80 protein-coding genes, 4 tRNA genes and 10 pseudogenes (1 of these 94 running past the window's edge) are annotated in these 115343 nt (G+C 66.5%); 43 read left to right on the plus strand and 51 right to left on the minus strand.

What is annotated here, in order from left to right:
- Positions 1-1971 (minus strand): annotated as a pseudogene (locus M5E06_RS30705) (DUF4347 domain-containing protein); the annotation flags it as partial.
- Positions 1972-2138: 167 nt separating this feature from the next.
- Positions 2139-2522: a hypothetical protein gene (locus tag M5E06_RS30710; protein ID WP_252141490.1), complete on the minus strand. Its 384-nt coding sequence runs from the start codon at positions 2520-2522 to the stop codon at positions 2139-2141.
- A 746-nt stretch (positions 2523-3268) separates the two neighbouring features.
- Here M5E06_RS30710 and M5E06_RS30715 point away from each other — a divergent pair.
- The 3 genes from M5E06_RS30715 to M5E06_RS30725 are packed head-to-tail and all read left to right on the plus strand — an operon-like array spanning position 3269 to position 7828.
- The gene (locus M5E06_RS30715) at positions 3269-4963 is read left to right on the plus strand and encodes a tetratricopeptide repeat protein (protein ID WP_252141491.1); all 1695 of its coding nucleotides are present in this window, start codon (positions 3269-3271) and stop codon (positions 4961-4963) included.
- Positions 4964-4970: 7 nt separating this feature from the next.
- Positions 4971-5939: a GDP-mannose 4,6-dehydratase gene (locus M5E06_RS30720; protein ID WP_252141492.1), complete on the plus strand. Its 969-nt coding sequence runs from the start codon at positions 4971-4973 to the stop codon at positions 5937-5939.
- A complete protein-coding gene (locus M5E06_RS30725; protein ID WP_252141493.1) occupies positions 5936-7828 on the plus strand; it encodes a tetratricopeptide repeat protein in 1893 nt (630 codons plus the stop codon). Before M5E06_RS30720 ends, M5E06_RS30725 begins: the two co-directional genes overlap by 4 nt.
- Here the strand turns inward: M5E06_RS30725 and M5E06_RS30730 are convergent.
- The 3 genes from M5E06_RS30730 to M5E06_RS30740 are packed head-to-tail and all read right to left on the minus strand — an operon-like array spanning position 7812 to position 13539.
- On the minus strand, positions 7812-9626 hold the full coding sequence (locus tag M5E06_RS30730; protein WP_252141494.1) for a tetratricopeptide repeat protein: 1815 nt from the start codon (positions 9624-9626) through the stop codon (positions 7812-7814). The genes M5E06_RS30725 and M5E06_RS30730 overlap by 17 nt on opposite strands.
- The gene (locus M5E06_RS30735) at positions 9623-12370 is read right to left on the minus strand and encodes a glycosyltransferase (RefSeq protein WP_252141495.1); all 2748 of its coding nucleotides are present in this window, start codon (positions 12368-12370) and stop codon (positions 9623-9625) included. Before M5E06_RS30735 ends, M5E06_RS30730 begins: the two co-directional genes overlap by 4 nt.
- Positions 12371-12375: 5 nt before the next feature.
- Positions 12376-13539 carry a glycosyltransferase family 4 protein gene (locus M5E06_RS30740; protein ID WP_252141496.1) on the minus strand — a complete coding sequence of 388 codons (1164 nt, stop codon included), beginning with the start codon at positions 13537-13539 and terminating at the stop codon, positions 12376-12378.
- 121 nt (positions 13540-13660) lie between these two features.
- Between M5E06_RS30740 and M5E06_RS30745 the strand changes: the two genes are divergently transcribed.
- Positions 13661-17503, plus strand: a complete 3843-nt coding sequence (locus M5E06_RS30745; RefSeq protein WP_252141497.1) for a tetratricopeptide repeat protein — start codon at positions 13661-13663, stop codon at positions 17501-17503.
- On the opposite strand, the gene M5E06_RS30750 is transcribed toward M5E06_RS30745, so the two are convergent.
- Positions 17472-20255 (minus strand): O-linked N-acetylglucosamine transferase family protein, encoded by a 2784-nt coding sequence (locus tag M5E06_RS30750; RefSeq protein WP_252141498.1) that lies wholly within the window; start codon positions 20253-20255, stop codon positions 17472-17474. The genes M5E06_RS30745 and M5E06_RS30750 overlap by 32 nt on opposite strands.
- An 80-nt stretch (positions 20256-20335) precedes the next feature.
- Between M5E06_RS30750 and M5E06_RS30755 the strand changes: the two genes are divergently transcribed.
- Positions 20336-21655: a class I SAM-dependent methyltransferase gene (locus M5E06_RS30755; protein ID WP_252141499.1), complete on the plus strand. Its 1320-nt coding sequence runs from the start codon at positions 20336-20338 to the stop codon at positions 21653-21655.
- 2 nt (positions 21656-21657) lie between these two features.
- Here the strand turns inward: M5E06_RS30755 and M5E06_RS30760 are convergent, their stop codons facing one another.
- Entirely contained in the window at positions 21658-23529 is a 1872-nt protein-coding gene (locus M5E06_RS30760; protein ID WP_252141500.1) for a glycosyltransferase 61 family protein, read from the minus strand.
- Between the two features lie 110 nt (positions 23530-23639).
- On the opposite strand from M5E06_RS30760, the gene M5E06_RS30765 reads away from it, so the two are divergent.
- From M5E06_RS30765 to M5E06_RS30775, 3 genes are read left to right on the plus strand one after another with little or no spacing between them, the layout of a single operon-like run.
- Entirely contained in the window at positions 23640-25157 is a 1518-nt protein-coding gene (locus tag M5E06_RS30765; RefSeq protein WP_252141501.1) for a tetratricopeptide repeat-containing glycosyltransferase family protein, read from the plus strand.
- Complete coding sequence (locus tag M5E06_RS30770) at positions 25147-26958, plus strand: tetratricopeptide repeat protein (protein WP_252141502.1); 1812 nt, start codon at positions 25147-25149, stop codon at positions 26956-26958. Before M5E06_RS30765 ends, M5E06_RS30770 begins: the two co-directional genes overlap by 11 nt.
- Positions 26955-28859, plus strand: a complete 1905-nt coding sequence (locus tag M5E06_RS30775; RefSeq protein ID WP_252141503.1) for an O-linked N-acetylglucosamine transferase, SPINDLY family protein — start codon at positions 26955-26957, stop codon at positions 28857-28859. The genes M5E06_RS30770 and M5E06_RS30775 overlap by 4 nt, the downstream gene beginning before the upstream one ends.
- Before the next feature lie 37 nt (positions 28860-28896).
- On the opposite strand, the gene M5E06_RS30780 is transcribed toward M5E06_RS30775, so the two are convergent.
- A complete protein-coding gene (locus M5E06_RS30780; protein ID WP_252141504.1) occupies positions 28897-30165 on the minus strand; it encodes a glycosyltransferase family 9 protein in 1269 nt (422 codons plus the stop codon).
- A gap of 437 nt (positions 30166-30602) precedes the next feature.
- Between M5E06_RS30780 and M5E06_RS30785 the strand changes: the two genes are divergently transcribed.
- Positions 30603-44186, plus strand: a complete 13584-nt coding sequence (locus tag M5E06_RS30785) for an Ig-like domain-containing protein (RefSeq protein ID WP_252141505.1) — start codon at positions 30603-30605, stop codon at positions 44184-44186.
- A gap of 102 nt (positions 44187-44288) precedes the next feature.
- Here the strand turns inward: M5E06_RS30785 and M5E06_RS30790 are convergent, their stop codons facing one another.
- Positions 44289-44597 carry a hypothetical protein gene (locus M5E06_RS30790; RefSeq protein ID WP_252141506.1) on the minus strand — a complete coding sequence of 103 codons (309 nt, stop codon included), beginning with the start codon at positions 44595-44597 and terminating at the stop codon, positions 44289-44291.
- Positions 44598-44774: 177 nt separating this feature from the next.
- Between M5E06_RS30790 and M5E06_RS30795 the strand changes: the two genes are divergently transcribed.
- Both M5E06_RS30795 and M5E06_RS30800 read left to right on the plus strand, forming a co-directional pair.
- Positions 44775-45704 (plus strand): hypothetical protein, encoded by a 930-nt coding sequence (locus tag M5E06_RS30795; RefSeq protein WP_252141507.1) that lies wholly within the window; start codon positions 44775-44777, stop codon positions 45702-45704.
- 146 nt (positions 45705-45850) lie between these two features.
- The gene (locus tag M5E06_RS30800; RefSeq protein WP_252141508.1) at positions 45851-46300 is read left to right on the plus strand and encodes a Ros/MucR family transcriptional regulator; all 450 of its coding nucleotides are present in this window, start codon (positions 45851-45853) and stop codon (positions 46298-46300) included.
- Between the two features lie 86 nt (positions 46301-46386).
- Here M5E06_RS30800 and M5E06_RS30805 read toward each other — a convergent pair whose 3' ends face one another.
- Together M5E06_RS30805 and M5E06_RS30810 are read right to left on the minus strand one after the other, a co-directional pair.
- Positions 46387-46698, minus strand: coding sequence for a hypothetical protein (locus M5E06_RS30805; RefSeq protein ID WP_252141509.1), 312 nt, complete (start codon positions 46696-46698; stop codon positions 46387-46389).
- Between the two features lie 18 nt (positions 46699-46716).
- Complete coding sequence (locus M5E06_RS30810) at positions 46717-47604, minus strand: RNA-guided endonuclease InsQ/TnpB family protein (RefSeq protein WP_353654376.1); 888 nt, start codon at positions 47602-47604, stop codon at positions 46717-46719.
- Between M5E06_RS30810 and tnpA (M5E06_RS30815) the strand changes: the two are divergent.
- The 3 genes and pseudogenes from tnpA (M5E06_RS30815) to M5E06_RS30820 form a co-directional block, all read left to right on the plus strand.
- A pseudogene (gene tnpA / locus M5E06_RS30815) lies at positions 47507-47851 on the plus strand (IS200/IS605 family transposase); the annotation flags it as partial. The gene M5E06_RS30810 and the pseudogene tnpA (M5E06_RS30815) sit on opposite strands and share 98 nt — an antisense overlap.
- Positions 47852-48125: 274 nt before the next feature.
- A complete protein-coding gene (locus tag M5E06_RS35935) occupies positions 48126-48233 on the plus strand; it encodes a transposase (protein WP_353654377.1) in 108 nt (35 codons plus the stop codon).
- 626 nt (positions 48234-48859) lie between these two features.
- On the plus strand, positions 48860-49789 hold the full coding sequence (locus M5E06_RS30820; RefSeq protein ID WP_252141511.1) for a replication protein RepA: 930 nt from the start codon (positions 48860-48862) through the stop codon (positions 49787-49789).
- 361 nt (positions 49790-50150) lie between these two features.
- Here the strand turns inward: M5E06_RS30820 and M5E06_RS30825 are convergent, their stop codons facing one another.
- Positions 50151-51713 (minus strand): zinc ribbon domain-containing protein, encoded by a 1563-nt coding sequence (locus M5E06_RS30825; protein ID WP_252141512.1) that lies wholly within the window; start codon positions 51711-51713, stop codon positions 50151-50153.
- Complete coding sequence (locus M5E06_RS30830; protein ID WP_252141513.1) at positions 51713-52675, minus strand: IS1595 family transposase; 963 nt, start codon at positions 52673-52675, stop codon at positions 51713-51715. Before M5E06_RS30830 ends, M5E06_RS30825 begins: the two co-directional genes overlap by 1 nt.
- A gap of 90 nt (positions 52676-52765) precedes the next feature.
- Here M5E06_RS30830 and M5E06_RS30835 point away from each other — a divergent pair, with 90 nt between their 5' ends.
- From M5E06_RS30835 to M5E06_RS30850, 5 genes and pseudogenes are all read left to right on the plus strand, one after another.
- On the plus strand, positions 52766-52990 hold the full coding sequence (locus M5E06_RS30835; RefSeq protein WP_252141514.1) for a calcium-binding protein: 225 nt from the start codon (positions 52766-52768) through the stop codon (positions 52988-52990).
- Between the two features lie 12 nt (positions 52991-53002).
- Positions 53003-53182, plus strand: a pseudogene (locus M5E06_RS35940) (hypothetical protein); the annotation flags it as partial.
- A 48-nt stretch (positions 53183-53230) separates the two neighbouring features.
- A complete protein-coding gene (locus M5E06_RS30840) occupies positions 53231-54301 on the plus strand; it encodes an IS630 family transposase (RefSeq protein ID WP_252141515.1) in 1071 nt (356 codons plus the stop codon).
- Positions 54302-54384: 83 nt separating this feature from the next.
- The gene (locus tag M5E06_RS30845) at positions 54385-54654 is read left to right on the plus strand and encodes a YlcI/YnfO family protein (protein WP_252141516.1); all 270 of its coding nucleotides are present in this window, start codon (positions 54385-54387) and stop codon (positions 54652-54654) included.
- Between the two features lie 231 nt (positions 54655-54885).
- Positions 54886-55107, plus strand: coding sequence for a hypothetical protein (locus tag M5E06_RS30850; RefSeq protein WP_252141517.1), 222 nt, complete (start codon positions 54886-54888; stop codon positions 55105-55107).
- Positions 55108-55110: 3 nt separating this feature from the next.
- Here M5E06_RS30850 and M5E06_RS30855 read toward each other — a convergent pair whose 3' ends face one another.
- On the minus strand, positions 55111-55275 hold the full coding sequence (locus M5E06_RS30855) for a hypothetical protein (RefSeq protein ID WP_502802019.1): 165 nt from the start codon (positions 55273-55275) through the stop codon (positions 55111-55113).
- Positions 55276-55353: 78 nt separating this feature from the next.
- On the opposite strand from M5E06_RS30855, the pseudogene M5E06_RS30860 reads away from it, so the two are divergent.
- A pseudogene (locus tag M5E06_RS30860) lies at positions 55354-55797 on the plus strand (IS3-like element ISAzo10 family transposase); the annotation flags it as partial.
- A gap of 899 nt (positions 55798-56696) precedes the next feature.
- Here M5E06_RS30860 and M5E06_RS30865 read toward each other — a convergent pair.
- A complete protein-coding gene (locus tag M5E06_RS30865; RefSeq protein ID WP_252141518.1) occupies positions 56697-56993 on the minus strand; it encodes a hypothetical protein in 297 nt (98 codons plus the stop codon).
- A 3-nt stretch (positions 56994-56996) separates the two neighbouring features.
- Between M5E06_RS30865 and M5E06_RS30870 the strand changes: the two genes are divergently transcribed.
- Positions 56997-58622: a chloride channel protein gene (locus M5E06_RS30870; RefSeq protein WP_252141519.1), complete on the plus strand. Its 1626-nt coding sequence runs from the start codon at positions 56997-56999 to the stop codon at positions 58620-58622.
- 566 nt (positions 58623-59188) lie between these two features.
- Here M5E06_RS30870 and M5E06_RS35945 read toward each other — a convergent pair.
- The 7 genes from M5E06_RS35945 to M5E06_RS30905 form a co-directional block, all read right to left on the minus strand.
- Positions 59189-60721 (minus strand): carbohydrate-binding domain-containing protein, encoded by a 1533-nt coding sequence (locus M5E06_RS35945; protein WP_353654378.1) that lies wholly within the window; start codon positions 60719-60721, stop codon positions 59189-59191.
- A 117-nt stretch (positions 60722-60838) separates the two neighbouring features.
- On the minus strand, positions 60839-61015 hold the full coding sequence (locus tag M5E06_RS30880) for a hypothetical protein (RefSeq protein ID WP_252141520.1): 177 nt from the start codon (positions 61013-61015) through the stop codon (positions 60839-60841).
- Positions 61016-61134: 119 nt separating this feature from the next.
- The gene (locus M5E06_RS30885) at positions 61135-62298 is read right to left on the minus strand and encodes a GNAT family N-acetyltransferase (protein WP_252141521.1); all 1164 of its coding nucleotides are present in this window, start codon (positions 62296-62298) and stop codon (positions 61135-61137) included.
- Positions 62299-62390: 92 nt separating this feature from the next.
- On the minus strand, positions 62391-65195 hold the full coding sequence (prsT, locus tag M5E06_RS30890) for an XrtA/PEP-CTERM system TPR-repeat protein PrsT (RefSeq protein ID WP_252141522.1): 2805 nt from the start codon (positions 65193-65195) through the stop codon (positions 62391-62393).
- Positions 65192-66613, minus strand: a complete 1422-nt coding sequence (prsR, locus tag M5E06_RS30895; RefSeq protein WP_252141523.1) for a PEP-CTERM-box response regulator transcription factor — start codon at positions 66611-66613, stop codon at positions 65192-65194. Before prsR ends, prsT begins: the two co-directional genes overlap by 4 nt.
- Positions 66555-68774 carry an XrtA/PEP-CTERM system histidine kinase PrsK gene (prsK, locus tag M5E06_RS30900; RefSeq protein ID WP_252141524.1) on the minus strand — a complete coding sequence of 740 codons (2220 nt, stop codon included), beginning with the start codon at positions 68772-68774 and terminating at the stop codon, positions 66555-66557. Before prsK ends, prsR begins: the two co-directional genes overlap by 59 nt.
- A 10-nt stretch (positions 68775-68784) precedes the next feature.
- Positions 68785-70086, minus strand: a complete 1302-nt coding sequence (locus M5E06_RS30905; RefSeq protein WP_252141525.1) for a glycosyltransferase family 4 protein — start codon at positions 70084-70086, stop codon at positions 68785-68787.
- A gap of 334 nt (positions 70087-70420) precedes the next feature.
- On the opposite strand from M5E06_RS30905, the gene M5E06_RS30910 reads away from it, so the two are divergent.
- The 4 genes from M5E06_RS30910 (at position 70421) to istB (M5E06_RS30925) (ending at position 75026) form a co-directional block, all read left to right on the plus strand.
- Positions 70421-71545: a glycosyltransferase gene (locus M5E06_RS30910; RefSeq protein ID WP_252141526.1), complete on the plus strand. Its 1125-nt coding sequence runs from the start codon at positions 70421-70423 to the stop codon at positions 71543-71545.
- Positions 71526-72305, plus strand: a complete 780-nt coding sequence (locus M5E06_RS30915; protein ID WP_252141527.1) for a YdcF family protein — start codon at positions 71526-71528, stop codon at positions 72303-72305. Before M5E06_RS30910 ends, M5E06_RS30915 begins: the two co-directional genes overlap by 20 nt.
- Positions 72306-72684: 379 nt before the next feature.
- Complete coding sequence (gene istA / locus M5E06_RS30920) at positions 72685-74196, plus strand: IS21 family transposase (protein ID WP_502802020.1); 1512 nt, start codon at positions 72685-72687, stop codon at positions 74194-74196.
- Positions 74193-75026, plus strand: coding sequence for an IS21-like element helper ATPase IstB (gene istB, locus M5E06_RS30925; RefSeq protein WP_252138191.1), 834 nt, complete (start codon positions 74193-74195; stop codon positions 75024-75026). Before istA (M5E06_RS30920) ends, istB (M5E06_RS30925) begins: the two co-directional genes overlap by 4 nt.
- Here istB (M5E06_RS30925) and M5E06_RS30930 read toward each other — a convergent pair.
- Complete coding sequence (locus tag M5E06_RS30930) at positions 74921-75664, minus strand: RNA-guided endonuclease InsQ/TnpB family protein (protein WP_502802021.1); 744 nt, start codon at positions 75662-75664, stop codon at positions 74921-74923. The two genes, istB (M5E06_RS30925) and M5E06_RS30930, sit on opposite strands and share 106 nt — an antisense overlap.
- Between M5E06_RS30930 and tnpA (M5E06_RS30935) the strand changes: the two are divergent.
- Positions 75567-75910: pseudogene (gene tnpA / locus M5E06_RS30935) on the plus strand (IS200/IS605 family transposase); the annotation flags it as partial. The gene M5E06_RS30930 and the pseudogene tnpA (M5E06_RS30935) overlap by 98 nt on opposite strands.
- A gap of 76 nt (positions 75911-75986) precedes the next feature.
- Here the strand turns inward: tnpA (M5E06_RS30935) and M5E06_RS30940 are convergent.
- Both M5E06_RS30940 and M5E06_RS30945 read right to left on the minus strand, forming a co-directional pair.
- Complete coding sequence (locus M5E06_RS30940; RefSeq protein WP_252141529.1) at positions 75987-77012, minus strand: phytanoyl-CoA dioxygenase family protein; 1026 nt, start codon at positions 77010-77012, stop codon at positions 75987-75989.
- 132 nt (positions 77013-77144) lie between these two features.
- Positions 77145-77654: a hypothetical protein gene (locus M5E06_RS30945; protein ID WP_252141530.1), complete on the minus strand. Its 510-nt coding sequence runs from the start codon at positions 77652-77654 to the stop codon at positions 77145-77147.
- Positions 77655-78071: 417 nt separating this feature from the next.
- Here M5E06_RS30945 and M5E06_RS30950 point away from each other — a divergent pair, with 417 nt between their 5' ends.
- The gene (locus M5E06_RS30950) at positions 78072-78587 is read left to right on the plus strand and encodes an acyltransferase (RefSeq protein ID WP_252141531.1); all 516 of its coding nucleotides are present in this window, start codon (positions 78072-78074) and stop codon (positions 78585-78587) included.
- A gap of 31 nt (positions 78588-78618) precedes the next feature.
- Here the strand turns inward: M5E06_RS30950 and M5E06_RS36120 are convergent, their stop codons facing one another.
- Together M5E06_RS36120 and M5E06_RS30960 are read right to left on the minus strand one after the other, a co-directional pair.
- Entirely contained in the window at positions 78619-78912 is a 294-nt protein-coding gene (locus tag M5E06_RS36120; RefSeq protein WP_502802030.1) for an IS4 family transposase, read from the minus strand.
- Positions 78913-79157: 245 nt separating this feature from the next.
- Positions 79158-79787, minus strand: coding sequence for a sensor histidine kinase (locus M5E06_RS30960; RefSeq protein WP_252141532.1), 630 nt, complete (start codon positions 79785-79787; stop codon positions 79158-79160).
- A gap of 260 nt (positions 79788-80047) precedes the next feature.
- Here M5E06_RS30960 and istA (M5E06_RS30965) point away from each other — a divergent pair, with 260 nt between their 5' ends.
- Entirely contained in the window at positions 80048-81574 is a 1527-nt protein-coding gene (gene istA / locus M5E06_RS30965) for an IS21 family transposase (RefSeq protein ID WP_252141533.1), read from the plus strand.
- Positions 81575-81583: 9 nt separating this feature from the next.
- Complete coding sequence (gene istB / locus M5E06_RS30970; RefSeq protein WP_252141534.1) at positions 81584-82336, plus strand: IS21-like element helper ATPase IstB; 753 nt, start codon at positions 81584-81586, stop codon at positions 82334-82336.
- A 285-nt stretch (positions 82337-82621) separates the two neighbouring features.
- Here the strand turns inward: istB (M5E06_RS30970) and M5E06_RS30975 are convergent, their stop codons facing one another.
- Both M5E06_RS30975 and M5E06_RS30980 read right to left on the minus strand, forming a co-directional pair.
- Positions 82622-83755, minus strand: a complete 1134-nt coding sequence (locus tag M5E06_RS30975) for a cache domain-containing protein (RefSeq protein WP_252141535.1) — start codon at positions 83753-83755, stop codon at positions 82622-82624.
- A gap of 132 nt (positions 83756-83887) precedes the next feature.
- Positions 83888-84562, minus strand: coding sequence for an RNA-guided endonuclease InsQ/TnpB family protein (locus M5E06_RS30980; protein ID WP_252141536.1), 675 nt, complete (start codon positions 84560-84562; stop codon positions 83888-83890).
- A gap of 62 nt (positions 84563-84624) precedes the next feature.
- Between M5E06_RS30980 and M5E06_RS30985 the strand changes: the two genes are divergently transcribed.
- The gene (locus M5E06_RS30985) at positions 84625-84837 is read left to right on the plus strand and encodes a hypothetical protein (protein ID WP_252141537.1); all 213 of its coding nucleotides are present in this window, start codon (positions 84625-84627) and stop codon (positions 84835-84837) included.
- Positions 84838-85789: 952 nt separating this feature from the next.
- Entirely contained in the window at positions 85790-86728 is a 939-nt protein-coding gene (locus M5E06_RS30990; RefSeq protein WP_252141538.1) for a radical SAM/SPASM domain-containing protein, read from the plus strand.
- Positions 86729-86850: 122 nt separating this feature from the next.
- On the opposite strand, the pseudogene M5E06_RS30995 reads toward M5E06_RS30990, so the two are convergent.
- Both M5E06_RS30995 and M5E06_RS31000 read right to left on the minus strand, forming a co-directional pair.
- Positions 86851-87066: pseudogene (locus M5E06_RS30995) on the minus strand (IS256 family transposase); the annotation flags it as partial.
- A 17-nt stretch (positions 87067-87083) separates the two neighbouring features.
- Positions 87084-87758 carry an RNA-guided endonuclease InsQ/TnpB family protein gene (locus tag M5E06_RS31000; protein ID WP_252141539.1) on the minus strand — a complete coding sequence of 225 codons (675 nt, stop codon included), beginning with the start codon at positions 87756-87758 and terminating at the stop codon, positions 87084-87086.
- Between the two features lie 62 nt (positions 87759-87820).
- Here M5E06_RS31000 and M5E06_RS31005 point away from each other — a divergent pair, with 62 nt between their 5' ends.
- Positions 87821-88033: a hypothetical protein gene (locus M5E06_RS31005; protein WP_252141537.1), complete on the plus strand. Its 213-nt coding sequence runs from the start codon at positions 87821-87823 to the stop codon at positions 88031-88033.
- Positions 88034-88361: 328 nt separating this feature from the next.
- Here the strand turns inward: M5E06_RS31005 and M5E06_RS31010 are convergent.
- Positions 88362-88787, minus strand: a pseudogene (locus tag M5E06_RS31010) (IS256 family transposase); the annotation flags it as partial.
- Positions 88788-89085: 298 nt separating this feature from the next.
- Here M5E06_RS31010 and M5E06_RS31015 point away from each other — a divergent pair.
- From M5E06_RS31015 to M5E06_RS31025, 3 genes are all read left to right on the plus strand, one after another.
- Complete coding sequence (locus tag M5E06_RS31015) at positions 89086-89328, plus strand: type II toxin-antitoxin system Phd/YefM family antitoxin (RefSeq protein ID WP_252141540.1); 243 nt, start codon at positions 89086-89088, stop codon at positions 89326-89328.
- The gene (locus M5E06_RS31020) at positions 89325-89702 is read left to right on the plus strand and encodes a type II toxin-antitoxin system VapC family toxin (RefSeq protein ID WP_252141541.1); all 378 of its coding nucleotides are present in this window, start codon (positions 89325-89327) and stop codon (positions 89700-89702) included. The genes M5E06_RS31015 and M5E06_RS31020 overlap by 4 nt, the downstream gene beginning before the upstream one ends.
- Before the next feature lie 1854 nt (positions 89703-91556).
- Positions 91557-93662 (plus strand): methyl-accepting chemotaxis protein, encoded by a 2106-nt coding sequence (locus tag M5E06_RS31025; protein WP_252141542.1) that lies wholly within the window; start codon positions 91557-91559, stop codon positions 93660-93662.
- Between the two features lie 100 nt (positions 93663-93762).
- Here M5E06_RS31025 and M5E06_RS31030 read toward each other — a convergent pair whose 3' ends face one another.
- The 6 genes and pseudogenes from M5E06_RS31030 to M5E06_RS31055 form a co-directional block, all read right to left on the minus strand.
- Entirely contained in the window at positions 93763-93942 is a 180-nt protein-coding gene (locus M5E06_RS31030; RefSeq protein WP_252141543.1) for a hypothetical protein, read from the minus strand.
- Between the two features lie 18 nt (positions 93943-93960).
- Positions 93961-94131, minus strand: a complete 171-nt coding sequence (locus M5E06_RS31035; protein ID WP_252141544.1) for a hypothetical protein — start codon at positions 94129-94131, stop codon at positions 93961-93963.
- A 27-nt stretch (positions 94132-94158) separates the two neighbouring features.
- The gene (locus M5E06_RS31040; protein WP_353654379.1) at positions 94159-95496 is read right to left on the minus strand and encodes a recombinase family protein; all 1338 of its coding nucleotides are present in this window, start codon (positions 95494-95496) and stop codon (positions 94159-94161) included.
- Positions 95497-95842: 346 nt separating this feature from the next.
- Positions 95843-96946 (minus strand): annotated as a pseudogene (locus M5E06_RS31045) (recombinase family protein); the annotation flags it as partial.
- 16 nt (positions 96947-96962) lie between these two features.
- The gene (locus tag M5E06_RS31050) at positions 96963-97925 is read right to left on the minus strand and encodes a recombinase family protein (RefSeq protein ID WP_252141545.1); all 963 of its coding nucleotides are present in this window, start codon (positions 97923-97925) and stop codon (positions 96963-96965) included.
- Positions 97922-98500 (minus strand): DUF5372 family protein, encoded by a 579-nt coding sequence (locus tag M5E06_RS31055; protein WP_252141546.1) that lies wholly within the window; start codon positions 98498-98500, stop codon positions 97922-97924. The genes M5E06_RS31050 and M5E06_RS31055 overlap by 4 nt, the downstream gene beginning before the upstream one ends.
- Positions 98501-98663: 163 nt before the next feature.
- On the opposite strand from M5E06_RS31055, the pseudogene M5E06_RS31060 reads away from it, so the two are divergent.
- From M5E06_RS31060 to M5E06_RS31075, 4 genes and pseudogenes are all read left to right on the plus strand, one after another.
- Positions 98664-100018, plus strand: a pseudogene (locus tag M5E06_RS31060) (IS1380 family transposase).
- A gap of 438 nt (positions 100019-100456) precedes the next feature.
- Positions 100457-101197 carry an aquaporin Z gene (gene aqpZ, locus M5E06_RS31065; RefSeq protein ID WP_252141547.1) on the plus strand — a complete coding sequence of 247 codons (741 nt, stop codon included), beginning with the start codon at positions 100457-100459 and terminating at the stop codon, positions 101195-101197.
- A gap of 96 nt (positions 101198-101293) precedes the next feature.
- Complete coding sequence (locus M5E06_RS31070) at positions 101294-101662, plus strand: helix-turn-helix domain-containing protein (protein ID WP_252141548.1); 369 nt, start codon at positions 101294-101296, stop codon at positions 101660-101662.
- Positions 101663-102039: 377 nt separating this feature from the next.
- Positions 102040-102387, plus strand: a pseudogene (locus M5E06_RS31075) (ATP-binding protein); the annotation flags it as partial.
- A gap of 214 nt (positions 102388-102601) precedes the next feature.
- Here the strand turns inward: M5E06_RS31075 and M5E06_RS31080 are convergent.
- Positions 102602-103990 carry an IS701 family transposase gene (locus tag M5E06_RS31080; RefSeq protein WP_252141549.1) on the minus strand — a complete coding sequence of 463 codons (1389 nt, stop codon included), beginning with the start codon at positions 103988-103990 and terminating at the stop codon, positions 102602-102604.
- A gap of 62 nt (positions 103991-104052) precedes the next feature.
- Between M5E06_RS31080 and M5E06_RS31085 the strand changes: the two genes are divergently transcribed.
- Positions 104053-104331 (plus strand): hypothetical protein, encoded by a 279-nt coding sequence (locus tag M5E06_RS31085; protein WP_252141550.1) that lies wholly within the window; start codon positions 104053-104055, stop codon positions 104329-104331.
- A gap of 720 nt (positions 104332-105051) precedes the next feature.
- Here M5E06_RS31085 and M5E06_RS31090 read toward each other — a convergent pair.
- The 6 genes from M5E06_RS31090 to M5E06_RS31115 form a co-directional block, all read right to left on the minus strand.
- Positions 105052-106587: a methyl-accepting chemotaxis protein gene (locus M5E06_RS31090; protein ID WP_252141551.1), complete on the minus strand. Its 1536-nt coding sequence runs from the start codon at positions 106585-106587 to the stop codon at positions 105052-105054.
- A 216-nt stretch (positions 106588-106803) separates the two neighbouring features.
- Positions 106804-107244: a cache domain-containing protein gene (locus M5E06_RS31095; protein ID WP_252141552.1), complete on the minus strand. Its 441-nt coding sequence runs from the start codon at positions 107242-107244 to the stop codon at positions 106804-106806.
- Positions 107245-107447: 203 nt separating this feature from the next.
- The gene (locus M5E06_RS31100) at positions 107448-107894 is read right to left on the minus strand and encodes a replication initiation protein (protein WP_252141553.1); all 447 of its coding nucleotides are present in this window, start codon (positions 107892-107894) and stop codon (positions 107448-107450) included.
- 208 nt (positions 107895-108102) lie between these two features.
- A complete protein-coding gene (locus M5E06_RS31105; protein ID WP_252141554.1) occupies positions 108103-108672 on the minus strand; it encodes a HipA N-terminal domain-containing protein in 570 nt (189 codons plus the stop codon).
- A complete protein-coding gene (locus M5E06_RS31110; RefSeq protein ID WP_252141555.1) occupies positions 108669-108935 on the minus strand; it encodes a helix-turn-helix domain-containing protein in 267 nt (88 codons plus the stop codon). The genes M5E06_RS31105 and M5E06_RS31110 overlap by 4 nt, the downstream gene beginning before the upstream one ends.
- Before the next feature lie 234 nt (positions 108936-109169).
- Positions 109170-110126, minus strand: a complete 957-nt coding sequence (locus M5E06_RS31115; protein ID WP_252141556.1) for a tyrosine-type recombinase/integrase — start codon at positions 110124-110126, stop codon at positions 109170-109172.
- Positions 110127-110470: 344 nt separating this feature from the next.
- Between M5E06_RS31115 and M5E06_RS31120 the strand changes: the two genes are divergently transcribed.
- From M5E06_RS31120 to M5E06_RS31130, 3 genes are all read left to right on the plus strand, one after another.
- Positions 110471-110896: a GAF domain-containing protein gene (locus M5E06_RS31120; protein ID WP_252141557.1), complete on the plus strand. Its 426-nt coding sequence runs from the start codon at positions 110471-110473 to the stop codon at positions 110894-110896.
- 3 nt (positions 110897-110899) lie between these two features.
- On the plus strand, positions 110900-112189 hold the full coding sequence (locus M5E06_RS31125) for a GAF domain-containing sensor histidine kinase (RefSeq protein ID WP_252141558.1): 1290 nt from the start codon (positions 110900-110902) through the stop codon (positions 112187-112189).
- 792 nt (positions 112190-112981) lie between these two features.
- Positions 112982-113326: a response regulator gene (locus M5E06_RS31130; RefSeq protein WP_252141559.1), complete on the plus strand. Its 345-nt coding sequence runs from the start codon at positions 112982-112984 to the stop codon at positions 113324-113326.
- Between the two features lie 189 nt (positions 113327-113515).
- On the opposite strand, the gene M5E06_RS31135 is transcribed toward M5E06_RS31130, so the two are convergent.
- From M5E06_RS31135 to M5E06_RS31160, 6 genes are all read right to left on the minus strand, one after another.
- On the minus strand, positions 113516-113746 hold the full coding sequence (locus tag M5E06_RS31135) for a hypothetical protein (protein WP_252141560.1): 231 nt from the start codon (positions 113744-113746) through the stop codon (positions 113516-113518).
- Between the two features lie 533 nt (positions 113747-114279).
- A complete protein-coding gene (locus tag M5E06_RS31140) occupies positions 114280-114816 on the minus strand; it encodes a hypothetical protein (protein WP_252141561.1) in 537 nt (178 codons plus the stop codon).
- A 209-nt stretch (positions 114817-115025) separates the two neighbouring features.
- A tRNA-Leu gene (locus M5E06_RS31145) sits at positions 115026-115110 on the minus strand.
- 2 nt (positions 115111-115112) lie between these two features.
- Positions 115113-115189 (minus strand) — tRNA-Pro (locus M5E06_RS31150).
- Positions 115190-115197: 8 nt separating this feature from the next.
- Positions 115198-115270, minus strand: a tRNA-Val gene (locus M5E06_RS31155).
- Between the two features lie 2 nt (positions 115271-115272).
- Positions 115273-115343: transfer RNA gene (locus tag M5E06_RS31160), tRNA-OTHER, on the minus strand; it runs 13 nt beyond the window's last position.

The following is a 115343-nucleotide window of genomic DNA, read 5'->3' on the forward strand; positions in this document are numbered from 1 at the left end:
GCTGGTGCTGGTCGGCGTATCGATGCCGTAGGTCTTATCGTCACCGTCAGCATCCAAGGCCTGCAGTGTGCCGGTCTGGGTGGCGACGCTGTCCGTTACCGCGGTGTCGGTTAAGGTGATGGGGGCCGGGATTATGAGCAGTGGAGCGCTGTTGCTGACCGCGGTATAGCCGGAGACCGCGGTCTGCGTGCCACCACGCCCATCATTGGCGGTGACCACCATGCGCAGATACTTGTGAGCGTCCGAGCTGCTCAGCGTGTAGCTGGCGCTGGTTGCCCCAAGGATCAACGCGGCGTTGGTGCCGTTGGTGTCGTCCGCTCGGTACCACTGGTAGCTGTAGGTGCGGCTGTCGCCGTCGGCATCGCTCCAGGTGCCGTTGGTCGCGCTCAGCGCGTTGCCCACCGTTGCGGTGCCCGACACGCTCGGCACCGCGCTGTTGACCGGCAAGCTGTTGGTGATGGCGGTGTAACTGGAGGTCGCGGTCTGGGTGCCGCCCCGCCCATCATTGGCGGTGACCACCATGCGCAGATACTTGTGAGCGTCCGAGCTGCTCAGCGTGTAGCTGGCGCTGGTTGCCCCAAGGATCAACGCGGCGTTGGTGCCGTTGGTGTCGTCCGCTCGGTACCACTGGTAGCTGTAGGTGCGGCTGTCGCCGTCGGCATCGCTCCAGGTGCCGTTGGTCGCGCTCAGCGCGTTGCCCACCGTTGCGGTGCCCGACACGCTCGGCACCGCGCTGTTGACCGGCAAGCTGTTGGTGATGGCGGTGTAACTGGAGGTCGCGGTCTGGGTGCCGCCCCGCCCATCATTGGCGGTGACCACCATGCGCAGATACTTGTGAGCGTCCGAGCTGCTCAGCGTGTAGCTGGCGCTGGTTGCCCCAAGGATCAACGCGGCGTTGGTGCCGTTGGTGTCGTCCGCTCGGTACCACTGGTAGCTGTAGGTGCGGCTGTCGCCGTCGGCATCGCTCCAGGTGCCGTTGGTCGCGCTCAGCGCGTTGCCCACCGTTGCGGTGCCCGACACGCTCGGCACCGCGCTGTTGACCGGCAAGCTGTTGGTGATGGCGGTGTAACTGGAGGTCGCGGTCTGGGTGCCGCCCCGCCCATCATTGGCGGTGACCACCATGCGCAGATACTTGTGAGCGTCCGAGCTGCTCAGCGTGTAGCTGGCGCTGGTTGCCCCAAGGATCAACGCGGCGTTGGTGCCGTTGGTGTCGTCCGCTCGGTACCACTGGTAGCTGTAGGTGCGGCTGTCGCCGTCGGCATCGCTCCAGGTGCCGTTGGTCGCGCTCAGCGCGTTGCCCACCGTTGCGGTGCCCGACACGCTCGGCACCGCGCTGTTGACCGGCAAGCTGTTGGTGATGGCGGTGTAACTGGAGGTCGCGGTCTGGGTGCCGCCCCGCCCATCATTGGCGGTGACCACCATGCGCAGATACTTGTGAGCGTCCGAGCTGCTCAGCGTGTAGCTGGCGCTGGTCGCCCCAAGGATCAACGCGGCGTTGGTGCCGTTGGTGTCGTCCGCTCGGTACCACTGGTAGCTGTAGGTGCGGCTGTCGCCGTCGGCATCGCTCCAGGTGCCGTTGGTCGCGCTCAGCGCGTTGCCCACCGTTGCGGTGCCCGACACGCTCGGCACCGCGCTGTTGACCGGCAAGCTGTTGGTGATGGCGGTGTAAGTCGAGTAGGCCGTTGTGGTGTTGGAGTTGCCGTCGTTGGCGGTGACCGAAAGCCGCAGATACTTGTGGGCATCCGCCGTGGTCAGCGTGTAGCTGCCGCTGGTCGCCCCAGGGATCACTGTGGCGTTGGTGCCGTTGGTGTCGTCCGCCCGGGACCACTGATAGCTGTAGCTCAGCGAATCGCCATCCGGATCAGTCCAGCTGCCAATCGCTCCAGACAGGGCGTTGCCCACCGTCGCCGTGCCCGACACACTCGGCACCGCGGTGTTCGTCGGTGCACCGTAGGAAGGATTAATCGTCATCGGGACATTGACCTCGTCGAAACCTTGACCTTGACCAGCGTAAGCATGAGAGCTCTCCTGCGCTTCCTTCGTCACAGCATAGAGGTCGCAAGCGATGACAGCGGCTAGGTTGGTGATCGATCCGCTGCCATAGAACAGAGGCGAAGACGCGCCCAAGCGGCCGGCCACTAAAGCCGCGCCGCACCACAGTCTGAGCGGCAGCCGCCTTGCCGGCTTGAGCGTCCGGTTGAACCATGTCTTACGGGATCGGCCGCTGTCGCCACGTCGGTCGTATAGAACCTGAAGCGCGACTCCAGCATCAGGGCGAACATGGAAGAAAACAGTGTGCGCATCTTGCGCGGCGCCATCGGTGCCGCCAACGTCCTTCGCTCCCTTGTTTGCGCGCCATAGCCCTTCTCTCCACCCCTTTCCGCACTTCCCAGATCCAAACCGAAAAAACCAATCAATAGAATGATTTTGACAATATAGTGCCACTTTATGTACAAATGCACAACCACATAATGCCTTGAGGTTGAACATTTGTAGTGACTATTTGCATGAAACGTGTCCATGCATTGTCGGCATCACGTCTAATTCCGTGACAATTCGGGAAAATTCGTTTCTTCGGTTTAATGTTCGTCACGCTCCACGCCGCCTTGCCGTCCTGTTTTGCGGTCGCTCCCGGCTTCGCCATCAAGGATGCTGCTGGCGATTGCGGCCAGCCGCGCTGATGACAGCGGGAATGGCTCTCAGCCAGTCCACCTCGGCCCGCAACTGTATGACCTCGCTGCATTGGTTTGCGGCGCTAGAAATTTTGATCAAATACCCTCTTGGTTTGATTCCCACCTGCCGGATTGAACTGCTGGTGGGGTGCAGCACGGTTCGATGAGACACCCGGCTGCGGTAGATTGAACCGCAGGTAACGTCCAGAGGCGTGGTGGAAAAGCGCCTCTGGACGTTACCGGATCGGTCTCCGCCTGGGTTTGGCATTGATGATTTCTCTGGCAAAAAATACAAAGTACCCTTTTCAAAAACAGCATATGCGCTCAAAAGTCCCTGCGACGAGGAAAGGGAAGTTATGGCTCAGGCCCAGCAATGGTGGGACCACGGGGACTCGGCTTCGGTTGCCAGTTCAGATGCTTCCGGTTTGCTCTCCGTCGCCATTGCTCGTCACCGCGCCGGAGATGCAAACGTTGGCTCTCTCTATCGTCGCATCCTTGCGCTGCACCCAGCACAGTCAGACGCCCTCCATCTTCACGGATTGGTTGCGCTGCAAAGAGGACTGACAGACCCTGCGCGGGTGTGGATTGAGCGCGCCTTGAGGATCGACGCCGCTCAGGCGATGTACCGGAACAGCCTGGGCGAGGCGTACCGCGCGTCCAACCAGCCGGACAAGGCGCTCCACGAATACCGCCGGGCTCTGGCGCTCAACCCGAGCTATTGGGAGGCTCTGGCGAACCTGTTGAAGCAGGCGCCGGCCCCCCACGCGCAGGCACAATCGCTCTTGCAGAGATGGCTGTGGCGGCTGCGGCTCCCCACCGTGTCGGACCTGATCACGATGGCCGATGCCCGCCTGCTCAACGGCAAACTGATCGAGGCGCGTCTGGCCTACCGGGCGGCGATCGCACTCGATCCGGCCGCGGTGCAGGCTTACGTCAACATCGGCGCGGTCGCCTCCCGGTCGAAGACCTATCCGGACGCGGCGACGGCCTACCGTCGGGCGCTCAGGCTGTCGCACGAGCATGCCGGAGCCTGGAACAACCTCGCCAGCGTCGTTTGGGAGATGAACGACGGCCCGGCCGCAACCCAGCTGTGCCGCCGTTCGATCGTGCTGAAGCCCGACCACCCCGACCCTTATGCCAATCTCGGCTATGTGGTGAGGTCGCAGGCCCAGGACCAAGTGGATTTCGCAACCGCCGAGACGCAGTGCCTGCGGGCGCTGCGGATCGCCCCGTCGCACGTCTCGGCGACCAACAATCTCGGGATCATCCACCTCGATCTGGGCAATCTCACTCAGGCTGAGGACCTGTTCCGCCGCACGCTGGCGGCCGAACCCAAGCATCCGGATGCCCGCTTCAACCTCTCCCTCGCGCTGTTGAAAGCAGGACAGTTGAAGGAGGCGTGGGAGCATTATGAAGCCCGTTGGGAAACCGGCCAGCTTCCGCAGGTCGCTCCCGTCGGCCGTCCCTGGCGGGGCGAGCCGCTGCACGGAGCCACCATCGTGCTGCATGCCGAGCAGGGGCATGGCGACACCCTGCACTTCGTGCGGTACGCTCCCCTCGTCGCCGACCGCGGCGGGCGCGTCGTGCTGGTGGTGCAGCCGGCCCTGAAGCGGTTGGTGGCGGAGATGCCGAAGGTGGCGGCGGTCTATGGCCTGCACGAGCCGTTCCCGGCCCCTGATTACCTGTGCTCGCTGATGTCACTGCCCCGCCTTTTCGGCACCGAGCTGGGCAACATCCCGGGCGCGGTTCCCTATCTCTTTCCGCCGGTGGCGAGCATCGGCAAATGGCTCAGCAAACCGCTTCCCGGCGGCAGCCTGCGGATCGGGCTGGTGTGGTCGGGGGACCCCCGCCCCGGCCTGCTGCGCGCCAACCTGACCGATCGCCGCCGCAGCATGACGCTGCGCGATTTCGAGCCGCTCACCCGCATCCCGACCGTGACCCTGGTCAATCTCCAGATGGGCGCCCCGGCAGCCCAGCTCGACGCCCCTCCTCCCGGGATGAGGCTTTGGAACGGGATGGGCGAGGTTGAGGATTTCGCCGATACGGCAGCGCTCATCCTGCGCCTGGACTTGGTGATCACCGTGGACACCTCGGTCGCGCATCTGGCCGGGGCGCTGGGCAAGCCGGTGTGGGTGCTGTCGCGCTATGATGGTTGCTGGCGCTGGCTGCAGAACCGCACGGACACCCCTTGGTATCCGACGATGCGCCTGTTCCAGCAAACCGAATCCGGCAACTGGGGCGCGGTCGTCGAGCGTGTCGCCACCGAACTGTCGAGGCTGGTGGCGGCATGAGGCGGGGATGAGCAAAGCCCTGATCACCGGAATTGCGGGCCAGGACGCCGCCTACCTGTCGAGGCTGCTGCTTGACAAGGGCTACGAGGTTGTCGGCATCGACAGGCCGGGAAGGCCTGGCGCTCCCCTGCCCCGGTTGCAGGGGCTCGGCGTCGCCGGGGATGTGCGGGTCGTTGGCCTGGACCTCACCGATTTCTCCGGCCTGTCGCGCCTGCTGGAGCGGGAGCAGCCGGACGAGCTGTACAATCTGGCGGGCCAGTCGATTGTCCGCTCCTCCTGGCAGGACCCGATCCAGGCGACGAAGGACACCGCCCAGGCCGCCTTGACGCTGTTGGAGGCGCTGAGGCTGTCCTGGCCCTCGGCCCGTTTCCTCCAGGCCTCCTCCTCGGAGATGTTCGGCGGGGCCAAACAGGACCGGTGGGACGAGGCCACGCCGTTCCTGCCGCACTCCCCTTACGCGGTCGCCAAGCTCTTCGCCCATCAGTCCACCGTCAATTACCGCACCACCCTTGGGCTTCACGCCAGCTGCGCCATCCTGTTCAATCATGAATCACCCTTCCGGGGCACGGATTTCGTCCTGGGCAAGATCGCGGACGGGGTCGCTCGGATAAAGCTTGGGCAAGCGCGGACGCTGCAGCTCGGCAACCTGGACAGCCAGCGCGACTGGGGCCATGCGCGCGACTATGTCTGCGCAATGCACCTGATGCTCCAGCAGGCCCGGCCCGGCGACTACGTCGTCGCAACCGGCCGCACGGCGACGGTGCGCGAGGCCTGCCGGATCGCCTTTGCCCATGCCGGGCTCGCCATGGACGACCATGTCGTCGTCGATCCGGCTTTGGTCCGTCCAGGAGAGGTGCGCTGCATCGAGGCCGACGCGTCGAAAGCCAGGAGGGAGCTGGGCTGGGAACCGAAGACCGGGCTTGAGGATCTGATCGTCGAAATGGTCGAGGCCGCACATCGACGGGGCGGCCGGTGATCGCCAACCTTCTGGCCACGGCGCTGGAGCACCACCGCGCAGGCCGGCTGGTCGAGGCGGAGGCGCTCTACCGCCGCGTGCTCGACAGCGACGAGACCGAGGTCAATGCGCTGCATTTGCTTGGCCTCGTCCTGCGACGCTCCGGGCGGCTGGAGGACGGGCTGGCGCTGATCGGCCGCGCGCTCCGGCTCAATCCGGAGTTTCTCGAGGCGCGCCTCAACCGCGCCAACATCCTGGGCGAGGCCGGACGCGCAGCGGAGGCTGCTGCCGAGTGGCGCCGGCTCGTCCTGCTGGCCCCGGCCTGGGCGACAGCGTGGCACGGGCTTGGGGGTGCGCTCGACCGTCAGGGCAGCGCCAAGCTTGCCGAGGCCGTCGCGGCGCTGCGCCGGGCGGTCCGGCTCCAGCCCGGAACGGGCCAGCTGCACCATGATCTGGGGCTTGCGCTGCGCCACGCGGCGCGGCTCGACGAGGCCATCGCCAGCCAACGCAACGCCGTCGCGGTCGAGCCCGGTCTTGTGCCCGCCCAGATGAATTTGGGATCGGCGCTGCTGGAGCGGGGTGGCGAGAGCGAGGCAGCCGTTGCCTTGCAGCGGGCCTCGGCCCTGGCGCCAGACAGCGCGGAATGCTGGTACAACCTCGGTCATGCCCATCATGGGGCCGGCGACCTGGCAGGGGCGGCCCTGGCCTACAAGCGCTCTGCCGATGCCGGGCTTGGCATCGCCGTCACCCGGTTCGCCCGCGCGCTTGCCGATCTCGGACGCCAGGACGAGGCGGAGCGGGTGTTGCTGGACAGCTTAGGGGCGCCTGGCGTTCCCGTGCCGGAAACCCTGGAGCTGCTGGCTCAGATCCTCCTTCGCCACAATCGGCTGGGAGAAGCGCGCGCGCTCTTTCACAAGCTGGCTGAAACGCCGTTGGCGGGGGTCCGTCACCTGGGGGAATGCCTGACCGCCCTGGCGGCGGTCGATCTTGCCGAGGGCGATCCGCACGCCGCCTCGGCGAGGCTGGCGCAGGTCCAGGGCGATCACGGCTGGTTTTTCACCGTCAAGTCCCTGGCGGCACTGCAGACCTCGCTGGCCGACACAGGGCTGAGGCTGAGGCGGCCGGCGGCCGGGCGGCCCCGCCCCCGCATCACCTCCTCGACGCTGGCGAACCGGGGCCGCTTTGCCCACAACGCGCTGGAATATGTGCTGCTGCGGCTTTACGCCGAGCAGTTCGGCTATGTGCTGGAAACGCCGGATTGGGTCGGTGGCGCGTTCTTCGACATCAACGACCCGCCGCAAAGCGGCCCCCTGCCGCCGCTGCTCTTTCCCCGCCACCGGCTCAACGACTGGATCACCGGACGGGCTGCCGACCCGCCGCTGGCTGACCGCGACCTGCTGTCTCCGCTCTTCCTCTTCGAGCACAAGGAGATTTACCGGGAGCGGGTGCAATCCTGGCTCAAGCCGCGCCCGGTCTGGGCGCCCTGGCTCGACCCGGCGGTCGAGCGGCTGCGGGCCGGGGGATCGACCGTCGTGGCGATCCACATCCGGCGGGGCGACTTCGTCACCTTCGGTTATCCCATCACCGAGACGGACTGGTATCTCGCATGGCTGCGGGAGATTTGGCCCCGCATCGAGCGGCCGGTGCTCTACCTGGCCAGCGACGATCTGGCGGCGGTGCGGGGAGCCTTCGCCGAGTTCCGGCCGCTGGTGCGGGCCGACGTCGCCCCCGATTGGCCGGGGCTGGACTATCTCCAGGATTTCCACGTGCTGACCCAGGCGGACATCGTCGGCATCAGCGCGGCGAGCGGGTTCAGCCAGCTTGCCGCCCGGCTCAACCGGCGCGCCCGGCTGTTCGTCGAGCCGGATGTGGAGACCCGGCGCATTCGGGCCTTCAAGCCCTGGTCCTGACCCCCTGGGCCTTGTCGCGCGCAAGGGCGGCAAGCGCGGTTCGGACCCGGCGCAAGACGCCGGTCCAGTCGCCCGGCCGCTCCTGGCGGAACAGGCGCATGGTCGGGTACCAGGGGGTGCAGACGCCGTGCTCCAGCCAGCGCCAGTCGGGCGCAAAGGGCAGCACCGTCCAGACCGGACGGCCGAGCGCGCCGGCCAGATGGGCCGGGCCGGTGCAGGAGCTGACAACCAGATCGAGCTGCTCCATGATCGCGGCGGTGTCGGCAAAATCCCCGATCGCGGCCCCCAGATCGGTGAAGCTGGCCGGAAGCGGGCCGGCCTGCTCCAGATCGCGGCGTCCCGGCCCCTTCTGCAAGCCGTAAAACTCGACCCCGGCGACATCGAGCAGGGGGCGGAAGGCGGCCAGGCCGGGTGAGCGCAGACGATCGCCCTTGAAGTCGGGGTTTCCAGCCCAGACCAGCCCGACGCGCAGCCGCCCGCTCTCTGTCGGGAACAGCCGCCCACGCCATGCCGTCACCAACGCCGGCTCGGCCCGGAGGTAGGGCACCTCGGCAGGAATGGTGTAGAGCGTCGTGCCGAGCCGGTGGGGCACGCTCGCCAGGGCGACATGGGCATCGTGCGGCGGCGGCTGCTGGAAGCGGCCGATCACCCCCTCGATCCCCGGCATGGACGACAGCAGACGGACAAGCTGACTGTTGCACTCCAGATAAACGCGCACGCCCCTGGATTGCAGCAGGGGGGCATAGCGCGCCAGCATCATCGTGTCGCCCACGCCCTGCTCGTCGTGGATCAGCAGCGTCCGTCCGCTCAGGTCGGATCCATCCCAGACGGGCGAGGCGAAGCCGCGCCGGGGCGAGGGGAAATCCGCCATGCGCGAGCGCCATTCATAGTCGGCGAAGCCCTCCTCCAGCCGGCCTTGCAGCAACAGGCCGAAGCCGAGGGCGGTGTGTCCTTCCGCCTGCATCGGGTCGAGCTGGACCGCCCGCCGGGCAAGCGCGATGGACGCATCCACCCGCATCTCGTCGCGCGCGACAAGGCTGAGGTTGAGATGGGCGCTCGCGTCCTCCGGCGTGACGGCGATGGCATGATGGAAACAGGAAACCGCCTGCGCATAGGCACCGCGTTCTTGAAGGGCGATGCCGAGATTGTTGAGCGTGCCGGGTTCGCCGGGGGAGAAGCCCAGCGCGCTGCGGTAGGCGGCGACGGCCTCGTCGAGCCGGCCGAGCCGGCGCAGCGCCACCCCCAGGTTGGTGTAGCCGGCCACCGAGGCCGGCTGGATGCCGAGCAGCGTCATGAAGGCCTCAACCGCCTCCTCCGGCCGGCCGTCCAAGAGGAGGGCGTGTCCGAGTTGCAGCCGCTGCTCGCTCAGGAGCGGATTCAGGCGCAGCAGACGCTGCAGCGCGGCCGCTGTCCGGCCATGATCGCCCTGGTCGCAGAGGATGTTGGACAGGTTGCTGAGCGCGTCGGGGAAGTCCGGCGCCAGCGCCAGCGCCCGCCGGCAGACCGCGGCCGCGTCCTCGCGCCGGCCGAGGCGGCGCAGCGTGATGGCGAGGTTGGAGAAGAAGATCGGGTTTCCGGCGTCGACGCCGATCGCCTGCCCGATCAGCCCGGCCGCCACCGCCGGCTGTCCGGCTTGAAGGGCCAGGATGCCCAGCAGGTGCAGGGCATCTGGATGGTTCGGCCGGATGTCCAGCGCCTGCCGGTAGAGCGCTTCCGCCTGGGCCGCCCGCCCGGCGCCGTGATGGGCCATGCCGGCCTGCAGCAGCGCGGCCGGGTCGGGCTGGTGGGTCGTCGTCACAGCAGCACCGGACTGTTCCAGGGGTCGTAGGGAACCAGCGCCTGCCGCTCGCGGTCCGGCCGGTGAAAGGCCTTGGCCGTCCGGTTCAACATGCTGGCGGTAAAAGAGAAGCTGCTGTTGGAAATGGCGACAACATCGGCCACGCACAGCGCGTGGAAGTCCGTGAAGAACTCCGCGCCCTGGATTGGCTCGGCAAGGTCGCGGGCGCACAGCGGCCGGTAGGGCGCGAAGGCGGTCAGGCAGGCGGGATCGTCGGTGGCGATGTAGAGGACCGGACGGTCGAGCCCGGGCCAGACCTCCTCCAGCCAGCGCAGGTACCAGGCTTCGGGCGCGATCCAGAAGCGGCCCCAGCCGAAATCGCCGCGCCGCAGGTGGAGCGCCACGATCGTTCCGCCACTGGCCCGCAGGCGGGCGGCGATGGCATCGGCGTGGGGCCGCAGGGGTGCAGCCGGCGTGAAAAAGGCCCGGAAGCTGTCGCGGCGCGCCGACAGGAACCCGGTGCCGCCACAGAAATAGCCTGTGACGTCACGGTCGGCCAGGACCGGCGCGTCCCCGCCCGCCAACGCGGCGACGACCACCCCTTCTCCCTCCGCCTCGGGCAGGGCTGGCAGGGGCGTGCCCGGCAGGGGATCATCCAGGCCATAGAGATGGCGCCCCGGCCATTTCGGCACCTCCAGTGTCAGGCCATGACGGTCGGCATAGAGGCGAAGCACGCCATATTGAAGAATCTGGTTGCCGAACCGGCCGTGCCGGCCGAACAGGGTCGAGGCGAGGCGGTGGCCGTCCTGCCCGGCGGGCCGGGGGACCGGCGGCGGCCCAAGGGCACGGGTGAGCAGGGTGACCGTACGGCCGGTGAAGGCGTCAGCCCGGCCGGGGTTGCAGCGGATGGCCCGATCCCACCAGTGCAGCGCGTCGTCATGGCGGCCGGGCGCGTCATCGATGTCGAGCGCACCGGCCAGCGCGACCTGTGCTTCGAACAGATCCGGCGCCAGGGCCAGGGAGCGCCGGGCGTAACGCGCCGCCTCACCAGCCCTCCCGATCTCCAGGGCGACCTCCGCAAACAGCGCGTTCAGGCCGGTGTTGTCCGGTGCCAACCGCAGCCCATGTTCGAGAATGCCATACGCCATGGCTTTTCGCCCGAGACGCTGCGCCGCCGAGCCGAGAAGGCGCAGGGCATTGGGATAGGCGGGTTGGAGGGCCAGGGTGGCGCGCAGGGTCTCGAACGCCTCGGCGTACCGGCCGCTCTCGACCAGGAGGGAGCCGACATTGAAGCGGGCGGCCGGCGCCTGCGGGTGCAGGCAGGCGACGATGCGGAAGGCCCGCAGCGCCAGTGCACCGCGCTGGAGCCGGTGCGCCGCCACGCCCAACTCGAACCAGGCGGTGAACTCCCCCGGTTCCAGCGCGACCGCACGACACAGCAGCTCGAAGGCCTGCAACGGCTCTCCGCGCCGCATCCAGTCTTTCGATCGGTCGATCAGCGCCGCCGCCGGTTCCCTGGCCGGGACGATGGCGGACAGGAAGGGAAGGTCTCCATCGCCCTGGCCACGCTCGACGGCCGCCCGCTTCGCCTTCAATGCCTTGATCCGCCGGAGTGTCAGGACCTCCATGCCCAGGAAGCGCGGGTTTGGCCGCGCGCGCTCCGGAGATGGAGGGCCGCCGATCATCTCCGCGCTCTGGCGCGCCAGCGCGTTGTCCTCCCGCATCATGTAGTGGACGGTCTTCTCAGCAATCCTGACGCCACCGAACATGCTGCTCAGCGCGCGTGCGTAGGCGACATCCTCGGCCAGCGCCGGCAGAAACGGCGCCTCCTCCGGGAAGCCGCCGACAAAGTCGTGGCAGTCCCGCCGGACGCAAAGATTGCACGGATAGCTGTTTTCCGCCGCGCTGCGCCAGTCCGGCGTGATCATCGCGTCGATGCGGTCAAAGAGCATGCCGGTACGGACAAACCCGGCGTCCGGCGTGGCGTCCAGCACGCGGGCGGTCAGGAACAGATGGGGGGGAAGGAAGACGTCGTCGGCATCGAGGAACCACAAATAGCGCCCCCGCGCCGAAGCCGCACCAAGATTGCGTGCCGGCCCCGCACCGCCATTCCGGTTGCACGCGATCACGGCCACACTTTGTTCCGGATGGGCGCGTGCCCAGCCGAGCGCACGGGCCAACGATCCGTCGGACGAGGCGTCATCGACCACGCAGATGTGGATACGCGCCGACGGATCCCGACTCCGCTGGTGGTCCGCCGCCGCCAGCACGCTGTCGAGCGCGCGCTCGATGCTGTCGGCCATGTTAAAGACCGGAAGCACCACCGTGCCGAGGAAAGCAGTGGCCCGCTGCTCCGTCACCGCCGCCAGGGCGACGGCCAGCCCGCTGTCCGACCGCCCTGACGCTGCGCCGAGCCGCGCGGCTTCATCGTCGCGTCCCTGGACCAGCCGCAGGGTTCCAAGGATGCGAGCGAACTCGCCCGCCGGTTCCACGATGCTGGCGAGCGGATCGAGGAGCGCGGCGGCTTCGTCCTCCGCACCGGCGTGAAGCCGCGCCATGGCGTCGTTGAGGGCGGGCGACAGGATGTCCTCGATCTGCCGCTCCAGCACGGCTTGGTTGCCGTGCAACCAGGCGGCGCGGAGCAGCAGGCGGAGGGCGCCGGCCGGGTTGCCCGCTCTTGCCGTTAGGAGGGCCGTGCGCTGCAGCGCCACCGCGTCGGCGGGATCGGCGAGCAGTGCCGGGCGCGGGTCGATGTCGGTCGCCATCCTGGTCAGTCCACCGCCTCGACGAAGGAGCGGGCGAAGCCGCTCCACGTGCGCTCGCCGCGCACGAAGGCACGGCCCGTCTCCGCGCAGTCCCGCGCCGCCGCGCGGTCGGTGTAAAGACGGTCGAGTTGCTCGACCAGCTCCTCGACCGAGGACTCCCCCCATCCCCGGCGGCTGCCGTCGGGATCGGGAACTGGCGTCTGCCGGCTCAACGCCAAGCAGTTGCCGTCCCGGATCAGGTCGAGATGGCCGGTGTTGGCCGACAGGACCACCGGCACACCGCAGGCCATCGCCTCCATGGCGACGAGGTTGGTGGCACCCTCGCACCGGTTGGGGAAGATGGCGGCGTGGCAGTCGGCCAGAATGGGGGCGATCTGGTCGCGGCCGAGGACGCCCATGTCGATGAAGCCGTCCGGCGCGACGCCATGCGCCATCGCCCACTCGACGATGCGCAGCCGGCCGTTCTCGCCGATCGCCGGCGGCGTGGGGGTGTGGGGGGATTCGGCGATGCCGGCCGCGGTGCCAGGCCAATGATTGTGCCATGCGGTGACCAGCAACGCGTCGGGGCGGCGGTCGCGGAAGCGGCGGAAGGCAGCGAGCACGATGTCCTGACCCTTGCGGAATTCGATCTTGCCGCCCGAGAAGACGACGAAGCGATCGCCGAACCGCCCGGCCGGCGCCGCTGGGGCCAGCTCGTCGGGATCGATGCCCTGGAACGCCAACGCGACATTCGTGAATCCCTGCTCGGCCAGCAGGGTCCGGTTGTAGGTGGAATGCACGACGATCCGGTCGTAATCCTGCGCGCGCGCCAGCACGCCCGCGTCAAAGAGGGTGTTCTCGAAGGCGATGACCCCGACCGTGCGGCTTCCCCGCAGGCGGGCGGCGACGCCTGGAACGAAGCCATTGCCGAGCGCCTGGAGCACGGTGGTGCCCTCCAGGCAGACCACCGTGTCGCCAGCCTGCCGGACAATGGCCGCAAGCCGTTGCTGGGCCGCCAGCAGCGGTTCGATCCGCGTCCGGTTCGCCGGGCGCAGCGCGCTCAGCAGGGGTCGTTCCGTCAGCAGCGGCGTCCGCCCCTGGTCGAGCAGATGGAGCGCGGTGTGGAGACCAACCAGGCCCCAGCCATGGATTTCCGAAAGCTGCCAGGTCAAAACGACAGTCTGTTGCATGCACAGTCCTTCGACGCCGGTTGCGAACGCCGATGACCTTCATACCGGTAGCGATGGCTGCTATGGTAACGGAATCGCTGATCGAAACGCTCGGTTCCTGGTTGCTTGGCGCTGGATTTGGATGACCTTCTCGATCGCCTTCATCGACCCGACGCAGGGCGATTATACACCGGACACGCCCCGCCGCCAGCCGCTTGGCGGATCGCAATCGGCGCTCTGCTATCTGACGGAACAGCTGGGGGCGGCCGGTTTGGCGGTCACGCTGGTCAACGGCACCCGGACGCCGGGAGTCGTCCGTGGCGTGCGTTGCGTTCCGATGGCGCAGATGTCGTTCGACGCGCTGTGCGGCTTCGCCGTCGTCGTCCTGTTGAACAGCTGCGCGCCGGAGCTGGTGTCGCGCTTGCGCACGGCGCCGGGCGAGCGCCGCTTGGTGTTGTGGACCCAACACGCCGCCGACGAGCCGGCGATCCGGGATCTGGCCGATCCGGCTCTGCGGGCCTGCTGGGACGGCATCGCCTTCGTCAGCCAATGGCAGATGGAGACATACCGGACCGCCTTCGCCCTCGAGCCCGCACGCTGCGCCGTCCTGCGCAACGGCATCGCCCCCGCCTTCGCCGGTCTCTTCCAGGCGGACGAGAGCGTTTTGGCGGCCAAGCCCTGGCCGCCGGTGCTGGCTTACACCAGCGCGCCCTTCCGGGGCCTGAGTGTGCTGCTGGACAGCCTGCCCCACATCCGCGCGGCTCTGCCAGGAACGCGGCTGCGCGTCTTCTCCAGCCTGGCAGGCTATCAGGTCCCGGCCGACGCCGATCCCTATCACCCGCTCTACCAGCGCTGCCGGGACACCGAGGGCGTCGAGTATGTCGGCGCGCTGGCGCAGACCGATCTGGCGGACGAACTCAAGGCCGCGACCAGCTTGGCCTATCTCAACCGATTTGCCGAAACGTCTTGCATCGCGGCGATGGAGGCGATGGCCGCCGGCTGCCTGGTGGTGTCGAGCCAACTCGGCGCGCTTGCTGAAACCACGAACGGGTTTGCCCGGCTGATCCCGGTCCCGGCGGAGCCGGCCGAGCACGCCTTGCGGTTCGCGGAGGCGGTGACGGGCGCGCTCGGGTCGCTGCGCGAGGATCGTCCCGCCTGGGAACGGCGGCTTCGCGAGCAGGTCAATCACGCCACCGCGACGATGGGCTGGGCGGGGCGGGCGCAGGACTGGCAGGACTGGCTTGGGACGCTGCGGCGGCCAATGGCTCCTGTCTGCGCTCCCCCCGTCATTGAGGATGATGCCTCCACATCACGGATCACGGCCAACATCGCCCAATCCCAGACGCACCTTCTGAACGCTCTGCACGCCCACCTGAACGCCGGAGCGCAGGCGGGGGACGGGCGGATCGCCGATCCCCGCTGGCAGGCGGAGGCGCAGGGGCTGATCGCGCTGGTCGAGGGATCGCTCCGCCTCGACCACAATGCGGAGGACCGGCGCTCCAGTGTCTGGGCGACCCTGCGCGGCTACGATGCGTGGCTGGCGCACCGCACGGTTCTGCCGACCCTGCCGCGCCTGCCCGTCCCGCCCGGTGGGCGCCGGGTGTACGACTGCTTCCAGTTCCACAACGAGCTGGAATTGCTGGAGGTGCGGCTGGCCGAGCTCTTTGAGGTGGTGGACCGCTTCGTGCTGGTGGAGGCGACCTACACCCACGCCGGCGCGTCCAAGCCGCTTCACTATGCCGACAACCGCGCCCGCTTCGCCGCCTATGCCGACAAGATCATCCACGTGGTGGTGGCGGACGACCCCGGCGGCTTCGCTTGGCAGCGCGAGGCTCACCAGCGCGAGGCCATCGCGCGCGGCCTGGCGGAGTGCAGCCCCAGCGACCTGATCATCGTGGGCGACGCCGACGAGATCCTGCGCGCGCCGGTGGTTGAGCGGCTGCGCCACGAGACCGACGACGGCACGGGCCTCTTCGCGCCGCACCTCGACATCTTCCTCTATTTTCTCGACCTGAAATCGCCCGAGCCCTGGGTGTCGGTGGCGGCGGCGCCTTGGACCCTGATCCAGCGGATCGGCCCCAACCGCGTGCGCTATCTGGCCAAGCAGGGGATCGGGCGGACCGTGCCAAACGCCGGCTGGCACTTCACCTGGATGGGGGGCTTTGAGCGTTTCCGCACCAAGCTGGACTCCTTCGCGCACCGGGAAATGATCGCCGGCATCGACGGCGAGGCCGAGACGAACCTCGAACGCTTGCGGCGGTTCTACGCGACGGGCCGTTTGGAGGCCGGACCGGTGCCCGGCATGTGGACCGGCCTCACCCCGGTTCCGGTCGATGCCGGCTATCCGGCCTTGATCCGCGAGCGGCTCGCGCAGTTCCGGCGGATGGGCTGGCTTGCGCCAAAGCCAGTGCCCGACCGCGGCGCCCTGCTCGACGCCGCGCGGGGCCACGCGGCGGCCGGGCGGGCGGAGCGGGCGGCGGATGCCTACCGCTGCGCCTTGGCGCTTGATCCCGCCTGCATCGACGCGTTCGACGGCTTGGCGACCCTCGCGTCCGACCATGATGCGCCGGGACCGCTGCGGCGGTGCGTCGTCCTCGATCCCTGGGGCAACTTCCACCGCTTCGCCCTTGCCCGCGCCTGCCTGATCAGCCGCCGCCACGCGGAGGCGCTGGACATCCTGCTGGAGCTGATTGCCCGCGAGCCGGACGACCATCGCGTCCAGGGCAATCTCGCCGTGGCGCTGAAGAATCTCGGCCGGTACCGCGAGGCGGAGGCCGCCGGCCGCCGGTCGCTGGCGTTGCAGCCGGCCGAGCCGGGGGCGCTGAGCAACCTCGGCATCGCCTTGTCCGCCCAAGCCCGTCACGAGGAGGCCGCCTGCGTTCTCCGGCGCGCGGTGGCGCTGGCGCCTGATTTTCCCGACGCCCGGCTCAACCTCACCCTGGCGCTGGTCGCTCTGGGGCAGGGAGAGGCGGCGGAGGCCTGTTGCCGGGCGGTTCTCGACCAGCAGCCGGACAACGCGCTCGCGCATCTCACGCTTGCCACCTGCCTGCTGCGCCGGGGGGAGCTGGAGCGGGGGTTCGCCGAATATGAGTGGCGCACCCGCCTCGACGAGGGCCGCCTGAACGATGGCCAGATCGGGCCGCAGGACCCAGGCACGCCACCGTGGCGGGGCGAGGATCCGCGGGGGCGGACGATCCTGCTGCAGGACGAGCAGGGGCTTGGCGACAACATCCAGTTCGTCCGCTACGCCGCGGTGCTGCACCGGTTGGGGGCGCGGGTGATCGTGGCATGCGATGACGCGCTGGTCCGCCTCTTCGCCACGGCGGATGGGGTTGAACGGGTGGTCGCCCGCTCCGCCCCTGTCCCACCGCACGACGCGCATGCGGCCCTGATGAGCCTTCCGCATCTGCTGGGCACCACGCTTGCCACCATTCCGGCGGAGGTGCCCTACCTGCGCGCCGAAGCGGATTTGACGGACCAGTGGCGGACACGGCTGGTGATGGCCACGGGGGTGCGGGTGGGATTGGTGTGGGCCGGCAACCCCGATTTCGGGCATGACCCGCAACGGTCGCTTCCCCTGGCCGCGCTGCTGCCGCTGATGGAGATCGAGGGGGTGTCGGTCCTCGGCCTCCAGAAGGGTGGCGGACGGCGGGAGCTGGACGGCTGGCACGGGCGGCTGCCGCCCGGCTTCACCGACCTCGGGGACCGGATCGGGGACTTCGCCGACACCGCGGCGATCCTTGCCACTCTGGACCTTGTCATCTCCGTGGACACGGCGGTCGCGCATCTGGCCGGCGCGCTCGGGCGGCCGGTCTGGACGCTGCTGCGCCACGTCGGCGACTGGCGCTGGCTTGACCACGGGGTGCGCACGCCCTGGTATCCGACCATGCGCCTGTTCCGGCAGGATCGGCCGGGCTCATGGGATCCGGTCGTCGCCAGGGTCAAGGCGGCGCTCATGCGCCTGCGGGCAGGGCCGGCACAGTGAACGGCTCGGGCGGCAGGCCGGCGGCGTGCCGCTCCCACATGATCCGGTAGGCGCTTTCCAGGTGCCGGGCAAAGCGCGGCGTGTCGAACAGGGGGGCGGTCGCCCGCCCCTGCTCCAGCCGGTCTCGATAGGCGCCGAGCCGGTCGGGAGCGCCGGCCAACCGCACCGCCAGCTCCTCGTACTCCGCAAAGCTCGCGGTGATCGTCTCCGGCAGGCCGGCGGCGGTCAGCAGGCTGGCCGCGACGCGCGACGCGAAGCTGTCTCCCAGGCGCGTCACCACGGGCAGCCCCATCCACAACGCGTCCGAAACGGTTGTGTGGCCGGTGTAGGGGAAGCTGTCGAGGAAAAGCTCGGCCAGGCGGTAACGGGCGAGGTGCTCCGCCTGCGGACGCTGGGGGGCGAACACCAGACGCTCCGGGTCGATGCCATGGCGGGCCGCCTCGCGCCGCAGATTGGCGGTGGCCTCGGGGTTGGCGTCCATCAGCCAGAGGACGCCGCCGGGGACGCGCGCCAGGATGCGCATCCACAAGGCGAACATGGATGGGGTGATCTTGAAGGGCGCGTTGAAGGCGCAGAAGACGACACCGTCCGCCGGCAGGCCGCAGGCGGTGCGGCTGGGAACGGGCGCATCCCGGGGGCGCCGCCGGTCGTTGACCTGATAGGCGTCCGGCATCCGCACCAGCCGCTCGCGGTAATGGGGCTGATGCTCCGGCGGGGTGACGATCGGGTCGCCGATGGCGTAATCGATCACCGCTGCGCCGAGGGGGCCTGGATATCCCAGATAGGCGACTTGCACCGGCGCCAGCCGCCGGGCGAGCAGATCGAGCCGCGCGTCGCGCGTGTAGCCCTTGAGATCGACCAGGATGTGAACCCCGTCGGCGGCAAGCGCCGCCGCCACCCCGGCCGCGTCCAGCTCCCGGATGTCGCGGAAGAGGTCGAATCCGGCCTCCAGCCGGCGGCGCATCGGGCTGCCGTCGTCCGGGCCCTGGGAGTAGCCGAGGATGCGGAACCGCGCACGGTCGTGACGTTCGAACAGCTCGGCCGTCAGATGAGCGGTGGCGTGTTCGTGGAAATCGGCGGACAGATAGGCGACCGTGAGGCGGCCGTCGCTGCCGACCGGCCGCCATGGCGCGGGGCCTGTGTGTTCGGCGGGCCGGACCATCGCCGCGTAGAAGGCCCGGGCGGAGCGGTCCTGCTGCGCCGGGCTGCTGTCGATCAACAAGGTGAGCAGGGGCAGGGCAAGACCGAGATCGCCGTCGATGACGCGGAGGATGGATTGGCTGAGCGCGGCATAATCGCGCCAGTCGCAGGCCGACAGCGTCGCGAACAGCCGGTCGCTGAGCGCGCTCGTCTGCTCTGGAGCCAGCGTCCAGACCCGGCCATAGGCGGTCGCGGCGGCGGAAAGGGCGCCTGCGGCGCGCAGGGCGTGGCCCATCTCCCGATACGCGTCGGCAGACTCCGGCTGAAGCGCGAGGGATCGGCGGTGGACGGCGACCGCCGCCCCGACCTGCCCCAATTCGCGAAGCGCGGTGCCCAGCTGGCTGACGGTCTGGGCGGACGCCTGCCCGCCCAGCAGCCGGAGCGCACGGGTCAGCAGCGGCACGGTTTCGGCAGGGCGTCCGAGCAGGGCGAGGTTGGAATAGGCGTCGGCGAGGTCCGGCTTCAACGCGATGCTGAGGGCAAGGCTGGACCGCGCCGCCGCCTGGACGCCCAGCGCGAACTCGGTCACGCCGAGCAGGAAGGCGGCTTCCACCTGATCGGGCCGCACGGCCAGGATGGCGCGACAGACCGCCCGGCTGTCCGCCGCCCGCCCGTCCTGATAGAGCCCAAACGCCATCGCCATGGCCTGGCCCAACGGCATGTCGCGCAGGCTCGGCGGCGGCGACAGAGCGACATGGGCGAGCGGGCGGGTCACGGTGCCGCCGCCGGGGGTGGACAGGCTGTGCGGCTCGGCCTTGCGGGCGTGGTGGTAGCCGGCCAGATGGACGATGCCGAGCGGCGCGTGGGGAAGCTGCGGGTCCAGCAGCAGCCGGCCATCGTCCGAGCAGAGCGGCGGCGCCCGCAAGCAGATCCAGTTGCAGGCCGCCGGCAGCTGGCTGAACGGCAGGCCGCCGGTCCGCAGGGCGACGTTGAGGGCAACCTGCTCGCTGACGAAGAGGATGGTGCGGCGCAAGGACTCCGCCAGCAGCCGCCCCCAGAGATCCCAGTGCGGCGCGTCCCGCCGCGCGGCGAAGACGCCGCAGTTCAGCAGCGGATAGGCGCAGAGATGGCGCGCCGTCGCCTCGTCGAAGCAGGCCTTGTACCACGCATGCAGGTGCAAGGCGTAGGGTGCGCCGTCGTAAAAGGGGGTGTAGGACCGGTCAAGCTCCGGCACGATGGCAAAGCCCGTTGCCTCCGCCCCCCTCAACAGCAGCTCCACCGCACTCCAGTCCTGGACCCAACAATCGGCGTCGAGCCACAGGATGAGGTCCGCGTCGGGCACATGGCGCGGCAGGTGCGGGCGCGCCAGCATCGCCTTCATGTAGTCGGGCACCGGCCGGGCGGGCTGGTGATCCCAGCCGGGCGCCACGCAGCGGACGCCCTGAGCGCCCAACCAATCCCGGGCCACCGGACCGAGCCCGACGTCGAGCACGACGACCGGCGCCGTGGCCCCCTGCGGGCAGCCGCGGATCGAACGGATCAGGCCCTGGAGCAGGGGGAGATAGGTGTCGTCGCCGGCCGTGACGATGGCAAAGCGGTGGGCGGCCGTCATCGCATCCCGCACCGCACGTCACCGGAGCGGCTTGAACATGGCCTGCGACAGAGGGGCGCCCAGTTTGTTATCAACGCGAGATGCTCCATCGCCATAGACAGACATGCCGGGTCTGCGGTTCGCCCAAGCTTACCCCAGTCATCGACCTCGGGCCTCAGCTTCTGCAAGGGGTCTTTGCCAAGGCCGGTCAACCAATGTCCCCGGAACCGGGGCTGCCCATGCGGCTGGTCTTGTGCGAGGGAGGCTGTGGCCTGCTGCAGACCGCCGCCAGCGTGCCGCCCGAGCGGCTGTACCAGGCCTACTGGTACCGCTCGGGCCTGAACGCCACCATGCGCGACCACCTCGCAGGCATCGTTGGCGACGCGATGGCGCTGGTCGCCGCAAAGAGGCCGACCGTCCTTGATGTCGGCTGTAACGACGGCACCTTGCTGTCGCACTATCCGCCGGGCACGGCCAAAGTCGGAATCGATCCATCGGATGTCGCGGCGGCGGCGGCAGCGGGGAACGGGTTTACCCTGCTTCGCTCCTTCTTCCCCTCAAAAACGGCGCTGGGCGCGCTCGCTGGCCTGCGGTTCGACGTCGTGACCTCCATCGCCATGTTCTATGACCTGGAGGATCCGGTCGCGGCGGCACGGGCTGTCGCCGGGCTGCTGGCACCCGACGGGGTCTGGGTTCTGGAGCTGTCCTATCTTCCGCTGATGTTGCTCCAGAACGCCTTCGACACGGTCTGTCACGAGCATCTCGCCTATTACAGCCTTACGGTGCTGGAGCGCATCGCAGCGGCGGCGGGGCTGCGGATCTTCCGGGCCGCGCTCAACGGCATGAACGGCGGCAGCATCCGCTGCTTCGTCTGCCATCGCGCAAACCAACGCCATGGCACGCCGGAGGACCGGGCGGTCCTGGACGCGCTCCGGGAGCGGGAGCGCGTCATGGAGCTGGACACCGCGCGGCCCTACCGCGCCTTCCAGGCGCGGGCCGAAGCGTTGCGGGACGAGCTGACCGGGCGGCTGCGCGCAATCCGGGCAGACGGCGGGCGGATCCACGTCTACGGGGCCTCGACCAAAGGCAACGTCCTGCTGCAGTGGTGCGGCATTGACGGAACGCTGGTGGAGTGCGCCGCCGACCGCAACCCGGCCAAGGTGGGAACCAGCACGCCCGGCACCGGCATCCTGATCCGTTCGGAAGCGGACTCGCGGGCGCTGAGACCCGACTGGTATCTGGTGCTGCCCTGGCATTTCCGGCACGAATTCCTGCACCGTGAACGCGCCACGATCATGGCGGGGACGAAGCTGCTGTTTCCCCTGCCCCGGATCGAGGTGGTCGACGCGCAGACCTATGATGCGGCCCTCGCCGTGCGTCAGGATGTTCCAGCGCTGCTGGGGCTCGCTCCGACCAGCTGAGGTCAGGGCTGCTGGGTCACAGCACCCTCCCCGACCAGCCGTCCGAGCGCGTCGAGGTCGATGTCGACCGGAATGTCCAGCCGCGCCAGCAGGTCGGCGGGACGGCTGTCCGGCTCGTCCGTGAAGCATCCGGCCAGATGGCGGAACCCGCCCAGCATCGGGATTTGGGTTCCCATCTGCGGGTTCCACGGGGAGTGCGGGTGAAAGAAGTCCGGGTTGTGAAGATGGATCCAGGTCCCGCCCGGCGGCAGGAAGACCTGGTTGGCCGTGGCTGCACCGACCGGGGCCACCACAATCTCGGCGTCGGCGATCCGTTCGACGGTTTCGAGGACGCCCAACCGCTCCGGCTGCACCGTTTCGAACCCATGTCCGGCGAGGCGTGCGGCGACCGCCTCATCGTTGGCGATCCGGTGCTTGGGAGCGGAGCCGCGCCGGGACAGATACAGCCGCCCGCCTTGGGAGGGGGGCCGGGGCCGGCGGAGCGGCAGAAACCGGTCGCGCAGCCAGCGATAGGCGGCGGGGTAGCTGACGGCGGACGGCACCGCCGCGCGGGCCAGGCGGTAATGGACCTGGGTGACGCCCGGCCCGACCAGCGCACGCGCATCGAGGATGCGGTCCGGCGCGATCCCGACCAACTCCAGCATCTCGCGCTGGTAGCCACGCAGATCGAACAGCAGCAGCGGCAGGTCGCGGGTTTCCGGCACCCGGTCGCACACCATCAGCCGCGGCAGGACATCGACCAGGAAATGCCAATAGTTCGGCGTGGAGGGCAGGAACAGGACGGGCTGGTCGATCTCCACGGTGCGGTAGAGCGGGCGTGGCAGGCGGAAGACGGCGGCCGTCGCCCCCGGCGTCACCCCGACCAGAGGCACACAGCCGTTCTTCACCACGGTCGCGGTGGTCTCGCACAGCATCGCCCGGCGGCCGGCGAGAACGAAGCTCTCGTAGTTGTCTTTGACGTAGAAGCCTTGCGCCACCTCGACCTCGGCGTCGAGCGCCACCCCGACCGGCTCGTCACCAAGCCGCGCCAGCCCCTCGACATGCCCCCGCAGCCAATCGGGCTGGGCCAGAGACAGGGCAGCCGACAGGGGCTGGACCGGCGGCGTCCACAGCGCGTGGCGGAGGCCGGCGGCGGCGCACCAATCAGCAAAGCCGAGCAGGCGCAGCGGGAAACGGTCGATTGCCGAGGCCGGCAAGGCGGGGAAATCATAACGGTCCTTGATCGCAAGCAGCGCCACGGCGAGGTCCGGCCGTCCGGCCAGCAAGGCGAGGCGGACGAGCCGCTCAAGCCCCTCGTACAGCGCGGCGCTGGGCGGCGCATCGGCAAGTCCCCGGAGGGCTTCCGCGCAAGCCGCCGCCATCCCGTCCGGATCGTCCCGCTCCAGGGCACGGACGGCAGCCCGCTCATGGGTGGCGGCGTGGAGTTCCCGCAACGGAACATGGCCGGGCGCACGGCCGATGCCCTGGCGGAGCAGGGTCAGCGCGGCCTCCTCATTCCCCATCCGCCCCTGCAGCAGGACCAGCGCGTGACAGGCCGCTCCGTCGCTCGGATCGAGAACAAGACTCCGGCGATAAAGCCGCACCGCATGCTCCGGCCGCGTTTCTTCCAGCAGCGCGGCATTGCGGTGGGCATCTTGGAAACCGGGCTTTAGCGCGATGGCGGTCTTGAACAGCCGCACCCCCTCGGCGGTGCGGCCCTGCGCCGCCTCCACCGTGCCCAGCAGGCACGCCGTCTCGGCCTGATCGGGCAGGCTGCGCAGGATGGCCCGGCAGAGTTCCCCGCTCTCGGCAAAGCGGCCGTTCTCATAGAGGCTCAGAGCGCGGCCGAGCGCCTCGGCAAGGCTCAGGCTGGTGGACGATGGGATGGGCGGCATTGGAGGAGGCGAAGGGTGACAGCGGACAAGGACGGGCGGACCGTCCGGTTGACCACCCTTGTCGCCCCAGGCTACACCAACCCACATCGACATCCCACGGGGAAGCGTGCATGGCCGAAGCGGCCTTTCCCGGCATCGAGGACGCTTTTGCCCAATGTTTTGGTCAAGGCCTCCATCACATCGACGCCGAACGGCTGCAAGACGCGGCGTCCAGCCTGCGCCGCGCTGCCGCGCTGCGGCCCGACCACCCCGCCCCTTGGTTTGTCTTGGGACTGACGCTGCGGACGCTCGGCCAGGGCACAGATGCGTTGGCGCCGTTGCGGGCGGCGCTCCGGCTGCGCCCGGACGATCCCGACACGCTCTTCCACCTCGCCGGGCTGCTGATGGAGCAGGCCCGCGCCACGGAGGCCGTGCCGGTGCTGCGCCGGCTGGTGTGGCTGCGGCCTGATCATCCGGAGGCGGCCTTCATGCTGGGCAACGCACTGATGGCCGTGGAGGAACCGGAGCAGGCCGAGGCCACTTATCGCGTGGCGGTCCTGCTGCGGCCGGACTCTGCCGACACCAACAATAACCTGGGCGGCTCGGTGCTCGCCCAGTGCCGACCGGACGATGCGGTGGGGAGCTTCCGCCGCGCCATCCGCATCGCTCCGGCCTGCCCTGAGCACCATAAGAATCTCGGCATCTGCCAATTGACTCTTGGCGACTTCGAGGAGGGCGCACGCGCGTACGAATGGCGGACTGGGCAGGCGGTCTGGCGATGGAGCCGCGACTTCCCCGGAACGCCGGTCTGGGACGGCGGTCCACTCGCCGGCAAGACGATCCTCGTGCATTTCGAACAGGGGCTCGGCGATAGCTTTCAGTTCGTCCGTTACCTGAGCGTGCTGAAGGCGCGGGGTGCGCGGACGGTCTTCGAGTGCCAGCCGGTGCTGAAGCAGGTTCTTGCCAGCGTCCCCGGCATCGACGTGCTGGTCGCGCGGGGCGAGCCGCTGCCGGCGTTCGACTGCTGCGTGTCGCTGATGAGCCTGCCCTTCCGCTGCGGCACGACGCTGCGGACGATTCCGGGCGGCGTGCCCTATCTGCGGCCCGATCCGGAACGGACGCTCTATTGGGAGCAGCAGATCACCGAGCACTGCCGGCCAGGCGAACTCCGGGTCGGCATCCAATGGCGCGCGGATGGCGACAACCGCTCGATCCCGCTGGAGCATTTCGCCCCCCTGGCGCGCGTTCCCGGAGTGCGGCTTTTCAGCCTGCAGCAGGGGATCGGCCTCGACCAGCTCGACCGGCTGGGCGAGGGCATGGGAATCGTCTCGCTTCCGGGGCGACGCGGCGGGGCTGAGGGCTTCGTTGACACCGCCGCCATCGTCACGTCTCTGGACTTGGTGGTCGCCTGCGATTCCGTCGTGGCCAATCTGGCGGGGGCGATGGGCAAGCCGGTGTTCCTGGCCCTGCCCTGGCTGGCCGATTGGCGCTGGATGCGCCTGTCAGACCGCACGCCCTGGTATCCTGCCACCCGGCTGTTCCGGATGGCGCGGCGGAACGACTGGGACGGGACGATGACGAGGATCGCCGAAGCGATGCGCGCGCGGATCGCGGCCGGTGGGCAGGAGGAGGAGCGACGTGGAGCCTAGCATCGAGAGGGCGGCGGAGCATTACCGCGCCGGGCGGTTGGCCGAAGCCATCGCCGAGTGCCGGGCGTCTCTCCGGACCGCCCCCCGGACAGCCGACGCGCTCAACCTGCTGGGCGCCGCGCTGTTCTCGGCCGGAGACGACGGCGCGGCGGTCGAGCCGCTGCGCGAGGCGGTCCGCCTTCAGCCGGGGCATGCCTCGGCGCTGACCAATCTGGCCGTCGTGCTGCAGCACCGCCAAGAGTGGGCGGCGGCGGAACGGTCTTTGCGGACCCTGCTGGTGCTGTCTCCCGAACTGGCGTTCGCCCATAGCCGCCTGGGTTCGATCCTGAAGGAAACGGGCGACCTTGCTCAAGCCGTGCGGCATCTGAGCCGTATGATCCGCCTCGCGCCGCCTTCGGCCCAGGATTGGCTGAACTTGGGCTTGGTCAGGCTGTTGAACGGGGACTTCGCCGAGGCAGAGGACGCCTTCCGCCGCACGATCGCCCACACCCCCGAGGGGGCCTATGCCCACGCCCAGCTCGGCGAGATCTGGTTGCGGCTGGGCCGGCTGAAGCCGGCGGCTGTGGCCTTCGCCCGCGCCTTGTGCCTCGACCCGACGCTGCGCGGAGCCAATGACGGGCTGGCGCGCTGCCGGCACTACGCCACCGCGGCGATGGCGCGCGCGGAACCGACGGAGCCTGCGTCCGCGGCAAGCGGCGGCTTTGTGATGCGCGGCGCCTTCACCAGTCACACCGGCTACGGGCATTTCTGCCGCCGGCTGATCCAGAGGCTGCGGCGGGACGCGGTGCCGCTCCAGGCCATCGGCATCCTCGGTCCGGACTCCTGGCCCGAGGAGAGCCTCGACCGGCCGGTGCCGGCACGCGCCGTGGTGAACTGCCTGATCCCGCTGGCGACCGAACGGGTGCCGGGTCTGGCCACCGTCACCTTCTCCATGTTCGAGGGCACCTGCATTCCGTCGGCGTGGCGACGCCAGAGCGCGTTGAGCGACCTCGTGCTCGTGCCCACCGAATCCTCCCGCCTCGCCTGGGAGGCGGGAGGATTCCCCGCCGAACGCCTGCGGATTTGTCCGCTCGGCGTCGATCCTGAAGACGCGGTGCGAGAAGACGCGCCGGCCCCGACGCTGGTCGATCCCAACGGGCAGCTGGTGTCACGCTACCGGCACCGGTTCCTCAACATCTCCGATTTCATTCCGCGCAAGAACATCCTGGCCCTGCTGCGGGTGTGGCTGCGCGCCACGGCGCCGACCGATGACGCGGTGCTGATCTTGAAACTGGGCAAGGGCGGCGGCGACACGGCGATGCGCGCCGAGCTTGGCGCGCTGCTGCGGCTGGCGGAGGAGGGAGCCGGAAAGCGGCTGGCGCAGGCGGCGCCGATCAATCTGATCGACCGCTCGATGAGCGACATCGCGATGACCGGACTGTACCGCGCCGCGACGCATTACTGGAGCCTGTCGCACGGTGAGGGCTGGGATCTGCCCATGTGCAAGGCAGGGGCGATGGGGCTGACGCTGGTGGCGCCCCGGCACTCCGCCTACGTCGATTACCTGGATGACACGACCGCGCACATGATCCCCGCCACGGTCGGCCCGGCGCTCCTGCCCGGCGGCGGGTACTACCCGCCCTTCCATGGCCTCGACTGGTGGAACCCGGACGAGGATGCCGCCACGGACATCCTAAGAGACATCATCCAGGGCGACAGCGCGCCGAAATCCGCCCGCGCCCGTCTGCTGGAGCGCTTCACCTGGGAGCGCTCGGCCGCCCGGCTGCTCGCCATCCTCGACGAGGCGGGGCTGCGCGGATGACGGCGGACTCCGGGTTTTCCGACGCGCTCGCCCATCACGAGGCCGGGCGGCTCGCCCTGGCAGAGGCCGGTTACCGCGCGCTGCTGGCGGGCCATCCCGACCACCCGCACGCCAACAACAACCTCGCCGTCCTGCTGCGGAGGACGGGGCGGTGGGAAGAGGCCGCCACGCATTACCGCCGGGCGATTGCGGCGCGGCCGGAGGACGCGGCGATGCGCAACAACCTCGCCTGCGCGCTGGAGGAGCGCGGGCGCGGCGCCGAGGCCATTGCGGCGGCGCGCGTGGCGCTGGCCCTGCACCCCGGCCATGCCGACGGCTGGTTCAACGCCGGCAATATGCTGACGGCCGGCGGCGATCTCGGCGCAGCAATGGCGGCCTACCGGCGGGCGATCCGTCTCGATCCGGCAATGGCGGGTGCCCACAGCAACCTCGGCGATGCCCACCGGCGCCGTGGCGAGCTGAGCCTCGCCGTTCTCAGCTACCGGACGGCGATCCGCCTGCAACCGGACCTGCCGCAGCCGGTCGTCAACCTGGGTGAGGCGCTGAAGGACCAGGGCCGTGTGACTGAGGCGATCGCCATCCTCCAGGATGGGCTGGAACGGCACCCCACCCTGCCGCTCCTCCATTCCAATCTGCTGCTCGCCCTCCACTATTCCCCCTTGGTTCCGCCCGAGGTCATCGCCCGCGCCCACGCGCACTGGAACGAGCGGCATGCCCGCGGGCTGGAACGCCGCGCGGCCTTCGCCACCCCGTCCGCCGCCCCATTCGCCGCCCCATTCGCCAATGACCGCGATCCGGCCCGGCGCCTGCGGGTGGGCTACGTCTCCCCGGATTTCTGTGACCACGCCTGCGCCGGCTTCATCGAACCCCTGCTGCGCCACCACGACCGGGAGGCCGTGGAGGTGGTCGGATACCCGACCTCGCCACGCCAGGACGGCACGACCGAGCGGATGCGGCGGCTCGCCGATGCGTGGCAACCGCTGACCGGGCTGGACGAAGATGCGGCGGCCCGGCGGATCGAGCAGGACCGGATCGACATCCTGGTCGATCTGGCCGGTCACACGGCGGGCGGGCGGCCGCTGCTTTTCGCGCGCCGGCCCGCCCCGATCCAGGTGACGTGGCTTGGCTACCCCGACGGCACCGGCATGCCGGCGGTGGACTACCGGCTGACCGACGCCATCGCCGACCCGCCGGGGGAGACCGACGGCTGGCACGCCGAACGGCTGGTCCGCCTGCCGGACGGCTTTCTCGCCTTTGAGGTGGGGGCCGGCATCGCTCCCCCCGCCCCGCCGCCGGTGCATCGGAACGGCTTTGTCACCTTCGGGTCCTTCAACACCGTCGCCAAGGTGACCCCGGCGGTCCTGCGGGTTTGGGCGGAAATCCTGGTCGCCCTGCCCTCCTCCCGCCTGATCCTCAAGAGCGGCGCCTTCGCGGACCCTCCAACGCGCGATGACCATCTGCGCCGCTTCGCCCGGCACGGCGTGATGGCCGACCGCCTTGACCTCCTGGCCCAGGTTGCGTCGTCCGCGGAGCATCTGCGGCTCTACGACCGGATGGACATCGCGCTCGACCCCTTTCCCTACAACGGCACGACCACGACCTGCGAGGCGCTGGCGATGGGGGTGCCAGTCGTCACGCTGGCCGGCCGCCACCATGTGGCGCGGGTCGGCGCCAGTCTGCTCACCCACTGCGGGCTGGCCGAACTGGTCGCCGGCAGTGAGGACGGCTATGTCGGGACAGCACTGGCCCTGGCGCGGGATCCGGCGCGGCTGGCTGCCCTGCGGCTTGGCATGCGGGACCGGCTTGAGCGCTCTTCCCTGGGGAACCCACGCGGCTTCGCACGGTCGGTCGAGGCGGCCTACCGGACAATGTGGCAGCAATGGCTGGAGCGGGGTGGCTGAGCGTTTGGCTGCTGAGCGTTTGGCGCAAGGCGTCGGCTCAGTGCCCGGTCCGCCTCCGCACCTCGGCGCGCAGGGCTCCGGCCGCCGCGTCGAACACGGGCCGCCAGTCCAGATCCATGCCTTGCCGGAACAGGCGCATCGTCGGGTACCAGGGGGTCCACGCCCCCGTGAACCCATAGATCCAGTAAGGAACATATTGGACGAGGTTCCACACCGGCGTGCCGAGCGCACCCGCCAGATGGGCGACGGAACTGTCCGTCATGATGACGAGATCGAGCTGCTCCACCATCGCAGCGGTGTCGGCGAAGTCCTCCAGTTCCGGCCCGAGCGGCACGACCAACTGCCGGGCTGGTCCCAACGCCGCCAGTTCGGCTTCCGGCGGTCCCTTCTGAAGACTGTAAAGTTGGACGCCTGGGATTTCCGCAAAGCGGAGGAAAGGCGCCAGGCCGGTCGCGCGCCGGGCGTTGTCAGCGAAGGTCACCCGCCCCGACCAGACGATGCCAACCCGCAAGATGCCCGGCTCCCTCGGCCCGAGGATGCCCAGCGCCTTGCGCCGGGCCTCCTCCGGCACGGTCAGCCGGACCGGCGGAGGGATGCTGGCCAGCGTGGTGCCGAGCAGGCCCGGCAGATCCATTTGCGAGGCTTCGACATCGCCGTCCACCGGCCCGCCCCAGCCCCGGTACTCGTCGATTGGCAGGCCGGACAGCACGCGTCTGAGATCCGCGTGTCCCTCGTACAGCACGCGCCCGCCGAGCGCCTTTACCAGGGGCAGGTAGCGCGCCATCAGCAGGGCGTCGCCCAGCCCCTGCTCGGAGGTCAGGAACACCGACCGGCCGTCTAGGACCCCGCCGTCCCAGGCGGGCAGCGTGGCGCTGCGTCCGTTGTAGGTGGGCAACGCGCGCCGCGCGCCATAATCGTCGAAGCCATGGACATAGTCTCCGATCTGCAACCGGATGAGCGCGCGCTCCCAACGCAGGGCTGGATCGGCGGTTGCCCCCCCCGCCCGGTCGATCAGCGCCAGCGCCTCAGCAAAACGGCCGGCCTGCCGCAGGCCGACGATGGCATTGAAGGCCACCCTCGGGTTGTCCGGTTCCCGCCGCAGCGCTTCCTCCTGCGCTGCCACAGCGTCCGCCAGACGGCCGGCCTCCGTCAGAGCGTTTCCCAAATTGGTCCAGATGTTGGCATTTTCCGGGGCGCAATTCAATGCACGGTTGTGGCAGGCAATCGCCACGTTCAGCTTGCCGGATCGGCGCAGGAGAACGCCCAGCGTGCTCCAAGCGCCCGCGTCATGTGGGTTGGCGTGCAAAGCCGCTTCCAACATGCCCAGCAATTGAGCATTTTGGGGGTGATTTTCATCCTCATTTCCATGAAAACTTGTTGTTTTCCAATTGGAATATTCCATTTTAATAATTTCTTTCAGAAAAGTATTTTGGAACCACCTTCGCTTCTTTTGTTCTCACAGGGGAGGTCATGAAATTCCCTTTAAACTTGAGCATGATTACTGCGCATAACGGACAATTGCTTCGTTATATTAATATTTTCTTACTGTTAGAAAATCAGGACCGTCACCAAGCGCTACATTTCAGTCTTAGACTTTTTTAAAGTCTCCCTCTTATAACCCCGAAGGTCTTACCGCGTTCGGGTTGGGTCCCGTGCCTTCCCTGCTCTTCCCAACCATAGGGCGCGGGGGTGGGTCGCACAAACACAAAGCTTTCGCTCGAAAGCGCACATGTGGGGTCTGTCGTGGGTGCTGGACAAACGCTGACGCTGCCGGTTGGTGCAACGGACTACATCTTTGCCAAGGGCGAGGCGTGGACCGGCATCGTCGGAACGGGCACCCGCGGCATCACCCTTCAGACGTCTGGCAACACGCTCTACGTCTCGCGGCTCGACCACATCACCGGCGGCGTGAACAGCCCCAGTTCGGCGAACAAGGACGTGGTGACGCTGCTGCCCTACAACGGCGGCAGCACCATCAGCGTCCGCCTGCTGGAAACAATGTACGGCAGCAGTGGCCGCGACGTGGTCCTGGTCGCCTCCACCGGCTCCACCATGGCGGTGGAGAACATCGAGACGATCATTGGCGCCTCCAGCGGCACCAACCTGATCTCCCTGACCAGCACGGCCGGCAACACCATGTCGGTCGGCTATCTCAAGTCGATCATCGGCGGCAGCGGCAACGACATCATCACCTTCGGGGCCGGCGGCGAGAACGGAACCACCGCCGCGGTCACGATGGTGGAAAGGCTGATCGGCACCTCCGGCTTGGATCTCATCGCGACGGTCGGCGGGGGCAGCAACACCGTCACCGTCCAGAACATCGAGGTCTTCCTCGGCAACATCTCTCCCACCGTCCGGGACACCGTCACGCTCGGCGGCAGCGGCACGATTGGCGTGTCGTACATCGAGACGCTGATCGGCGGCAGCGGCCGTGACGTGATGACGTACGGCTATGAGGCCGGCACGGTGAACATGAGGTCCGGCGGTGGCACGGTCGCCGTCTCGTCGATCGAAATGCTCGTCGGCGGCACCGGCGCCAAGAACGCCGCCGTCCTGCTCGACGTCGGCACCACGGTGACGGTCGCCAGCCTGAACACCCTGGTCGGCGGCAGCGGAAACGACGTCGTCACCATGACCTTGATGGACGGAACGCCGATCATCGGCACGGCCCCCATCGCGTGGAACACGATCGGCAACACCATGCAGGTGTCGCTGCTGGAGACCATCATCGGCTCGTCCGGCGCGGACGCGCTGGTGGCGCTGCGGAACGAGGACGCCACCATGCGCGTCTCGGCGATCGAGACGCTGGTGGGCCGTATGGGCGAGGAGACCATCCTTCTCGGCGCCGGCGGCAACACGGTCTCGATCGAGGGGCTGGAAACGCTGGTCGGCAGCAGTGGAAAGGACGTCGTCGGCGTCACCGCCGCCGCCTCCTTGCGTGGCATGACGGTCGCGGTCTCGGCGGTCGAAACGCTGATCGGCGGCGCCGGCACCGACGTGGTGTTCCTCGACCAGCCGTCGGGCACGGTGTACGTGTCGGGCGTGGAGACCGTTTATTTGGGCGCAGGCCAGTCCCTCGACCTCGCGGGCGAGGATCGGGTGCTCGTCTTCCCGGTGGTGGCCACCGCGCCCTCGGCCCCGGTGCTCAGCACCGCCTCGGACACTGGCATCCTTGGCGATTCCAAGACCGGGGCGACGACGCCGGTCCTGAGCGGCACCGCCAGCGCCGGCGCCGTCGTCAACCTGTACGGCAACGGCACCGCGCTGGGCAGCGGCACCGCCAACGGATCTGGCCAGTGGTCGATCACCGCCAACACCGCGCTCGCCGACGGCGTCTGGACGCTGACGGCGAAGACCATCACCTCGGGCATGGAAAGCTCGGCGTCGCCAGCCCTCCTGGTGACCATCGACGCGACGGCCCCATTGGCGCCCTCGCTGGGGCTGACCCCGGCGAGTGACAGCGGCGCCTCCACCACCGACGGTCTCACCAGGATCGTGACACCGGTGGCCAGCGGCACGGCCGAAGCCGGCAGCGTCGTCAGCCTCTACGACGGCGCCTTCCTCCTGGGATCGGCCACCGCCGACAGCGCCGGCGCTTGGCTGCTCACCACCCCGACCTTGGCGGAAGGCACGCACACGCTGAGCGCGCGGGCGACCGACGACGCCGGCAACACCGGCACCGCCTCCTCCCCCCTGATCGTCACGGTGGACACCGCCGTCGCCCCCCCGAGCGGTCTGGCACTGGCATCGGCGAGTGACACCGGCGCCCAGAGCGACCGACTGACCGCGATCAACACCCCGGCGATCTCGGGCACGGCCGAAGCCAACGCGGTCGTCAGCCTCTACGAGGGCACGGCCCTGGTCGGCAGCGCCACCGCAAACCCGAGCGGTGTCTGGCAAGCGACGCTGGGGGCGCTGTCGGAAGGCGCGCACACGCTGACGGCCAAAGCGGTCGATCCGGCCGGCAACACCAGCGGCCTGTCCACCACCCTGACCATCACCATCGACACCACCCCGCCCGTTGCACCGTCGGCGCCGACGCTGACGGCGGGGTCGGACAGCGGCACCTCCAACGCCGACCAGCTCACCAACGTCACCACCCCGATCTTCACCGGCACCGCCGAGGCCGGCAGCGTCATCGACCTGCTGTCCGGCGGCAGCGTCGTCGCCTCGGGCACCGCCGACGTCTCGGGTTTCTGGACCATCACCGCCAGCGCGCAGGGCGAAGGCGGCCACACCTTCACCACCCGCTCGCGCGATGCGGCCGGCAACACGCGCGACGGCTCCGGCAGTCTGCTGGTCACCATCGACACCACGGCACCGGACGCGCCGGGCGGGGTCAAGCTGACGGCGGCGACCGACAGCGGTCGCAGCACGACCGACGCGATCACCAACGTCACCGCCCCCGTCGTAACCGGCACCGCCGGGGTCGGCAGCACCGTCGCGCTCTACGACGGGGCCTCCCTGCTGGGCTCGGCCACCGTCAACGCACAGGGCAGCTGGGAGTTCGCGACCAGCGGCCTGTCGATCGGCGCGCACACGCTGACCGCCCGCGCGGTCGACGCCGCCGGCAACACCGGTGCGGCCTCCTCCGGCCTCGTCGTCACGGTCGACACCGGCGCGACGGCCCCGACCGGGCTGGCGCTGACCGGCGCGTCGGACACCGGCGTCCAGGGCGACCGCATCACCAAGGACACGGCACCGGCCATCGCCGGCACCGCCGAGGGATCGAGCGTGGTCACCCTCTACGAGGGCTCGACCGTGCTGGGGCAGGCAACGGCGGCGGCCGACGGCCAGTGGACCATCACCCCCTCGGGTCTGTCGGGCGGGACCCACAGCCTGGTCGCACGCTCGGTCGATCTGGCCGGCAACAGCTCGACCGACAGCGCGTCGCTGGCGATCTCCGTTGATGTGGTGGCGCCCGACGCCCCGGTCGCGGTCACGCTCGATCCCGCCTCGGACAGCGGCACCCCCGGCGACAACCGCACGCGGATCGAGACGCCGACGATCACCGGCACGGCCGAGGCCGGCAGCATGGTGGCGCTCTATGACGGCACCACGTTGCTGGGCACTGCGCTTGCGGATTCCGGCAGTGGGGCGTGGTCGATCGTCACCTCGTCCCTTGGCGCCGGCGCGCACACGCTGACCGCGAAGGCGACCGACGTGGCGGGCAACACCGGCGCTGCGTCGGTCCCCCTCAGCGTCACCATCGACACCCAGTCCGACCAGCCGACCGGGCTGGCGCTGAGCACGGCGTCGGACAGCGGCAGCTCCAGCACCGACCGCCTGACCAACGTCACCACCCCGACCGTCACCGGCACCGCCGAGGCCGGCGCCACGGTCACGCTTTACAGCGGCGCTTCCGCCGTCGGCACCGCGGTCGCCGGCAACGGCGGCCAATGGTCGATCACCAGCTCGGGCTTGAGCCCCGGCCTCCAGACGCTGAGCGCCCGCGCCGTGGATGTGGCCGGGAACACGAGCATCGCGTCGGCCGGGCTGGCCGTCACCATCGACACCAGCGCGCCGGCGCTCGGCGCGCTGACCGGCAACGGCAACCCCATCGCGCCGACCGTCAGCGGCAGCGCGGAAGCCGGCAGCGTCGTCTCGCTCTACGACAGCCCCGCCGCGACCAACCTGCTCGGCACCGCCACGGCGGACGGCGACGGCGCGTGGTCGATCACGACGCCGGAATTTGCCGGCGGAACCTACACGCTGAGCGCACGCGCGGTGGACGCCGCCGGCAACACCAGCCCGGACTCCCAGCTTGCGGTCACGCTGACCGGCCGGGTCGGCATTCCTGGCGGGCTGGTGCTCGCCTCTGACTCGAACATCACCACCGACCGCATCACCAACGTCGCCGCACCGATCATCACCGGCACCGCCGAAGCCGGCGGCACGATCACCCTGTCCACCGAGTTGAGCGTCGTCATCGGCACGGCGGTCGCCGATGACAGCGGTCTGTGGACCATCGCCTCGGGCTCTACGCTGTCGGAGGGCACCCACACCCTCAAGGCGACCGGCCAGCACAACGGCACCGCGCTCGGCATCTCGTCGGGCCTGACAATCACCATCGACGTCACCGCCCCCGACACCCCCGGCACACTGGGGGTGCAGGCAGGGTCCGACAGCGGCCTGTCCGACACCGACCGCATCACCAACGCCTTGACGCCCATTGTGACCGGCAGCGCCGAGGCCGGCAGCGTCGTCACGCTGTACGACACCGACGGCTCGACCGTCATCGGGCTGGCGACCAGCAACGCCGATGGCCAATGGGCGGCCACCAGCACGCTGACCGCCGGCACGCATGGCCTCACCGCCAAGCTGGTCGACGTGGCGGGCAACACCAGCCTGGCCTCGGCCGCGCTGACGGTGACCATCGACCGCAGCGGCGACACCCCGGCCATCCTGACGCTGCTGTCCGACAGCGGCACGACGGGCGACGGGATCACCAACGTGCTGGCCCCGACGCTCGCCGGCACGGCGGAAGCCGGCGGCACGGTGTCGCTCTACAAGGGCGGCAGTCTGCTCGGCACCGGCACCGCCGACACCGCCGGCGCCTGGACGATCACGACCTCGGCGCTTGGCAATGGCTCGCACGACCTGACGGCGCGGCTGGTGGACATCGCCGGCAACACCAGCGTCCTGTCGGCCGGCTTCGCCGTCACCATCGACGCGGCCGCCCCCGACGCCCCTGGCGCTCTTGCCCTGTCCACCGACAGCGGCACCCCCGGCGACGGGATCACCAACGTCGCGGCCCAGACGATCAGCGGCACCGCCGAGACGGACAGCCGCGTCGTCCTTTATGACGGCGCGACGGCGCTCGGCACCGCGACCGCGACCGGCGGCATCTGGTCCATCGCGGCCGGCACGCTGGGCGCGGGGGCTCACACCTTGAGCGCGCAGGCCATTGATGCGGCCGGCAACACCGGCGCGGCCTCAGCCGGGCTGGTCGTCACCATCGACACCAGCACCCCCGACCCGAGCGGCCTTGCGCTGACCACGGCGTCCGACACCGGCCTGTCATCCAGCGACCGCCGAACCAACGCCACCACCCTGTCGCTCACCGGCTCGGCCGAAGCGAACAGCACGGTCACCCTCTACGACAACGGATCGGTGACGCCGCTCGGCACCGCCGTGGCCGACGGCACCGGCGCGTGGTCCTTCACCGCGTCCGGCCTCACCGAGGGCGCGTACAGCCTGACCGCCACGGCGGTGGACGTCGCCGGCAACAGCTCGTCGGGCAGCGGATCGCTGACGGTGACGGTCGACCTGACCGTCGTCGATCCGGCAGCCCCGGCGCTGGCACCCGCGTCGGACACCGGCACGACCGGCGACAACAACACGCGGCTGCTGTCGCCCGCCATCACCGGCACGGTCGAGGCCGGCGCGCAGGTGTCGCTCTATGACGGCGGCAGCTTCGTCGGCATGACCACGGCGGACGGCGCCGGCCTTTGGGAGATTGCAGCGCCGCTCGCCGCCGGCGAGCACACGCTGACCACACGGCTGGTCGATCTGGCCGGCAACAGCTCGAACGCGTCGGCCGACCTCGTCATCACCATCGACGCCTCGGCCCCCGACGCGCCGACCGGGCTCGCCCTCGACCCGGCCTCCGACAGTGCCATGTTGGGCGACCGCTTGACCAAAATGGTCACGCCGACCCTGACCGGAACGGCGGAGGCCGCCAGCACCGTCCTGCTCTACGCCGGCTCGACCAGCGTGGGCACCGCCACGGCCGACGGGGTCACCGGCGCCTGGACGGTCACCACCGGCAGCCTCGCCGATGGTGTCCACACCCTGACCGCGCGGTCGGTCGACGCTGCCGGCAACACCAGCGTCGCCTCGGGCACGCTGCTGGTGACCGTCGACACCACCACACCGGCGCCAACCGGCGTGGGGCTGACGGCGGCGACGGACAGCGGGCGCCTGTCCACCGACGCGATCACGCAGGTCCAGGCGCCGACCGTCGCCGGCAGCGCCGAGGCTGGTGCGGTTGTAACGCTGTATGAGGGCGCAACGCTGCTCGGCTCGGGCACGGCTGGCAACGCCGGCCTGTGGTTCGTCGCGACGCCGACGCTTGCCGCCGGTGCGCACACGCTGGACGCCGTCGTGGTGGACGCCGCCGGCAACACCACCACCGCCTCCACCCTCCTCACCGTCACCATCGATCTGTCGGCCTCGGCCCCGACCGGCCTCACGCTTGCCTCGGACAGCGGTGTGGACGGCACGGACCGGCTGACCAACATCGTCACCCCCCTCGTCACCGGCACAGCAGAGGCCAATGCCGCCGTCCAGCTCTATGAGGGCGCGCGGCTGCTCGGGTCCACCACCGCCGACGGCAGCGGACACTGGACGCTGACCAGCAACACCCTGATCAATGGCCAGCACACGCTGAGTGCGGTCGCCATCGACCTGGCGGGCAACAGCTCGGTGGCCTCGGCCGGGCTGGTCGTCACCATCGACACCGTGAGTGACGCGCCGACCGGCCTCGCCCTCTCGACCGCGACCGACACCGGCATCTCCCAGTCCGACGGGTTGACCCGCCTTGCCACGCCCGACCTGGTCGGCACCAGCGAGTCCTTCGCCGTCGTCACCCTCTACGAGGGCGCGACCGCAAGGGGTGCGGCGACCGCCAACGGGCAGGGCGTCTTCACCATCACCAGCAGCGCGCTGTCGGCGGGTGATCACACGCTGACGATGCGCAGCGTCGACCGCGCCGGCAACACCTCAGCCGCCTCGAACGGCCTCGTGGTGTCTGTCGATCTCTCCACGATCCAGCCAAGCCTGGCGCTGGTGCAAGCCTCGGACACCGGCGCCTCGAGCAGCGATCGCATCACCGCCACGACCCAGCCGTTCATGAGCGGCACGGCCGAGGTCGGAAGCACCGTCACCCTCTATGCCGGCACCCTCGCGGTGGGCACGGCCGAGGCCTCCACCCTGGGCGCCTGGTTGATCCAGACGAACACGCTGACGGCCGGCACCCACAGCATGACCGCGGTCGCGGTCGACGCGGCGGGCAACAGCTCGGCGGCGTCGGCGACCCTGATGGTGACGATCGACACCTCGGCCGTCACCCCCTCGCTGACCCTGTCGGCTGCCACGAACAGCGGCCTGACCAACGACACCGCCACCAACGATTCGACGCCCGACCTCACCGGCACGATGGAGCCGGGCGGCGTGGTCAGCCTGTATGAGGGAGCGACGCTGCTCGGTTCCACCACCGCCGACCCGTCAGGCGTGTGGACCGTCACCAGCTCCCAGCTTTCCAACGGCACCCACACGCTGAGCGCGCGCGGGGTCGATCTCGCCGGCAACACCAGCGCGGCGTCGGCCGCGCTGGTCGTCACCATCGACACCATCGCGCCAAACGCGGCGACGGGGGTGGCGCTGGCGGCGGGCTCGGACACCGGGTCCAGCGCAACCGACCGCATCACCCGCCTCGCCACACCTGGCCTGACCGGAACGGCCGAGGCCAACAGCACGGTTACCCTCTACGACGGCAGCACGGCGGTCGGAACGGCGCTGGCGAACGGAAGCGGCGTCTGGACGGTCGCCCCCGGCAGCGCCCTGACCAGCGGGCAGCACAGTTTCCGCGTCACCGTCTCCGACCTCGCCGGCAACACCAGCGCCGCGACCTCGCCACTCTCCGTCACCATCGACACGGTGTCGCCGACCCTCTCGGCGCTCTCGCTCACCGCCGCGACGGACACCGGATCGTCCAGCACCGACGCCATCACCCGCAACGCCGCCCCGACCGTCACCGGCACGGTCGAGGCCAACAGCGCCGTGACCGTCTATGACGGCGCCACGGCACTCGCAACCGTGACGGCGAACGGGTTGGGACTCTGGTCGCTCGGCCTGCCGACGCTGAGCGCCGCCACCCACACCCTGTCCGCCATCGCGGTGGACCAGGCAGGCAACACGTCGGCCGCCTCGGCGACCCTCCTCATCACCATCGACACCTCGGCGGCCACCCCGACCGGCCTCGCCCTGGCGGTGGACAGCGGCGTCTCCACCACCGACCGCCTGATCAACACCGGCACGCCCACCCTGGTGGGCAGCGTCGGCACGGCGGAGGCCAACGGCCTCGTCCAGCTCTATGACGGCGCCACCCTCGTCGGCACCGGCACCGCCGGCAGCGACGGCCTGTTCACGCTCACCAGCAGCGGTCTCGGCGCCGGCACCCACAGCCTGACGGCCAAGCTCGTCGATCTCGCCGGCAACACCAGCACCGCCTCGACCGCACTCGCCGTTACGATCGACCTCACCGCGCCGGACGCGCCGGGCACACTGGCCCTGGCCGGAGCGTCCGACAACGGCGCGCTGCCGACCGACCGCATCACCTCGGTGACCACCCCGACCGTCACCGGCACGGCGGAGGCCGGCAGCACGGTCGTGCTCTACGACGGCGCCACCGCGCTCGGCACCGCCACAAGCGGGGCCTGGACGATCACCGCCGGCTCTGCGCTCGCCGGCTCCGACGCCGGGACGGCGCATTCGCTCGTTGCCGTCGCCATCGACGCGGCCGGCAACACCGGTGCCGCGTCTTCCAGCTTGACGGTGACGATCGACACCGGCGCCGTGGCGCCGAGCGGGCTGGTGCTGGCGGCGGCGTCTGACAGCGGCATCCTGGGCGATCTGCGGACCTCCAGCGAGACCCCGACCATCAATGGCTTGGCGGAAGCCGGCAGCACCGTCACCCTGATCGAGGGATCGACCACCCTCGGCAGCGCCACGGCAGACGGCGCCGGCTTCTGGGCCATCACCAGCACCCAGACCCTGACCGGCGAAACCGGCACGCCGCACGCGCTGTTCGCGACCATCGTGGATCTGGCCGGCAACACCAGCACCGCCTCCACGACACTCACCATCGTCGTCGACACCGTTCCCGACCGCGTCACCGTCGCGCTCGACAGCGCCTCGGACACTGGCGTCCAGGGCGACCGCATCACCGGCAACACCGCGCCGGTCCTGACCGGCACCGCAGGCGCCGACCGTCCGGTCATCGTCTCGCTGGACAACACCGCGCAAGCGACGGTGACGGCCGACGGGGCGGGCATCTGGCTCTACACCGCCGGACCGCTCAGCGGGGGAGCGCATGATTTCGGCGTCTCCTCCGATGACGGCAGCGGCAACATCGGCACCGACGGTCTGACGATCACCATCGACGTCACCGGCGACACGCCTGGCACGCCGACGCTTGCCGCCGGGTCCGACAGCGGCCGCAACACCACCGACAAGCGCACCAACATCGTCACCCCGACGATCCTGGGATCGGCGGAGGCGGGCGGCACCGTCACCCTCTACGACAATGGCGGCGCGATCGACACCGTCACCGCCAGCGGGCTGGGCACTTGGGTCTTCACCACCCCAAGCCTGGGATCGGGGGACCACACCCTGACCGCCCGCGTGGTCGACGTCACCGGCAACACCAGCAGCCAATCGACCGGGCTCGTCGTCACCATCGACACCGTCGCGGCAGCGCCGACCGGGCTGGATTTGGCGGTGTCGAACAGCGGCAGCCTGCTCGACCGCATCACCCGCTTCACCGCGCCGGTCGTCACCGGCACGGCCGAGGCCAACAACGCCGTCATGCTGTATGACGGCGCGACGCTGGTCGGCAGCTCGACCGCCGATGGCGCCGGGAGCTGGTCGATCCAGTCGGGTGGCCTTGCCGAGGACCGCCACACCCTGACAGCGCGAACGATCGACGTGGCGGGGAACACCAGCACCGCCTCGGCGGCGCTGGTCTTCACCATCGACAGCACGGCACCGGGCGCGCCGACCTTCGCCTTGTCGGCGGCCTCGGACAGCGGCACCGTCTCCAACGACCGGCTGACCAACGTCGCCGCGCCGACCGTCATCGGGTCAGCCGACGCCGGCAGCACCGTAACCCTTTATGACGGCGCCACCAGCCTCGGCACGGTGACCGCCGATGGGGGCGGGCTGTGGACGATCGCCGCGTCGGCCTCGCTGTCGGCGGGCCTGCACAGCCTGACGGCGCTCGCCGTCGATGTGGCCGGCAACACCGGTGCGGCGTCGGCCGCCCTGACCATCACCATCGACACGACGGCGACCACCCCGTCCGCCCTCGATCTGGTGACCGCGTCCGACAGTGGTGTCTCCAGCACCGACGGGATCAGCAACGTCACCGCGCCGACCATCCAGGGGCTGGCTGAGGCGAACAGCGTGGTGACGCTGCGCAACGGCGCGCCCCAACTCGGCACCGTCGTCGCCGACGATTCGGGCTCCTGGTCTTTCACCGCGTCGGGCTGGACCGATGGCACCTACACCCTCACCGCAACCGGGGTGGACCTCGCCGGCAACACCAGTCTTGCCTCCTCCGCGCTGATCGTCACCATCGACACCGCCATCACGGCGCCGAGCGCCCTGGCCTTCGCCCCCGGCTCTGACATCGGGCGCTCGACCAGCGACGGGATCACCGGGGTCACCACCCCGACAGTGACCGGCAACGCCGAGGCCAACAGCGTCGTCTCCTTGTACGATGGCGCCAACCTCGTTGGCCAGGCGACGGCGGGCGGTCTCGGGGCCTGGACCATCACCACAAGCGTGCTCAGCGAGGCCACCCACACGCTGACCGCCCGCGCAACGGACACGGCCGGCAACACCAGCGCCGCGTCCACAGCCCGGACGCTGACCATCGACACCACCATGGCGACGCCCTCGCTGTTCATGGCGGTGGCCTCCGACACCGGGTTCGACACCAGCGACCTCGTGACCAACACCGCCACCCCGACCTTCCATGGCACGGTGGAGGCGCTGAGCAGCGTCACCCTCTACGACGGCGCCACCCTCAAGGGCACCACGGCGGCGGACGCACAGGGCAACTGGACGATCACCGCCACCGCGTTGAGCCAGGGGGAGCGGCAGATCTCGGTCCAGGCAGTGGACGTCGCCGGCAACACCGCGAGCACCAGCCAAATCTCGATGGTGACGGTCGATGGCGGCGGCAACACGACGGTTGCCGCCTCCGGCCTGGCCGTGACCATCGACACCACCGCCCCCGTCCAGCCGGGCAGCTTGACGCTCGATCCCGGCAGCGACAGCGGCATCACCGGCAACGGGATGACCAACCTGTCCTCGCCATCCGTCGGCGGCACGGCGGAGGCGAACGCCCGCGTTCGCCTCTACGACGGGGCGACGCTGGTTGGCGAAACCGACGCCGACGAGAATGGGGTGTGGTCGGGCGTGGCCGCCGGCCTCGCTGTCGGCCTGCACACCCTCACCGCCGTGGCGGTCGACCGGGCAGGCAACAGCTCCACCGCGAGCGGAGGCCTGCCCCTGACCATCATGGCGGCGCCCACGGCGCCGACGGTGGCGTTGGCTTCGCTGTCGGACAGCGGCGCCCAGGGGGACAACCGGACCAATGTCCGCACGCCGACCCTGACCGGAACCACGCTGGCCTCCGGGCTGGTGACCTTGTACGCCGGGGCCATCCAGCTTGGAACGACGACGGCAAACGGCAGCGGCGCCTGGTCCTTCACCACAGGCACCCTGTCGGGGACGAGCCAGACGCTGACAGCGGTGGTGCGCGATGCGGACGGGGTGGATTCGCCCGCCTCGACGCCGTTCATCCTGACACTCGACACGGTGGCGCCCACGCTGGTCGGCCAGAGCCCGTCGCAAAATGCGGTGGGCGTGGCACTCGCCTCCAGCCTGACCCTGACCTTCAGCGAAGCGGTCGCGCGCGGAACCGGCACGATTCTCGTCAAACAGGCGGGCACCGGCACGACGGTCGCTTCGGTCGCAGCAACCGACGCCACCCAGGTTCAGATCAGCGGCGGCACCGTCACGATCAATCCCGGGCTGTCGCTGGGCTACAGCACCGGCTATTACCTGGAGGTTCCCGCGGGCGCCTTCACCGACCTCGCGGGCAATGCCCATGCCGGCATCGGCCTGGTCGGCGGGGTGCCCGCCTTCGCCTTCACAACGATGGCGGAGCCCGTCAGCCCGCCTTCGTCGGAGCCTGTGGTGTCGACGACGGTCGATGGCGTGGCTGTCCAGCAGCAGCAGACGGTCAACACCGATGGCACGGTCTCGCGCACCATCACCATCCCGGTGGTCACGGCGTCGCGCGTCGAGACTGTCGGCAACAACAGCGTGGCGGACATCCCATTGGTCACCGCCACAACCGGTCAAGCCCTGCTGACCGCACAGGTTCCAGTCGGGGTCGGCCTTCAGGTGTCCGGCCAGACCGCACCGAAGGCGGCCGGAAACTCGCTCAGCGACCTGATCACCGAAATCCAGACCCGGACCACGGCGGGCTCGACCGATCAGACCAACCTGACCGGGGGCGGCTCCAGCTTCCTCTCGGCCTTGCCGACCACAACGCCGCTGCTCGTCCAGACCGTCGTGCCGACGGTGGCTTCGGGAAGCACGGCTTCGAACCAGCGGCTGGTGATCAGCGCCACCCCGACGACAGCGGCCAATCCGACCATGACGGCGCTGGTCATCGACACGCGCAACCTCCCCGCCGGTTCGGAAATCGAATTGGAGGACGTCGATTTTGCCGCGGTCATCGGTGCGGCCCACATCACCGGCGGCAACGGGTCGCAGCATGTCTTCGGCGACAGCGCCAACCAGACCATCGTGCTGGGGGCGGATGACGACACACTGCACGGCGGTGGCGGTGACGATTTCATTGGGTCCAAGACCGGCAACGACGTGCTGTACGGCGACGATGGCAACGACACGGTCAAGGGCGGCGAAGACAACGACATGCTGTACGGCGGCGGGGACAACGATCTTGTCGTCGGCAACACAGGCCAGGATGTCCTGTTCGGCAACATGGGACAGGACACGCTGTATGGTGGTCGCGACAATGACGAACTCCATGGCGGTCGCGACAGTGACCAGCTGTTCGGTGACAATGAATCGGACCAGCTGTTTGGTGAACAGGGCGACGATGCGCTGTTCGGCAACACAGGCCAGGATGTCCTGTTCGGCAACATGGGCCAGGACACGCTGTATGGTGGTCGCGACAGTGACGAACTCCATGGCGGTCGCGACGACGATTGGCTGTTCGGTGACAACGGCAACGACACGCTGTGGGGAGATCTCGGCGCCGATACCCTGAGTGGCGGCGCAGGCACGGATTTGTTCGCATTCGCCGCCGGTTCCGGCCGTGACGTGATCACGGACTTCAACGCGTCCGAGGGCGACCGGATCGGCTTGACGGCCGGACGGACCTACAGCATCCGCGCGGATACGGCAGGGAACGCGGTCATCGTGTTCACCCAGGATGACGAAGTGACGTTGAAAGGGATTGCAACCTCGCAAGTCAGCGCTGCTTGGTTCATCACCATCTAATATCTTTCTCGCGCCAAAGGACGGAGATTCCCGAGAGCAATATCAGCAACCCTCTTCAGTTCGCGTGTCAGCGGACGCCCAACAGACACATCACGCTTTGCCTCATCGATGCCCCTCATCCGCTTCCAGTCCAGTCTTGCCGCTGCTGAACGGGCCCTTGGCCGGCTGGACGCCGCCCTTGCCGATCCGTCCATCCGCCGCCGCCATCGCGCCGACGCGCGATACCGTGCGGTGTGCGCCGCCCTGCGCCTCGACGGCCTTGCTGTCAGCGCCGACGACCTCCGTCTGATCGAGGTCGCTCCCGACGTTGTCGCTCCTGACGCCAGAGCCGATGCCCGGTTGGGCGCTGCCCTGCGGCGCTGGAGCGACGCCCTCGACCCAGGTCACGTCTTTGCCAGGAGCATCCCACACCCCGCGCCCGGTCCCGCCGACGGTCTGCACGAAGGGACGGTGGAGCAGTCCCCCTCCCCGTCGCCCTGGACGGCCGCCTGGGCACGGATGGCGCTGGCCGGCTGGGCCGATGTCCACGGTCGGCCAGGACCAGAGGCTGACGCGACAGAGGCGCTCATCGACGGCCTGGAAGCGGTGATGCGCACGCTGGCCGCCGCCCCCGGCTTGGACGGCGCCTTACGGGTGGTGCTGCAGCTTCATCACCGCAGCGATCCGCCCCTGCCCCGCCCTGCCGGCGATAATCCGGTTGAGCCCCCGCTGGCTTCCCCCCTGCAGCAGGACGCGCAGCCCGGCTCCCCTGCCGGATTTTGGAGCATGCTCGTTCGACTGGGAGCACCAAGCCTGTTGCGCCGGGCCTGCGGTCTGCTGCAGGCCGAACTGCCGCTGGTGGTGGGCCTTGCCGCAAGCCCGGCATTGTTCCGTGCCATGCTGGCTGCACGGGACGAGGTGGCGGTGGGCTGGCTGCTCGATCGTGTCGCCCAGCAAGCCGAGAGCGAACTGGAGCGTCTTGACATCCTGGAGCAGCGCGCCGCTGCCCGCAGGGCCACCTTGCGGGGACGGCGCCGTGATGCCGGAGCCTGGGCGCTGGTCGAACGGCTGGAGGAGGAGCCGGCCCTCACCCTTGGCCATGCCGCCCGGCAACTGGGCTGCAGCGAGCGCGCCACCCGCATCACGCTCAATCTGATGACTGCAGCCGGCATTCTGCGGCCGCTGCCAGCGTGGCGGGAGAGCGCAGAAGGGCAGCAGCGGGTGGTCCGGCCATTGGTCTGGCTGGCGGCAGACACGGTGCTGGAGCGGTCAACGCCAATCAAGCAGCCTCCCCGGCGCGTGCAGCGGCGCAAGGATCAGGCGGTGCCACCGCCTGGCACGGCGATGCACTGGCAGCCGATCGCCACCGCGCCAATCGACGGTAAGCGCTGCCTGGTGTGGGCTGGACGTCCAGCCTTCGCCGTTTTTGCCTCCCCCGCCCCAGGTGCCCCACCTGTGTGGCGTGAAGGCCGGCGTGTTTTGCAGCCGACGCACTGGCTGCCCCTGGCCCCCCCGGGATGCAGGTCCAACGATGACTAAGGGCGGACAGGCCCCTTGTCATTCGATTATCTTACATCGCAGCGATAAAACTAAAAATTGACTTGAGCCTATCAACATTGTCTGCAAAGACAGGAGCAAGGCTGCCTGGATGCTTTGAAGAAATTTTAGAGAACAAGGGGGATTGGATGAGTGATGACAACAAGGCAGAGCTTCTCACGCTGACGACCAGGATCACCGCAGCGGTCGTGCGTGGGCAGCCGATGGCGGCCTCCGCCCTGCCTGACCTGCTCCAGTTGGTTTATAGCACCCTCGCCCAGCTCCAACATTCCGGCGCACCGCCAGTCGAAAGACAGCGTCCGGCTCCTGCCGTGCCGATCAACCGCTCCGTGACGACCGACACAATCACCTGTCTGGAGTGCGGCAAAAAAGGCCGGACGCTCAAACGGCATCTGGGCAGCGAACACAACCTGACGCCCGACGCCTATCGCACAAAGTGGGGCCTGCCGCACGACTACCCCATGGCCGCGCCAAGCTATGCGGCTGCCCGGTCGGCATTGGCAAAGTCACTGGGGCTGGGACGGGTGGGCCGTGGCCGCCCCAGAGCCAAGAACACTGGAACGCCGCAAGACGCGTAGGAAAGCTCCTTTTGAGGGGCTGCGCGAACACGGGCAGCGGGGACCGGCGCCTGTCCCCGAACGGCGGATCAGCGGTCGTTCATCATTCAAACCAATTCGCTCAGCCGCCACCAAACCGACGTTTGGCGGGTTGCGAAGTTGCGGAAAAACGTGATGGCCGTCCAGCAGGCCAGACCCAATCCTGCGCCAGTGAACCAGGGAGCGACCAGGCACTCACCGGTCACCGCAAAGATAACCGCCATCACCGGCGTGCTGCGCGCACCCGCTGCGATGGCAAGGAATTCGTTGAAGCAGCACAAAGCAGTCCCGACGGTGAAAGCCACAGGCATCCCGAAGCACACGCCGCCAAGCACCAGGAGCGGACCAAAGGCAGCAGCGCTGTTGACGATCCACCACATCCTCATCTCCGCACACCCTCACTTGTTTTGCACCGGCCACGCGCAGCATACGGCTTTTTGAGCGCACCGACCCAGCAACAAGTTTGCCACCCTCGTGCAGCATCGGCCGAGGCTTGGTGCGGTCCAACCTGACATCCTCTTTGCCCTGACGGGCGGAGGTTCCGGAGAGCCGCATCCTGCGGCCCTCCGGCTGGGTCCCGCGTCATCGGGCCGCTTGGTGCGGTGTTCCTCCTCAGGCGTCAACGCGCCGTCCGCGCGCCGTAGAATATTGGTCGCCGCGTTGGTGTCGGCGTTGGCCCTGTGGCCACAACGCCCGCACACGAAGACGGCTTGGCTCGGCCGGTTGGCGGCATCAACATGGCCGCAACAGGCGCAGGTCTGGCTGGTGTCGGCGGCAGGCACCTCGACCAGCCTGCCGCCGCGATCCGCCAGCTTGTCGGCCAGCATGGTGCGGAACAAGCCCCATCCCTGATCGAGACTGGCCCGGTTCAGTCCGGCTTTCTGCCGGACCCGGCGGCCCGGCTCCGCGACCGTGCCCGTCGCCGACGCAGACAGGCTCCGCACCGGCAACCCCTCCACACCGACCACACCGTGGGTCTTGGCGATGATCGTGCTGTGCTTGTGGAGAAAGTCCTTGCGGGCGTTCGCCACCCGCATCTGAATGCGCGCGATCCGGCGCACCGCCTTGCGGCGGTTGGCCGATCCGCGCGTCTTCCGCGCCAAGGCCCGCTGAGCCTTGCGGAGCGCCCGCAGCGCCTTTTGGCCGGGGTTGGCCGGGGCGATGCCGGTGCCGTCGCTGAGCGCGGCGGTAACCAAGTACCGCCGCCGCGTGTTCACCAAAGCCGTGCTCGACGATGCCCGCACCATTTTCGCGTCGGTGTGCGCCGACTTCGGCGCTGAACTCATCGAGATGGATGGTGAGGACGACCATGTGCACCTCCTCGTGCACTACCCGCCCAAAGTGGCGGTCTCGACGCTGGTGAACAGCCTCAAAGGCGTGTCCAGCCGCCGCCTGCGCCAGAACCATCCGGCCTTGGTTCACCGCTCCTGGAAGGGCGTCCTGTGGTCGCCCAGCTACTTCGCTTCCTCTTGCGGCGGGGCCCCGATCAGCATCATCCGCCAGTCCATCGAGCAACAGCGCACCCCCGGCTGAACCTGATGTCGGCGCGGACGCGCATCTGCGCCTATCTCCGGCCTGAACGCCGGAGTTTGCGGCGGTGAACTCCGGGTCAATACTCCCGACCGCCGACCGCCGACCGCCGACCGCCACGCCGACCACTCCCTGCATTTCGGCGGTGCCCCGCTGGGCAAGGGCAGCGGTGGCTGGACCTTCGACATCACCAAGATCCGGGCCGAGTAGGGCGGGCGCGTGAAGCCCCAATAGCACCCAGGGCCCACTGCCCCGTTCATGCTATATTCCGCTCCATGTGCACCTGCTCGTCACGCTGCCGCCGACCACCGCTTTGTCTGAGTTCGTGAACGCGCTGAAGACTGGGACAAGCCGCGCTTACGGGCGGAGTTCCCGGACGAGGTGAACCGTTGGGACAGCAAGCCCGCGCTCTGGACGCGCTCGCACTGCGTGATGTCCGTTGACGGGGCTCCGCTTGAGCTGCTGAAGCGCGACATCGAGGGGCAGACCGGCGCCGATGAGGGAGCGGACCGGGCAGCGCGGCGCATGTCTCCTCCAGCCAATCCAGAAGAGTGAATCGAGCCCCCATGCGCCAAATGGTGGGTCGGCGGCTTGGGAGCGGAAGCCGCGCCCCCGATGTGATTGGAGATCGGTGAGGCCGCAATCGCCCGTCAGCAAACGGACTGGGACGACTGGCGACGCCGATCGGCCTCCTGCCGACTGGCGTGCCGGTCGGTAGAGTCCCAACCGTTTCGCATTCCTTCGATTCGCTTCAAAAACCCCACGCCACCGCCACGTTGGTCGGTAGAGTCCCCAGGATAAGCCGCACAGCCTACCCTGCCGGGGTGGGAGTCTACCGACCCATGTTGGGAGTCTCCCGACCATGGCCCGCAAAAAACCGGTATTATCCCAGGGAGTCTACCGACCAAGCAAATAATATGTCTAATAAACACAAATAGGTCGGTCGGTAGAGTCCCACGGTCGGCAGATTCCCAATTGACCACGTGCCAGCATGGTCGATTAAATCCCTCCATGATCGATGCTCGAGCTCTGATTCAGTCCTACGGTCTTGATGCCGCCAAGCAAATGGTTACCGACAAGCGGGACCGGCAACGGCTCGACATTGCCGCAGCCATGCTTGCCGAGACCGAGGATAGCCTCGGCATCTGCCATGCGGGCTTTGCGCTTACGGCTCTGCCGCACAAGGACACCAAGGAAGCCTTGTGGCGACGCGATGGTCACCGTGTCACGCTGCATGTAGAAAGCGGCAGGGAACGGGACGGCTCGGCAATCGGCATTCCGTATGGCTCCAAGGCCCGGATGATTCTGATTTATCTGCAGACCCAAGCCGTCCGCGAGCGGTCGCGCCAGGTTGAGCTCGGCCGGTCCATGCGGGCATGGCTCACGGCCATGGGCATGGCCAACACGGGTGGGGCGACCTATCGCTTGGTGGCGGAGCAGGCCAAGCGTATCGGCGCGTGCCGCCTGACATTTTTCACCGACATTGGCGGCGGTGAGCTGCGCACCAACGGTTCCTTTGTCGAAAGCGAGTTCAGCCTCATTGGCGCCCTCAATGATGAGGCCCAACCCTCACTGTGGCAAGAAACCGTCGTGCTGAACGACGCCTTCTATCGCTCCCTGGTCGATCACCCGGTTCCAGTCAGCGAGACTGCCCTCAAACACATCGGCAACAAGAGCTTGGCGATCGACGTCTATATCTGGCTCGCCTACCGCCTTCATGTCCTGACCAAACCGACCGCAGTGTCGTGGCCGGCCATGTTCGGCCAGTTTGGTGCGGGGTTCGCTCAAATGAAGCACTTCAAGCCAAGCTTTTCTGATGCCCTGCGCGATGCGCTTGCCGCTTATCCTGACGCTCGGGTGAAGGTTGAGGAGGGTGGTTTGCTCCTCCACCCCAGCCGGCCGCCAATCGCCAAACAGGCCGAGCGTCTTGGTCGCTACTGATTGGGAATCTACCGACCCAACACGACTGCCATTCCCCCTGCACCAAAGAGGCAGCATTCAACTGAAGGCGCTCACGCTGTTTTTGCTTGGCCGTGTTTGCGAACGCATCTCTTTTCTGGTCCTGCGCTGAGGCAGTTTCTTCGACCCAGGGCCACTGCAAATAGCGGGGAGAATCGCCACGCCTATGCAACCAATGCCAGCAGCCATCATAGCGGGATAGCACCCACACCGGCTTGGCCCAGCGCACCGACAAGATGATCGGCCGAGGTGCCTCACCCTCCTCTGCTGACACGGATGCGCCCGCTCAACTCGTTTGGAATGCACAGGAAGTTGCCCCTGCTTTGGGTACTATCGCCTTAACTCAGGCAGCCACAAGGGCTTGAGTCTCAGGCGATTTCACGGACGCCTCGCGGCGTTCGGATGACCTCACCACGGCCAATGGCGTCCCACCGAAGTAGGGATTGGTTGATCGTGGGTCGGCGGGGGCACCCCGGCTCCCGGATCGGTACGGGCCGAAGGCCCGCACCCGTCGCTCCCCAAACTCGCGCACGAGTTCGGCAAGGACCGCCGCCTTCCCCTGGAACAGCCAACCGTTGGGGCGCGCACGGCGCGCTTCGATGTTGGCTGCCGCAGTGAGGTCGGCATGCATTCTGTGGCCGCACCAGAGACACACGAAGTTCTTCTGGTCGCGGCGATTCCGCTTGTCCACGTAGCCGCAGCAGGAACACGTCTGCGACGTGTAGGCGGCGTTCACCTCGGTGGACGTGATCCCGAACCCCTCCTCCAAGTCGCGCAACTTGTCCTGGATGATCGAGCGCCCGCAGTTGCACAGGATCGCGTTCAGACGTCGGGACAAGTCGGAATGGCGGAAGTCCAGCCGCTCCAGCACCAGTTCCCGAGGCTTGCCCTGCTCAACAAGGCGGTTCAGCACGCGCCCGACTTCCGTGCGCAGGAAGCCGCGCACGTCCTCGACCAGCGCCCGGTAGCGACGGCTGTCGCGCGGCTTGCGCCCGGCACGCTGCTGACTGGCGGCGATCATCGAGATGAGCGCGTCGTACCGCTTCAGCCGCTTCAGCCAGCCTTGGCCAAGCAACTGGCCCTCGCTGGTCGCGAACAGCGTGGACAGCCCGAAGTCCAGCGCCAGCACGCCATGGCCGTCGTAGTCGGCGCGGCTCTTGGCGCAGACCTCGCCCATGTCGGTAACAACGCCGAAGGTCAGCCGACCGTCGCGCTCGTTCACCTGGATGCCGTTGGTGACGCGGCCGGGACGCTCGGCGTGGTAGGTATAGGTCAGCAGCGGGACGGCGATCTTGCGGCCCGTCTCCAGCGTGGAGAGGTTCACCCACCAGCCGACCGCGCCGCCCTGCGTCGCCTTGACGGGCCGGGCGATACTGCCCGCGCGGTGGTCGAGGCGCATGGAGAGGCGCGACAGGTCCGGGCGGCGGTGCTGCGCCATGCCGTGGCGCATGATGGTGCGGGCCAGTTTCCGGACGGGGGCCGGGATGACCTCGCCCGAGTCCTTCATCACCACGTCGCCGCGCCGGAACCAGGCGCCCAGGACGTTGATGGTGTGCAGCATATGCTTGGTGACGGGCGGCAGGCTGCTGCGGTTCACCGTGTCGCGGAACTCGTTGGCCCGGTTGCTGACCCAGCCCTGCAACTGGCCGACGACCTGCCAGCGCGCCATCTGGACGCGGTTGGCCGCGCCGATGACGGTGGCGAAGGTCACCTTGTCCACGTCGTGGTTCTTGTCGAACCGACCCGCCTCGAAGAACAGCCGCCACTGCTCGCGGCCCAGCAGCACCGCGCCCCGGCGGTAGGCCCGCAGCAGCGCCAGCACCGCCGCCTCCTTGCTCACCGTCAGATTGGACGGCAGCAGGTCGGTGCGGTGGACAGGCGGGTGCTCGGGCTTGGCGCGGACCATCAGGCGGCTCCAGTGAGGAAGCCGTAGGGCAGCGTGCGCCCGACGCCGTTGCGGACCAGCCGCGCCATGCGCTCTAGGCAGGCCTCGGCCTTGCGGTTCCAGCGGAACGCCGCCTCGCCCGCGTAGCGCCCGAGGTGCTTTGGCGAGACGAAGTGGAACACGCCGACCACAGCACGCCCCAGGAAGCCGTTGAAGGATTCGACGCGGTTGACGTGGACGCGGTGCCCGGTCGCCTCGTCGGTTCGGGCGTACTCCCGCTGGCTGTGGTTGACGGACAGGTGGGTGCGCGCCGCGCCCAGGTGCTTGTAGGCCGGGAGGCCATCGGTCATCGCCACGGCGTCCGCGTCCAACACGCTGCTCAGCGCCTCGGCGACGGCGGCCTTGCCGTGGGTCGGGATGACCTTCGTCACGACATCGCCGCCGCGCTCGGCGGCGACCAGCAGCAACGGACGCTTGGTGCCGCGACCCTTGGGATTGGGCGGCGGCGGGTCGCGGTCGTCGTCCTTGCGCTCCGGCTTGGCGCGCTTGCGCGGCGGTGCTCCGGCATAGGTCTCGTCGATCTCGACGATGCCGGAGAGCAGCGTGTTCTGCTCGGCCATCATGGCGCGGATGCGGTGTCCGAGGTGCCACGCCGTCTCGTAGGAGACACCCAGCATCTCCGCCAGTTTCACGGCGGAGATACCTTTGGACGAGGCGACGATCAGATAGATGGCCTGTGCCCAGGTGAGCAGCGGCAGGTGGGTGCGGTGCATCGGCGTGCCAGCGGTGACCGAGAACTGGCGGCGGCAGGCGGTGCATTCCCAGCGGCGGATCGTCTTGAGCCAGCAGGCGTGATCGACACAGCCGCACACCGGGCAGACCGGGCCGTCTGGCCAGCGGGCGCGCTCGAACCATGCCCGCGCGGCCTCCTCGTCGGGGAACAGGTCGTTGAAGGCGCGGAGCGTGAGGGCAGCGTCGATCATGGTCCTATTCTAGGGATTGTGTCCTCCTGCGTCAAGGCGAGAGGCCCGCCTGCTTTTATCGATGCCGTAACCAACGCCGGCGATGCGCTGATGGAGCGCTTCCATGTCCGCCTTGATGAATTCGACGAGCATGACCGGGCGGCAGCGCCGGATGGTCTCGGCGGCGACGACATTGTCGGGTCGAAGGGCGGAAACGACCAGCTCTATGGCGATGAGGGCACCGACACCGTCCAGGGCAGCAACGACAACGACGCCCTGTTCGGGGGCAGCGGCAACGATCTGCTGCTGGGCAACATGGGGGCGGACACGCTCTAGGGCGGGCGGGACACCGACACGCTCTATGGCGGTCGCGATGACGATTGGCTGTTCGGTGACATGGGCGACGATAGCCTGATGGGTGATCAAGGCAACGACCGTGTGGTCAGCGACAACCAGGCCGCGTGCTGCGAAGCCTCCGTCTTCAGGCGGAGGAGGGTGTCACGGCTCCGGCAGCCACTAGTGCACTGACGTAGACATAGGATTCACAACGGGCGGGCAACGTGCGATTCTGTCGGCATGGCCCAGACCGTCAGCGTCATCATCGGAGCGGAGGATCGTGCGCGTTTGGCCGCGATCCTCGCTGACCGCAATCGCCCGCAGAAACATGCGCAACGGGCGAACATCGTTCTGCTTTCGGCCGAGCGATTGCCCGTGCTGGAGGTGGCCCGTCGGGCCGACGTCAGCCGCCCGTCGGTGTGGCGCTGGCAAGTGCGCTACGCCGAACAAGGCGTCGACGGGCTGTTGCGCGACAAGACGCGCAAGCCCGGCCGGGCGCCTCTGCCGACCGCCACCGTGGCCAAGGTGCTGGCGCTGACGTGTTCGGAACCACCCGGCGCCGTCACCCATTGGACCGGTCGAGCCGTGGCCAAGATCATCGGCATCAGCCTGCGTGCCGTTCAGCGCATTTGGGAGGCCAACCGCCTCCAGCCCCATCGCATCCGTACCTTCAAGCGCTCCAACGATCCGGCTTTCGCCACCAAGGTGGAGGACATCGTCGGCCTCTACATGGACCCGCCGTGCCATGCGGTGGTTCTGTCCATCGACGAGAAGAGCCAGATCCAGGCACTTGACCGCACCCAGCCGGGTTTACCGCTGAAGCCCGGCAAGTGCGGAACGATGACGCACGATTACAAGCGCAACGGAACCACCACGCTGTTTGCCGCGCTGAACACCCTGGACGGCACCGTGGTGGGGCGCTGCCTGCCCAAGCACACCCACAAGGAGTTCATCAAGTTCCTCAACGCCGTCGAGCGCGTCGTGCCGGTCGGCAAGGTGATCCACGCCATCGTCGACAACTACGCCACCCACAAGCATCCCAAGGTGCTGGACTGGTTGGCCGATCATCCACGATGGGTCTTCCACTTCACGCCGACCTCGGCATCCTGGATCAACGCCGTCGAGGGCTTCTTCTCCATCATCACCCGCCGGAGCATCCGACGTGGCGTGTTCAAGTCCGTGGCCGCTCTCCAGGACGCCATCACCCGCTACATCCGCGAGCATAACAGGGCATCCAAGCCCTTCGTCTGGACCAAGCCCGCCGACGACATCCTCGATAAACTCAGCCGTTTGCCTGCACCTTCTGAATGAGTCAGTGCACTAGCGGGTGAACGCCCCTTGATATCGCATGGCGGCGTATGTACATTGAGGTGCATCTAGCCAGGAGGTGCCACATGCGACAGTCCGTGACCATGCGCTTCGACCCCGATGTGCTGAAGGCGGCTCGCGGCAAGGCCGTTGGCGACAACCGCACGCTCACCAATTACATTGAGACGCTGATGCGCCGCGACCTTCAGTTGAGGTCTGTCGAGCCAACCCTCGAAGTGATCGCCCCCGCCGACATTCGCAACTCCGTCGCCGTTCCGGTCGCGGGCGAGACGGAGGATGAGCGAAAGCGCCGTGACGACGTGTTCTTCGCCGTCCTTGATGCTGGCGGCTATTGAGGGAGCCACCGTTCAAGCCGCGCCAGTTCGTCTGGTGCCAGTTCCCCTTCATGGAGGAGCCGCTCCGCCCTGGGCCTGAAGAACATGTCGGCTACGTTGCCGACATCCGCCGCATCGACGGCAATGCCCATCTTACGGTGATGTCGATCTATACGACCACCACCCCCATGGGAACCGGGCGTCAAACTTCCGCTGGGAATCATCCCTGTCGAGCCGACCATAGCTGAGAAGATGAACCAGAAGGGATTCGTCATGGACGCCCGGAAGGTTGCCTTCATCCCGGTCAACCGAGCCTTCTTCCCGCGCCTCGCCGACCCGGACAAGGGCATCATCGTCACGGCAGCCGACCGCTGGCATCAGTTGGTTCAAAACACCCTGCTGAAGCTGGCGAAGCGGCCAGAACCCGTCCTCAAACTGGGGCCTGATGTCCCTGGCCTTCGTCGTACAAAGTAGAGATTACGCTGCCATCGCCCGGATGTTGGTGTACGTCGCGGGAGCCGTGGCGGTGACGATCCCAACCAACCGCTCAAAGGCCGATTGGTAGCTGTGGCGGCGGTTCCAGCGGAACACGAACTCGTTCAGGTGGGCGTTGAGGTACTTGTCGCGGAAGCCGTGGAACACCCCCACCCCCCCTCTGCGTCAGGATGGTTGTCGCCTGAATAGGGGTGTCTGAATCCGAGGGCGACGAGGAGAGAGCCGTTGGGCAGATACGGACAAGCCTTCAAGGATCGGGCGGTGGCTCGGCTGCTGCCGCTCGAGGGCACCTCGCCCGAGGCGGTGAGCCGGGAGCTGGGCGTCTCGGCGATCACGCTCGAGCGCTGGCGGGCTGAGGCACTGACCAGCCCCGCCCGGAACCGGAGCTGGACGGCGACCGCGCGCCTGGACGCGGTGCTCGCCACGGCGGCTTTGGACGAGGCGTCGAAGGGCGCCTGATGCCGCGAAAAGAGCATCTATCCGGAGGAGCTGGCGCGCTGGCGCCAAGCCGCCACCCAGGCGCTCGCCGGACCCAGGGAGGTCCGCGCCAGCCCAAGCGAGACCAAGGCCGACCGCAAGCACAGCCGGAAGCTTGAGCGCGAGCTCCGGCGCAAGGACAAGACCCTGGCCGAAACCGCCGCGCTCCTGGTGCTCAGAAAAAATCTTAAGACTCTCACAAAACAAAATAAGTCATTTTCCGGACAATTTTATATAATTTCGTGTTTTGAAAAGAAAACTCTGTTAATATTTCCAGTGTATTGGGCATCATCTCGTGATTGATACAGATCAATATGGATTATGGATTTGTAAACTTTTTAGAGACACAGGATATTTATTCCACAAATCTCCGCAAATGTTAATAGTATTATTTCCACATCAGGTCGGTATCATAAGCGCACGCATGTCGTCTCGCAAAGGCAAACAACAGCAAGGCAAGTCACCCATTACCCACAAGGGCAAAGGGTCAGTTGGCCTTTTGCCCTTGTGGCTTGGTCAAGCCCCACGGCATGGTCGGTGTGGAGGCGTTGCCGGTGCGGAGCCTGTCTGCGTCGGCGAACGACCTGCGCCTGTTGCGGCCAGGGCGATGCCGCCACCCCGGCCGAGCCGAGCCGTCTTCGCGTGCGGGCGTTGCGGCCACGGGGCCAAGGCCGACACCACCGCGGCGATCACCATCCGACGGCGCGCGGACGGCGCGTTGAAGCCTCTGGAAACACCGCACCAAGCGGCCCGATGACGCAGGAACCAGCCGGACAGCCGCAGGATGCGCCTCACCGGACCCTCAGCCCGTCAGCGCGGAGGGGATATCAGCCGTCCTTCTGCTCGGCGGGAGACCACACCGCGCGGAGGGCGCAGCTGGGCCGCGGCCTCGGTCAAAAAACTGCTGGATCGCGCCCAGGGGCTGCTCCCGGCCGGCTCGGCGAGCCCCGCCGCTCCGGCCGACGCCGCAAGCCCTCGCCTCCCGGACGTCGTCTCGGAGACCACCTGGCCGCTGCGGCGAAGCAAGGGGCAAACCGCGGGGCGATGGCCGAGGCCGGTGAGTTTGTCGTTGCGCCGGGCACCGGCACCGCTTAGATGCCGGGAATGTCCACCCGTCCCGGGGGCTCCAACAGCCGCGTTCCGCCATGTCCCTGCCCCCCCTTCCCCACCTTCCCAGACGGAAGGACACAGGCGACCGGCCGCCCCTTCCTCCTGTTCTGGAGGGGCGTCACGGTGGCTGGTTCCGCAGCCGCCTGTTCCTGCTCCGCGCCCTGGCCAGCCGGAATGTCCGCGACAATGATTTCGCCATCGTCGCCCTCGGGGTTGTGGCCGCAGCGCTGATTAGCGGCGGGGTCGCCCTCCTTCAGAAAGCCGTAGGGCTGCTCCATTCTGTGCTCTTCGATCTCCCGCGCGGCGCCCATCTGAGCGCGGGCATCGCCATCGGCCCCTGGCAGCCGCTGATCGTTCCGATGATCGGCGGGTTGGCGCTCGGCGTTTTCGGCAGCTTCGCCCGGCGCCTGCGGGCGAAGGACATCGTCGACCCCATCGAGGCCAATGCGCTTTACGGCGGCACGATGTCCCTGCTCGACAGCCTCCGCCTGGCCGCCTCCACCTTGATGTCCAACGCCTTCGGCGCCTCGGTCGGCATGGAGGCGGCCTACACCCAGGTGGGGGCGGGCGTCACCTCCACAGCCGGGCAGGCGGTCAAGCTTCGCCGCGCCGACCTGCGGATCCTGGTCGGCTGCGGCGCCGCCGCCGCCATCGCCGCCGCGTTCAACGCCCCGCTCGCCGGGGCCTTCTATGCCTTCGAACTGGTGATCGGCAGCTACACGCTCGCCGCCCTGGCGCCGGTCAGCCTGTCCGCCATCACCGCAGGCATCATCACCCGCTGGACCAGCGGCCACGACACCATCTTCGCCGTCTATGACCCCGTCAGCGTGGGGCCGAGCGACTATCCCTTCTTCGTCCTGGTCGGCATCGGCGCCGCCATCCTTGGCATCGCCACGATGAAGGCGGTGACGCAGGCGGAACGGCTGTTCCGGGCGGCGCATGTTCCCGGCTGGCTCAGGCCGGCCGTCGGAGGGCTGCTGGTCGGCACGATCGCCATGCTTTTCCCGCAGGTGCTGGGCAGCGGCCACGGCGCGATCCAGCACAACATCGTCCTCGGCTATGACGGGGTCATTCTGGCGGCCCTGCTGGCCGCCAAGGTCATCGCCTCGTCCATCTCCCTCGGTGCGGGCTTCCGCGGCGGGCTGTTCAGCTCTTCGCTGTTCCTGGGAAGCCTGTACGGCAGCCTCTTCGTGAAGATCGTCGGCTGGCTGCTGCCCGACGTGGGCATCCACTATACGGCCTTCATTCTGGTCGGGATGGGATCGGTCGCCGCCGCCATCGTCGGCGCCCCGCTCACCATGGTCATGCTGGTCGAGGAAGCCACCGCCGACTTTCCCGTCACCCTCGGCGTGCTCACCAGCGTGGCAGTCGCGACGATGATCGTGCGCCGGATGTTCGGCCATTCCTTCGCCACCTGGCGCTTCCACCTGCGCGGCCTGCCCATCCACGGCGCGCACGACATCGGCTGGATCGAGAATCTGACGGTGGGACGGATGATGCGCCGCGACGCCAAGAGCGTTCCCGCCTCCATGAGCCTGGCCGAACTGCGCCGCATGTTTCCGCTCGGCAGCGCCAAGCAAGTTTTCGTGTTTGACGAACGCGGAGGCTATGCCGGCATCATCACGCTCTCCGCCGTGCATGATCCGACTCTGCAGGAGGACATGGAGCAGCGCGCTGCCGGTGATCTCGCCCGGACGGCAGATGCCGTCCTGCTGCCGGGGCAGAACGTGCGCAGCGCTCTCAAGCTCTTCATGGAGACGGAGGAGGAGTGCCTTCCGGTCGTGGAGAGTGCGACGACGAAGCGGCTGCTCGGCTATTTGACGGAGGCCTACGCGCTGCGCCGCTACAATCAGGAACTCGAACGCAAGCGCGCCGAGGAGCTGGGCGAACGGCATCTCTTCGGCTGACGGTGCCGTATCCTCTGGCTCGGCATCACGCCCTCGTACTCCCGCCCCCGGGTCTCGGACGACTGAGATGGGACGCATCGATACACGTCACCCAACCACCCTCTTGGGTTTGTTCCCCCCTGCCCATCTGACCAGTTGGGCAGGAGGGAGACTGTGAGCGCTGCCACTGAACGCTGCACCAGATCGGCACCAGAATGTCTGTCCAGGACAAAAGGCTTGCCCCCTGCCCAGATCGTTTTTCGGCATTCGCTTGGTCTCTGACGCCTGTGTTGAGAAAATGGACAGGCGCCGCCTGCAAACTCCCAAGCCCACCTCCATTGAAGGTGCGCTTCTTTTTCATTTGAGCTCTATTTCGTCTCTGCTGGAGGATTGGCTCATTTGTAATCTGATTACCATCCAAGGCAATCGCAAGACCAACATCGCCGCCGCCCCCCTGACCACGCTTTCGCCCTCGGCAGCCTCACCCAATGCACCTGACAGGTCCGGTGCGGGGAGGCCCCCCGCACCGGAAGCCCGGTCAGCCGATCGGTGGATAAGACCACCATCGGCGTGGCAACAGGCGAGGATCAGCCCGCCACATCAAGATGGTGCATCCACGCCGCGTCCGCGTGGCTGACATCGAGGGTGTGGGCGGCGCCGTGGCCGATCACATCGGCCACCGGGTCTTGCGCCAACGAGGCGGCGGGCTCGGCCACCGGAGCAGAGGCTGCCGTCTGCTGTCCGACCAGATGCTGGTAGACATCCTGCTGTCCGTCAGAGGCGAGAGAGGCTGTGGAGGCGCTGGTGGGGAAGAAGCTCTTGTCGGCGTTGACCACCAGCGTGCCGTTCCACCACATCCCGCTCTGTCCCTTGACCACATCGCGCCCATCGAGCGCGCCCCTGTCGTAGCTGACGATGCTGTCGGTCGGCGACACGGTGTGGCCGTTGATTGCCAGCTTGCTGACGATCAGCGAGCGATCCTGACCGTTGATGACGGTGTCATTGTCGTACTGGACCTGGATTTTGTGCCCTTGGCCGGCGCTCAGATCGGCGGTGAAGCTGTAGGGCTTGTCGGTGGTGCCGACCGTCGCCTCACCGATCTTCTGGCCGTCGACCAGAAGTTTGAAATGCGCGTTCACCCCACCGGCCAGGGAGCCCGACGCATTCACCGTGATGGTCGTGGCGCCATGGTCAACAGGGTCAAGGGCCGTGGACTGCCACGGGCTGGAGGTGTCCAGGCTCACCGGCTTCGACAAAGTGCTGGTGCCCGACACGCCACCCGGCCCGGACAACAGCGTGCCCAGATTGTAGGTGCTGTTGTTGGAAACCACCGCCTGCACAGTGCTGGCGTTCATCACGCCGGTGGACTTGGCGTTAAAGTTCTCGATGGTGTTGCCGGTCACCGCAAGCGTGCTGTTGGCATGCAGGCCGCCCTCCTCGCCATAGGCGACAATGGCGGGGTTCTGGCTTGTGGCGCTCTGCACGATGGTGTTGCCACGGATCGTGGTGGCACCGCCGTTCGGCACATCGATGCTGTAGCTGGCGGTGCCGCCATCGCCGTCGATGATGCGGTTGTTGGTGATGTCGGTGACCTCAGCCCGGCTCTTGATGTGATGGCCGACCGAGGTGTCGTGGAAATAGGAGTTGGTGACGGTTAGCTTTGCGATGTCGCCAACATAGATGCCGTGCGTGTAGCCCGTGCCACTGCCGTTGTGGGCGAATTCCGAACCGGTGATGTTGATGGTGCCGGTCGCCGACGGGTTGGCCAGAATGCCGTTCTGGTTGTCATGGAAATAGCAGTTCTGGATCGACAGGTTGCCGGCTTGGTAACGGACCCCCGCCCCATTGGCGTCGGCGACCGTGGCGCCGGAAAATTCAATGTGGTCCAGCGTCAGGTCGGCGTTGGCGACCAAGATGCCCTTGCCGTTGCCAATGTTGCCAGTCGTCTGCAGATGCGCCAAGCCGCCCACCCCTTGGATGGTCAGCTTATGGTTAATGGAGGCTGTGTCATTGGTGTAGGTACCCGCCTGCACCTGAATGACATCACCACTCTTGGATGCAGAGATTGCATCGCTCAACCGAGCGTACATTTTGCCGGAGCCGACGGTCAAAGTGCTCATTGTTTTCCTATGCTTTGTTTGGGCTTGGTTGCCCGCGTGGATGTTCGAAAGCTAATCATCCGATCTCTTTGGCAGGGGGGACAAATTCTGGCAAAATTTTATCGAAACCCTGTGACATCAGCGGAAGCTGGAAAGGCAGAAAAAGATCAACGCCCACAGCGCCACGCTGAGGGTCACAACAACGGCGATGCACACCGGCACCGGCAATGGCTTTGGCAGCGGCTTTTCCAGCGGCTTTGCCGTTTGGCTGGCGTCTTCGCGGGCGACATCCGTCTTATGGGCTGCCTCGCCCATGGTGGTTCGGCTTCTGCTTGACCTGTCCATCCGGCTCACCCCTCAAAAGGCTGAATGCGCCAGCAGGCTGCTTGTTCACAAGATCGGCAGAAATGCCGGCCGATCTCTCCTGGACGGCGTCACCCCGACGGCTCCGCAACCGCTGGCGCCGGCCACATCGGCCGCTTCCAGCGGGAAAGCTTGGCTTTGATCGCCTGCAGCGCCTCGGCCGCATGAGCAAGGCGCGCACTTGGCAGCAGCAGGAGATCGACCATGGGCTCCGCCGGTTGGGCCAGGCGGGGCTTGTGGCCGCTGTCTCCGGCCATGAAATCATAAAGGCTGTCGCCGCGGGCCAGCGCGTCCTCGATGGCCAGACAATGGCTGACCAGGCCAGGCTTCCATCGGTTGTCGGCAGGACAGCAAAAGCCGCTTTGGTAATTGTACACCCGACCGCCCCAAGCCAAGTTATACAGATAGCCGATGGTGGTGGCACCGGCGGCGATGCGGCACAGGCGCACCATACCGGTCGGCACCGCGCGGGCGATCAGGCGGTGGTGAAAGCCATCCACCGCCGGAGACGCAAAAGCACCCGCTTGGCCGCGGGCCGACCAGCGGGCGGTGTGCAAGTTCTTGAGCGCGGCATAAAAGGCCAGAGCCTCCTCCACCGTGCTGGCGTTCTGCACAGTGAGAGGCCCCAGCGCAGCATAAAGCCGCAGCGAGCGGCGCAGGGCTGCGCGCGTGCCGGCGCCCAGTGTGGCCAGATACCCCCCACCCCCACCTTGCCGGATGGCTGTCAGATCGACCTGATAGACCGTGGTGGTTCGGCGCCTCAGCACCCCTCCGCCGGCCTGAGCGGCGGCCCTGGCCAGGGCCGTGGCGGTCGGTTCGGCCAAGCCGGACAGCCGCACCACCCGCGCCGCCCCGATCCGACGCAGCAGGCCGGCCACGCAGGCGGTCATCGCCGCCGCATGCCACCGCCGGTCGATGAGCAGGCCATTATACTCAATGGTCAAGGCATCATACCCAGGGTCGCCGGTCTCATGCAGGAACAAGCGTCGCTCCGCCAGCCGGCCTCTTCCCCCCGGTAAGACCAGGCCAAGGGCGACCACGCTCCCAGGCAGGACCCCTGAGATCGCCTCTCGCGCCGTACCGCGCAGGACCAGCGGTCTGGTGCCGGCCGGGAGCCCGTCCAGCCAAGCGCCAATCCACAGCCAGGACAAAAACACCGAGCCGTCGGCTCGGGCTTCCAGCGCGCGCCACTCCCGCTCCAGCGCGCCAACGTCCCGCAGAGGGGTCAGCGTCACCTCAACCTGCTCCGGGGTTGCGGGGCCCTCTTCGGGCGGGATCGGTGGGGGGGGATGGCGGCCCCCCTGCCGGAGCGGCGGCAGACGCATCATCAGTTGCCGATCCTGGTCAGCAGCACATGGGCCTCGTCCCGTTCGGCAAAGGGGGCCGGCGAGCTCACCACGGCCTGCAACAGCGTGCGCGCCTCGTCCGTCTTGCCGGACAGCGCCAAAGCGGCGGCAAAGTGATACTGGATTTCCGGACGGTTGGGGGCGGCCAGCGCAGCGCGGCGCAGCAAACCCACCCCCTCCTCCAGCCGGCCGGACGTCGTGATGATCCAGCCGGCGGTGTCGATCACGTCCACCACGCTGGGCGCAAGCGCCAGGGCTTGACGGGCAATGCCGAGAGCGGCCGGATCGTTCAGCTTGAATTTCGCCCAGGCCAGATTGTTGAGGATGGCTGCCTGATCCGGCGCTTGGCGGGCCAGTCGCTCATACTGCACCGCGGCGGTGCGGAAATCGCCCTCGGCCAGCGCCTGCTCGGCCAAGGCGGCGCGCACCGCACTGTCGCCCGGATGTCCGGCCAGCCAGCCGGCCAGCTCCGCCTTGCCCTGCTCCAGCTCGCCGAGGCCGCGGCGCAGAGCAAAGCGGGCCAGTTCAAGCGCCGGATCGGGGGTGCGCGCCAGGGCCTGGGTCAGGACCGCCACGGCTTGCGGGCGTTTGCCGGTGGCGCCCAGCACCTCCGCCTCCAAGAGCACCGCGGCGACCGGAGCGGCGGCCGCCATCCGCTGCGCGACCGCCAGGGCCTCCACCGGCTGGCCGGCTTTGAGCTCCAGGGCAATGAGCCCGCGTGCGGCCGGGAGGTTGGCCGCATCCTGGCGCAGAACCTCGCCGAACGCGGTCCGAGCCTCCGCAAGACGCATCATGCCGGCCGCCAACCGGCCGAGGGCCAGGCGCGGGCGGCTGTCGGTGGGGGTGAGGGCACTCCACGCCTTGGCGGCGGCGAGCGCCTGCTCGGGGCGGCCGGCGTCGGCAAAGCCCCGCACCACCGCCTCCAGCACGCCGGCATCACGCGGATGGCGCGCTTGCAGCGTCTCCAGCACGGCGATCGCGTCGGCGGGACGTTTGCCAGCGAGATACTGCCCGGCAAGCTGGATCGGCAAAGCGCGCGCCAGGGCGGGGCTGCCCGGTGCCGCGACCGCGCGTTCCAGCAAAGCGATGGCGTCGGCCCGTCGGTTTTGCTCGATCATCAGCTGGGTGTACAGCCGGACCAGCGCCTCGGCGTTGGTGCCTTTGAGGTCTGGATCGGCAGCCAACCGCGTCACCAGAAAGGCTTCCGCCTCGCCAGCCTTGCCCATCCGGCCATAGGCGCGCACCAAGCCGGCGGCGGCTGGCGGAAAATCGGTCGCAAGCTCAAGGGCACGCGTGAAGCTCACCACCGCCGCCGCCTCATCCCCCTGCCCCATCTGCACAGAGCCCAGCAGGTTGAACGCCTCGGCACTGGCAGGGGCGGCCTCGGTCAAGGCGCGGGCCTTGTCCAGCGCTTGGTCATACTGGTGCGAGGACAAGAGATCGGCGATCAGCAACCCATCGAGCGGGCTGGGGCCGGAGGCCAGCGGCGCCTCGCCGGCAGAGCGGGCGTCCAACACCGCCAGCGCGCGGGCGGCTTCGGCGCCGAGCGGGCCCGGCCGCTGCGCCAGACGGCGGAAGGCGGCGGATGCATTGGCGTAATCGCCGGCCCGCAGATAGGCACTGGCCAATTGCCGGCGCAGCACGGCGTCGTCCGGTTCCTTGTCCAACAAGCTCGACAGCAGATCGATCGCACCGTGATGGTTGCCGATCGTCAGCCGCAGTTCGGCGACCAGCCGCTGGATGTCCTGGCGATCGGGGACGGCAGCGATCGCGCGCGACAGCAGCATTTCCGCCTGCACCGGCTGGCCGCGCTGGGCCTTGATCAGCCCGCCGATCATGTCGGCCTGGGGGCTGTTGGCCATCTGCCCTTCGATTTGGGTGTAGAGGCGGTCGGCCTCCTCGGCCTTGCCGGTGGCCAGGGCCTGGGCGGCCTGAACCAGGATGGTCATGGGATGGGCGGGCGCCAGGGCGACGGCGTGGCGCACATCGTCCTCAGCCTCGCCCCCCCGTCCAGCCTGGATCAGCACCATCGCGCGCGCCAGCGGCAGGCGGACGTCCTTGGGAACGGCTTGGCGGCCCTGCGCCAGCGCATCAAGCCCAGCGGACAGGTCGCCGGCACGCACCAGCAGGTCGCCCTTCAGCAGCCAGGCATCGGCCAGGCCGGCGTCGCGGCGGAGCGCCTCCTCCAGCATCCGCCGGGCCTCCTCGCGGCGGTTGCGCAGCAGATCGACCCGCGCTGCCTCCAGATAGGTTGCCCCGTCGGGAGCCAGGGCGAGCGCCTCGCTCAGCAGCGGCTCGGCCTCGTCGATGCGGTTCAACCCGAGCAGGGCCTGAGCGCGGACGGTGAGCCTTTGCGTGCGCAAGCCCGGGTCGGCAGCCTCACCGCCAACACCCTGCAAGGCCTCCTCCAGCTTGCCGAGGCGCACCAGCACGCGGCCAAGCAGGAGGTTTGTGCGCTCGGTGGGGCGCAGCGCCAAGGCGCGACGCAGCTCCTTTTCGGCTGTTGCCAGATCGCCCTGACGCAGGCTCAGCTCCCCCAGCATCTCGCGCGCCTCGGCAAAGTCAGGGTCACGCTGCAGCGCGTTGCGCAGTTGGATGATCGCGGCGTTGATGTCACCGCTCGACACCTGACGCCCGGCGTCGACAAAGAATGTTTCAGCCGCCGCATCGCGGGCGGCATGGGCAAGCGCCGGCAAAGCGGTGGCGGCCAGAACGACCAGAGGGGCGATGATGGCAGCACCAAAGCCGGCGCGCCGGCCAAGAAGGGGGCGTGGATTGTGGGTCATGCGGTGACTTTCTGGTCAATCGGGGCTGGAGCCTCCAGGCTGCCCGGCTCAACGCCGTGCTCCTTCAACAGGCTGTAGATGGTCGGCCGGCTGACCCCGAGGATCCGGGCCGCCTCCGACAGGGTGCCGCGCGCCATCAACAAGGCATCCTGCAGCGCCGCGCGTTCCGCCGCATCGCGCGCCGCGCGCAGCGTGCGCGCTCCGGCCTCGACCGGCGCTGCGCTGGCAAGCCCGAGATCCTCAGCGGTGATGCAAGCGCCCTCGGCCAGCACGACGGCACGCTGGACCCGGTTTTCCAGCTCACGCACATTGCCGGGCCAGGGGTGGCGGCGCAGCGCGGCAACGGCGTCAGGCGCAAAGCGCAGGCGTGCCCGGCCCTGGGCGCGGCAGAAGCGGTCGGTGAAGAGATTGGCCAGCACGACCGGATCGTCGTCACGCTCACGCAAGGGCGGAATTTGCACCGCCATGCCAAACAGACGGAAATAGAGGTCTTCGCGGAACTGCCCCTGCTTGATGGCCGCCGCCAGGTCGCGGTTGGTGGCGGAGATGACGCGCACGTCCACCGCGATGCTGTCGCGCCCGCCCAAGCGCTCGATCCGTCGGTCCTGCAAAAAGCGCAGCAGCTTCGCCTGGATGGGGGCGGGCATGTCGCCGATTTCATCCAGGAACAAGGTGCCACCACTGGCCAGCTCCACCTTGCCCTTGACCTGACGCACCGCACCGGTGAAGGCGCCTTTTTCGTGGCCGAACAGCTCTGATTCCAGCAGGGTCTCGGGGATGGCCGCGCAGTTCAGCGCGATGAAAGGTTTGCAAGCGCGCCGGCTCAGCGTGTGGGCGGCGCGGGCGAACAGCTCCTTGCCGGTGCCGCTTTCCCCCAGCAGCAGCAGATTGACGTCGGTGGGGGCCACCTTCTCAACCGTGCGGCAGACCTGGAGCATCGCCGGGCTGGCCGTCACGATGCCCGCGAGGCCGGAGCGGTTGGTGGCGCGCAGCGCCCGGTTCTCCGCCTCCAGCCGGTGGACATGGAAGGCGCGCTGGACGATCAGCGCCAGCTCTTCGCCATCGATGGGCTTGTGGTAGAAATCATAGGCGCCGGCACCAACAGCGGCAATGGCATTGGCGCGGTCGCCATTGCCAGACACCACAATCACCTTGGTGTCGGGTGCGCAAGCCAGGATTTCCTCCAGCGTGCGCAAGCCCTCCGCAGCGCCGTCCAGGTCGGGCGGCAGGCCAAGGTCGAGGGTCACCACGGCCGGCTTGTGCCGCTCGAGCATCGTCACGGCTTCGGCGCGGCAGCCCGCGCTCACCACCCGGTATGGTTTGAACAGCCACCGCAAGCTGGTGACGAGGCCGGGATCGTCATCGACGATCAGCAGCACTCCCGGTTCGACGGGGGTCGGGTCGCAGATGTTGGCCATTGCTCGCTTCACGGCTGGTTGAGGCAAGGGACGGGAGAGAGGCTGACAGGAGAGCGCAAGGCTGGGGCGCCAAAGGCAGGTCGATCTGAATGGTCGTGCCGGCGCCGGGCCGGCTGTCGACGGTGAAACGGCCGCCGGCCTGTTCCACCAGATCGCGGCTTTGATACAGCCCGAGGCCGTAACCACCGGGCTTGCCCGGGTGAAAGGGGGTGGCAAGACGGGTGCGCACGAAGGCCTCGGCCATGCCGGGTCCAGCGTCGCGGATCTCAAGACGAGCGCGGTCGCCGTCACGCAAACAGGAGATGCGCACGGGCACCGCCGGCCCTGCCGCCTCGAAGGCGTTCTGCAAGAGGTTTTCCAGCACCGCCGAAAATGCCAGGGGCTCCACCGCCACGCGCAGCCCGGCCTCCAGGCCGGTGATGGTGACGGTGGGAAACAGCCGTTGCTTGAGGTCGATCGTACCGCGCACCAGGGCGGCCAAATCCACCGGCTCGACCTGCTGTCCCTCACCGCGCTGCTCCTCGGCGCGGTGATCGTTCAAGCGCTGCAGCATCAGCCGCATTTTCTCCACACTGTGCTGCACGGTGGCGATCAGGTCACGGCGGAAGTCCGGATCATCGGCGTGCAGGTCGGCCTGCCGGATGATCAGGTGCAGCTGGCTGACCAGATTCTTCAAATCATGGGCGATGAAGGTGACGCCCTTGCTCACCCGTTCAAACCGCCGCGCCTCGACCAGCGCTTGGGTCGCTTGCTGTTCGGCGATGTAGCTGCCGAGCTGGACGCTCAGCACCACCAGCAGCTCCTCGTCCTCCCAGGTCAGCCGCCGCGGCACACGGGGACGCCCCAGCAGCACAGCCCCGAGCACCGTCTTGCCGACCGCAAGCGGCACCACCAGCCAAAGCTCAGCACGCGCCGCCAGGCGCTGCTCATCCTCTGGGCCAGCCGCTTGTCCGGCCAGCTCCACGGTCTTGCCGGTCGCCAGTAGACGGGCGGCCACCGCGTCCGGCAAGCTGGTGATGCTGGCGGTGCTCGGCCAATTCCATCCGTCGCGTAGGGTGAACACATCGTCCGGCCCCCGCAAGAACAGCGCCCCCGAGGTGCATTCAAAAATGTCGGCGACAGCCCGGATGACACGGTCGTGCAGATCATCGCGATCGCTTGAGGAGGCGCTCATGGTGGCGATGAAGCGCAGCCATTCGCGGCGGTAATCATGCATCAGCGGCAAATAGTTGCGGCTGATGACCAACCGCACCCACAGCCGGGCCTGCCGCGATGCCAAGAGGGTCACCATCAGCAAAAGCGCACCGACCAGCAGCGCCACCTGCAAGGCCGGGCCTGAGGGCAGCCCGGTCTCCCGCAGCAAATAGCCGAACACGGCCACGCAGCTCAGATAAAGGCCGCTTCCCAGCAGCATGGTGGAATGGACGATCAGCGCCGGGCTGGCAGCCGCGCTGCGCCCGAGGCGGTCGGGGGTGGGGGCTTGGTGCTTCAAACGCGCCAGCGACACCACCATCAGCGGCACCGCCAGCCCATCGACCAAGGGCCGGGCTGCCGACAACATGGGCTCCACGCTGGGGAGCATCAGCGCCTGGGCGGAGACAAACAGATCATAGCACAGGATGCCGCCGATCCCGATCAACAGGTGCTTGCACGCCCATTGCATCGCTTCACTGGATTGGCGGAACACATTGTCCGCGATCATCAGCGCCACGACATCGAGGATGAGGCGGGCCATCACCTCTGGCTTGACCGCCGCAACTGCCCTGGCCGGGTCAACGCCGAGGTGGGATGCCAGGAGGACGGCCAGAGGCACCACGGTCAACGCGCCAACCCCCAGCACCAGCGGATGGTGATGGCGCACAAGTCCGCAGCGTCCGCGTACCCGCCACAGCAAAGACAGCAGCGCCAGCGTCCAACCGGCCAGGCGCAACGGCTCAGCAAGCCGTGCGGTCAGAACGGCCGGCTCGCCAAACAGCGGCACCACGGCGCAAGCCGCCGCCCCCAGGCAGCCTGCCGCGGCGGCGACAAGCAGCCAGCCGGCTCCTGCGATGCCTGGTGCGGTGGCGCCACCGCTGGCGACCACCGCACCCAGCAGCACCGCGTTGGCCAGAAAGGCGACGATCTCGGTGAAGCCGGTGGGGGGGATCAGGCTGATGGTCATGACGGGGCCGTCATCGGGCCGAGCGTGCGTCGGCTGGCATGGCGTCCGCCGGCTGGGTGCCCTGCCCGGCTGGCAGCGGTCTTGCGAGGGCAATGCGGGAAAACAACGCGATCTGGTCGCGCGTGGTCTGCTCCCAGGAGAAGCGTTCGGCATGCGCGCGGGTGGCGGCTCGGCCGGGATGACAGCGCTCGAGTGCCTGAAGCGCCTCCACCACCGCGTCGACGGAGCGCTCGCGCATCAGCACGCCGGCCTCCGCACCGCTCACCACCTCCGGCGTTCCCCAAACCGCCGTGGCGACCACCGGCGTGCCGCAGGCCATGGCTTCAAGAAGAACATTGGCCCAGCCCTCGCGGCTGGAGGCCAAGACCAGGGCGTCGGCGGCGTTGTAGAGGGGCGGCAGTTCGTCGTGCGGCACCGCGCCCAGAAAGCGGACGCGGTCGGCGACAGCCAGCCGCGCAGCCAGCGCCTCCAGCATGGCGCGGTCGGGACCGCTGCCGGCGATGATCAGCTCCCATTCCGGCAACCGGGGCAGCGCCTCAATGGCATAGCGATGGCCTTTGCGCTCGATCAGCAGGCCGACCGACACCAACAGCTTGCGCTGCACACCAAGCCGGGCGCGGATGGCGGCCCGACCGTCGGGCTCGGGGGCCGGGCGGAAGCTGTGCAAATCGACGCCATTGCGAATGACCTGGATTTTGTCGGGGTCCGAGCCCAGCTCAATCAACGCATCCTTCAAGGCGCCGCACACGGTGATCAAGCCGGCCGCCTGGCGGGTCGCCCATTGGATTTGTCGGCGCGGCAAGCTGTAGCGGGGGATCAGGCTGACGTCGCTGCCGCGTGCGGTGATGACGACCGGCACGCCGAGCTGACGCCCGAGCAAGGCCGCCGCCACACCGTCGGGATAAACATAATGGGCGTCGATCAGGTCGATTGGTCCCGGCGGGTCGTGCTCGACCGTGCGCCGCAAGGCGGCATAAAGCAGGGCTGGGGCCACGCTCATGCCGATGTGCGGGATCGTCAGATAGCGCGGGTGGGTGAGGGCAATGCCATGGCGATCCTCCGCTGCTGGCACGCGGGCGTGGGCGGCATAACGGCCAAACACCGGGTTGGCCGAGGGGAACCAGGGGACCGGTGCAATCACCTTCAGATCCACCGCCCCACTGCTGACGAGTGCGCGCAGCCGGTTCTCGACGAAAATCCCGTGGCTGGGGGCGGCGGCGTTGGGGTAGAGCGTGGTGATGGTCAAAAGACGCAGGCGACGATCGGCGACGGGCTGATCTTCCACTGCATGGCCTGAGGCGACTGCTGTCATGAACTGCTCCCCGGCGTCCGGTTCCGCCCGCCAATTGCCGCGAGCTGGTGAGATCCGCACTTACCACGGGTAGAAGATACCTCCAATTTGCAGAGGTCTCGCCGCTTCTTGCGGCTGCTGATCGCGCACGGAGAGGGTAAGCCTGATGACGGCATGCTCCACAAGATCGTCTCGGCTAAAGCTCAAACATCGTGACGTCTGCGGGAAGGCGGCTATGGTCGAAGCAGCAATCGGCAGTGAGGGGGCGCGCAAGGCGGGGGGGGTGGCCCTCACTGTGAGGCATGGCGCGAGGCATGGTGCAGGGAATGACGCAGGAGGCGATGGCCCGCTCACCTTGCTGCATGTTTTCTCCAGCTTCGGCAGTGGCGGAGCCGCGGTGCGCTTCGTGCGGCTCGCCAACCGGCTCGGCCCGCGCTACCGGCACCGCATTCTGGCGCTCGACCAGCGTCGGGACAGCGCCGCCCTGCTGTCGCCCGAGCTCGATGTCGCCTTCTTGGAGCAGGAGATGCGCCCCGGCAAGGCTGGTGTGGCCGCCAATCTGAGGATCGCCCGCCGCGTGTTGCGGGAGCTGCGTCCGGATCGGCTGCTCAGTTACAATTGGGGAGCGGTCGAATGGCCGCTGGCCAACCGCTTGGCACCCTTGTGTCCCGCCATCCATTTCGAGGACGGCTTTGGCCCGGAGGAGGCCGATGGACGTCAGCTGCGCCGTCGCGTTTGGATGCGCCGGCTGGCGCTCGGTGGCGCACGGGTGGTGGTGCCGTCGCGCGTCCTGCGCGACATCGCCCTCACTGTGTGGCGCCTGTCGGCCACTCAGGTGCTGCACATCCCCAATGGCATCGATGCCGACGCGCTCACCCCCGTCGGCCTGCGCGACCGCCCCCCGGCCGAGCTGAGCATCGGCTGCGTTGGCGCCTTGCGTCCGGAGAAAAATGTCGCCCGGCTGGTGCGCGCCCTGGCACTGCTGGCGCCGGAGCGGCGGCCATGGCTGCACCTGATCGGCGATGGTCCGGAGCGGCCGCGGCTGGAGGCTTTGGCGGGGGCGCTGGGGGTGGCCGAGCGTGTCGTCTTCACCGGGCATGTTCGCGACCCGCTGCGGCTGCTGGCTGGCTGTGACCTGCTGGCGCTGTCCTCCGACACCGAGCAGATGCCGCTGAGCGTGCTGGAGGGTATGGCCCTCGGATTGCCGGTGCTGTCCACCGATGTCGGCGATGTGCGGGAAATGGTGGCTCCGGCCAACTGCCCACTGATTGTGCCCAAGGACGAGCGGTGTCTGGCCGCCGCCTTGGAGGAGATCCTGGCAGCGCCGGAGCGTCGCCGCGCGCTCGGGCAGGCCAACCGCGCGCGGGTGCAAGCGCTGTATGGCGAAGACCGCATGGTTGCCAGCTATGACGCCTTGTTCTCCGGCGGCCTGGCCGGAGCCGCGGGCCGGGGCGGGGCACATGACCGATTCCCGGCCTGAACCGACGGCCCTGACCGCCACCCCGCCTGGCTGGGCGACGCCGCTGCATCGTCGCCTCGCCCGCCCACGGATTTGGCGTGTCTTGCGCTGGGTGGGCGGGGCGGGGGTGGCGACGATGGTGGCGCTCTCCACCCCTGCCCTGTCCTATCGCTTCATCAACACGCTGCAGGAGGACCCCGCCCTCACCCCCGCGGAGTTGGCGCGGTTTCACGCCGACGCCATCCTTGTCCTGTCGGCGGGACGCAGCTGGAGTGCACGGGAATATGGGCTGCAACCGGCGGCGGGCGGCATGCCGGACGCGCTCTATCTGGAGCGGCTGCACTATGGTGCTTTCCTGGCCGGCCGGACCGGTCTGCCGCTTCTGGTGTCAGGCGGGCTGGGAGACGGCGGCGCGGTTCCCTCGCTGGCCGCAATCGGCCGCACGACCTTGGAACGCGACTTCCACCTGTCCGACGTGCGTGTCGAGGAGCGCTCGCGCACCACGGCCGAGAACGCGCGGGAAAGCGCTGCGATTGCCCGGGCGGCCGGGTGGCGACGGGTGTTCTTGGTGACGCACGCCTGGCATATGCCGCGCGCCAAGGCAGCGTTCCGAGCCGCTGGTCTGGAGGTGGTGCCGGCGCCGACCGCCTTTGTGCATGGCGGCGGGCTGGAGGCCGATGCCCTGCTGCCCAGCCCGCGTGCGCTCACCCGGTCGGCCTACGCGCTCCATGAATGGATCGGCCGGTTCTGGTACGCGCTGCGCGACGGGCATCCGCTCTGAGCGGGCGCGAGCCGGCTGTGAGCCCCTCCTGGTGGCGGTCCCCCCGCAGTTGGCCCCAGGGTGCGGGTCCCCCGCCAGCGCTGGTCTGCGCGCCACCTGTGTCGCCACCAGCCTGCAGGGACGGCAAGCGCAAGCCCTGACATCCTCTCCGCCCTGGAAGGGCAGAGGTTCCGGTGAGGTGTATGGCCCGACAATCACGGTGAGAATGGCGACAATCAGGATGAGAATGGAATGCCGCCGTCGTGTCGGAGGTCGGGCGTAGCCCGGCCGGAGGCACGACGGCGGCATCGGCGCCTTTCTGTTTGGGAAAGGCGCTGCTGGCGGAAGCGGTGAACGCAGCCAGGATCGAGGGTCTTCACGCCAATGAGGAACCCCGACCTTGCCGGGCCGACACATCACCGACCAGCAAATGAGGCTCTACATGAAATACCGGTCCTCCAACACCCCCGCGATTGCGGCAGCAAAAGCCGGGTTCAGCCCGGCGACCGCCTATCGCATAGACCAGGATCCCAGCCCGCCATCGACCAAGAAGACACCACGGGGGCGCCGCCGACCCGATCCGTTGGCTGGCTTCTGGGACAGCGAGGTGGTGCCGATGCTCAAAGCAGCACCGGGGCTACGGGCGATCGCCGTGTTCGCCGAAATCCGTCGGCGGCATCCGGACCTGAGCGAAAGCGTTCGCCGTACGCTGGAGCGCCGCATCCGTGCTTGGCGAGCGGTGAATGGCCCAGATCAGGACGTCATCTTCCGCCAGGATCACGAACCCGGCCGGATGGGCCTATCGGATTTCACTGACATGGCGACTCTGGCAGTTACCATCGCCCAGCAGCCGCTCGATCACCGCCTTTACCATTTCCGCCTCGCCTACTCCGGCTGGGAGCACGCCCACGTCGTGCTGGGCGGGGAAAGCTTTGTCGCTCTGGCCGAGGGGCTGCAGAACGCTCTCTGGTCGCTCGGCGGCGTGCCGGCTGATCATCGCAGCGATAGCCTGTCGGCTGCATTCCGTAACCTGGATCGCGAGGCCGCCAAGGATGCCACTCGCCGCTATGAAGAGCTCTGCGCCCACTACGGCATGAGCGCCAGCCGGAATAACCGCGGTGTCGCCCACGAGAACGGCAGCATCGAAAGCCCCCATGGCCACCTCAAGCGCGCGGTGGAGGATGCGCTGCTGTTACGCGGCAGCCGCGACTTCACCGACTTGGCGGCCTACCGCCGCTTCATCGACGAGGTCGTGGGCCAGCAGAATGCTCGCCGGATAAAGGAGGTCGCGGTGGAGCGGGATGCCCTCAAACCCTTGCCCCCCGATCGAACCCGCGACTTCGAACGAACCATCGTCTGTGTCACCTCCAGCGGCGGCTTCACCCTGCGCAAAGTGTTCTACACCGTGCCCTCGCGCCTGATCGGGCATCGCCTGCGGGTTCATCTGTTCGATGATCGGCTCGACTGCTTCTTGGGTGGAACGCACGTGCTGAGCCTGCCGCGTGGACGCTCGCGCGGGAACGGCAAGCATGGCCATGTCGTGGATTACCGCCACGTCATCCACGCCCTGCGGCGCAAGCCGATGGCGCTGCTCAATCTTGTCTACCGTGACCAGCTGTTCCCTCGCCAAGCCTACGCCCGGGCCTTCGAGGCCTTGCTGGCTGCCGGCGACGAGCGGCGGGCTTGCGCCACCACGGTGGAGTTGCTGTCGCTGGCCCACGAACGGGGCTGCGAAGCCGCTTTGGCCCAACTCTTGGAGATCGAATTGGCGGCCGGCCGGTTGCCCGACTTGCAGGATTTGCGCGAGCGCTTCCAGGCTCCCACCGCCGCCCTCACCACCGTCACCGTCGATCTCGTGCCGCTCAGCGTCTATGACGAGCTGGGCACCGTTCGCCCGGGAGAACCAGCATGACTGCGGCTGATCCTATCGACGCCGCCCGCCTGTCGCTGGCGCTCGGCGATCTGCGCCTGCCGGCTATCAAGCTGATCTGGCCCGACTTTGCCGCGCGAGCCGACAAGGAGGGCTGGCCTGCTGCCCGCTTCCTGGCCGCCCTAACCGAACATGAGATCGCTGAACGCGCTCGCAGGCGTGTTGAGCGTCACCTCGACGAAGCCCGCCTGCCACCTGGCAAGACCCTGGAGAGCTTCGAGTTCGACGCGGTGCCCATGGTTAGCAAGGCCCAGGTGATGGCCTTGGTTGCCGGCGACAGCTGGTTGGAAAAAGGCGCCAATTTGATCCTGTTCGGGCCACCCGGCGGGGGCAAGTCGCATCTAGCCGCCGCCATCGGCTACGCCCTGGTGGAAAATGGCTGGCGCGTGCTGTTCGCCCGGACCACCGATCTGGTGCAGAAGCTGCAGATCGCCCGACGTGACCTAAGCTTGGAGTCGGCGATCGCCAAGCTGGACAAATACCACCTGCTGATCCTCGATGACTTCGCCTACGTCGCCAAGGATCAAGCGGAGACCAGCGTCATCTTTGAGCTGATTGGCTCCCGGTACGAGCGGCGCTCCTTGTTGATCACGGCAAACCAGCCCTTCGGCGACTGGGGCAAGATCTTTCCCAGCCAAGCCATGACGCTGGCTGCCATCGACCGGCTGGTTCATCACGCCACCATCTTCGAGATGAACGTCGAAAGCTACCGGCGACGAGCAGCACTGGAGAGAAAACGGGGACCTGGACGCCCGCCCTCGCGCGCGACAATCAACTCCAACCTGATTGACGCTCCGCGACAGGACCCTTGAAACCCGCCTACTGCAGCGTCAATCATGCTCCTGCCGCGACCCCAGACCGTCTCATCCTGATTGTCGCGCTCTCCATCCTGATTGTCGCGCCATACGCAACAGGCGCAGGTCTGGCTGGTGTGGGCGGCGGGCACCTCCACCAGCTTTCCGCCGCGATCCGCCACCTTGTCGGCCAGCAGGGTGCGGAACAAGCCCCATCCCTGATCGAGAATGGCCCGGTTCAGTCCCGCCTTCTGCCGGACCCGGCGGCCCGGCTCCGCGACCGTGCCCGTCGCCGACGCAGACAGGCTCCGCACCGGCAACCCCTCCACACCGACCACACCGTGAGTCTTGGCGATGATCGTGCTGTGCTTGTGGAGAAAGTCCTTGCGGGCGTTCGCCACCCGCATCTGAATGCGCGCGATCCGGCGCACCGCCTTGCGGCGGTTGGCCGATCCGTGCGTCTTCCGCGCCAAGGCCCGCTGAGCCTTGCGCAGCGCCCGCAGCGCCTTTTGGCCGTGGTTGGCCGGAGCGATGCCGGTGCCGTCGCTGAGCGCGGCGGTAACCAAGTACCGCCGCCGCGTGTTCACCAAAGCCGTGCTCGACGATGCCCGCACCATTTTCGCGTCGGTGTGCGCCGACTTCGGCGCTGAACTCATCGAGATGGATGGTGAGGACGACCATGTGCACCTCCTCGTGACCTACCCGCCAAAAGTGGCGGTCTCGACGCTGGTGAACAGCCTCAAAGGCGTGTCCAGCCGCCGCCTGCGCCAGAACCATCCGGCCTTGGTTCACCGCTACTGGAAGGGCGTCCTGTGGTCGCCCAGCGACTTCGCTTCGTCTTGCGGCGGAGCCCGATCAGCATCATCCACCAGTCCATCGAGCAACAGCGCACCCCCGGCTGAACCTGATGTCGACGCGGACGCGCATCTGCGCCGATCTCCGGCCTGAACGCCGGAGCTTGCGGCGGTGAACTCCGGGTCACACGCCGTGCCGATCCCGGCCCTTCGGGTCGATCATCAGGCGATTGATGTACATGTCTGTGTGATTGGTTTGCGGCACTGTCATCGGCACATAGCGAAACGCATAAATTGGCAGAAGAGAATATTGGATTTGCAGGATGAGGCGTGGCCGGTTGACCGGAACCATGCCGCAATGAATGCCGTACACATCGGCAAGAAAGCTTGTGCCGCGCGGGCCCAGAATGCTCCGCAAGCTGCTTGTGCCATACTGGTCGATAAGCTCTGCTTGGCTATAGGAGCGGGCGAAAACGGGGCTTGGCACGCGGTGGGAGCCGGCAACATAGGTGTGCGGCCCCGACTCCTGATCAACGTCCGTGAGATAAATGAACAGTTTGACCGTCCGCCAGTCATCGAGGTCACGATGAAAGCGTTGAACGTCTGTTGCAGGGTGGGGTGTCGGATATGACCAGCGTATGCCGATGCTGGACAATGTTGGTTTGCAGCCCAAATACTCGGCCGCAACGCGCAACACCATCGGATGGTTGGCCAAAGCCAGGATGTGAGGGCAATGGAGAACGGTTTCCAAAGGGTATGGAGCAGTGCGAGTCCCAATCGGAAGATCTGAAACCAAGCAGCGCTGCGCATCGGGTCCGACGACCTCTTTCGTCTCCAAAAAACTCAAAATTTCCCGAAGGGCATCATCCTGCACAAGGGGAGTCAGGATCGCATACCCGTCACGCTCAAGATCGGATATGACAGAGGTCTGGTGTGGGTGGTCTGCGACGTCTTGGATGTCCATAGGATGCAAGATGGCAATGGACCGCGCGATGGCCTTTGCCACGATGCCGCGCATCGGCCGATGCTGGACAATTCTTTGCAAGTAATACAGCAGGCTGTTGACTGGTGAAAACCCCACCCCTGGGGTGAGTTTGGCATACTCGATCATGATGCAGTCCAGCGATTGATTAAAACGTGTATAAGCGCCCACACTCCTGCTGGCCGCCCCAGCCCCCTTGAAGGACGCCAGCAACGCCGCATTCGTCACCAAACTGGTCTTCGGTTATGCTAAATACTTACAATACCCGCAAAAGGGGCCAGCCTTTGCAAGCTGACCAAGCCTTTGCTGCAAGCGCACACTGATGTGTTGTTTTCAGAAAATGTAAAACAAGGAAGATGCTCAGAGACTTGCCGTGATGCGGTCGAGGAGCGGACGCCAAGCCGGGCTGGCGTGCTGGAGCCAAACTCCGGCGAGCAGGACGACGGCCGCCACGCCGGCCGTGGCCAGAGCGGTCCAGGTGGTCTTCTGTCCCTGGCGGCGTCCGCCGCGAGAGCGGGGCCTGGTTGCCCCACTGTCAGCAAGCCGTTGCTCCAGCGCTGCCAAGCGAGCGAACAAGGCAGTCTGCTCCGCTTGGTGGGCTTCGGCGAGGGTGGTCAGACGGCTGGCTGCGGCGTTGGTGTGGGCCAGCGCCAGGGCGGCTTGCTCCGACCAGTGCTGAAGTGCCGCTGTCTGCGTGTCCAACGCGTCCAGCATCTGTCGGACATCTTGTGCCAGCAGGACCACCGTGGTGGTGGGGTCGCCTGGTGTGCTGTTCAGGGGAGGGAGCCGGCTCAGCCGCTGCCGGAATTCCGCTGCCAACTCTTCAAGCATCGGCTCGTCTTGGCCGCTGGTGCGGTCTTTCCCGGTCATAGCGTCCCCGCTGGTCGGTTCGTGACCGAATTGCGCAAACACAGCTGTTGTGCACGCGCAGTTGGCCGGTCAGTACACAAATGATACAAAAAAACTCGGCTGTGGCGATGACGCTTCCGTCCACACAACTTCAGGGGGGAGAGTCCTGTATTGGGTACCCATCCAACCGGCTTTATGCACCAAGGTGGTGCTCGGCTTCACCGGCAAACAGACAACCTCAACGTCGACCACCGCACCAGTGGGGACGGAATGCGGGCGGAGGTGATGATGACTGGGGCGGTGGGTCACGCTGCCCTGGCTCTGAGGACCGCGCGCCCCTGCCAGACCTGGTGAATTTTCCCGGCTAGCTCTTTTGGTCGAATTCCCCACAAAGGCGAGGTTCCTTACGCTTGGTGCAAAGGAATAAGGGACACAGCGATGTTGCAGGACATCAAGAAACTTCGATTGCGTCTGCAAGAAAAGAAAATAAAGGAGTTCAAACGGCGCCTGCCCTTCGGCGATCTTCTCACTGACCGTTGGGACAACGCCAGGGAATATGGCTTTGGGGAAGGAACATCATGCTACGACAGTGTCCTCATTCTGGGTGATGTGAAGATTGGTAAAAACACATGGATAGGTCCTGGTGTCATCCTCGATGGGACCGCTGGCCTCGTCATCGGCGATCATTGCGATATTTCTGCTGGCGTACAAATCTATACACACAACACTGTTCGACGCTGCGTCACACTGGGGCGAAGTGAGATGGACAAAAAGCCAACAACAATTGGGAATGGCGTCTATATCGGGCCGAACAGCATCATACAGATGGGCGTCACCATAGGCGACTGCGTGGTTATCGGCGCCATGTCCCTGGTCAACAAAAACATACCGTCGAGAACAAAAGCTTGGGGATGCCCCGCACAAGTCGTCGGTCAGCTTGATCCAAATTTCTAGCGCCGCAAACCCGATCCCTCACGGCTTGCCGTTACCCACATCTCGGGGGCTTCATCTCTCCAGCGAGTTGAGCGCCGAGCATGAGCAGGAAGAGGTGCTCAAAGCCGAGCCACAAGGTCTGCCAGCCTGGCTCGCCATCGCCTTTGCGGGCCAGGAAACCGCCAAGGCGAGCAACGCCGCGCTGAAAGTCACGGTGACTGGCGACGGCGGCCGGGCTCGTCCTCAAGGCGGCGGTCAGCAGCCGGACCGCACTGTCCGGCTCATCGCTGGCAGCCTGTGGGGTACAGCGTGCTGCCTCGCGGATTTGCAGAAGGCGGACAGCCACGATGGACAAGAATCTGACATCCTCTCCGCCCTGACGGGCGGAGGGTCCGGTGAGCTGTGGATCGGCGTCCAAGCTCGGCTAGTATCTGAAGCTGGCTACCTTGTTGAACTCATGAGATAAAGTCTCTGACAGGTGGCGTTTCATCGGCGTCGATGCAGGGCCACTCAGCGGTGGGAGTTCTCTATCAAAATCAACAATGTAAGCCGTCCTCCCATCTGGCCGTGATTGGGCGCCGATCCACAGACTCAGATAAGAAACATCACTCGCAGCTGGGTTCCGGGGCCAACCGTCCATTGTGGTTCCCCGCCAACCTGTTCGGCAAGCATGGCGATCAACTGAAGACCGGAGGCCCGTGTCTGCCCCTCCGGAATGCCAATGCCATTGTCGGCTAGGGTGAGACAAACGGACCCCGGATGTGGCACGTCCAGATCGAGCGTGATCGTCCCTGCTCCTTCGGGGAAGGCATGCTTGGTGCTGTTGGTGACGAACTCGTTGGCGATCAGACCGAGCGACACCGCCGTGTTGTGGTCGACGTAGACCTCACAGACGCTTGCCCTGAGGGTGACCTCCCCGGCAATGCTCCGCCCATACAAGGCGACTGCATTTGTGCAGAGCTCTTGCAGGTATCCGCCCAATTCGACTGTCCCAACTCGGCTGGTCTCGTAGAGGCGGCTGTGGATGAGGCGCAGCGCCTCAACACGGCCTTGCAGTTCACCAAGGATGCGGTGGGTCTCGGCCCCGTTGGACTGGCCGCTCTCCAAAGCGATCAGGCTCAGGATTGCCTGGAGGTCGTTCTTCACCCGATGTTGAAGCTCTCGCATCGCCGTCAGGCGCTCTTCCTCCGCACGTCGCAGATGGGCATCGGTGGTCTGCATCGACTCGTATGCAGATTCCGACTGAAAGCGGCCACGGTTTCCGACGCCAAAGCGGCCAGTATTCCGATCGCAAGCCGGCCGGCATTCCGATTTGAAGGCGGCCACCATTCCGACATGAAACCGGCCACCCTTCCGCTGTGAAGGCGACCGGCACCATCGTCGGCATGATGATGGCGTCTTCCCCGCGAGGAGAGCTTCCATCAAGCACCGCCTCCTGATCCAACCGACAGGAGGAGCGGATGCCAGCCTTGAGGCTTTCCATGCGGCAGATCCGTGAATTGTTTCGCCTGAAGTTCGGCAGCCTGCTGCCGACCAGCGATCGCCAAATCGCAGCCCAGCTCGGTGTCGCGCGTAGCACCGTGGCGGAGTACCTGGAGCGCGCCCATGCCGCCGGCCTGTCCTGGCCACTGCCCCCCGACCTCAGCGATGCCGAGCTGGAGGAGCGGCTGTTCGCCCGTCCGAACATTCGCCCCGGCGTCCGCCGGCGTCCGGAACCCGACTGGGCGGCTATGCACCGCGAACTCAAACGCCCGGGCGTCACGCTGATGATCCTGTGGGAGGAGTACCGTGCCGCTCATCCCGACGGCTACGGCTACAGCCGCTACTGCGAGTTGTACCGGGAGTTCGAGGCGCGGCTCGCCCCCAGCATGCGCCAGCCCCATCTGGCCGGCGACAAGGTCTTCGTCGACTACTCCGGCAAGACGCTGCCCATCCGCGATCCCGCCACCGGCGCCGTGCGGCCCGCCCAGCTCTTCATCGCCGTGCTGGGCGCCTCCAACTACACCTACGCCGAGGCGACCTGGACCCAGACACTGCCCGATTGGATCGGGGCGCATGTCCGCATGTTCGAGGACCTCGGCGGTTGCCCGCGCCTGATCGTGCCGGACAACCTGAAAAGCGGCGTCCTCAAGGCTTCCTTTTACGACCCGGAGCTCAACCGCAGTTACGCCCACATGGCGCACGCCTACAGCGTCGGCATCCTGCCGGCGCGTCCGCGTCGTCCACGTGACAAGGCCAAGGTGGAAGCCGGTGTGCGCATCGCCCAGTACTTCATCCTCGGCCGGCTGCGCAATCTGCCGTTCTTCTCCTTGGCCGAAGCCAATGGCGCGATCGACCGGGTGCTGGAGGACCTCAACACACGGCCCCAGCGCCGCCTCGGGCTCAGCCGCAGGGAGTTGTTCGAACAGCTTGATCGGCCGGCGCTGCGGCCGCTGCCCGACACGCCCTACGAATACGCGGAGTGGAAGCTCGTGCGCGTCGGCCCCGACTACCATGTCGAGGTCGCCGGCTTCTATTACTCGGTACCGGCGACGCTGATCCGCCAACAGATCGACGCACGCCTCACCGCCACCACGGTGGAGTTCTTTCACCGCGGCCAACGGATCGCCGCCCATGCCCGCCGGCACGGCGGCGAGCGCCACAGCACCGTGCCCGAGCACATGCCGGCGGCACACCGCCGCTACGCCGAGTGGAGCCCCGAGCGTTTCGAGCGGGACGCCGGCGACCTTGGCCCCAATACTGTGGCGTTGATCCGCGCCATCCTCGCCAGCCGGCCGCACCCGGAACAGGGCTTCCGCACCTGCCGTGGCGTGCTGAAGCTGTTTCGCGGCCCCAACCGGGCCCGCGCTGAGGCGGTGAGTGCCCGGGCACTGGAGATCGGCGCCACCACTGCCGACAGCATCGCCTCGATCCTACGCAACAACCTGGACCGGGTTCGCTCCACCGCCCGCCCCGAGGCGCCGGCGCTGGACCACGCCAACATCCGCGGCTCGCGGTACTTTCATTAGGAGCCCACCATGCTTTCCCATCCCACCTTCGACCAGCTCAGCGACCTGGGGCTGCACGGCATGGCCAAGGCGTTGCGCGAGATGCAGAACAACCGCGAGGCCGGCACCCTCAGCCATGAGGAATGGCTGGGTGTGCTGCTTGATCACGAGGTGACGCTGCGGCGGCAGAAACGTTTCGAAGCACGCGCCAAGAGCGCCCGGCTGCGCCATCCCGCTGTGATCGAGGATGTTGATTTCCGGGCGCCGCGTGGGCTGGACCGCGCGCTGTTCCAGAAGCTGGCGACCTGCCGATGGATCCACGACCACCAGAACGTGATCATCACCGGGCCGACCGGCATCGGCAAATCCTGGCTGGCCTGCGCGCTTGGCCACCGTGCCTGCCGCGAAAACCTATCGGTACTCTACCAGCGGATGCCCCGGCTGTTCGAGACCCTGGCCCTGGCACATGGCGACGGCCGTTACGCCCGCCTGATGCGTGGCTTCGCCCGCGTGCGACTTCTCATCTTGGACGACTGGGGACCAGAGCCGCTGAACGCAGAGCAGCGCCGCGACCTGCTCGAGATCGTAGAGGACCGCTACAACGCCGGCTCTCTGCTGATCACCAGCCAAATCCCCACGGACCGCTGGCACGAACTCATTGGGGATCCGACTCTCGGGGACGCGATCTTGGACCGCATTCTTCACAACGCCTACCGCATCGACCTCACCGGAGACTCAATGCGCAAGCCGCGACGCCAGCCAGCCCTGGCCGACGGAGAGTGACGAGACCGCCGGGCGCCCCCGGAGCTCCACAGGCACCTCCCAGGCAAGCCGGCCGCTCTCTAGCGTGATGAGGCGCGCTCGCGACCGGCTTGCCCGGGGCCCTCCTATGGATTCCGGGGACGCCCTCCACCTCGACATGATCATGGCGGCTTGACCCGACGCCATGCTCATGCGACACGAAAAACGCCTCGCGGGGATACGCCACCCCGGCCGCTTTCCTTCGGAACGCTGGCCGGCTTCAGTTCGGAACGGTGGCCGCCTTCAAATCGGAATACCCGGCCGGCTTCATCGGAATCTGCACTCGTACACCGAGGCCAGTTCCGCAAGATCGATACTCGGTGACGGCGGCAACTTCGCCCCCGGCTCCCGCATAGCGTCCACCACCCGCGCCAATCCCATGACAGCCTGGGATAGCCGACGTGCGGAGACCAGCACCAGGAGCGACGCGAACCCGAGTGCCAGGACGCATACCGTCGCCGCCACCATCAACGAACGGCGCATCGGGGCTTCGAACACCTTGGCAGGAGCGGCAAAGGCAACGGTCCACCCTGAGACGTGCGAGCGCGCAAAAGCCAGCGACAGCGGTTCTCCTTCCAGCGCTGGGCCTGACGCGTGGCCCTCTGGTGCCGTTCGAATGGCCTCCCGAACCCAGTCGGGAGCCAATTTCCCGACGGAGCTTTCGGCGGCGCGAGTGCGAGCAACGACGACGCCGTCCCGGTCGATGATCCCGGCCACCCAGCCGGACGGGATTCGTTGCTCGTGCAGGAGTGCCTCCCACTTGGTCGCCGTGACGGCGGCACCGAGCACATATTGTCGCCCGTCCGGCCCGCGGGCCGGTACGAACACCACCGCGACCGGGGCACGGGCAATCGGCCCGTACAAGAGGTTGGACACCTGCGGCTGGCCTGTGAGCAGTGCTGTGTTTATCCAGGGGATGACAGCGTCCGTTCCGGCTGCGGGAGCCCCGTAGGAAATGGCGGTGGTAAAGAGGATCTTGCCCGTATCATCACGCAAAATCACGTGCGACCAATAGGGATGATGGGTCATGACGTCCTGAGCGATGCGGTGCAGCCGTTCGGGGTCGGCATTCTCCTTCATGGTCGACACCAGGCTTTGCAGGGCGGCCGTGGTGACAAGAAGCTGCTGGTCGAGGGCGGCAGCGATGGCCTGGACGGTCCGACCCATCTCCGCCTCGGCTAGCCGCCGCTGGGATGTCATGTTCCATGCCAACAAGCCCAGTGTGATCAGGGCCATCGATGCCAAGGCCGCGACCACGACGCGGAGAAGATGGCCACGGATGTTTTGCCGCGGTGCCGAACCCAAGGGCGGTTGCGCCTTGGTAGAGGCTGACGCGCTCATCGGAACCGCCCCATCTTGGTTGAGCGATGCACCAGCAACCTCGCTGCTGCCCTTGATCACAGAAGCCGTCATCTTACCAGGATGAGCTCAATGAGATTTGATTAATCACTTGAAGCGCAAAGAATTTGTTTTTGGTCAAGGGGCATGACGATTGGTACGTCGCCACCCTCGTGCAGGTGATCACTCCGTCGGCTAAAGCGCGGCGGCTTCTCGGACAAGCTCCGCGGCAACCCGCCCGCTTGGCGTCCGAAGGCCCGATCCAGGCCTGAATTTGTTGTGCCCGAAGGCCCGGAACTCGATGACGGACGCCGCCGCCACGTCGCGGTCTTCGACCAGACCGCAGTCCGGACACCGGTGCACGCGATCGGCCAAGGTCTTTTCGACCTTGGCGCCGCAGCATGGGCACTCTTGCGATGTGCCGCGCGGATCGACGGCGACCATCAGCTTACCGGCTCTCTCGGCCTTGTCAGCGATCAGCGCCCTCAACAGGCCCCACGCAGCGTCCAACACGTCCTTGGCCAGCATCGAGCGGGCCCAAGCCTTGAAGGTTGAAGTCTTCGACCGCGATGCGGTCGAAGTGGCGACGATGTCCGCCGCCAGCGTGTGCGGCTCATCGGCGCGGCGGTTGGCGGCCTTGCGGCTATAAGCCGCCAGACGCGCCGTCGCCGTCTTCCGGCGTTTGCTCCGCAGATCCGGTTTGCGGCTGCGAGATACCGCCCGCTGGCGCAGCCCCTTGGCGGCCGTCTTGGTCCAGTTCGGCCGCTCGACCAGAGTGCCGTCCGACAGCGCCGACAGTCCGGCGTCGAGGCCGACGGCCCAGTCAGCGAGTGCGCCACCGGCACATCGAGCTGGAACACGACAGACCACGTGCCGGCCTGGCGGGTGATGACGACGGCCGCGCCGCATGCCGCACCCGGTGGCCAGTCGCGGTGCCACTTGACTTTCACCAGGTCTGGAACCCCGATGATCGACACCCGTCGCCCCGGCTTCATCGTCAGGCCATCATCAAAGCGGAAGTCGGCCGCGTGAAAGCGGGCGGACGCTTTGAAGCGCGCAAAGCCAACCTTGGCGCCACGCTTCACACGACCGAAGAAGGCAGTGAAGGTCTTGGTGAGCCAGCGCAGCACCTGCTGCTCGGCTGAGAACGAAGAGGTGCCCAGCTCCGGCACCTCGGCGCGCAGCAGCTTGAGTTCGTCGGCCTGGGCCTTGTCGGTCAGTGAAACGCCCTGCCGGCGATAGGCCTCGATGCGCTGTTGAAGCCCGGCGTTGTCGAGCTGGCAGACCCAAGACAGCATCTCGTCGAGCGCTTCGCGCTGACCCCAGTTCGGGTGGATGCGGTATGTGTCGCTGAGAAGCATAAGCGTCGCGCTGTTCTGTGTTCGTTCTGATATGGGCCCGCCCGAGCGCTTGGCAAGTTTGCGGGCCGAATTCTCCTGCCGGCTAAAGCGGGCAGTCCCCTTCGGCGTCCATGATGGCTCGCCGGACGGCCGGTAGCGTTGGGTGTGGCGGCGGCCCAGCCCCGGCGGTTCGCCGTTGCCATCCTTGGGCTGGAAGCACTTTATGCTGGCCCCGTTCGCCATCGGGCTTGAACCGGTGTGGCGCCTCGATGGCTCACCGATCAGCGCGGCGTCCACCGAGAAATGCTCGTCCGAGAGCAGCCCTTTGACCCGCGGCCGATCACGTGTGCCTGCCACGTTAAGCGAATGTTTCAATCTCCCGAAATTTCCCAGAAATAAATTGCGCTACCACGAATTAAAGAGTGGCGCTCCATCAATGACGCTGCGAGAATTTGCTCCGCAGACTTTAATTTATATCTACACTCTATTCCATAGAACAACAAATCCCTCACCTGACACCAAGTCTTCGCCTGCTTTTTTTTGCGCAGCAAAAACCCCCAATGGCCTTATAGCGTCGCGTAACTTTAACCTCGCGCCGCACCCAAACGCCCACGAACGCAGAGGAATAAATATATTTCGAAATCAATCAATAGAATAAACTTGGCGTCCGCCATCTTTATGCGTGGGACGATCCTGATTGACCACCTAAGGTCCGGCAGAAGTTTCAGGGCCCCATAAGGAGAGGGAAGAGGGCATCATGGCTCCCATCGAAATCTTCGACAGGATCATTCTTCTGTTTGGCGTCACGCCCTACAATGTCCGCTACCACTTTCGCACGCTCAAGAGGGCCTTGGCTTTCGCGCTTCGCCGACGTGTCTTTCCAGTGTTCCCGGAACTGGCGATTGAAACCACGGCCTATTGCAACCGGCGCTGTTCGGCCTGCCCAGTCTCCGTAGCCCCGCGTCCAAAGGACGGGGCGATGGACGACGCCCTGCTGGATAAGATCGTCACCGAACTTGCGGACATCCGCTACAGCGGACGGATCGCCCTCCACTTCTTCAACGAACCGCTGGCCGATTCACGGATCGTCGAGAAAGTGCGGATGCTGGCCCGGCGCGTGCCGAAAGCCTATGTGGAAATGAACTCCAACGGCGATTTCTGCACCCGCGACCTGATCCAGGACCTCTTCGAGGCGGGACTGTCCTATCTTGTGCTCACCGCTTACACCGACAACGCATACGCCCGTCTGAAGACGATCTACGATCAACTGTCCTGGCGCCAGCAGCGGCGCATCGCCTTGCGCCGCGCCCCCGTCTTCATCGGCAATCGCGCCGGCACCCTGGACCACCTCTCGGTGCCGGAGTCCCTGCATGCCGACTGTTTCCAGCCGATCTACAAGCTGGTCATCAACTATAAGGGCGAGGCGCTGATCTGCACCAGCGACTATTCGTCGAAATCGGTCATGGGAAACGTTGCGCACCAAAGCCTGCTGGAGATTTGGCGGGGCGAGGCCTTCGAGAAGGCGCGCACCATCCTGCGCCGGCGCGAACGGAACAGGATTCCGGCATGCGCCGGCTGCAACCAACTCTCGACCCCGCTGACCATTCGCTTCCTCCCGGCTTCCGAAGTCGCAGACTACAACAAACGGGCCAAAGGGCACGCCCGCCAGGGCGCTTGCAATCCACCACTGCAATAGGACGGGCCGCTGCGTCTGTAAGGGCGGGCGACGGCGCCCCCGAGTGGCGTAGGAGCGGTGGGTAAGCGGCCCGCCGAAGCGCCGCACGCCGGAGCTATGCGGGAAATTGGGTGACGGGCCGATCAGGCGGCGTTCTGTGACGTGGCGTCAGTGACCTCGATGCCGTCGCGGAATGTGACGCCGCGGATCACCTTGGGCAACAGGTTTTCGCCCTAGAGGCGGCGCCAGGTTTTTGCCGCGGCGGTGATCAGCTTGAAGACCATCAGCTTGGCGGTTTCCTGTGACAGCGCCCCCTTGGTGCGGACAGTGCGGTGCCGCACGGTGGCGAACACGCTCTCAGTGATCACTCCGCCGGCTAAAGCGCGGCGGCTTCTCGGACAAGCTCCGCGGCACCCCGCCCGCTTGGCGTCCGAAGGCCCGATCCAGGCCTGACTTTGTTGTGCCCGAAGGCCCGGAACGCGATGACGGACGCGGCCGCCACGCCGCGGTCTTCGACCAGACCGCAGTCCGGGCACCGGTGCACGCGATCGGCCAGGGTCTTTTCGACCTTGGCGCCGCAGCACGGGCACTCTTGCGATGTGCCGCGCGGCTCGACGGCGACCACCAACTTACCGGCTCTCTCGGCCTTGTCAGCGATCAGCGCCCTCAACAGGCCCCACGCAGCGTCCAACACGTCCTTGGCCAGCATCGAGCGGGCCAGACCTTGAAGGTTGAGGTCTTCGACCGCGATGCGGTCGAAGATGGCGACGATGTCCGCCGCCAGCGTGTGCAGCTCATCGGTGCGGCGGTTGGCGGCCTTGCGGCTGTAAGCCGCCAGACGCGCCGTCGCCGTCTTCCGGCGTTTGCTCCGCAGATCCGGTTTGCGGCTGCGAGACACCGCCCGCTGGCGCAGCCCCTTGGCGGCCGTCTTGGTCCAGTTCGGCCGCTCGACCAGAGTGCCGTCCGACAGCGCCGACAGTCCGGCGTCGAGGCCGACGGCCCAGTCAGCGAGTGCGCCACCGGCACATCGAGCTGGAACACGACAGACCACGTGCCGGCCTGGCGGGTGATGACGACGGCCGCGCCGCATGCCGCACCCGGTGGCCAGTCGCGGTGCCACTTGACTTTCACCAGGTCTGGAACCCCGATGATCGACACCCGTCGCCCCGGCTTCATCGTCAGGCCATCATCAAAGCGGAAGTCGGCCGCGTGAAAGCGGGCGGACGCTTTGAAGCGCGCAAAGCCAACCTTGGCGCCACGCTTCACACGACCGAAGAAGGCAGTGAAGGTCTTGGTGAGCCAGCGCAGCACCTGCTGCTCGGCTGAGAACGAAGAGGTGCCCAGCTCCGGCACCTCGGCGCGCAGCAGCTTGAGTTCGTCGGCCTGGGCCTTGTCGGTCAGTGAAACGCCCTGCCGGCGATAGGCCTCGATGCGCTGTTGAAGCCCGGCGTTGTCGAGCTGGCAGACCCAAGACAGCATCTCGTCGAGCGCTTCGCGCTGACCCCAGTTCGGGTGGATGCGGTATGTGTCGCTGAGAAGCATAAGCGTCGCACTGTTCTGTGTTCGTTCTGATATGGGCCCGCCCGAGCGCTTGGCAAGTTTGCGGGCCGGATTCCCCTGCCGGCTAAAGCGGGCAGTCCCCTTCGGCGTCCATGATGGGGTTCGTTGTCCGAACATGTTCCCAGTGCTCGGCGGGGAAGTCGTAGAAGGCGAGCAGCGCGTCGTGGTCCTTGGTCAGGCACTCGACGGCTTTGGCATGCTTGGCCGCTTACTTCTTCACGAAGACCTCCAAGGCATCCTGCGCCGCGGCCCGGTCCGGCGCCATCCAGATCTCGCGGAGGTCCTGCTTCATCGTCGGCTGCACGGACTTGGCAACCTTGTTCAGCACGTTGGCGGTCTTGTGCACGCAGCAGCGCTGATGCCGAGTGCCGGGGAAGACCTCCTCCAGCGCCTTCCAGAAGCCGAGCGCGCCGTCGGCCACCGCCAGTTCCGGGGCGATGCTCAGACCGCGGGCCTGGATGTCGATCAGCAGCTCGCGCCAGCTCTGCGCGCGCCCGCGCACGCCAACCTGGAAGCCGATAAAAGCCGGCTGTAGTATTAGAGCGGGACACAAGGCAGTGTCCACTCAAAGCGGCCTGCGGTGAACCGTACCATCCTAACCTCCTGAAGGGGCCGCTGTGCCGGCCTCGGACCAGTCCAGCCAGCATCCCCCGGATCTGCCGGATACGCTCGACCTCGTCCAAGCTGACCCGATTGCCGTGGCGGTCATAGAGCTGGGTCGTCGGACTCCGATCCACACCCGCTCTGGAGTTGGTCAAGATTGACCAAGCTAGGCAACGCGCGCTACAGTTGGTCAATCTTGACCAAGGAGACATGTCATGGACTCCGTCAACCTCTATGACGCCAAGACCAACCTGTCACAGTTGGTGGATCGCGCCGCCGCCGGCGAAGAGATCGTCATCGCGAAGGCTGGCCGGCCGATGGCCCGTCTGGTTCCGCTGCGCCGTCGGACGACGCCCCGGCCGCTCGGCCTGCTGAAGGGCGAGGTGGTGCTGGGCGACGATTTCGACGCCCCGCTGCCCGAAAGCATGGCGCGGGCCTTCAGAGGTGAAGAGCCGTGAGACTGCTGATCGACACCCACATCTTCGTCTGGATGACCAGCCAGCCCGAACGCCTGTCTACGGCCGCCGCTGCCGCAGTGGTCGACCCCGACAACGAGGTTTTCCTCAGCGCCATCAGCGTCTGGGAGATTTCGATCAAGCGTGCCCTGGGTCGGCTTCCGTTTCCCCTCGAGCGGCTGGACGCCCTGCTGACGGAGATGGGTATCGAGATGCTCGATCTGACAGCTGCCCATGGCGTCGCCGCGGGCGGCTTACCGCGCCACCATGACGATCCGTTCGATCGCGCCTTGGTGGCGCAGGCGCAGATCGAGCGGATGACGCTTGTGTCGGCCGATCAGGCTGTCGCCCGCTATGGGGTGCCGGTGATCGCGTAATTGCAATGTAGGCAGGTTCAGAGGCTGGCCGAGCTTGGGCGCCGATCCACACCAACGGGGAGCCACGCCGCCCTCAAAGCCGGATGCGCTCGACCTCATCCAGGCTGACCCGATCGCCGCGGCGATCATAGAGCTGGGTGGTGCGGGTGGAGGCGTGATTGGCCATCGCCGCGGCGGTTTCCAGCGTGCCGCCGTTGGCCAGGTAAGCGGTCAGACGGAGGACGAGTGGGCGGCGCAGAGTGCTTTCCCCTGGGCAGCGATGCGGTTTGCGTCGCAGTCAGGAACGTGGCCCTCCAGGATGTCGTCCACACCGCCGCCGCCACAGTGGCCGCAGGCGGGAGGATGAGGGGTGTCCGCGACCCGAGCGTGTTCAGGTTCGGACCAGCAGACGATCTCCCGCCAGCCGGAGGCCAGCCTCCACCCCCACACAAACATCGCCCGCCCGCCATCGACCGTCTCCCGCTCATCGAGGAGGACCATCCCCGGCGCTGGAGGGGTGTGGCGGTCAGACCAGCTGACTTCGTAATGCTGTCCAGGGATGAGAGAGTTTTTTCCAACCATGACCACCCTCACGCCAATCATACCCAATCATACGCCACAACTATCCGCATCACTCAAGAGTTTTTGCAACGGTTCCGCGCATTCCGCATAGGTCATCGTTGCAATGCAGATGGCATATCTGACTTTTCTCCCGTTCCGGCTTGGGTGGAGCCTCCGCCATGGCTGTCGACAGGGCCCAGCCGGCGATGCTTGGCTCCTCTCGTCATGCCCCGACACGGGGGACGAGTGTGTGGTCCTGGTCACCGGCCAGCCGGGTCTGAATCGGGGGGAGCGCTGACCACCGCAGAGGGCGGCTCCCCGGGGCGCGGCACGACGGCGTTCGTTCAGGGAGTACGTCCCAAGCGACCGGAGACCTCAGGCGAAGCGGCCTATGCCCATTTGCCGAAATCCAGAATTCCCTCAGCGCTGTAGAACAATGAAGAAGACTTCAGACGCTGCTGGTGAAGATGATGGGTGGCGAAACAAACATACTGGCGACTGATAACACCACTAGCCCTTACCTCTTGAAGCCTTTGCGTACATACGAAGAGGTTTTGGCTGAAAGAGAGCTTGCGGAACTCCGAAGGACCGTTGAGCTCTGGCGCTCATCCCTTGGCCATCCGCCCTCAAGCACAAACGGGTCTCATCAAGGCCAGCCCCCAGCAGGGCACCAGGATGAGACACCGTCTGCCTCTTGGTAGGGGCGAAGGCGCTGCTTTGAGACGCCTTGTGGACCAGGGATGGCCCCACCGAGACAGCCGGGGGGCTCACCTGGGCTTTCCGGTCCTCGGCCACTCGCCTGCGGCGGGCGGCCGATTGTGCGGAACAGTGGCCCTGTGGAGTCATCTCGCAAAGCTGACGTGGCCAACGACAAAATCACTCCACGGTGGCCGGCTGGATCGCGGCGAGTGATCGGCTCAGGGTCGGACCCTAGCATGAGCGGAGAAGGCAGCCACCGCACCTCGAAGGAGGGCTTCATCCTCCGCCTCCAGTCAGCGGTCCTCTCGGCGGTCACCACCTGATTCAGGGCGATACCGCTGCGCCTACGTTTCGGAGGGCTCGACCTTTTGCCATGCGCGTCAGTCTCACCGTCTTTCCAGCCGGCCTCAAACCGGTAACGCCCCCCTGGGCTCCCCCCTTAAGCCGGGTCTTCCCCTGCTTAGTAAAAGGATAAGTGAGCGAAATGCTGCAGGGGCGTCACTAACATGCAATCATTGAATCAAATGGTGACGACATATTCCTATATGATTGCATGCTGCAAGTTGCTTGCTATTGATAGATAGAAGGCTCTGATAATTAGTATACAAACAAATCATGGAGACCACCATGAAAGAGGTTCGGGGACTGAATATTGCCACGATGCTAAAACTTCTGTTCGGCAGCATCGTTGCCTTCCTTGTCCTGATCGTCGGCCAGGACACGGTGATGTCGCTGCGCAGGCTGTCGGACAACCGCAGTGTCCAGACCGTAGCCGAGGCATCACGGACGATCTTCACAGCAATGCAGGCGATCCGTCTGGAGCGCGGCTCCACACGGCGCCTGCTGCTACAGCCGGCGGGGAGCGATCCGGCGACCATGGCGAAACTGCCGGGCTGGCGTCTGCCCTCAGCCAACGTGGCCGAGACGGTGGCAAGCGTCTGCGAGACAGTGGCCTGCGCCCCTGGCCTGGGCGCGACCGAGCTGCGCGCCACCATATCGCGCCTTGAAGCATTGCGCGGTGAGGTGGACTCGGCACTGAAGGTGGAGCCGTTACAACGCCGTAAGGGGCTGGTGGATGAGGTGATGAGCACCGGTGGCACGGCAGTGGACCTGCTTGCTCGTTCGTCGAAAACGCTTCTGGATCCGATGCGTGCGCTCGACCCTGTGCTGTCGGAGATGATCAGCACCAAGGAGGCTGCCGTAGCGGCTCGCGAAGCGGCGACGCCGCTGCGCCTGTTGTTCGACAGCGCCTTTGCCAAAAAGGAGGTTTCCTCAGAGGATCGCGCTCAGATGGCGCATGCCCGCGGACAGTTTGACGCAGCGTGGCGCATCCTTGTCGATGCCTCCCAACGCCCGGGCTCGCCCGCGCCCCTCAGATCGGCGATTGCCACCGCCGAGCGTAGCTATGTCGCAGAGTATCTGAAGGCACGTGAAACGGTCCTAACAGCGGTTGCCGCCCGGCAGGAGCCGTCCGTGCGCCTTGAGGACCTCAACGAACTAGCCGACAAGTCAATGGGCGACCTCGATGCGGTTGCCAATACCGCACTCGACGCCATTGCCGCGCGTGCCGCGCAGCGGCAGAGCGAAGAGGCCACGACACTGACGCTCGATGCGGTGTTGCTGGCGCTTGCTTTGGGGCTCGGAACGGCCGGTATGCTCATCGTCCGCCGCCGGGTGACCGCGCCAATCCACAGCATTGCCGAGGCGATGCTGCGTGTTGCGAACGGCGACCTCTCCGGCGAGGTGCCGCATCGCGGTCGTGGCGATGAGATCGGCAAACTCGCCGGTGCGCTGGTGGTGTTCAAGGGGTACGCCGCCGAGCGCGAGCGCCTGGAGGCCATTCAGGCCGAGGAGCGCCGCGCCAAGGAACGCCACGCCGAGACGGTGGAGCGGATGGTGCGCGACTTCGATCAGACCGTGTCCGGCATCCTGCACACCGTGGCGTCCGCCGCCGACGCGCTGGAGGCAACGGCGCAGAGCATGTCGAGCACCGCCACTCACACCAACCAGCAGGCCGCTGCCACCGCCGCGGCCGCCGCGCAGGCGTCGGGCAACGTGCAGACGGTCGCTGCCGCGACTGAGGAGCTGACCGCCTCCATCGCTGAAATCAGCGCCCAGGTCACCCGCTCCACCGGCATCGCCAACCAGGCGGTGGCCGAGGCACAGCAGACCACCGGGCACGTCAACGGCCTGGTCGAGCAGGCCAACCACATCGGCGAAATCGTCCAGCTCATCACCAACATCGCGTCGCAGACCAACCTGCTGGCACTGAATGCGACCATCGAAGCCGCGCGCGCGGGCGAAGCTGGCAAGGGCTTCGCGGTGGTGGCGCAGGAAGTGAAGAACCTCGCCACTCAGACCGCCAAGGCAACGGAGGAGATCAGCAGCCAGATCGCCTCGATGCAGGCAGCGACCAGCAACGCCGCAAGCTCGATCACCGGCATCGGCCACACCATCGGAACCATGAACAAGATTGCCACCACGATCGCCGCCGCCATCGAGGAGCAAGGCGCTGCGACCAGTGAGATCGCCCGTAACGTGCAGCAGGCGGCTGTTGGTACCCAGGCGGTGACCACCAACATCGCCGACGTCAGCCACGCCGCAACCGAGACCGGCGCCGCCGCCGGCCAAGTGCTCGACGCCACCGGCCAGTTGTCGCGCGAGGCCGACCGGCTGCGCGGAGAGGTGGAGCGCTTCCTTGCTGGCATCCGCGTGGCCTAAGCTATCTCCGTAACGCTGGCGCGACAGCAACGCATCTTGTCGTGCGTGATTGGCTCCACCGCGGGGCGGCGGCTCTTGGACGGTCGTGGCCGCTGGGAAATCATCCCGGTGGCATGTCGTCGGCCGCTGCCGCCGCCACGGCCTCGATCGGCTGGAAGCGGTAGGGCGGCGCGCAGGCGGTGATGGTCGCCCGCGACGAACGGGATTTGGAATAGGCGCCGCGGTCCTTCCAGGACGTGGGCTGGGTGATGCTTTCTTTCTCACACCGCTCCCGCGTCATGATGCCCACCTCGCTACGTCATTGAAAATCAAAGGCCTGCTGATCCGGATTTTCTGTTACCGGACGGCGTGTCGATTGGCGGAGCGGTTCCAGCCCGGACAGTTGGGCCTCCGGAATCGCCCATGGCGCTCCCTTGCACGCTTGGCTTGCCTGGATGGTTCCCCCGGCGATCAGCCGCAGCACGGTCATTTTGCTGACCTTCAGCCGGTCGGCCGCTTATTCGAGAGTCACCTCGCCCCGCTCAGCGATCTCGCCCTCCCTGTACACCGCGACGCCATGGGCATTGCGGAAGCTGCGCACCCGCGCCTCGGTCCAACTGTTGCCTTTACCGGTGCGCTTGCCAGCCCGGTTCAGGATTGCGGCAATGCCCCCGTCGGGCTGTTGCCGGGCCAGAGCGCGGATGAGGTCGCCGGTGTCGGCGTCGGTTAGCCAACGGTGTTTGCCGCTCCGGTTCTTCGGCACTGCCAGACGGGTGTGATCGCCGCCCTGCCAATGGATCACCAGTTGGATCGTGTCATCGACTACCTTGGCCACGATCTCCGCGATGACGGTGCGCAAGATGCGTTTGCGCGTCTCCGCCGTCGCGCCGGGGGGATGCCAAAGCGTCTCAATGTCGGCCCCCAGCGCCATCAGGCGGGTCCGCTCCTCCGCCGTAGGTGTTGCGCTATGGCCAGCCTGCAACGCCGCCAAACGTTCCTCCAGGCGATGGACCTCCACCAGCCGGTCGTTCCACCGGCGCTCCAGTTCGGCTGCCACAAGGCGGTAGTCGGGATCGACGGCGTCATACTGGCGGCGCGCCAGCTCGGCCTCGTGGCGCGCCTGGACCAGGGCGAGCTCCGCCTGCCGACGCGTCTCGGAACCGTCGGCCTCGCGCGCGTCGATCGCCCGCAGCGCCGCCTCGAACCCCAATGGCGACAGGAACTGCAAGGCCTCTGCCGCCACCGCGGCATCGATCCGTAGCCCGCCGAACGAAATGCAGCGCTCAGTTCCATGATTGAGATGCGCGCCGCGGCAGTCGTAACGCACGCAGTAGCCGTCCGTGCCGCTGTATGCCACGTGCAGCCGTCGCCCACAGTGTCCGCAGCGCAGCAGCCCGGCCAGCAGCGCGTCGCCACGGCGCACCGAGCCGCGGATCATCATTCCCTTGCTGTTGGCGTTGTCGGCGATCAGGGCCTGGTTCCTCCCGAACTCCGCCCACGAGATGTAGCCCTCGTGATGCTCAGGGATCAACACCTCCCACTCCGCCTGCGCGCGGCGGAAGCCGCGAACCACCCGTTTGCGCCCGTCCTGCACGCCGACCCGGCTTCCGGTGCGACCGAATGCGTAGGCCCCGCCATAGACCGGGTTGGTCAGCAGGTGATGGAGGGTATTGTAGACCGGCAGCTTCCACACGATCCGAACGCAATCCATCATCGGACGCCGCGAGCGGGTCACGTCCAAGCGGCGGTTCGCGCAACGGGATGACATGGCGGATCTCCAGGCTGTCCTCGTGGACGATGACGCGCTCGACGACGAGCTGCAAGATCGCCTGCCGCTCCTGGAAGGTGGCCTCATCAAGACGACCACGGATTCTTTCGCAGAACGCCTCCAGGTCGGCCAGCACCTCTTGAGCCTGCGCGCGATGTTGGGCGAGCACCCGCCGTTGCTCCAGTTGCTTTTCCAAGTCGTGACGCTGCTCAGAAAGCCGCCTACGACGGTCAGTCAGCTCGCCCAGTTCGATGACCTCAGCTTGGTAGGCATCGAGTAGCCGGTCCTCGGCTCGGGCAATCCGTTCCAGACGACCGCGCAGGCCACGCTCAGCGATCTCCTCGCGAGTGGCATCCCGATCCGGATCCGTCGCCAAGCGGCGAAACTCAGCGATCAGTCGCTCAGGGTCGCCGAGCAGACCACGGACATGGTCCCATACGGCCTGTTCCAGCTCCTCTCCCCATACCGGAGCACGGGGGCAGGGAGTTTCGCGTGCCCGCAGGACGGTATCCTTGCCAGAACAGGCATAGAGATGTCGATCGCCTGAAGCCATCCGCCTGGTGACGCCGAACATGGCGAGACCGCACGTTCCACAGGTCAGCAGGCAGCGCAGCAGGTAATCGTGTCGTTTGTTATTCCGGAATGATAGGGCCGCGTTTCTTGTCAGTTGTGCCTGCGCACGGTCCCAAGTGTCTTGATCTACCAATGCTGGAACCGGGATGGCGATCCACTGGTCCTTTGGCCGCAATCGGCGGTGCCCTTTACCGTGGTAGTTGGGCTTGCGGCTTCGAGGTTTCTGAGCCGGAACATACTCGTAGCGGTTCGCGTAGGCAGTACCAGCGTAAACCGGATCGGCGAGAATATGATGCACCGTCGAGGACGACCATGAGCGGCGACCACACCGCGGGAACCACGGCCCCAGGTTCAGGCGCTTGATGATCTGGCGCACGGTCATGCGCTCCTCGACCAGCCAGCCATACAGCAGGCGCACGAGTTCGGCCTCGGCTTCATCGACAACCAAGCGACCGCCGCCCTCTTGGGAGCATGGCAGATAGCGGTAGCCGTATGGCGGGCGCACGCCGAGGAACTGACCGGCCCGGGCCTTCTGGAGCTTGCCACGACGAAATCGTTCACCGAGCAGGGCGCGCTCATACTCAGCGACGGCGCCCTGGATCTGGAGCAGGAGCTGGTCGCCGGGATCGTCCGAGATGGCGCGGTTGCAAAAAGCGATATTGCAGCCGACGCGCCGGAACTCCTCAAGCACGAGTACTTGGTACGCGTAACGGCGGGCGAGGCGGTCGGGGGCAAGAACGCCGACGATGTCGACCTCGCGATCGCGTACGGCGTCGCGCAGTGCATCCAGAGCAGGTCGGTCGAGACGGGCCCCACTGTAGCCTTCGTCGCGGAAGACATGGGCCTCATTCAGGTCGTGTCCTGCGTTGTGGGCCCAGGCGCGCAAGGCGTCGAGTTGGCTGTCGATGGTTTGCTGGCGCTCCTGGCGCTCGGTCGAGACGCGGGCGTAGATGGCGGCGCGCATGGCGGTTCTCCCTCGGTCACGGGAACGGGATCAAGCAAGCTGCGGTAGGCGAGGTCGAGGCGCTCTGGCCCACCTCGGGTGCGGACAAAAACCGACCGCACGGACCAGCACTGTGCTGGCGGGCATGGCTCTCGGGGCATCGGGCACCTTCCTGGAGAAGTGCCCCGATCAACAGCCACGCTCGACGGCTACCGGCGGCGGCGCCCCCTCGTCCCGGAGATGCTCGCCCAATGGAACTCAAGGGAGATGGTGAAGCGGACCCGGTCGATTGCGTTCGGACCGTGCATACGACGCGCGGCCCTTCGGTGGTCCGCTCAATGGCCGGCAGCCGGATCCGTTCCTGACGCAGCCAAAGGTGAACCTGCCGGATGCTCTGGAACTCGGCGAACTTGCGGAACACCAGGGCGAGCGCCTCACGCACCCGCAGGTCCGGGTCCATGGCGATGCGGTCGTGGCGGGTCTTGATGTAGCCAACCGCCACAGTGAAGAACAGTTCGCCGCGGCGTGCCTTCTGGCGCAAGGCCTCCAGGGAGCGTTGACGCAGGATGGACAGTTCCATCTCGCTCATCGTGCCCTTCATCCCCAGGAGAAGCCGATCGTTGGGCAATTTCGCGTCGTAAACCCCGTCCTCATCGGCCAGCAAGCACCCCACCAAGCCGCAAAACTCCAGCAGCATGTGCCAGTCCCGGCCGTTGCGGGCGAGCCGCGACGCCTCGATCGCCAGCACGATGCCGACCCGCCCTTCGCAGATCGCCCCCAGCAACCGCTCGAACCCAGGGCGGGCAATCCCGCCGCCGGAACGTCCGAGGTCATCGTCGATGACGACCACCTCGGACCAGCCGAGCTGGCGGGCGCGGTCGGCCAGGCCATATTGTCGACGACGGCTCTCGTGGTTGTGCAGGAGCTGGTCCGGTCTCGATTGGCGGACGTAGACGTATGCATGGCGTGCGAGATGATCAGGCGTAATCTTGCTCATCATTCGCCTCCGTTGTCGGGGTTTCGCTCGCCAGCACCTCCAGCAGGAGCTGTTCCAGAAGTGGCAGCAGCCGTTGCGCTACCTCCCGCGGGAGGACAGTCGTCGGCCGCGTCGGCGTGAACAGGTCTGGTTGCACGGTCGCTCTGGGGTGTCTCATACCGCCCTCCGTTGCGTCGCTCGCGGAGCAACGACAGGGCGGCGTCGGTGGTGAGGCGCAACTCCTGGAGAACCCCCAACGGGAACCGGAGGGCGTCACAAAGGCTGGCGTTGCCGGCTGCCGGCGTGGTCATCCATTCTGGCACGTGGGTCACCGTGCCGTCCGGCTGCTCGACGACCAACATGACTTCACCGCGCAAGCGGTGACGTCGGACGACGCCGACGCGTTCGCCGTACCGGGGATGAAAAGGGTAGTGGATCGTTACGTCCTGCCCCTGATATCGGGCAGTATGTCGCTGCCTCACCAGCGCCACCATCTTCTCATGCGGCATGAGATACCAAGCACCGCCCATCGGGAGCGCGATCCAGAGATCGCGATCGAGATACTTTTTGTCGATCGGCCAGCGGCTCTTGAGCTGCATCTTGGGGATTTCGCCGTCGCGCTCGCGGTGCAGGATGAAGTCAACCCCGCCGTCCTAGCCGGGGAAATTCATGAGGGCTGGCGGGTGTAGCGTCCTCCATTGAGCGGCCGTAGGATTTGGGTGCTGACGCCAACTCCTGCCGTTTCCGGAGCGCCCACCCGCCATGGTTGATCATACCCTGCCGCTGCCCGGCCCATCACCCGTTGCTGGAAAGCCGGTGATCGGGCGCTTTGATGGCGGCCGCTTGTCCTCCGATGGCGGGCTGCTGGTGCTGCGGGAGGTAGCGAAGCGGCTGGGGGTGCCGATCGTCTGGCCGCCTGCATTGAGGACCCGCGCGATCCCACCCGCACCGTGCATTCGTTGGCCGACATCATCGGCTTCCGCCTGCTGGCCATCGCGGCGGGCTACGAGGGCGGCAACGACGCCGGCAGCCTGCGCTCCGACCCGCTGTTCAAGATGGCCCTGGAACGCCTGCCGTCCGAGCGTGACCTGTGCTCGCAAGCCACCATCTCGCGCCTGGAGAACCTGCCGGATACCCGCGCACTGCTGCGCATGGGCCGGACCATGGTCGATCTCTACTGCGCGTCCTTTCGCAAGGTGCCCAAGCGCATCGTGCTGGATGTAGACGACACCTTCGACACGGTGCATGGTGGCCAGCAGTTGCGCCTGTTCAACGCCCAATATGACGAGTACGGCTTTCAGCCCATCCCCGCCTTCGCGAGGACCGTCTTCGACGGCGACGGCCGCTTCGTCACCGCGGTTCTGCGCCCGGCCAAGCGGCCCAAGGGGACTGAGGTCCGGGCCTTTCTGCGTCGCCTGCTCCGCGCCATTCGGGCAAACTGGCCGCACACGGAAGTCCTGCTGCGCGCCGACGGTCATTACGCCTGCCCGGAGGTGCTCGACTGGTGCGAGGCCGAGGGGATCGACGACGTGCTCGGTCTGCCGACCAGCAGCACGCTGCGCCGTCACGTCACCACGCTGGAGGCCAGCACCGCTGCCCGCTTCCAGGCCATGCCCAGAGCCGACAAGGTGCGCCGCTTCAAGGAATTCTATGACGGCGCCAGCACCTGGAGCCGGGTGCGGCGCATCGTCGCGCGGGTCGAGGCAGGCGACCAGGGCACTGACAGCCGCGTCATCGTCACCAACCTGCGCCATGGCACGGGTCGCTGGCTGTATGCCGGCCTGTATTGCGCGAGGGGACAGGTGGAAAATCATATAAAGGCGTGGGAAGCCCACCTTGCCGCAGACCGGACCTCGTGCACCAAGGCGACGGCCAACCAGTTCCGCCTGTTCCTGCACGCCGGGGCGTACTGGCTGCTGTGGAGCCTGCGCTCGCTGATGCCGAAACGCTCTCGCTGGCGCACGGTGCAATTCGATACGGTGCGGCTGCGCTTGGTGAAGATCGCCGCGCGCATCGTGGAGATGAAGACGCAGATCAAGGTGCACCTGCCGACCAGCGCGCCTGATCAGGCGATCATCCACCTCGCCCTCGGTCGCCTGCCGCGGCTCATCTGTTGAGCACCGGGGCAGCGTGCCCCAGCCCTCACCCAATCCCGTCCACCACCAACTCCACCCACGTCACGCCGCCACTAGGGCAGCGACGGACGACGCGCGCCCATACAGCCCCACGTTGAGCATCTCCACGCGGCGACCAGATCGCTCCCCACCCTGCTGAATAAAGGCGGCTAGGCCGCGCGCTGCGAAGCCTCCGCCTTCGGGCGGAGGAGGATGTCACCTCAATGACCTCCGCTTGCGGTTCAATCTACCCGCAGCCGGGTGTCTCATCGAACCGTGCCGCGCCCCAACCAAACGAGACTGGCCCGTCGTCTTTCTGTTCTTCTGCCATGCCCTCCCTGTCCAAATGCGCAAACGTTGCGTACTCTCAATGGATTTATGCTCGTGCTTAGGTCGGCATTCGCCGGATTTGGTCAACCATGAGAGCATCGGGAGGTTGGCATGGGGATGGTAAGGCGCAGCTCCGCAGAGTTTCTCGGAACATTCTGGTTGGTCTTCGGCGGCTGCGGCAGTGCCGTGCTTGCCGCCGCCTTTCCACAGGTCGGAATCGGGCTACTCGGCGTCTCACTCGCCTTTGGCCTCACTGTGCTGACCATGGCCTATTCCATCGGCCACATCTCCGGCTGCCACCTGAACCCGGCGGTGACCGTCGGGTTGTGGGCCGGCGGGCGGTTTCCGGCCAAGGACATTCTGCCCTATGTGCTGGCCCAGCTGGTCGGAGCTTTTGCGGCGGCCCTGGTCTTGTATGTCATCGCCACCGGAAAGGCCGACTACAGCTTGGCCGTCAACGGCTTGGCGGCCAACGGGTATGAGGCACATTCGCCCGGCCAGTACACCGTCACCTCGGCCCTGGCGATCGAGCTGGTGCTGACCTTCTTCTTTGTGCTGGTGATCTTGGGCTCCACCGATCGGCGGGCGCCGGCTGGTTTCGCGCCGCTGGCCATCGGCATGGCGCTCACACTGATCCACCTGATCAGCATTCCGGTGACCAACACCTCGGTGAACCCAGCTCGCAGCACCGGCCCGGCACTGGTGGTCGGTGGCTGGGCGCTGCAGCAGCTCTGGCTGTTCTGGATTGCCCCGCTTGTCGGCGGGCTGGCAGGCGGGTTGGCCTATCGCGCGCTTGCCGAGGATGTGCCGGCGAAGCCCGCCATCACCGGGGAGGCGAAACGCTCCACCTAAAAGCGCCATTCACCTCCACCAAATTTGAAAAGTTGTGTGGAGGTGAATGGCGCCCACACTCTTGAACAAATCAGGAACCACTGGCCTCTTCCCCGCATGGAACGGCGCAAGGTCACCTACCGTCTTTATCCCTCCAAGACCCAGGCGACGGCACTGGCTGATCTGCTGCGCCATCATCAACAGCGCTACAACGCCTGCCTGGAGCAACGGATCGACGCGTGGCGCCGCGCCAAGGTGTCTGTGTCCTATGCCGACCAGTGCGCCGAACTCACCGCCCTGCGCCGCGAGTGTCCGGACTGGGCCGTCGCCAACTGCTCCTCGCAGCAGATCACCTTGCGCCGCTTGAACAAGGCCTTCCAAGCCTTTTTTCGGCGCGTCAAGGCGGGGCAGACCCCGGGTTTCCCGCGATTCAAGTCGCTCAAGCGCTTTCCAGGCGACGGGCTTCCGAGTGTCCGTGCTGCATAATCAGCTGATGAACGTTGCTCATGGCTGCCTCCCGGTCCGCACTGTGGCGGGTCGGTGTGACGAAATCAATGTGGACTCTGGTGACGCGAGCTATTTGGAAGTTATTTGGATCTTACTATTTGCTTCGTCACCAGAGTCCACGGGATAATTCGGCTTTTGATCCTTGTCACGCGCACGAATCTTCCGACTCCGGGTCCGTCCAAGATACGTGTAAAAAATAGGGTATGATGCCTCTCTACGAGAAAATCGGACCTCGTTGCCCTTGGTATGGGCGGGAAATGGTGGAATCAGGCCGCCTTCCGGTGTTGTTCGAATTGGCGGCAGCCAAGTCTGGCCCTTGTGGCCCATTTTTACACGTATCTTGGACGGACCCGAACTGCGTGCGCCATGGCGCACGCGCCCGCTTCTTCAACGTCATCGACCTGGTGAACCGGCTGGAAGCGGAAACCCGGGCCGAACAGCTGACCCGCGTCGATCTCGTTGTGCTCGACGAGTTGGGCTACCTGCCGTTTTCCCAGAGCGGAGGGCAGCTGCTGTTCCATCTGATCAGCAAGCTTTACTCCCAGACCTCAGTGCTCATCACCACGAACTTAAGCTTTGCCGAATGGCCGACCGTCTTCGGCGGCGATGCCAAGATGACGACCGCCTTGCTCGACCGGCTGACGCATCACTGCGACATCCTCGAAACCGGTAACGAAAGCTGGCGGTTCAAGAACCGCTCCTGAGCAGCCCATCTCATCCACCCGCTCGTTGCCCAGGGGAGCCCACAGGTCCCTCCCACGCGCGCCGCTGCGTCAGCAATGAGAGCACTTCGCGGCGCGCGCGGCCCCCCCCCGTGGACACCCTGGACAACGGGTTCTGCAACCTGAGGGCAGCGCGATAAGTGTGAGCTCGGCTTTGCGCATTGCAGGACATCCGTCCGTTCTGGGACGGTGGTCATCAAGCCAAGCGGAGTGCAGGATCGTCGCGCTCTACGGGGCGTAGCAGACGGATTCGATGAGGCGGCGCAGAAGCCGAGGGGCGGTTTTCATCATGTCGGTGTTTTCGGGCGACATGGCGAAGGCCTGTTCGAACCACAGGTGCTGGCGCAGGCGGGCCAACGCATCGGCGAAGGTGGGCGCGGGCTTGGGGTACCACAGGGCGCGCCGCGGCGACAGCGCCAGCCGGTCGGCATGTTGGTGCACGTACAACGTGATCAGTGAATACAGCCCGAACAGCAGCGGCGTCGTGCGGAAAATCGCCGCATCGGTCCATTGGCGCTGCGTCGCGATCCCGATGTGGGCGCGGCTTTCTTCGTAAATGGTTTCCATGGACCAGCGACGATTGAACCATTCCAGCACCGTGCGCGGGGGGCACCGTTGGATCGGTGCACAGGAAGGCCTCCGGCTCGCGCCGGCCGTCGGGATAGCGGACCAGCACCCACAGGATGGGCACGACCGGCTTGCCCGCGTGGTACCACAGCGCCGTGCCGCTGGCGTACTCGATCCAGCCACCGCTACGCCATTGGGTGCGGCTGGCCTGGACGGCGCGCCGCCACACCGTTGCCGGGTCGCTCAGCCGATCGCGCAAGCTCGGCTGCCGGGCTCCTTTGACCGCCGGACGGCCATAGTGTTGCTCGGCCGGCGGGGGATCGAACAGGCCGACGTCGAAGCGCAAGCGCGTGACGATGATCATCGACGGGCTCAGCGCATCGAGCAGGTCCAGCGCGGCGAACCCGCCGTCCATGACGGCGACCAGCAGCCGGTCCGGCAGCCAGCGGTGCAGCCGGCGCAGGACGGCGCGCGCCCAGTCGATGGCCGACCGGTAATGCCGCCCATGCTCCTGGCACCAGCAGCGGCTGGGCGTCAGCGCGGTGAGCACCGGCAGGCCCCAGATGCGGCCGGCGAACGGCACCTCGACCAGCAACATGGCGGTCAGCCAGCGCAGGCCGTGGCTGGTGACCCGTCTCTTCTTGGACGACCGTACCGGGTCGTAATACTGGCTGGCCGGGCGAATGCACGGGCCGCGCCGACGCTCCAGAGTGTGGTCGACGCCGATGACGACCGGTCCGTACGGCACGAAGGCGCCGACCAGAGCGTGCAGCAGCGTGCGCGCCAAGACCAGCCCTGACCAAGCGTTGCGGTTGAGCACGCGGTGAAACGTCGCGAATCCGGGCTCATCGGCCAGACCGAGGACGCGCAGCGCATTGGCGACCGTGCGCGGGCCAACCGTCAGGACGGCGCCGACGGCGAGTGCCGCAACCGTGGCGCGGGTGCGTCCGGAGACGGCCTTCAGGTACGGCCTCAGCCACGCGACGAAGCTTTTGGAAACAACAACGGGACGCACCATGGTACACCTCTGGGGGCGCCGGACGTTTGACCACTCAACAAACTTGCGCACGCGTGATCGCGATGCTCACGACCGACCCCGTCCTGGAGCGGATTGCCGCCTATCCCTGGCCGCGCGGCGGCCTCACCGTCCGCCGGATCAACCGCGGCTACTCACTGTTCAGCACCCGCACCGGCGCGCCAGTTGCCCGCTTGCGGCCACTGGGCGAGACCAACCGGGTCGAAGTTCTGTGGTGGCGGCGCGAGGCCTGGGGACCGGCTGGCCCCTTCGGGGCGGTATTCGACCTTGATGAAGCTCTCGCCTTCATCGCCGATGAACCGGCCTTCTGGATCCGGGCATGAGGGAAGGAATGCCGTCCCAGATCGCGCAAAGCCGAGTACCTATCTGATTCCAGTCATTCGCTCCAAGCAAAGACCATGCTGTTGGGAGCGCTGTAGCTATCTGGCTTAGCCTTGACCAGGGAAATGGGAGAGCGCGCTGGTTGGCCAGTAAATGGGTCGTAATTCACGCGTGTTGCATACTCGCCATTTCCCGCCCACATCGCTCCGGTTTCATCCTCCCAGACTTCGCCGACTGCCTCACCATAGCATGCATGTGGAGCATGGTAGTATATGCTGATACTTTTACGCATTTAGCCCTCCATCATGTCAATTGGCTTGGATGCTCGAGGCCTATCAAAAGCACTGTAGCCCTTTGTGAACAAATGAACTTCGCTCTGCTGAAGTGAAGTTCCAATCGCTGCCGATCGATTTCAAGGTGTTGGCTGTAGCGGCTCAGCGGCCCATTCGGATGCTGATTCACAACAAGGTCCTTCCCGAGGGACCTGCTCTCAGGGGTAGGGCTTGCCCATCCTCTCGCCCGCCGTCATCCTGTAAGCAGACGAACACGGCGATCACGGCGTCGGTGTCTTTGATCACGCAAGTTTCCCCGAGCTTGAACTCCAAATCCGTGTCTCATCCACGTTGACACCTACCGAGCTGCCGGACGCCCAAATTGGAGACCAGGTCGTTGGCTACAAGATCGCCGCTTCCGTGCAACACGCCCGCCATGGAAGGAGCCAATCAAGCAGAGCGAATGCCGTTGAGGAAGCGCTCTACCTCGCTCCTCAGCACCTCGGCTTGCCGTGTCATCTGTCCGGTAGCATTGAGCACCTGCCCTGCAGCCTCTCCAGTTTGCGTGGCAGCGCGGCTAACGTATGCAATGTTGGTGGTGACTGTCTGCGTACCGACTGCTGCCTGTTGGACGTTACGGGCAATTTCACCAGTAGCTGCTCCTTGCTCCTCGATGGCTGCCGCAATGGTGGTTGCAATCTCATTCATTTCACCAATGGTGCGCCCAATGTCGGTGATAGCCTCGGCCGCGCCGCCGGTTGCCGCCTGCATGGAGGCAATCTGACCAGCAATTTCTTCAGTTGCCTTGGTCGTTTGTGTCGCAAGGTTCTTCACCTCACTGGCCACAACGGCAAAGCCCTTGCCCATCTCGCCAGCGCGCGCCGCTTCGATCGTGGCGTTCAATGCCAGCAAATTGGTCTGGGATGCGATGTTGGTAATCAGCTGGACGATCTCGCCGATGCGCTGTGCCTGCTCAACCAAGCTGTGCACCTGCTCAGTCGTCTGCTGCGCCTCGGCCACCGCCTGATTGGCAATGCTGGTGGAACGCGTGACTTGGGTACTGATCTCGCGGATGGAGGCGGTTAGTTCTTCAGTGGCAGTGGCAACGGTCTGCACATTGCTGGACGCTTGTTCGGCTGCTGCGGCTGTAATCGTAGCCTGCTCATTTGTATGAGTGGCCGTGCTCGACATGCTCTGTGCCGTCGCTTCCAACTCGTTGGCCGCCGTCCCCACAGTATGTAGGATCCCAGAGACCGTCTGGTCGAATCTGTGAACCAAGGTCTCGATCTCGGCGGCGTGACGTTCTTTGGCGTGCCGTTCCTCAGCTTGAGCAACCTCCAAGCGCTCGCGCTCGGCCGCATTTTCCTTAAAGACACGCACGGCGTCAATCATGGTGCCGATCTCGTCGCGGCAACCAACCGGCGGCAGATCAACAGATAGATCACCCGCCGCCAAGTGCTCCATAGTTTTTGTTATTCTCTTGATGGCAGAGGAAATCAATCGGGAAAAAAGCATCGAGACAGTTAAGGACAGGGAGATTGATACTATCGCCACGCCGGCAACTCTGTAGAGTTCCTGATCGAGTGCATTGGACATCTCGTCTTCAATGCGTCGGCGCTCACTGTTAATTTCTTTAAGCAACGATGAGGCGTCGCGCTCAATTATCAGGAATGCCTTGTCGGCGCCCGTCAGGTACATAGTTGCCATGAATGCATCTTCGTCAACAAAATCGGAGGCCTGCTTTGCCGCAGAAAGATACTTTTCCATGCTCTGCATGGCACTCTGCAGCAGAGATTTATCGTTGACGCTGCCGCTACTGCGAAGGCTGTTCAAGGCAACATTGGCCTGCTGCCACGCATCGGCCGCCTCTTGTCGAGCCTCCTGGATGTAGCCACCATCGACATTCTGCGCCTTCAGGCTTGCGGCCCTGTAAAGAGACGTGTGTCCCTTGCGCAGGTTACCGATGAAAGACCACGCGTCTTCCATGGTATTGACCGCCCGTCGGTCTTGCGTTTAATGACAGATACTTGCCAGGTCGCCATCAATATCAATAGAACGATCCCTGCCAGCACAATGGTGTTGATGACGGGCGCCACCATTTGCTTGGTGCCAATCGAAACATTGTTCAGTAAGCGCATGTGTGACGCCCATCAGTGTGTGGAAGGGGGCGGTAGAAAAGACAGCGTGTGCCCTAAAGAAAAACTACTTCTTATAGGCCCCTGCGCAGATTAGAAGATCATTCACCCGTTTTACATACACCGTCTTTTCCGCTACTGCCTTGGTCTGGGGATCCTGCCACTTGTAGTCAATCCAGCCGGTGTCCTTGACCTGAGTAATGTCCTTCACAAACGTTTTGCCATCGAGGTCAGTAGCGCCGACAGTATTCTTCCCAATGTAGTTCGGGAACCCGCCGTGTGCTTTCACCAAGCCGGTGGTGTCGTGGACAAAGACATACACATCGCCATCATGGAAGGGGCCACTCTTATCATTGATGGCGGAAAACGCCTTTTCTTCACCGTTTTTTTGCAAATATTCGGCAGCCTTTTCCGCCATTTCTCTCGCCTGCTCGGGTGTTCCAGCAAAAGCTGCCTGAGAGATCACCGCAAACACACTAATAATCAGTGGGGACAGCATTTTCTTCATTTCAACCACTCCTGATGGTTTGATTTGATAACAAAAGATCGATCTTTCTTTCATACAGGAGTATTCAGCAAAACATTAAAGTAAAGTAAAAAATTTTTCGCAATATTCGTGCTGTGTTGGGTGCGTTTGCTTCTCTCGTCAAGAAACATAGTTACCCAACACCAAAATTTTCAGCCAGCGCGTTAGCCGGGTGCATCGATGTATCATCTGGACTTTGGGGGGCACTTCCCGCCGGATGATTTGGCCGGGTAAGAACTCAAGCTCACCCGATCCTGATCGAAGCCCAACGTCTTTGTGCCGCCCCCATCAATGATCACGGCTGGAGCCCCTACTGCGGACCTCAGCCGGCAACGGTTTATGCCGACGCGCCTCGGAGCGGAGGACGCAGGAGTGTTGCTCTCTGCAATTTCCCGGTTGCTTCTGTGCCTGATACGAATCCGGGCAAGCGCCTGGACGGACCCGTTGTTGGCGATCTGGCGCAGCGCCGTTTCATTGACCGGCACCGGGTGGTCGCGCAGGGCCTGGAAGAAGTCGTCGGACAGGCGAACTGTATCAACCCAGAGGCGCGGCTGTTCGCTACGGTCCTCAAGATCCTGCAGGCGGAAGCCGCCCTTGACGATGTTGAGGAGAGCGCGATAGGTGTCAGGCAAACAACGCTAAGGGTAAGCGGGCCGGGAACACTGGCGCGGGGCGTCGTGCCCGTCATCCCGTCCGGCAATCAAGATGTCCGGAAACCCGTTGAGAGTGGGTGTTTTCGGACAGTTTCCAAGTCGGCCGCCAAAGGTCGGTTTCGCAGACAGCCTGGCTGGATGGCAGGAGGCAAGCCACCGTTCCGGTTCAGTTCATCCTTGGCGTTGTTCAGCGAACACCTATCGCGCGCTCCTCCATCAGGGCGCCGCTCTGATCGTCGCGGCAAACCACCGCCTTCGGCCGGGCGCCACCGGGGGAGCCGCCCACCCGCAGCAAGGTGGGGAAGAGCGCCTCCGGCGCCCCTTTGAGCACTTGCCGGCTCTGCGCGGCGATCCGGTCGAGATCGATGGCGCCGGTGTCCACGGGCTCCTCGGTCTCCGGCCGGTAGACCAGGGCTCCCATCGCCCACTCCCCTATGCAGGCCAGCATGTCGAGAGGCGTCAGCGACAGGGGATTGATCTTGCTGGCGGCCGCCCGGCGATGGATCAGCAACCGCCCCCACCCGTCGGGCAGGCTGTCGTCGAACACGCCATGAAGGCCGGAGAACGGGGCGTCCGGCCCTTGCAGAACGCCTGGGCGCGGGGTCCGCAGAAACCAGGACAGCACCCGCCCGGAAGCGAGGAAGGCATCGTCGAATTCGACATAGGTTTTCCCGTTGCGGCTGGCGAGGCGGCCGACGGGCTCCTCGTCGCCCTCGCCCCAGCGCAGCGACACCGCCAGAACGCCGACATGCTTCATCGGACCACCGTCCGGCGCTTGCCCCGCTGGCGCTTCGGCCGCTCGATCACCTCATCAAGGCTGCGGAACTCCGGTTCCGGGAACAGCGCGCCGAACGCCTCGATCGCGTCGAGCACCACGGCGACGCGGATCAGCGCATCGAACGCCAGCTTGCCGCTGGCCTCGAACCGCCGCAGCGTCCAGATGTTCACCCCGCTGCGGTCGGCGACCTCCTGCTGGGTGAGTCCAAGGGCGACCCGCCGGGCACGGGCACGCGCGGCCACGCTCCGCGCCACATCCCCCGGGGCCATGAGGCTGAGTGGGATCATCAGACAAGTTATCTCGGATATTCCGCCATAAGTTGGATTATAATCCAAGTTATGTTTAGAAACAAGGCAGCGTCCGCTCAAACGTACCTGTGGCGACGCGTGCCAACCGCACGTCCTGAAGGGGCCGCCATGCCGACCTCGGACCAGTCCGGCCAGACCAGTCCGGCCAGCATCCCCCAGATCTGCCCCTCAAAGCCGGATGCGCTCGACCTCGTCCAGACTGACCCGGTCCCCGCGGCGGTCGTAGAGCTGGGTGGTGCGGGTGGAGGCGTGGTTGGCCATCGCGGCGGCCGTTTCCAACGTGCCGCCGTTGGCCAGGTAGGCGGTGATGCCGGTGGCGCGGAAGCTGTGGCAGCCGAGCGGGGTGGCGATGCCGGCGGCGGCAGCCCGCCGACGCACCATGGCATGGGCGCTCGCCTGCGGCAGCGGGCGCTCGGACAGCCGACCAGTGCCGCGGCCGATCGTGCGGAACAGCGGCCCCTTGGGGTCGTCCCGCAACCCGCTGCCGTCCAGGTAGGCCACCAAATAGTCCTCCAGGGCATGGTGGCAGGGCAGCGCGTGGGCCTTGCCCCCCTTTTCGCGCAGCCGCACCCACAGCCGGCGGTTCTGGGGATAGACGTCCTCCACCCGCATCGCCAGGGCGGCGCCGACGCGGGCGAAGCTGTAGACCATCAGCCCGATCAGCGCGCGGTCGCGCAGGCCGCCCGACGTGGTGACGTCGATGCTGTCGAGCAGAGCCCGCGCCTCGGCCGGATCCAGCACCGGGGTTTTGCCCACCCGCACCACATGCCGCGGCCCCCGCACCGAAGCCGCCGGGTTTACCGCCACCACCTGGCCCACCACCAGCCAGTCGAACAGATGGCGCACCGCGGCCAAACGCTGCTTGGCGGTTGGCGCCGTGTGGCTGCGCGTCAGCCCCTCGATCCAGGTCGCGACATGCAACGGCTGCACCGCAGTGAGCGACGGCACCCCGGCCGCCTCGCACCAGGCCAGGAACTCGCCGGCGGCCCGCACGTAAGCCCGCCGGGTGTGGGAGTTGCGGATCTCGGCCGCGAAGAACTCCAGAAACCGGACACTCGCCCGTTCGCCAGCAGCGGCGACCAAGGACGGCAAAACCAGTGAGGAGACAGGAACGAGTGTCGTCATACGGTAATCAGTCCGGCAGAGAGCGTCACCGGTGACAGTCGCGCTTTGAAGGCACAAAATATGGCAGCGCTGATGTGGGCAAAACCGGCGCAACCGAGCACGACCTTGGTCGACGGCGATTTGCTGGACCTGAGGGAGGGTACTCGGTGCATGGAGACACCATAGCATGGCCGGACAGAAGAGCGTGATCCTGGTCACCCGCAGGTAGGGTCTGAACCGGGGATGTCGCTGACCAAGCCATGTCCCGTCGCTAGACAGCCGCACATAAGATCCACCCGAAACGCAAGATTCGTGCGAAGGTCCGAACGTATTGAACCCCCTTCACCACCGGAGGGACCCTGATCATGGATCAGCGCTCCAAACCGTCCACGCCGCTTGCCACGCTCACGAAGGCGCTTGCGCAGATCTCACGGGCCCGGAGCACAGACGATGTCGTCGCGACCATCCGTGCCAGTGCGAGGTCTCTGATCGGCTGCCAGGGCATCTCCATCGTCCTGAAAGAGGGCAGCCTCTGCCATTATGTGGAGGAGGACGCGATTGGTCCGCTCTGGAAGGGGCAGAAATTTCCCGCCTCCGCCTGCATCAGCGGATGGGCGATGATCAATCGGAAAACGGCTGTCATTCCTGATGTCGCGGTGGATGATCGCATCCCGCGCGAGATCTACAGCAATACCTTCGTGCGCGCGGTCGCAATGGCGCCGGTCCGTATCGACAATCCCATCGCAGCAATTGGGGCTTACTGGTCGCAGCCCTACACGCCGGACGCCTGAGAAGTGGAGACGCTCGAAGCGCTCGCAGACGCTGCCGCGACGGCCTTGGAGACCGCCGAGGTGATCGCGGCGCTGAAGACCGAACAGGTTCGTCTGCCTGGAGCGGAAGGAACAAGCACTGCAGAAGACCTCTCCGAGGCAATCGGAGCAGTCACCGGCATTGCAGCCGTACCGACCATTCTCGATGTCGTGCTGCGCATGACCGGCATGGGCTTCGCGGCCGTTGCCCGCGTGACGGAAACGCGCTGGGTCGCCTGCCAAGTGCTCGATCCGGTGGGCTTCGGCCTGAAGCCGGGCGATGAGCTGCCGATCGAGAGCACGCTCTGCAACGAGATCAGAAGCCATCGCCAGACCATCGTCTTCGACGACGCCGTGGAGGATGCGAAATATTGTGACCACCATACCCCGCGGATCTATGGGCTGAGGAGCTACATCTCCGAACCGATTATCCTGGCGGGCGGCGCGTTCTGGGGCACGCTCTGCGCCATCGATCCGAACCCCGCAAAGGTCAACACCCCGGAGGTGCTGGGCGCCTTCAGGCTGTTCGCCGAACTGATCGCCCATCATCTCGACGCAGAAGCTCGCCTCAAAGCAACGACCGCTTCGCTCGAGCGCGAGCGCGAACTTGCAGAACTGCGCGAACAGTTCATTGCGGTGCTGGGTCACGACCTGCGCAACCCCATTGCAGCGCTGGATGCTGGAACCACCCGCCTGCTGAAGGAGGGCTGGAGCAACCGAAGCCCTCTGGTGCTCAAGCTGATGAAGGCGAGCCTCTCGCGGATGACCGGCCTGGTCGAGAACGTCATGGATTTGGCGAGGGCGCGGATGGGCGGCGGGATCACCCTTGCGGTGACGGCGGATGATCTGGCGGCGACGCTCCAGCATGCCGTCGATGAAATGCGGATCGCGCATCCGGGCCGCGAAATCGCGGCGGTCTTCGACCTACCTGCGACCGCCGCCGTCGACCATCTTCGCCTCGCCCAGATGGTGTCCAACCTGCTGTCGAACGCCATCACCCATGGCTCCGAAAGGATTCCGGTCAGCATCGCGGCGACCGTCGTCGAGGACGAGCTGAACATTTGCGTGGCCAACGGGGGGCGCCCCATCCCGCCCCAGCAGATCGACAAGCTCTTCCTGCCATTCAAGCGGGGCGAGGGGAAGACCGGGAGCCAGGGGCTGGGCTTGGGGCTTTACATCGCGTCGCAGATTGCCCAAGCCCACAACGGCAGGATTGAGGTGCACTCCGACGCCACCGAGACGTGCTTCGCATTTCGGATGCCGCTGAAAAGCTAAAAGGGGACACCCAAAGCAGCCAGGGGGACTCGCTTAGGGTTTCCGTTCCTGGGCTATGGTTATCTGTGGGCCCGACCCACCGGCCCTCTACTAGCGCTGATAAAGGACATTATCACAGGTAGAGGAGGGGAGATGAGGGCCTTGGGAGCCACACCGCCGCCTCCCCACGGCATTCGTTACGGACGGTCAGTCAAAGCGAGCTTCGCCAGATCCAATTCGCCCTCGGCACCCCAGCCGGCCGTGCCAACCTTCACATCCGGTCCGGCTTCGCCTTCGAAGCTGGGTACGGACATGATGATCTCTTATGGCACTGGCGGCTGCGGGCGTCGTCTCCCTTCGCCCCCATTCGTCTCATTGAGGTCTAGGACGTCCTGCCGGGGGCAATCCGACCCCTCGACAAGCCAGCAAAACCGTGCCCCGCAGCGCCTCCGTGAGGAGCCTCATTAGGGCGCGCCCTATTGAGACGAGACTGTGCGGTGCGTGAGCAAACTGAAGGCCGCCCAGCGGGAGCTGTAGGCGGCCTTCAGTGTCGGCTAGGAGGAACGAGCCATGGATATGAACCCAATTGGTTCACACTCTGAACAATCGGAAGTGGCGACAGGTTCCCTGTCCTGAAGCTATAGGTATGAGAGAGTCCGAATGGTACGCTTCCGCAAGGGAACCGGCGGCCTATGACGAGTTGAGCGCGACGCTGTTGCCGACAGGGAGGGTCGCCACTGGACCGAGCCAGATTACTTGAGTATTTGAACCGAATAGGATCTCCATCGACAGGAATGGACAATGGTAGGTGGAGTGCACATTCTTGTTGCTGAAGACGAAGATCTCGTTGCCATGGCTTTGGCGGAGGTTTTGGAAGACGAAGGATTCCGGGTCACCCTGACCCATAACGGGCAGGACGCGATAGATGCCGATGCGTTAGACCCTGCCGATCTACTGGTGACTGATATGCGGATGCCCATCCTTGGTGGGAAAATTTTGATTGAAACACTGAGGGCGAAGCGCCCTAACCTTCCGGTCATTGTCATGACTGGGTACAGCGAACACCTTCCCAACGATGAACCGGGTCGTCTGGTTGTCCTGCGCAAGCCTTTCTCCCTGTCGACGTTGGCTCAACATGCTGAGGCTTTCCTGCGCTGACCCCAGCGGACCACTCGCAAGATTGCAGACAAGAAAAAGGCCGCTGCCAAGAAGGCGCGGCCTTTAGTTTTGGTTCGGGAGGAAACGAGAACCTGGAAGCAACATGGGCCTCCACAAGTTAATGCACTGTGAACGGCGTCACTGTTCTGTGCATATACTACCTTTTTGCAGATGATGCTCCGCGTCCGATCAGAACAGCGGAAGCTGTATGTGCCCGCCGTCGTTGGCATAGGCCTTTGCGGCGCGCAGCGCAGCATCCTGAGCACCGATCAGCGTGCGCGCACTTCCGGAGCGAACCTGCTCACCAGCAACGGTGACGACCCAGGCCCATAGGTCGGGGCCCCGCCAAACCACAGCCAGATCACACCCGTACATCCGCGTCACGGCGTGCCGTGTCGTCCAGTTTGTCGTCGTTGGCATGCCGGCGCCTCCACAAGCTCCGGCGTGCTGTACCACAAGACTATGGCCGCCAGCGAGCGCCAGCCTGGAGCATGATGGTGCCGATACACTGCTGGCCCACTGGCATCACTGTCAGTAGGCTGTCAGCAGCCCTAGTGGCACCCCGCGTTTCCAGGCCCTAGGCCATGCCGGGCCCGTGCTTGGCCAACACGGTTGCCCCCCTACGCGCATAGGAGAGACGAAATCTCAGCCCTACTGCATCAAAAAGATACGAACGGATTTACTCGCTAGACACGCTATACTATGATGAGTTCTTCCGTATAGCGAATGAAATTGGATTGGAAGGTTATATTATACCTCCTGGAGTTTGAGAGAATACGAAAAGACCTTTTGGAGAAGCCTCGGGAGGTGAGTCTCGCCGATTTCGAGCAGTATCTTTGAACGGCTTGTAAGTTAGCGGGTCAGTGCCGCAGCAGGATCGCCTCCTGATCGCTGCCGGTGGCGGTGGCGGCCGCCCAGCGCTGCAGGGCCGTCATCAGATAGCACCTCGTTCGTTAAGAACGGTCGGCCAAAGCGAGCTTCGCCAGGTCCAACTCGCCCTCTTCGCCCCAACCGGCAGTGCCAGCCTTTACCTCCGGCCGGAACGCCTCGTACAGCCGGAACGCCTGCCGGGCGAGGTCCGCCGCCGGGAGAGAGTTGGCCAGCGCCGTCATGGCTTGGCGCACATCCTCAAGATCATCTCCGAACTTGCTACCCAGGTACCGCTCAACGCTCGCCGGCGTGATCGGCTTGCCTTGGCGCACCGCGCGCAGGCCGTCTTTGGTGTGCACGGCGGGGATTGATCGCCCCATGAGGTCGATGTGGATTTCCTCACCCTGTTGGAGCGCCTTGCGCTTATCGCTCACCGTCTCCGGCGTCGGCTCATAGATCCCCAGCCGGATGCCTTTGGCGTACGCTGTGAGACCAGACAGAGCCTTGCCCAGGGTGAGAGCCTCATCGCGGTCCAGGCCCAACCGTTCCGCCACCACGGCAGCCCACAGCGTCAGCACCGGCGCCCGGTTGATCATGATCTTGCGGTGCGAGGACGGCATCGTCTCACCCTGGTGGTAATCCCCTCTCCTGAACGGGGCTTCAGACCAGTAGTTCCTCTGAGGAGGGGGCAGACCGGACCGAAGCGGCCAACAAGAGGTAGGGAAACCTGTGTGGCCAGATGCGTGGTGGACCCGGCAGGATTTGACCCTACAACCAGACCGTTATGAGCGGCCAGTTTTAACCGTTGAGTTCCGGGTCCCACGAGCGGTGGCGCGCCTGAAGGGACTTGAACCCCCACGACGTGCGTCACTCGACCCTAAATCCAGCGTGTCTCCCAAGTCCACCACAGGCGCCGTGGTCGGAGCGGCCGGATTCGAACCGGCGACCCTCTGCTCCCAAAGCAGATACGCTACCAGACTGCGCTACGCTCCGTCACAGGGTGCCGGGTGAGGGGATCGAACCCACCGGCATCCTCGGTGTAAACGAGGCGCTCTACCGCTGAGCGAATCCGGCCTTGGTGCGGGCGATCGGACTCGAACCGACACTCCTTGCGCAACCGGATTTGAGTCCGGCGCGTCTACCAATT

This window comes from Azospirillum sp. A1-3 (genome assembly GCF_023806445.1).
Taxonomy (GTDB): Bacteria; Pseudomonadota; Alphaproteobacteria; order Azospirillales; family Azospirillaceae; genus Azospirillum.

Excerpts from the sequence above, each read along its gene's own strand:
- istA (WP_252141533.1), top strand. The coding sequence starts at position 80,048 with ATGCGGCAGATCCGTGAATTGTTTCGCCTGAAGTTCGGCAGCCTGCTG.
- M5E06_RS30990 (WP_252141538.1), top strand. The coding sequence starts at position 85,790 with ATGGCTCCCATCGAAATCTTCGACAGGATCATTCTTCTGTTTGGCGTC.
- prsK (WP_252141524.1), bottom strand. The coding sequence starts at position 68,774 with ATGACCATCAGCCTGATCCCCCCCACCGGCTTCACCGAGATCGTCGCC.
- aqpZ (WP_252141547.1), top strand. The coding sequence starts at position 100,457 with ATGGGGATGGTAAGGCGCAGCTCCGCAGAGTTTCTCGGAACATTCTGG.
- M5E06_RS30960 (WP_252141532.1), bottom strand. The coding sequence starts at position 79,787 with ATGCAGACCACCGATGCCCATCTGCGACGTGCGGAGGAAGAGCGCCTG.
- M5E06_RS30760 (WP_252141500.1), bottom strand. The coding sequence starts at position 23,529 with ATGCCGCCCATCCCATCGTCCACCAGCCTGAGCCTTGCCGAGGCGCTC.
- M5E06_RS31120 (WP_252141557.1), top strand. The coding sequence starts at position 110,471 with ATGGATCAGCGCTCCAAACCGTCCACGCCGCTTGCCACGCTCACGAAG.
- M5E06_RS30915 (WP_252141527.1), top strand. The coding sequence starts at position 71,526 with ATGACCGATTCCCGGCCTGAACCGACGGCCCTGACCGCCACCCCGCCT.
- M5E06_RS31140 (WP_252141561.1), bottom strand. The coding sequence starts at position 114,816 with ATGCCGTCCTCGCACCGCAAGATCATGATCAACCGGGCGCCGGTGCTG.
- M5E06_RS31015 (WP_252141540.1), top strand. The coding sequence starts at position 89,086 with ATGGACTCCGTCAACCTCTATGACGCCAAGACCAACCTGTCACAGTTG.
- M5E06_RS30735 (WP_252141495.1), bottom strand. The coding sequence starts at position 12,370 with ATGGCGACCGACATCGACCCGCGCCCGGCACTGCTCGCCGATCCCGCC.
- M5E06_RS31050 (WP_252141545.1), bottom strand. The coding sequence starts at position 97,925 with ATGATGAGCAAGATTACGCCTGATCATCTCGCACGCCATGCATACGTC.
- M5E06_RS31080 (WP_252141549.1), bottom strand. The coding sequence starts at position 103,990 with ATGGTGCGTCCCGTTGTTGTTTCCAAAAGCTTCGTCGCGTGGCTGAGG.
- M5E06_RS31095 (WP_252141552.1), bottom strand. The coding sequence starts at position 107,244 with ATGAAGAAAATGCTGTCCCCACTGATTATTAGTGTGTTTGCGGTGATC.
- M5E06_RS30720 (WP_252141492.1), top strand. The coding sequence starts at position 4,971 with ATGAGCAAAGCCCTGATCACCGGAATTGCGGGCCAGGACGCCGCCTAC.
- M5E06_RS31135 (WP_252141560.1), bottom strand. The coding sequence starts at position 113,746 with ATGCCAACGACGACAAACTGGACGACACGGCACGCCGTGACGCGGATG.
- M5E06_RS30950 (WP_252141531.1), top strand. The coding sequence starts at position 78,072 with ATGTTGCAGGACATCAAGAAACTTCGATTGCGTCTGCAAGAAAAGAAA.
- M5E06_RS30865 (WP_252141518.1), bottom strand. The coding sequence starts at position 56,993 with ATGGAGCAGCCCTACGGCTTTCTGAAGGAGGGCGACCCCGCCGCTAAT.
- M5E06_RS30740 (WP_252141496.1), bottom strand. The coding sequence starts at position 13,539 with ATGCAACAGACTGTCGTTTTGACCTGGCAGCTTTCGGAAATCCATGGC.
- M5E06_RS30850 (WP_252141517.1), top strand. The coding sequence starts at position 54,886 with ATGAACCAGAAGGGATTCGTCATGGACGCCCGGAAGGTTGCCTTCATC.
- M5E06_RS31090 (WP_252141551.1), bottom strand. The coding sequence starts at position 106,587 with ATGGAAGACGCGTGGTCTTTCATCGGTAACCTGCGCAAGGGACACACG.
- M5E06_RS31105 (WP_252141554.1), bottom strand. The coding sequence starts at position 108,672 with ATGAAGCATGTCGGCGTTCTGGCGGTGTCGCTGCGCTGGGGCGAGGGC.
- M5E06_RS35945 (WP_353654378.1), bottom strand. The coding sequence starts at position 60,721 with ATGAGCACTTTGACCGTCGGCTCCGGCAAAATGTACGCTCGGTTGAGC.
- M5E06_RS30930 (WP_502802021.1), bottom strand. The coding sequence starts at position 75,664 with ATGAGTTCAGCGCCGAAGTCGGCGCACACCGACGCGAAAATGGTGCGG.
- M5E06_RS30835 (WP_252141514.1), top strand. The coding sequence starts at position 52,766 with ATGGAGCGCTTCCATGTCCGCCTTGATGAATTCGACGAGCATGACCGG.
- M5E06_RS30745 (WP_252141497.1), top strand. The coding sequence starts at position 13,661 with ATGACCTTCTCGATCGCCTTCATCGACCCGACGCAGGGCGATTATACA.
- prsT (WP_252141522.1), bottom strand. The coding sequence starts at position 65,195 with ATGACCCACAATCCACGCCCCCTTCTTGGCCGGCGCGCCGGCTTTGGT.
- M5E06_RS30845 (WP_252141516.1), top strand. The coding sequence starts at position 54,385 with ATGCGACAGTCCGTGACCATGCGCTTCGACCCCGATGTGCTGAAGGCG.
- prsR (WP_252141523.1), bottom strand. The coding sequence starts at position 66,613 with ATGGCCAACATCTGCGACCCGACCCCCGTCGAACCGGGAGTGCTGCTG.
- M5E06_RS31030 (WP_252141543.1), bottom strand. The coding sequence starts at position 93,942 with ATGACGCGGGAGCGGTGTGAGAAAGAAAGCATCACCCAGCCCACGTCC.
- M5E06_RS30765 (WP_252141501.1), top strand. The coding sequence starts at position 23,640 with ATGGCCGAAGCGGCCTTTCCCGGCATCGAGGACGCTTTTGCCCAATGT.
- M5E06_RS30750 (WP_252141498.1), bottom strand. The coding sequence starts at position 20,255 with ATGACGGCCGCCCACCGCTTTGCCATCGTCACGGCCGGCGACGACACC.
- M5E06_RS30840 (WP_252141515.1), top strand. The coding sequence starts at position 53,231 with ATGGCCCAGACCGTCAGCGTCATCATCGGAGCGGAGGATCGTGCGCGT.
- M5E06_RS31085 (WP_252141550.1), top strand. The coding sequence starts at position 104,053 with ATGCTCACGACCGACCCCGTCCTGGAGCGGATTGCCGCCTATCCCTGG.
- M5E06_RS30775 (WP_252141503.1), top strand. The coding sequence starts at position 26,955 with ATGACGGCGGACTCCGGGTTTTCCGACGCGCTCGCCCATCACGAGGCC.
- M5E06_RS30880 (WP_252141520.1), bottom strand. The coding sequence starts at position 61,015 with ATGGGCGAGGCAGCCCATAAGACGGATGTCGCCCGCGAAGACGCCAGC.
- istB (WP_252138191.1), top strand. The coding sequence starts at position 74,193 with ATGACTGCGGCTGATCCTATCGACGCCGCCCGCCTGTCGCTGGCGCTC.
- M5E06_RS30830 (WP_252141513.1), bottom strand. The coding sequence starts at position 52,675 with ATGATCGACGCTGCCCTCACGCTCCGCGCCTTCAACGACCTGTTCCCC.
- M5E06_RS31070 (WP_252141548.1), top strand. The coding sequence starts at position 101,294 with ATGGAACGGCGCAAGGTCACCTACCGTCTTTATCCCTCCAAGACCCAG.
- M5E06_RS31035 (WP_252141544.1), bottom strand. The coding sequence starts at position 94,131 with ATGACCGTGCTGCGGCTGATCGCCGGGGGAACCATCCAGGCAAGCCAA.
- M5E06_RS30755 (WP_252141499.1), top strand. The coding sequence starts at position 20,336 with ATGCTCCATCGCCATAGACAGACATGCCGGGTCTGCGGTTCGCCCAAG.
- M5E06_RS30945 (WP_252141530.1), bottom strand. The coding sequence starts at position 77,654 with ATGACCGGGAAAGACCGCACCAGCGGCCAAGACGAGCCGATGCTTGAA.
- M5E06_RS30710 (WP_252141490.1), bottom strand. The coding sequence starts at position 2,522 with ATGGACACGTTTCATGCAAATAGTCACTACAAATGTTCAACCTCAAGG.
- M5E06_RS30825 (WP_252141512.1), bottom strand. The coding sequence starts at position 51,713 with ATGGTCCGCGCCAAGCCCGAGCACCCGCCTGTCCACCGCACCGACCTG.
- M5E06_RS31055 (WP_252141546.1), bottom strand. The coding sequence starts at position 98,500 with ATGCAGCTCAAGAGCCGCTGGCCGATCGACAAAAAGTATCTCGATCGC.
- M5E06_RS30905 (WP_252141525.1), bottom strand. The coding sequence starts at position 70,086 with ATGACAGCAGTCGCCTCAGGCCATGCAGTGGAAGATCAGCCCGTCGCC.
- M5E06_RS30795 (WP_252141507.1), top strand. The coding sequence starts at position 44,775 with ATGCGCACGCTGGCCGCCGCCCCCGGCTTGGACGGCGCCTTACGGGTG.
- M5E06_RS30805 (WP_252141509.1), bottom strand. The coding sequence starts at position 46,698 with ATGTGGTGGATCGTCAACAGCGCTGCTGCCTTTGGTCCGCTCCTGGTG.
- M5E06_RS30820 (WP_252141511.1), top strand. The coding sequence starts at position 48,860 with ATGATCGATGCTCGAGCTCTGATTCAGTCCTACGGTCTTGATGCCGCC.
- M5E06_RS31115 (WP_252141556.1), bottom strand. The coding sequence starts at position 110,126 with ATGACGACACTCGTTCCTGTCTCCTCACTGGTTTTGCCGTCCTTGGTC.
- M5E06_RS31040 (WP_353654379.1), bottom strand. The coding sequence starts at position 95,496 with ATGAGGCCACCTTCCAGGAGCGGCAGGCGATCTTGCAGCTCGTCGTCG.
- M5E06_RS30800 (WP_252141508.1), top strand. The coding sequence starts at position 45,851 with ATGAGTGATGACAACAAGGCAGAGCTTCTCACGCTGACGACCAGGATC.
- M5E06_RS30810 (WP_353654376.1), bottom strand. The coding sequence starts at position 47,604 with ATGAGTTCAGCGCCGAAGTCGGCGCACACCGACGCGAAAATGGTGCGG.
- istB (WP_252141534.1), top strand. The coding sequence starts at position 81,584 with ATGCTTTCCCATCCCACCTTCGACCAGCTCAGCGACCTGGGGCTGCAC.
- M5E06_RS31025 (WP_252141542.1), top strand. The coding sequence starts at position 91,557 with ATGGAGACCACCATGAAAGAGGTTCGGGGACTGAATATTGCCACGATG.